This window comes from Cupriavidus sp. 2SB (assembly GCF_005503625.1).
GTDB lineage: Bacteria > Pseudomonadota > Gammaproteobacteria > Burkholderiales > Burkholderiaceae > Cupriavidus.
On record NZ_SCMX01000017.1, the window covers coordinates 1 to 102,341 of the forward strand.

General features: G+C 64.9%; 82 protein-coding genes. 38 read left to right on the forward strand and 44 right to left on the reverse strand.

Annotation, left to right across the window (positions count from 1 at the left end; all coding sequences use genetic code 11):
• Window positions 1-142 precede the first annotated feature (142 nt).
• Window positions 143-667 (forward strand): metal-dependent hydrolase, encoded by a 525-nt coding sequence (locus FFS21_RS10435; protein ID WP_137924767.1) that lies wholly within the window; start codon window positions 143-145, stop codon window positions 665-667.
• 153 nt (window positions 668-820) lie between these two features.
• A complete protein-coding gene (locus FFS21_RS10440) occupies window positions 821-1,222 on the forward strand; it encodes a hypothetical protein (protein ID WP_137924768.1) in 402 nt (133 codons plus the stop codon).
• Here the strand turns inward: FFS21_RS10440 and treY are convergent.
• The 4 genes from treY to FFS21_RS10460 all read right to left on the reverse strand — a co-directional run bounded on the left by treY (window position 1,219) and on the right by FFS21_RS10460 (window position 10,229).
• Window positions 1,219-3,834, reverse strand: a complete 2,616-nt coding sequence (treY, locus tag FFS21_RS10445) for a malto-oligosyltrehalose synthase (protein WP_137924769.1) — start codon at window positions 3,832-3,834, stop codon at window positions 1,219-1,221. The genes FFS21_RS10440 and treY overlap by 4 nt on opposite strands.
• A 7-nt stretch (window positions 3,835-3,841) precedes the next feature.
• Window positions 3,842-5,803 (reverse strand): malto-oligosyltrehalose trehalohydrolase, encoded by a 1,962-nt coding sequence (gene treZ, locus FFS21_RS10450; RefSeq protein ID WP_502705165.1) that lies wholly within the window; start codon window positions 5,801-5,803, stop codon window positions 3,842-3,844.
• A 40-nt stretch (window positions 5,804-5,843) separates the two neighbouring features.
• Complete coding sequence (gene glgA / locus FFS21_RS10455) at window positions 5,844-7,454, reverse strand: glycogen synthase GlgA (RefSeq protein ID WP_249359277.1); 1,611 nt, start codon at window positions 7,452-7,454, stop codon at window positions 5,844-5,846.
• A gap of 255 nt (window positions 7,455-7,709) precedes the next feature.
• Window positions 7,710-10,229: a glycogen/starch/alpha-glucan phosphorylase gene (locus tag FFS21_RS10460; RefSeq protein ID WP_137924834.1), complete on the reverse strand. Its 2,520-nt coding sequence runs from the start codon at window positions 10,227-10,229 to the stop codon at window positions 7,710-7,712.
• A 308-nt stretch (window positions 10,230-10,537) separates the two neighbouring features.
• On the opposite strand from FFS21_RS10460, the gene FFS21_RS31995 reads away from it, so the two are divergent.
• Complete coding sequence (locus FFS21_RS31995) at window positions 10,538-10,708, forward strand: hypothetical protein (RefSeq protein ID WP_160473465.1); 171 nt, start codon at window positions 10,538-10,540, stop codon at window positions 10,706-10,708.
• 174 nt (window positions 10,709-10,882) lie between these two features.
• A complete protein-coding gene (locus tag FFS21_RS10465; protein WP_137924771.1) occupies window positions 10,883-12,841 on the forward strand; it encodes a hybrid sensor histidine kinase/response regulator in 1,959 nt (652 codons plus the stop codon).
• Between the two features lie 8 nt (window positions 12,842-12,849).
• On the opposite strand, the gene malQ is transcribed toward FFS21_RS10465, so the two are convergent.
• From malQ to FFS21_RS10495, 6 genes are all read right to left on the reverse strand, one after another.
• Window positions 12,850-15,024, reverse strand: a complete 2,175-nt coding sequence (gene malQ / locus FFS21_RS10470) for a 4-alpha-glucanotransferase (RefSeq protein WP_137924772.1) — start codon at window positions 15,022-15,024, stop codon at window positions 12,850-12,852.
• 10 nt (window positions 15,025-15,034) lie between these two features.
• Window positions 15,035-17,182: a glycogen debranching protein GlgX gene (glgX, locus tag FFS21_RS10475; RefSeq protein WP_137924773.1), complete on the reverse strand. Its 2,148-nt coding sequence runs from the start codon at window positions 17,180-17,182 to the stop codon at window positions 15,035-15,037.
• A gap of 93 nt (window positions 17,183-17,275) precedes the next feature.
• Window positions 17,276-19,549 carry a 1,4-alpha-glucan branching protein GlgB gene (gene glgB, locus FFS21_RS10480; protein WP_137924774.1) on the reverse strand — a complete coding sequence of 758 codons (2,274 nt, stop codon included), beginning with the start codon at window positions 19,547-19,549 and terminating at the stop codon, window positions 17,276-17,278.
• Window positions 19,536-22,928, reverse strand: a complete 3,393-nt coding sequence (treS, locus tag FFS21_RS10485; RefSeq protein ID WP_137924775.1) for a maltose alpha-D-glucosyltransferase — start codon at window positions 22,926-22,928, stop codon at window positions 19,536-19,538. The genes glgB and treS overlap by 14 nt, the downstream gene beginning before the upstream one ends.
• Window positions 22,925-26,242 carry an alpha-1,4-glucan--maltose-1-phosphate maltosyltransferase gene (locus tag FFS21_RS10490; protein ID WP_137924776.1) on the reverse strand — a complete coding sequence of 1,106 codons (3,318 nt, stop codon included), beginning with the start codon at window positions 26,240-26,242 and terminating at the stop codon, window positions 22,925-22,927. Before FFS21_RS10490 ends, treS begins: the two co-directional genes overlap by 4 nt.
• 382 nt (window positions 26,243-26,624) lie before the next feature.
• A complete protein-coding gene (locus tag FFS21_RS10495) occupies window positions 26,625-27,644 on the reverse strand; it encodes a sigma-54 interaction domain-containing protein (protein ID WP_370459319.1) in 1,020 nt (339 codons plus the stop codon).
• Between the two features lie 326 nt (window positions 27,645-27,970).
• On the opposite strand from FFS21_RS10495, the gene FFS21_RS10500 reads away from it, so the two are divergent.
• The 5 genes from FFS21_RS10500 to FFS21_RS10520 all read left to right on the forward strand — a co-directional run bounded on the left by FFS21_RS10500 (window position 27,971) and on the right by FFS21_RS10520 (window position 31,989).
• Complete coding sequence (locus FFS21_RS10500; protein WP_137924777.1) at window positions 27,971-29,374, forward strand: sigma-54-dependent transcriptional regulator; 1,404 nt, start codon at window positions 27,971-27,973, stop codon at window positions 29,372-29,374.
• 105 nt (window positions 29,375-29,479) lie between these two features.
• Complete coding sequence (locus FFS21_RS10505; protein WP_237380437.1) at window positions 29,480-30,313, forward strand: sensor histidine kinase; 834 nt, start codon at window positions 29,480-29,482, stop codon at window positions 30,311-30,313.
• Between the two features lie 149 nt (window positions 30,314-30,462).
• Window positions 30,463-30,798: a hypothetical protein gene (locus FFS21_RS10510; RefSeq protein WP_237380438.1), complete on the forward strand. Its 336-nt coding sequence runs from the start codon at window positions 30,463-30,465 to the stop codon at window positions 30,796-30,798.
• Window positions 30,799-30,893: 95 nt separating this feature from the next.
• Window positions 30,894-31,460 carry a hypothetical protein gene (locus tag FFS21_RS10515; protein ID WP_137924778.1) on the forward strand — a complete coding sequence of 189 codons (567 nt, stop codon included), beginning with the start codon at window positions 30,894-30,896 and terminating at the stop codon, window positions 31,458-31,460.
• A gap of 52 nt (window positions 31,461-31,512) precedes the next feature.
• Entirely contained in the window at window positions 31,513-31,989 is a 477-nt protein-coding gene (locus FFS21_RS10520) for a PRC-barrel domain-containing protein (RefSeq protein ID WP_137924779.1), read from the forward strand.
• Between the two features lie 67 nt (window positions 31,990-32,056).
• Here the strand turns inward: FFS21_RS10520 and FFS21_RS10525 are convergent, their stop codons facing one another.
• The gene (locus FFS21_RS10525; RefSeq protein ID WP_137924780.1) at window positions 32,057-32,410 is read right to left on the reverse strand and encodes a BON domain-containing protein; all 354 of its coding nucleotides are present in this window, start codon (window positions 32,408-32,410) and stop codon (window positions 32,057-32,059) included.
• Between the two features lie 196 nt (window positions 32,411-32,606).
• On the opposite strand from FFS21_RS10525, the gene FFS21_RS10530 reads away from it, so the two are divergent.
• From FFS21_RS10530 to FFS21_RS10550, 5 genes are all read left to right on the forward strand, one after another.
• The gene (locus FFS21_RS10530; protein WP_137924781.1) at window positions 32,607-33,140 is read left to right on the forward strand and encodes a low affinity iron permease family protein; all 534 of its coding nucleotides are present in this window, start codon (window positions 32,607-32,609) and stop codon (window positions 33,138-33,140) included.
• A 101-nt stretch (window positions 33,141-33,241) separates the two neighbouring features.
• Window positions 33,242-34,447, forward strand: coding sequence for a DUF3182 family protein (locus tag FFS21_RS10535; protein ID WP_249359280.1), 1,206 nt, complete (start codon window positions 33,242-33,244; stop codon window positions 34,445-34,447).
• Window positions 34,434-35,351 carry an alpha/beta hydrolase family protein gene (locus FFS21_RS10540; protein WP_137924782.1) on the forward strand — a complete coding sequence of 306 codons (918 nt, stop codon included), beginning with the start codon at window positions 34,434-34,436 and terminating at the stop codon, window positions 35,349-35,351. The genes FFS21_RS10535 and FFS21_RS10540 overlap by 14 nt, the downstream gene beginning before the upstream one ends.
• A 102-nt stretch (window positions 35,352-35,453) precedes the next feature.
• The gene (locus FFS21_RS10545) at window positions 35,454-36,575 is read left to right on the forward strand and encodes a DNA topoisomerase IB (RefSeq protein ID WP_137924783.1); all 1,122 of its coding nucleotides are present in this window, start codon (window positions 35,454-35,456) and stop codon (window positions 36,573-36,575) included.
• 128 nt (window positions 36,576-36,703) lie between these two features.
• Complete coding sequence (locus tag FFS21_RS10550; RefSeq protein WP_137924784.1) at window positions 36,704-37,117, forward strand: hypothetical protein; 414 nt, start codon at window positions 36,704-36,706, stop codon at window positions 37,115-37,117.
• Between the two features lie 15 nt (window positions 37,118-37,132).
• Here FFS21_RS10550 and FFS21_RS10555 read toward each other — a convergent pair whose 3' ends face one another.
• Window positions 37,133-37,717, reverse strand: coding sequence for a ParB-like protein (locus FFS21_RS10555; protein ID WP_249359297.1), 585 nt, complete (start codon window positions 37,715-37,717; stop codon window positions 37,133-37,135).
• Window positions 37,718-38,049: 332 nt separating this feature from the next.
• On the opposite strand from FFS21_RS10555, the gene FFS21_RS10560 reads away from it, so the two are divergent.
• The 3 genes from FFS21_RS10560 to FFS21_RS10570 are packed head-to-tail and all read left to right on the forward strand — an operon-like array spanning window position 38,050 to window position 40,040.
• Window positions 38,050-38,907 (forward strand): SDR family oxidoreductase, encoded by an 858-nt coding sequence (locus tag FFS21_RS10560; RefSeq protein ID WP_137924786.1) that lies wholly within the window; start codon window positions 38,050-38,052, stop codon window positions 38,905-38,907.
• Between the two features lie 36 nt (window positions 38,908-38,943).
• Entirely contained in the window at window positions 38,944-39,414 is a 471-nt protein-coding gene (locus FFS21_RS10565; protein WP_137924787.1) for a hypothetical protein, read from the forward strand.
• 11 nt (window positions 39,415-39,425) lie between these two features.
• Window positions 39,426-40,040, forward strand: a complete 615-nt coding sequence (locus FFS21_RS10570; RefSeq protein WP_137924788.1) for a ParB-like protein — start codon at window positions 39,426-39,428, stop codon at window positions 40,038-40,040.
• Window positions 40,041-40,103: 63 nt separating this feature from the next.
• On the opposite strand, the gene FFS21_RS10575 is transcribed toward FFS21_RS10570, so the two are convergent.
• From FFS21_RS10575 to FFS21_RS10590, 4 genes are all read right to left on the reverse strand, one after another.
• Window positions 40,104-40,292, reverse strand: coding sequence for a DUF3008 family protein (locus FFS21_RS10575; RefSeq protein WP_137924789.1), 189 nt, complete (start codon window positions 40,290-40,292; stop codon window positions 40,104-40,106).
• 29 nt (window positions 40,293-40,321) lie between these two features.
• Window positions 40,322-40,480: a DUF3309 family protein gene (locus FFS21_RS10580; protein WP_137924790.1), complete on the reverse strand. Its 159-nt coding sequence runs from the start codon at window positions 40,478-40,480 to the stop codon at window positions 40,322-40,324.
• Between the two features lie 214 nt (window positions 40,481-40,694).
• Window positions 40,695-41,852 carry an iron-containing alcohol dehydrogenase gene (locus FFS21_RS10585; RefSeq protein ID WP_137924791.1) on the reverse strand — a complete coding sequence of 386 codons (1,158 nt, stop codon included), beginning with the start codon at window positions 41,850-41,852 and terminating at the stop codon, window positions 40,695-40,697.
• A 27-nt stretch (window positions 41,853-41,879) separates the two neighbouring features.
• On the reverse strand, window positions 41,880-43,328 hold the full coding sequence (locus FFS21_RS10590; RefSeq protein ID WP_137924792.1) for an NAD-dependent succinate-semialdehyde dehydrogenase: 1,449 nt from the start codon (window positions 43,326-43,328) through the stop codon (window positions 41,880-41,882).
• 165 nt (window positions 43,329-43,493) lie between these two features.
• Here FFS21_RS10590 and FFS21_RS10595 point away from each other — a divergent pair, with 165 nt between their 5' ends.
• The 4 genes from FFS21_RS10595 to ubiT all read left to right on the forward strand — a co-directional run bounded on the left by FFS21_RS10595 (window position 43,494) and on the right by ubiT (window position 47,008).
• Window positions 43,494-44,291 carry an IclR family transcriptional regulator gene (locus FFS21_RS10595; protein ID WP_137924793.1) on the forward strand — a complete coding sequence of 266 codons (798 nt, stop codon included), beginning with the start codon at window positions 43,494-43,496 and terminating at the stop codon, window positions 44,289-44,291.
• A gap of 124 nt (window positions 44,292-44,415) precedes the next feature.
• On the forward strand, window positions 44,416-45,504 hold the full coding sequence (gene ubiU / locus FFS21_RS10600; RefSeq protein WP_502705163.1) for a ubiquinone anaerobic biosynthesis protein UbiU: 1,089 nt from the start codon (window positions 44,416-44,418) through the stop codon (window positions 45,502-45,504).
• A 53-nt stretch (window positions 45,505-45,557) separates the two neighbouring features.
• Entirely contained in the window at window positions 45,558-46,490 is a 933-nt protein-coding gene (locus FFS21_RS10605) for a U32 family peptidase (protein ID WP_137924794.1), read from the forward strand.
• Window positions 46,487-47,008 (forward strand): ubiquinone anaerobic biosynthesis accessory factor UbiT, encoded by a 522-nt coding sequence (ubiT, locus tag FFS21_RS10610; protein WP_137924795.1) that lies wholly within the window; start codon window positions 46,487-46,489, stop codon window positions 47,006-47,008. Before FFS21_RS10605 ends, ubiT begins: the two co-directional genes overlap by 4 nt.
• On the opposite strand, the gene ahbB is transcribed toward ubiT, so the two are convergent.
• Both ahbB and FFS21_RS10620 read right to left on the reverse strand, forming a co-directional pair.
• The gene (gene ahbB, locus FFS21_RS10615; RefSeq protein ID WP_137924796.1) at window positions 47,005-48,006 is read right to left on the reverse strand and encodes a siroheme decarboxylase subunit beta; all 1,002 of its coding nucleotides are present in this window, start codon (window positions 48,004-48,006) and stop codon (window positions 47,005-47,007) included. The two genes, ubiT and ahbB, sit on opposite strands and share 4 nt — an antisense overlap.
• Window positions 48,007-48,144: 138 nt before the next feature.
• Window positions 48,145-49,368, reverse strand: coding sequence for an MFS transporter (locus FFS21_RS10620; RefSeq protein WP_249359284.1), 1,224 nt, complete (start codon window positions 49,366-49,368; stop codon window positions 48,145-48,147).
• Window positions 49,369-49,513: 145 nt separating this feature from the next.
• On the opposite strand from FFS21_RS10620, the gene FFS21_RS10625 reads away from it, so the two are divergent.
• Both FFS21_RS10625 and FFS21_RS10630 read left to right on the forward strand, forming a co-directional pair.
• Window positions 49,514-50,449: a LysR family transcriptional regulator gene (locus FFS21_RS10625; protein WP_137924797.1), complete on the forward strand. Its 936-nt coding sequence runs from the start codon at window positions 49,514-49,516 to the stop codon at window positions 50,447-50,449.
• Window positions 50,450-50,701: 252 nt separating this feature from the next.
• Complete coding sequence (locus FFS21_RS10630; RefSeq protein WP_249359286.1) at window positions 50,702-51,250, forward strand: hypothetical protein; 549 nt, start codon at window positions 50,702-50,704, stop codon at window positions 51,248-51,250.
• Window positions 51,251-51,290: 40 nt separating this feature from the next.
• On the opposite strand, the gene FFS21_RS10635 is transcribed toward FFS21_RS10630, so the two are convergent.
• Both FFS21_RS10635 and FFS21_RS10640 read right to left on the reverse strand, forming a co-directional pair.
• Window positions 51,291-51,611 carry an H-NS histone family protein gene (locus FFS21_RS10635; RefSeq protein ID WP_137924798.1) on the reverse strand — a complete coding sequence of 107 codons (321 nt, stop codon included), beginning with the start codon at window positions 51,609-51,611 and terminating at the stop codon, window positions 51,291-51,293.
• A gap of 518 nt (window positions 51,612-52,129) precedes the next feature.
• Window positions 52,130-53,521, reverse strand: a complete 1,392-nt coding sequence (locus tag FFS21_RS10640) for an NCS2 family permease (protein WP_137924799.1) — start codon at window positions 53,519-53,521, stop codon at window positions 52,130-52,132.
• Between the two features lie 481 nt (window positions 53,522-54,002).
• Here FFS21_RS10640 and FFS21_RS10645 point away from each other — a divergent pair, with 481 nt between their 5' ends.
• Window positions 54,003-54,965 carry a chemotaxis protein gene (locus FFS21_RS10645; RefSeq protein ID WP_137924800.1) on the forward strand — a complete coding sequence of 321 codons (963 nt, stop codon included), beginning with the start codon at window positions 54,003-54,005 and terminating at the stop codon, window positions 54,963-54,965.
• A gap of 293 nt (window positions 54,966-55,258) precedes the next feature.
• On the opposite strand, the gene FFS21_RS10650 is transcribed toward FFS21_RS10645, so the two are convergent.
• From FFS21_RS10650 to pdhA, 4 genes are all read right to left on the reverse strand, one after another.
• Window positions 55,259-55,915 carry a peroxiredoxin gene (locus FFS21_RS10650; protein ID WP_137924801.1) on the reverse strand — a complete coding sequence of 219 codons (657 nt, stop codon included), beginning with the start codon at window positions 55,913-55,915 and terminating at the stop codon, window positions 55,259-55,261.
• 134 nt (window positions 55,916-56,049) lie between these two features.
• The gene (locus FFS21_RS10655) at window positions 56,050-57,174 is read right to left on the reverse strand and encodes a dihydrolipoamide acetyltransferase family protein (RefSeq protein WP_137924802.1); all 1,125 of its coding nucleotides are present in this window, start codon (window positions 57,172-57,174) and stop codon (window positions 56,050-56,052) included.
• Between the two features lie 26 nt (window positions 57,175-57,200).
• A complete protein-coding gene (locus tag FFS21_RS10660) occupies window positions 57,201-58,181 on the reverse strand; it encodes an alpha-ketoacid dehydrogenase subunit beta (RefSeq protein WP_137924803.1) in 981 nt (326 codons plus the stop codon).
• Window positions 58,174-59,271 carry a pyruvate dehydrogenase (acetyl-transferring) E1 component subunit alpha gene (gene pdhA, locus FFS21_RS10665; protein ID WP_137924841.1) on the reverse strand — a complete coding sequence of 366 codons (1,098 nt, stop codon included), beginning with the start codon at window positions 59,269-59,271 and terminating at the stop codon, window positions 58,174-58,176. The genes FFS21_RS10660 and pdhA overlap by 8 nt, the downstream gene beginning before the upstream one ends.
• A 314-nt stretch (window positions 59,272-59,585) precedes the next feature.
• Between pdhA and FFS21_RS10670 the strand changes: the two genes are divergently transcribed.
• The 5 genes from FFS21_RS10670 to FFS21_RS10690 all read left to right on the forward strand — a co-directional run bounded on the left by FFS21_RS10670 (window position 59,586) and on the right by FFS21_RS10690 (window position 64,099).
• Window positions 59,586-60,461: a TauD/TfdA dioxygenase family protein gene (locus tag FFS21_RS10670; RefSeq protein WP_137924804.1), complete on the forward strand. Its 876-nt coding sequence runs from the start codon at window positions 59,586-59,588 to the stop codon at window positions 60,459-60,461.
• 73 nt (window positions 60,462-60,534) lie between these two features.
• Entirely contained in the window at window positions 60,535-61,560 is a 1,026-nt protein-coding gene (locus FFS21_RS10675; protein ID WP_137924805.1) for an ABC transporter substrate-binding protein, read from the forward strand.
• 1 nt (window position 61,561) lies between these two features.
• Window positions 61,562-62,410 carry an ABC transporter ATP-binding protein gene (locus tag FFS21_RS10680; RefSeq protein WP_137924806.1) on the forward strand — a complete coding sequence of 283 codons (849 nt, stop codon included), beginning with the start codon at window positions 61,562-61,564 and terminating at the stop codon, window positions 62,408-62,410.
• A gap of 2 nt (window positions 62,411-62,412) precedes the next feature.
• Window positions 62,413-63,282, forward strand: coding sequence for an ABC transporter permease (locus FFS21_RS10685; protein WP_137924807.1), 870 nt, complete (start codon window positions 62,413-62,415; stop codon window positions 63,280-63,282).
• A 49-nt stretch (window positions 63,283-63,331) separates the two neighbouring features.
• A complete protein-coding gene (locus FFS21_RS10690; protein ID WP_137924808.1) occupies window positions 63,332-64,099 on the forward strand; it encodes a class I SAM-dependent methyltransferase in 768 nt (255 codons plus the stop codon).
• A 6-nt stretch (window positions 64,100-64,105) separates the two neighbouring features.
• Here FFS21_RS10690 and FFS21_RS10695 read toward each other — a convergent pair whose 3' ends face one another.
• On the reverse strand, window positions 64,106-65,332 hold the full coding sequence (locus FFS21_RS10695; protein ID WP_137924809.1) for an MFS transporter: 1,227 nt from the start codon (window positions 65,330-65,332) through the stop codon (window positions 64,106-64,108).
• Between the two features lie 215 nt (window positions 65,333-65,547).
• Between FFS21_RS10695 and FFS21_RS10700 the strand changes: the two genes are divergently transcribed.
• The 3 genes from FFS21_RS10700 to FFS21_RS10710 all read left to right on the forward strand — a co-directional run bounded on the left by FFS21_RS10700 (window position 65,548) and on the right by FFS21_RS10710 (window position 71,781).
• Complete coding sequence (locus FFS21_RS10700; protein ID WP_137924810.1) at window positions 65,548-66,312, forward strand: IclR family transcriptional regulator; 765 nt, start codon at window positions 65,548-65,550, stop codon at window positions 66,310-66,312.
• A 253-nt stretch (window positions 66,313-66,565) separates the two neighbouring features.
• Complete coding sequence (locus FFS21_RS10705) at window positions 66,566-67,870, forward strand: GGDEF domain-containing protein (RefSeq protein WP_137924811.1); 1,305 nt, start codon at window positions 66,566-66,568, stop codon at window positions 67,868-67,870.
• 128 nt (window positions 67,871-67,998) lie between these two features.
• Window positions 67,999-71,781 carry an autotransporter outer membrane beta-barrel domain-containing protein gene (locus FFS21_RS10710; RefSeq protein ID WP_137924812.1) on the forward strand — a complete coding sequence of 1,261 codons (3,783 nt, stop codon included), beginning with the start codon at window positions 67,999-68,001 and terminating at the stop codon, window positions 71,779-71,781.
• A gap of 73 nt (window positions 71,782-71,854) precedes the next feature.
• Here the strand turns inward: FFS21_RS10710 and FFS21_RS10715 are convergent, their stop codons facing one another.
• From FFS21_RS10715 to FFS21_RS10735, 5 genes are all read right to left on the reverse strand, one after another.
• Window positions 71,855-74,296 (reverse strand): cytochrome P450/oxidoreductase, encoded by a 2,442-nt coding sequence (locus FFS21_RS10715; protein ID WP_137924813.1) that lies wholly within the window; start codon window positions 74,294-74,296, stop codon window positions 71,855-71,857.
• Between the two features lie 23 nt (window positions 74,297-74,319).
• The gene (locus FFS21_RS10720; protein ID WP_137924814.1) at window positions 74,320-75,306 is read right to left on the reverse strand and encodes a Bug family tripartite tricarboxylate transporter substrate binding protein; all 987 of its coding nucleotides are present in this window, start codon (window positions 75,304-75,306) and stop codon (window positions 74,320-74,322) included.
• Between the two features lie 133 nt (window positions 75,307-75,439).
• Window positions 75,440-76,147, reverse strand: coding sequence for a glutathione S-transferase N-terminal domain-containing protein (locus FFS21_RS10725; RefSeq protein WP_137924815.1), 708 nt, complete (start codon window positions 76,145-76,147; stop codon window positions 75,440-75,442).
• A 120-nt stretch (window positions 76,148-76,267) separates the two neighbouring features.
• Window positions 76,268-77,731: a short-chain fatty acid transporter gene (locus FFS21_RS10730; protein WP_137924816.1), complete on the reverse strand. Its 1,464-nt coding sequence runs from the start codon at window positions 77,729-77,731 to the stop codon at window positions 76,268-76,270.
• Window positions 77,732-77,749: 18 nt separating this feature from the next.
• Window positions 77,750-79,216, reverse strand: coding sequence for an amidase (locus FFS21_RS10735; RefSeq protein WP_171020373.1), 1,467 nt, complete (start codon window positions 79,214-79,216; stop codon window positions 77,750-77,752).
• A 157-nt stretch (window positions 79,217-79,373) separates the two neighbouring features.
• On the opposite strand from FFS21_RS10735, the gene FFS21_RS10740 reads away from it, so the two are divergent.
• Window positions 79,374-80,255, forward strand: a complete 882-nt coding sequence (locus FFS21_RS10740) for a LysR family transcriptional regulator (RefSeq protein ID WP_137924817.1) — start codon at window positions 79,374-79,376, stop codon at window positions 80,253-80,255.
• Here the strand turns inward: FFS21_RS10740 and FFS21_RS10745 are convergent.
• Window positions 80,252-81,136, reverse strand: coding sequence for a LysR family transcriptional regulator (locus FFS21_RS10745; RefSeq protein ID WP_346811230.1), 885 nt, complete (start codon window positions 81,134-81,136; stop codon window positions 80,252-80,254). The genes FFS21_RS10740 and FFS21_RS10745 overlap by 4 nt on opposite strands.
• A gap of 110 nt (window positions 81,137-81,246) precedes the next feature.
• On the opposite strand from FFS21_RS10745, the gene FFS21_RS10750 reads away from it, so the two are divergent.
• Window positions 81,247-81,996 (forward strand): SDR family NAD(P)-dependent oxidoreductase, encoded by a 750-nt coding sequence (locus FFS21_RS10750; RefSeq protein WP_137924819.1) that lies wholly within the window; start codon window positions 81,247-81,249, stop codon window positions 81,994-81,996.
• A 54-nt stretch (window positions 81,997-82,050) separates the two neighbouring features.
• Window positions 82,051-82,650 (forward strand): hypothetical protein, encoded by a 600-nt coding sequence (locus FFS21_RS10755; protein ID WP_137924820.1) that lies wholly within the window; start codon window positions 82,051-82,053, stop codon window positions 82,648-82,650.
• A gap of 55 nt (window positions 82,651-82,705) precedes the next feature.
• Here FFS21_RS10755 and FFS21_RS10760 read toward each other — a convergent pair whose 3' ends face one another.
• The 3 genes from FFS21_RS10760 to FFS21_RS10770 all read right to left on the reverse strand — a co-directional run bounded on the left by FFS21_RS10760 (window position 82,706) and on the right by FFS21_RS10770 (window position 88,620).
• Window positions 82,706-83,662: a glycosyl hydrolase gene (locus tag FFS21_RS10760; RefSeq protein WP_137924821.1), complete on the reverse strand. Its 957-nt coding sequence runs from the start codon at window positions 83,660-83,662 to the stop codon at window positions 82,706-82,708.
• A gap of 120 nt (window positions 83,663-83,782) precedes the next feature.
• A complete protein-coding gene (locus tag FFS21_RS10765; RefSeq protein ID WP_137924822.1) occupies window positions 83,783-85,912 on the reverse strand; it encodes a di-heme oxidoreductase family protein in 2,130 nt (709 codons plus the stop codon).
• A 386-nt stretch (window positions 85,913-86,298) separates the two neighbouring features.
• Window positions 86,299-88,620 (reverse strand): FdhF/YdeP family oxidoreductase, encoded by a 2,322-nt coding sequence (locus tag FFS21_RS10770; RefSeq protein ID WP_137924823.1) that lies wholly within the window; start codon window positions 88,618-88,620, stop codon window positions 86,299-86,301.
• Between the two features lie 285 nt (window positions 88,621-88,905).
• Here FFS21_RS10770 and FFS21_RS10775 point away from each other — a divergent pair, with 285 nt between their 5' ends.
• Complete coding sequence (locus tag FFS21_RS10775) at window positions 88,906-89,163, forward strand: hypothetical protein (RefSeq protein ID WP_137924824.1); 258 nt, start codon at window positions 88,906-88,908, stop codon at window positions 89,161-89,163.
• Window positions 89,164-89,336: 173 nt separating this feature from the next.
• Here the strand turns inward: FFS21_RS10775 and FFS21_RS10780 are convergent, their stop codons facing one another.
• The gene (locus FFS21_RS10780) at window positions 89,337-90,851 is read right to left on the reverse strand and encodes a sensor histidine kinase (protein ID WP_237380446.1); all 1,515 of its coding nucleotides are present in this window, start codon (window positions 90,849-90,851) and stop codon (window positions 89,337-89,339) included.
• A 257-nt stretch (window positions 90,852-91,108) separates the two neighbouring features.
• Here FFS21_RS10780 and FFS21_RS10785 point away from each other — a divergent pair, with 257 nt between their 5' ends.
• A complete protein-coding gene (locus FFS21_RS10785; RefSeq protein WP_137924825.1) occupies window positions 91,109-91,585 on the forward strand; it encodes a Dps family protein in 477 nt (158 codons plus the stop codon).
• A gap of 174 nt (window positions 91,586-91,759) precedes the next feature.
• Window positions 91,760-92,767, forward strand: coding sequence for a bestrophin family protein (locus FFS21_RS10790; protein ID WP_137924826.1), 1,008 nt, complete (start codon window positions 91,760-91,762; stop codon window positions 92,765-92,767).
• Between the two features lie 7 nt (window positions 92,768-92,774).
• Here FFS21_RS10790 and FFS21_RS10795 read toward each other — a convergent pair whose 3' ends face one another.
• The 9 genes from FFS21_RS10795 to FFS21_RS10830 all read right to left on the reverse strand — a co-directional run bounded on the left by FFS21_RS10795 (window position 92,775) and on the right by FFS21_RS10830 (window position 102,163).
• Window positions 92,775-93,806: a fimbrial protein gene (locus FFS21_RS10795; protein WP_137924827.1), complete on the reverse strand. Its 1,032-nt coding sequence runs from the start codon at window positions 93,804-93,806 to the stop codon at window positions 92,775-92,777.
• 21 nt (window positions 93,807-93,827) lie between these two features.
• The gene (locus FFS21_RS10800) at window positions 93,828-96,398 is read right to left on the reverse strand and encodes a fimbria/pilus outer membrane usher protein (RefSeq protein ID WP_160473501.1); all 2,571 of its coding nucleotides are present in this window, start codon (window positions 96,396-96,398) and stop codon (window positions 93,828-93,830) included.
• Window positions 96,399-96,402: 4 nt separating this feature from the next.
• Window positions 96,403-96,807 carry a fimbrial biogenesis chaperone gene (locus FFS21_RS32445; protein WP_502705164.1) on the reverse strand — a complete coding sequence of 135 codons (405 nt, stop codon included), beginning with the start codon at window positions 96,805-96,807 and terminating at the stop codon, window positions 96,403-96,405.
• Between the two features lie 10 nt (window positions 96,808-96,817).
• Window positions 96,818-97,171 carry a fimbrial biogenesis chaperone gene (locus FFS21_RS32450; RefSeq protein ID WP_249359292.1) on the reverse strand — a complete coding sequence of 118 codons (354 nt, stop codon included), beginning with the start codon at window positions 97,169-97,171 and terminating at the stop codon, window positions 96,818-96,820.
• A 77-nt stretch (window positions 97,172-97,248) separates the two neighbouring features.
• Complete coding sequence (locus tag FFS21_RS10810; protein WP_137924829.1) at window positions 97,249-97,800, reverse strand: fimbrial protein; 552 nt, start codon at window positions 97,798-97,800, stop codon at window positions 97,249-97,251.
• Window positions 97,801-98,416: 616 nt separating this feature from the next.
• On the reverse strand, window positions 98,417-99,388 hold the full coding sequence (locus FFS21_RS10815; protein WP_137924830.1) for a cytochrome d ubiquinol oxidase subunit II: 972 nt from the start codon (window positions 99,386-99,388) through the stop codon (window positions 98,417-98,419).
• A gap of 17 nt (window positions 99,389-99,405) precedes the next feature.
• Window positions 99,406-100,815 carry a cytochrome ubiquinol oxidase subunit I gene (locus tag FFS21_RS10820; RefSeq protein ID WP_137924831.1) on the reverse strand — a complete coding sequence of 470 codons (1,410 nt, stop codon included), beginning with the start codon at window positions 100,813-100,815 and terminating at the stop codon, window positions 99,406-99,408.
• Between the two features lie 6 nt (window positions 100,816-100,821).
• Window positions 100,822-101,310, reverse strand: a complete 489-nt coding sequence (locus FFS21_RS10825; RefSeq protein ID WP_137924832.1) for a DUF3331 domain-containing protein — start codon at window positions 101,308-101,310, stop codon at window positions 100,822-100,824.
• Window positions 101,303-102,163 carry a helix-turn-helix domain-containing protein gene (locus tag FFS21_RS10830; RefSeq protein WP_137924844.1) on the reverse strand — a complete coding sequence of 287 codons (861 nt, stop codon included), beginning with the start codon at window positions 102,161-102,163 and terminating at the stop codon, window positions 101,303-101,305. The genes FFS21_RS10825 and FFS21_RS10830 overlap by 8 nt, the downstream gene beginning before the upstream one ends.
• Window positions 102,164-102,341: the final 178 nt, after the last annotated feature.

Sequence of the window (102,341 nt, forward strand, 5' to 3'; positions counted from 1 at the left end):
GCCGGAGGCTGCTGCGAGGGGACGGCGGGTGGGCGTTCATCCTAGCATGGGGTCGGACGCGTGGAATGACGCTGGCGTTTCATGGGCAGATCTGCCAACATTGCGCCCCCTTACAGACCCGGCAAATCACCGCAGTTGCATCATGGCCTCACGAAAAGCACATCACGCCACAGGCTGGGCGGCGGCCGTCATCGCCGTCGCCGTGGCCTGCAAGCACGGTATCGGCGGGTGGCACTGGATGAGCGCGGCGGTGTTCGTGGCAGCGGTGCTGGGCAGCACGGCGCCCGACTGGATGGAAGTGGCGTGGTGGTCGAAGTCGCGCCGCCTGTGGATCACGCATCGGACCTGGACGCATTGGGGCGTGGCGTGGCTCGGTCTGCTGGCGTGGTCATACACGGCGTTGGGCACGCATGCCATTGCGGCGCCCGCATTCGGCTTTGCCTGCGGGGGCGTCATGCACCTGCTGGCGGACTGGCCCAACCCGCTTGGTGTGCCCTGGATCGCGGGGCGTCACTCGTTGAAGTTGTGGAATAGCGGACGCTGCGACCTGATCGTCGTTGCCGCCTCATGGATGATCGCGCTGGTGGTGTCCGATGACCTCTGGTTTCAGGGGCGCCACAGTCTCGTGCTGCTCCATCACCTCGGCTTGGGATCGATTTCTTTCTAAAGCCTTTCATCGAATGGCTTTCAGACAGCGGCGCGAACAATATGTTCATCGGCAAGGATGAAACGCATTGTTGTTGCAAATGCATATTGCGCCGCCGCAAAGCTGCCTTATTCTTTCCTCCACAGTCGCTCAGATTTGTTTGGAGGTAAAGCCATGAACCACACCGTGTTTGCCCAACAACCGCCCGTTCGTACCCAGGCCGATGAGCCGGTCACCGCGCTCCAGCACCAGGACATCGTGGCCGCTTTCACGGCGCAGCCCGGCGGCCCGGTGGCATTGCTCCACATGCTTTACCCGCGCACCGATGCGCGCACGCATCGCAGCCTCGACATGCTTGTCAGCGCGTTGCAGAACCACGGCCTGCACGATGTGGCCGCGCTGGTGGCGTCCGAAGCGCATTACCTCGCATTCCGCAACGCGCCGCAGGCATGGCGCGCACTCAATGAAATCCGCCATGACTCGCTGGCCATCGGCGTGCATGTCTACTACCGTGGCCTGCGCGGTGACGCTGCGGAGAAACTGCTCGATGCCGATGCGCATCGGCTGCATCACTAAGTCCGGATCAGCAACGCGACTGGCAGCATCGCGAACACATCGCGAGCGCGCAGCCATCCCGCTTGTGCGCTGACGGCATTGCCGGTCAGCGCATCCAGCCATTGCACGTCGCCATCCCCATCGCCGATGTGAATGCCCGTATCGCGCCAGCAGTGCGGCGGGATACGGGGCAGCGACGGGTCTACATGGCGAGCGGCCAGTCGTGTGACCGCAACCACGGCCTGCGCGTTGCCCTGACGGCGCCGGAAGGCCAGCACGCTTTGCGCCAGTTCGCCGCTGGCCTGCAGGGGTTCGTAGCTGCCTTGGGCGAACAGGGATGGATGTTCGCGCCGCACGGATAACGCCGAGCGGATCAATTGCTGCTTGATGCGGCCGTCGCGCCAGCGCGTCAGCCATTGCGCCCAGCCGGCGCGGCATTCGAGTTGGTTGCGAAGCCTTGCATAGTCGGGCGCGCGCCGATTGTCGGGATCGACCAGGCTGAAATCCCAGCCTTCGTTGCCCTGGTAGCGATCCGGCACGCCGGGCGCGGTCAGTTGCAACAGCGACTGTGCGAGGCCATTGAGTGCGGCACAGGGGCCGATGCGTTCGGCAAAGCGGCCGATGTCTTCCAGCACGCTTTGCGCGTCGCCCATCGCCAGCGCAGGCAGGAACGCCTCGCACGCCAACTCGTAGGCCAGGTCGGGATGTGTCCAGCTGCCATGCCGCTTGGCCTCGCGAATGGATTTCTGCTGCCACGCCAGGATGCGGTCGATGAAATCCTTTTGCGCGTTTTCCGTCGAGAGCGATTGAGAATCGGCGGGCCACGCGCCGATCAGCGTTTGATAGAGCATCAGCCGGTCCACGCCATCGGGGCCGTGTGGCGACGCCAGCAGCAGCGGGGCGAGTCGCGCTTCCCAGCCGGCCACGGCTTCGGCCCATTCCTCCGCGAGTTCGCTCAATACCGCCAGCCGCATGCGGGCATCCTCGCCACGCTTGTGATCGTGCGTGGCCACGGCCAGCATGCCGTGCGGCCAGTGTTCGCGTCGCGTCTGCATGCGAGCGTGAAATCGCTCGGGCGCCATGGCGATCGTGCCCGGATCACTGCCTACCTCATTGCGCGACAGCAGCCGGCCATAGCGATAGAACGCGGTGTCCTCCGTGGATTTCGCGGCCAGCGCGGGCATGAGTTGCTGCAGCTTCGTGCGGATGGCGATGGCGGGTTCGTCATCTCCCTCGTCGCGCAGAAAGCCGAGAATGAAATCGAGTGCGGCCGTTTCATCGGGTGCCAGATGCAGACGGGCATGGTTGGCCGCGGTGCCGATCATCTCGGCGTCGAACGTGGTATCGCGAGGATGATCGGCCGGTGTCGATGCGTAGTAGCTGCGATACACCGGGATCTCGCAGAGGAACGCGGTCAATGCATGGCGCAGTGCATGCAGTGTGAGATCGCGCGTGCCGGGATTGGCGCGCGCCACGGTGTGCAGCCGGTGGCAGACGCCATCGAATTCTGCCACGAGATGTCGCGCCAGCACCCGGTGTCGCCCTGCATGCACATAGGCCGAGAACGGACGCGCATCGCCGCTGATCTGCATCCACAGCATGTTCAGCGGCGCTTCGCCATGGGTGTCGTGCAGCACGGCGCTCACCTCGTCCATGAAGTCATAACCCGTGGTGCCATCCACCCGCCAGTTGGGCGGCAGTGGCTCGTGCTCGCCGAGGATTTTTTCGATTACGAGCCATGGATGCATGCGCGCGAGGTCGCCGGGGCGGCCCGGGCGCAGGGTATCGAGCCGCTCGCGCACGCGCTGGCAATAGCGGGCCGGGTCGGCCAGACCGTCTACGTGGTCGATGCGCAGTCCGTCGATCCAGCCTTCGCGATACAGGCGGAAGACCAGTGCGTGGACGGCCTCGAACACATCGTCGGCTTCTTCGCGCACGCCAGCCAGTTCGGTGATTTCAAAGAACCGTCGCCGGTTCAGCGTGGCCGCGCCCGTGCGCCACCACGCGAGCCGGTAGTGCTGGCGCTCCAGCAGACGATGCAGCGCGGCAGTGTCTTCGGGAAGCGTATCCACACCGGGTGGCAAGGTCAGCGGCAATACGAGATCACCGTATTGCAGCATCGATTCGCCAGCATCGTTCCAGCGCGTGGTGAAACGGCCCGCGTTCAGCGCGTCCCAGTACGGATCGCCAAGGATCGGCAGCAGCACCTTGCCGCGCAAATCGGGGTCGGGTGATTGCCAGTCGATGTCGAAATAGTGCGCGTACTCGCTTTGCGTGCCATGGGCGAGGACATCGCGCCACCACGCGTTGTGCGTGGCATCGGCGGCCATGTGGTTCGGCACGATGTCGATCACGATGCCCAGTCCCGCGTCACGGGCGCGCCGGGCCAGCGAAAGAAAACCTTCTTCGCCGCCGAGCTCCGGATTGATGCGAGTGAAGTCGATCACGTCGTACCCGTGCGTGGAACCGGGCCGCGCCGCAGTGATCGGGGAGAGATAGAGGTGGCTGATACCGAGCCCCGCGTAGTAAGGCACCAGCGACTCGGCATCGGCAAACGTGAACGCGGCGTGCAACTGGAGCCGCGCCGTGGCGCGGGGCACCCCGGCGTGAGTCAGATCGGCAGCTTCGTTCATGGCACCATCAGGCGGGATGCAGACAGGTAATGCAGCAGTGTTCGGGCAAGGTGCCAGCGCTGAGTTGGGCAACGGCGCCGGACTGGCTCGCATGCAGCATGCGACCTCCATCGCAATTGACGACCACAGGTTCCTCGCCAAGGTTAAGCCAGATCGACAAGCGGCTACCGTCGCCCAGTTGCCAGCGTGCCACCAGTGCCTTGTCCGCGAGCAGCGTCACGCCGAGCGAACGGCTGCCTTGCAGGCGCGGCATGACCTCGTTTCGACGGATCGACAGCAACTCGCCGTAGTAGTGATTCCACGCGCGGCAATAGCCGTCGGTGTCATCGCAAACCGGCCGCGACTGCTCGAAGGTTTCCGCGGCATTGGGATCGGGAATGCGCGCGGCGTCGGCCTCATTGCGGAACGCAGCGGATGCACCGAATTCACGCCGCCGTCCGTCGCGTACGGCCTGCGCCAGCTCGGGCGGATGGTCGGTGAAGTACAGGAACGGCGTGCGCGCGCCATGTTCCTCGCCCATGAAGACGAGCGGAATCTGCGGGCACAGCAATTGAAGCGCCACCGCCGCGCGCAGTGCCTCGGCTTCGGCCAGTGCCGCGAGCCGTTCGCCAAAGGCGCGGTTGCCAGTCTGGTCGTGGTTCTGCAGGAACATCACGAACGATGTGGGAGAGAGCGATGCGCTGGGCTGGCCACGCCGGACTTCGCGGCCTTGCAGGGGACCATCGCCGTCGTCGCCACCCATGCCGCTGCGATGCGGCGATACCTCGCCTTGCCATGCAAAACCCTCGGCAAGAATGCGTGCGAGGTGATGCAGGGCGGGCGTGCCGAGAGAAGCGGGCGGCGTGGCGCCGGGCAGGGCCTGCTGATACTCGCGGTAGTAGCCGTCGTGCTCGCCGGTCAGCAGCACGTGCAGCGCATGGTGGGCATCGTCGTTCCACTGCGCGTCATAGCCGGCATTGAGCAGCGCGGCGTCGTTGTGGTCGTTCTCCAGAACCAAATGCAGATATCGGCCCGGCAGGCATGCGCGCAGTTGCCTGGCGAGTTGCGGCAGCCATCCTTCGTCTTCGATAGCATGTACGGCATCGAGCCGCAGTCCGTCGAAGCGGAATGATTCCAGCCAGTAGCGCGCGTTCTCGCCAAAGAAGCGGCGCACCTCGGCGCGGCGGAAGTCGATGGCCGGGCCCCATGGTGTCTGGCGATCCTCGCGGAAGAACGCGCTCGCGTAGCGATGCAGGTAGTTGCCTTCCGGTCCGAAGTGGTTGTAGACCACATCGAGCAAGACCATCATCCCCAGTCCATGCGCGGTATCCACCAGCGTGCGCAGTTCGTCAGGCGTGCCATAGCTGTGCTCGGGTGCGAACGGCAGTACGCCGTCGTACCCCCAGTTGCGCGCGCCCGGAAATTCCGCGAGCGGCATCAGTTCGATGGCGGTGAAGCCGAGCGAAGCCAGCCGGTGCAGTTGCGCAGTGGCGCCGGCGTATCCTCCGTACAGGCCTACGTGCATTTCGTAGACGACGGCTTCGTGCCATGGGCGTCCGCGCCATTCGGTGTGACGCCACGCGAACGAATCCGTCTCGGTGGCCGGCAGGCACACCACGCTGGCGCCATGGACATCTTCGGCCTGCTGGCGAGATGCGGGATCGGGGACGATGGTGCCGTCGTCGAGCCGGAACCAGTAGCGCGCGCCGTGGCAGCACGGCGCGGCACCTTCGTACCAGCCATCGTCGCGTGCCACCATGGGCGTGGGCGGCAGTCCGGCCACTTCCACGCGCAGCGCCTGGCCCTGTGCCGCGGCATCCGGTGCCCAGAGCCGGAACAGGACCCGGCCATCGGCCAGCCTGACGGGACCGAAGCGATAGGCTTCCTCGCCGTCTTCGCCGCAAGGAATCAGGCGCGCATCGGCGCCCAGGGTTTGCCAGTTGGGTCCGGGCGGCGTGCCCGGACGCGTAGCCATCGGTGCAGCGGTCATCATGATGCGCTACCTCAAAGCAAGAGTCAGGGCGACCCGGTCAGGCCGGCGAGGGCGCCGTACCGGACTGGGCGGGAGACAGCACGGGCGCCTCGGGCATCGCCACGGGACGGCCCTTGCGCACGGTGTCCACCACCGGTGCGACGGGTTCCGACACAGGGTCCACCACAGGCAGCGTGGCGAGTGCGGGATTGAGCGCGCCATACATTGCCAGATACTGGCGCGCGGGATTCTCCCAGCCGAAATCGGTTTGCATGCCGGTGCGCTGCAGGCTGCGCCAGTGCCGCGTGCGGCCATACCATCCTAGTGCACGCGCGATGGCCGAGCGCATGGCTTCGACACTTTCGCCATCGAAGACGATGCCATTGGCGCGAGCGGCGGGCGCGGCTTCGTCGCCCACGTCGCGCACGGTGTCGGCCAGGCCACCCACGCGCGAGACGATGGGCACGGTGCCATAGCGCATCGCGTAGACCGGTGTGAGCCCGAACGGCTCGAAGCGGCTGCCATGCAGCAGCATATCGGCCCCCGCGTGCAACAGGTGCGCATCTTCCTCGCGATACCCAATGGAGACGCCCACGCGTTGCGGATACTTCTGTGCAAGCGCTACGAATGCGGCTTCCAGCCTGGGGTCTCCGCAGCCGAGTACCGCGAATTGCACGTCTGCGTGCGTATGCAGCGCGGCCTCGATGGCATGAAGCGCCACATCGGCCATCTTCTGATGCGTCAGCCGGCTACCCATCGCGACGATGGGGCGATCTGGGTCTTGCGACAAACCATGACGGGCCTGCAGTGCAGCCTTGCATGCGCGCTTGCCGGCGAGCGAACGTGCATCGTAGCGCTGTGGCAGCAAGCGATCTGTCCTGGGCGACCATGCCGAGGTATCCACACCATTCGGGATCGCGCCCAGGACATCGGCGCGGTGATTGAGCAAACCATCGAGGCCGTGTCCAAAGTGCGGCGTGAGCACCTCGCGTGCATAGGTGTGGCTCACGGTGGTCACGCGGTTGGCGTAGCGGATGCCGGCCTTCAGGAAATTGAGCTTGCCCCAGAACTCGATGCCGTCCGGCGTGAGGTAGCTGGCAGGAATGCCCAGCGTGGGGGCCATCTCCATCGGAAACACGCCCTGAAAGGCCAGGTTATGGATCGTGCAGGCCGAGGGGATGTCGATGCCGCGCGCGTGCATCAGCAGTGGTGTCAGCCCCGCATGCCAGTCGTGTGCGTGGACGAGGGCCGGTACGGGCAAGGGTGTCTCGCCAGCGGCGATGGCCGTGGCGGCGTGGGCCAGTGCCGCAAAGCGCTGGGCGTTGTCGCAGAAATCGCGGCCGGTGGCGTCAACATAGAGCGACCCGGGCCGGTCGTAAAGCGACGGGCAATCGAGGAAGACCACGTGCACGCCCGAATCGGGCAGCAGGCCATGCATGAGCCGTGCGGGACTATGGCCCGGCGGCAGTGCCATCGGCAATCGGATCGCGCCGAGACTGCGAAGATCGCGCGCCTCGGCCATCGCGCGCGGATAACCAGGCATCAGGATGGTGACGCTGGCGCCACGCTGCTGTAGCGCGATCGCCAATCCACCCACTACATCCGCCAGCCCGCCGGTCTTGGCCAGGGGATGGGCTTCCGCCGCCACAAACAAGATGTTCGCGTTCAAGGTGAGACTCCGCTCGATTGTTGTTATGCCTGGCCACTGCTTCGGCTTGATGCCCGGCCGTCCGGAGACGACGCGAGCGAACAACAATGCGAACTTTGTGCCAGCTTGCTGCACTGCGCGATGGCCGCTTCAAATCGGGCGGCGGCGGGTGGAGTGGCCCGCCGCGCCGCAACATCCGTGCAACCTCGATGTATAAGCTGCCCGCGCGGTTGTAGAAAGTGCCGCAGCGGGCAGCGCCTGCCGGCGCGGGCTTTCCTATTTGCAGCGCTCGCTGAAGCTATCGACGCCTTCCATGCTGTCCGCGATTCGGCGCGGCCCCTGGACATGGCCGCTGGACCGCCGCAGCAGGCAGACCGGCACTGGATCCACGTGCCAGACGCGCTCGCAGTATTCGCGAATGGCGCGATCCGAGGAAAAGCGGCCCGAGCGTGCAGACGACAGCACGGACATGCGCTGCCAGCGCTCGGTGTCGAGATAGGCCGTGGAGACCTCGCGCTGGCATTGCAGGTACGACGCGAAGTCCGCCATCAGCATGTAGGGGTCATGCTGCAGCAGGCCGTCGAACAGGGGACGGAACACGGCTGCGTCGCCCTTCGAGAAGAAGCCGTGCTGCACGAGGTCTACCACCGCGCGCAGTTCCGGACTGCTTTCATAGTAGGTGGACGGGTGGTAGCCGGCTGCGCGCAGCGCATAGACCTCGGTAGCGTTGAGACCGAAGGGGAAGAAGTTGTCGGCGCCGATGGCATCGCGCAATTCGATGTTGGCGCCGTCCATCGTGCCGATGGTGATGGCGCCGTTCATGGCGAACTTCATGTTGCCGGTACCCGACGCTTCCTTGCCTGCCAGCGAAATCTGCTCGGAGACATCGGCGGCGGGGTAGATCTTCTGCCCGTACGTGACGTTGAAATTGGGCAGGAACACTACCTTGAGCCGGTCGCGTACCTGCGGGTCGCGATTGACCACCTCGGCCACCGACGTCACAAAGCGGATCATCAGCTTGGCGTAGTGGTAGCCCGGCGCGGCCTTGCCGGCGAACAGGAACGTGCGCGGCACCACGTCGGCGTGCGGGTCTGACTTGATCTGGTGATAGAGCGCGATGATGTGCAGCACGGCCAGATGCTGGCGCTTGTACTCATGAATGCGCTTGACCATCACGTCGAACATCGACGAAGGATCGACGATCACGCCCGTGGTTTCGCGGATGACGTGCGCCAGGTCCTGCTTGTTGGCGTGGCGCACGGCCTGCCACTGCTCGCGGAAGCTGGCGTCGTCGGCAAACGGCTCAAGGGCCTGCAAGCGGTCGAGGTCCTTGATCCAGCCGTCACCGATGGCTTCGTTGATCAGGCGCGTCAGTCGTGGATTCGAGAGTGCGAGCCAGCGGCGGGGCGTGACGCCATTGGTGATGCTGGTGAACTTGTCGGGCCACATCGCGTGGAAATCCTGCAGCACGTCCTCGCGCATGAGCCGCGAATGCAGTTCGGCCACGCCGTTGACCGCGTGGCTGCCCACGCAGGCGAGGCCCGCCATGCGCACGTAGCGCCCGCCCTGCTCGTTGATCAGGGAAAGCCGTGCCAGCCGCGTCTCGTCGCCATAGAAGCGGATGCGCACCTCGTCGAGGAATCGCGCGTTGATCTCGTAGATGATTTCGAGATGGCGCGGCAGGATGCGCTGGAACAGGTCGAGCGGCCATTGCTCCAGCGCCTCGGGCAGCAGCGTGTGATTGGTATAGGCAAACGCGTGCCGCGTGATGTGCCAGGCATCGTCCCAGGCCAGGTCGTGGTCATCCACCAGCAGGCGCATCAGTTCCGCGATACCCACGGCGGGGTGGGTATCGTTCAACTGCACGGCGAACTTCTCGTGAAAGCGCGTGACCGGAATGCCGTGCGTGGCCAGCAGCCGCAGCATGTCCTGCAGCGAGCACGCCACGAAGAAGTATTGCTGCTCCAGCCGCAGTTCCTTGCCCTGCACCGTTTCGTCGTTGGGGTACAGCACCTTGGTAAGGTTCTCGGACGTGACTTTCTTGTTCACCGCGCCAAGGTAATCGCCCCGGTTGAAGGTGTGGAAGTCGAACGCCTCGGTGGCTTCCGCACGCCAGAGCCGCAGCGTGTTGACCGTATTGACGCGGTAGCCGAGGATCGGGGAATCGAACGGCACGCCCACCACGGTCTTCTCCGGCACCCAGCGCACGCGGTAGCGGCCCCGGTCATCGGTGTACCGCTCGGTATGCCCGCCCAGCCGCACCTGCACAGCCCATTCGGACCGCTGGATTTCCCACGGATTGCCATGGCGCAGCCACGTGTCGGTGGTTTCCACCTGTTGGCCGTCGATCAGGCTCTGGTGGAAGATGCCATATTCGTAACGGATGCCGTAGCCGAGCGCGGGAATTTCCAGCGTGGCCAGGGAGTCCATGAAACAGGCAGCCAGACGGCCCAGGCCGCCGTTGCCAAGACCGGGTTCGTCCTCGTGCGAGAGGATGTCGTCGAGGTCGAGGTCAAGCGTGGCCATGGCGGCGCGCACCTCCTCGACGATGCCGAGGTTGACGAGGTTGTTGCCCAGATGCGGACCCATCAGGAATTCGGCGGACAGGTAAGCCACCGTGCGCGATGGCTGCATCTGGTATGCCTCGGCCGTGCTGATCCAGCGTTGCACCAGACGGTCGCGCACAGTGTGCGCCAGTGCCTGGTAGAGATCGTTGCCGCTGGCGTGCCCGGGCAGCTTGCCCTGCGTGTAGAACACGTGATCGAGGAACGCGCGCCGGATCGTGGCACTCGACATCGCGGTGCGCGTGTCGTCACCATGTTCGCCGTGCGGCGCACCCGAATGGGTGACAGGGGACTGCATTTCGCGGATTGCATCTGCAGGGTCCGGCCGCAGCCGGGATGCATCGGTCATTTGCGGAACTCCTCGGCAGGTGTCAGGTGGATTGGTACTACGGTTAACAGATTCAAGCCAGTGAAAGGTGTGGAGGACCCAGCCGCACCGGGCTGGTATGGAAAATGCTCTGAGGAAGACCTTCCCGAAAGCGCTTTCCGTCGGCGTGAACGATCACGCCAATCGTTTCCCGAACTATTGCGAGGCGCGCCATGGCGACCCATATTCCGCACGATCCGGTGCGCCGGCCCGACCGCCGGCCAGACCAGAGCCCCGACCACAACAAGGAAAAGGGTGACCAGCCGGCGCGCAACTTGCCGGACAAGCATCCGCCGCCGCCTTCCGCGGTGGCGCGTACCCGTGCAGAACGTGCGAGCGGCTGACTGGTTGACCGTACCGGTGGCTGTAAAACTTGCAAGCCGTGCGCGCAGCGAGCACATCGTTGTTGCGCTACCGCCTATGATGAGAGGGTGATGCGCCGGCCATGACGCCCGCACACGACCGTTCGCCCCGCTTCCGAGAAAAGCAGCGCCCACGCCATAAGAGAGGGACCCCCCATGTCCAAACGGGAGACGGCTCGCCTGACGCCGGTTGCCGCATCGCGTCACGTGCCGCCCGCGCTGCATGGCGCAGACAGTACGATGGAAACCACGCAGTGGCAGACCTGGATCGACGCGCTGGACGACACTGCAGTCTTCGAGACCACTGCCAGCGGCGCAGTGCGCAACTGGAGCGAGGCCGCGCGCAAGGTCTTCCTGTATGACGCGGACGAAGTGCTGGGTTGGCACCTCTCGCGATTCCAACCTCCAGGGAAGGACACGACGGACACCACGGAGGCCATGCTCCAGGCGTTCGCCAACGCACGGGCCGATGGCCGCGCCCGGTTCAAAGGCTGGCAGGCCCGACGCGATGGCAGCATCTTCGTGGCGGAAACCACGTTGACTGCGCAACCCGATGGCTATGTCGTGGTCTGCCGCGACATCACGGTGGAATACGCAGCCGGAGAACAGGCCGCCAACGCCGAAGCCCGGTCTGGGCAATTGCTCGACGTGCTGGATAAGTTCGTGGCGTGCGCGGTATGCGAACTCAGTGTCGAAGGCGAAATCCGGAACTGGAGTGCGGGTGCGCAGTCGCTCTTTGGCTATACCGCCGCAGAAGTCGCTGGCAGTGCGGTGGGTGTGCTCTATCCACGGCGACCGGATGGACAGCCGGGCGAGGCGGCCTCGCTGGAGGCGGTGCGTGGCAAGGGCGAGTGGGTGGGCGAAGAACGCTTGCAGCACCACGACGGCGCCATGCTGCGTTGCGAAGTCCGCCAGGTGTTGCAGCGCGATAGCCACGGCAGCGTCAGCGGCATCCTGTGGACGGCGCGCGATATGTCGGATACCGCGCGGCTGGCCGAACTCGAACATGCGGGGCATCGTGTGCAGGCGTTCCTGGCGATCCTGGCCCATGAGTTGCGCAATCCGCTGGCGCCCATCCGCAATGCGGTGGACGTGATCCGGCTGATTCCCGTCAGCGATCCGCGCATCCGGCATTGCTCGGAAATCATCGGCCGGCAACTCCACCTGCTCACGCGGCTGGTGTCCGATCTCATGGATGTGGGTCGTGTCACCAGTGGCAAGCTCAAGGTGCAGCCTGTGCCCATTCTCTACAACGAGGTGGTGTCCGCTGCCGTGGAGGCCATGCGTCCAGCCATCGAGAATGCGGCCCAGCAACTTGCCGTGGCGCTGCCGTCCGGACCGGTGTTCGTCAACGGCGACGCAGAGCGCCTGGAACAGGTCATGTCGAACCTGCTCAGCAATGCCTCCAAATACACGGCGCGGGGCGGTGCCCTTGCGGTGACGGTCCGTGTCGCGGACGCCAACGTGATCACGTCGATCGCTGACAACGGACGCGGCATTGCGCCGGCTGCGCTGGACCGCATCTTCAGCCTGTTTGCGCAGGAGGGCGATGACACCGCGCGCACCGGACTCGGCATCGGACTGGCGCTGGCGCGCGCAATTGTCGAAGCGCACGGCGGCGTGATACAGGCCACCAGTGCGGGCGAGGGTCATGGCAGTACGTTCACGGTGATCCTGCCCCAGGTAGAGATGGACGGTGCCAATGTCCCGCGCGCCACCATGGGCGAATGCGCGGGCAAGCGCATCCTGATCGTCGACGACAGCATGGATTCCGCCGACAGCATGGCAGAGCTGCTGACCGTGCTGGGCCATGAAGCGCGCCCCGTCTACACGGGCATGCGGGCGGTGGAGCTGGTGCGTGAATTCGCACCCGATGTGGTGCTGCTCGACCTGGAAATGCCCGACATGAGCGGCTTCGAAGTGTTGCCGCTGCTGCGCGCCGCCCACACGGGCATGCGTGTCTTTGCGCTGACCGGACGCGGGACGGTCGAGGATCGCCGCCGCACGGAAGCTGCGGGATTCGACGCGCATCTGGTCAAGCCGCTGACCGTCGACGCCCTGTGCCGCGCGCTGCAATCCTCGGGTGCCGAAGGGAACGACGCCGGGGCGCATTGACATCGTCGTCATATCGCCTCGCCCCGTAGCGCGGCAATGCGGCCGCGCACATCGTCGCGCGAGAACGTGTCACGCACGGTGGGGTCCAGGCGGCGTTGCCAGTTGGGATGCGCGTCGATGGTGCCGGGCAGGTTGGGTTGTTCGCGCAGCGCAAGCAGGTCTTCCACGGGCACCAGCCGCAACGGCGTGGCGGCACGGCCCAGCCAGGCAAGGATGGCTTCCACCGGGGCGGCGTCAGGGCCGGGTTGCGCGCCACTCACCGCATTGGCTTCGCACATCGCTTGCCACAACGCGCCGCGCTCCTGTGCACGCGCATCGAGCAGGGCGGCCTCGGTGTCGTGCTCGCCCAATTGGTGCAGCCGTGCCCGCCACCGGATGTCGTTGCCCGACCACCAACCCACGATCGTGGGCAAGTCGTGCGTGGTTGTCGTGGCGATGGCCTGCGCCGGCCATTGATCGGGTGGCAGGAATGGCGCGATCACCGGTTCGGCCGCCGTGGGTGCCTCCGTTGCAGCGGGAGTTTCACCCTCCGCTTCGTCCTCTTCGCTGGCCTTGCGTTCGAACCACAGCACGTCGATGCCCAGCACGCCGCGCGCCGACAGTGCGGCGTTCAGGGTCTCCGGCACGGTCCCCAGGTTTTCTCCGATGATGATGGCGCGATGCCGCCACGATTCGATGGCGACGATCCGCAGCATGTCGTCGAGCGGATAGGTGAGATAGGCACCCTGGCTGGCTGGCGCGCCCGCAGGCACTAGCCACATGCGCGCCAGTCCGAGCACGTGGTCGATGCGCAACCCGCCTGCATGGGCGAGGTTGGCGCGCAGCATTTCGATCAATGCGGCATAACCATGGCGCCGCAGTCCACGCGGCGAAAACACTGCCACGCCCCAGTCCTGCCCCAGCGGGTTGTAGAGGTCGGGCGGCGCGCCCGCGTGAAAGCCGTTCAGGATCTCCGATTGCCGGGTCCATGCGTGGCTGCCACCGGGATCGGTGCCCACTGCCAGATCCGCAATCACACCGATCGCCATGCCCGACCGCCGCGCACATTGCTGCGCGGATTCGAGCCCTTCGGACGTCAGCCATTGCAGAAAGGTGTGGAAGCCGATGGCATCGGCATGCGTGGCGGCGAATGCGGTGACGGCGGCCGCATCGGGACTCCGCAATGCTTCGGGCCACTGGCGCCAGTCGGCTGCCGTGTCAGGCGTATCGCGCATGCGATCCGCCTGGATGGCCTCGAAGCATGCATGCGCCAACAGCGCCTTGCCGCCGCGTGCGCGGAATGCGGAGAACGCTTGCTGCTGCGATGGCGTGAGCAGCGCGTCGTGCCGATCCCATAGCCAGCGCAGCACCGCCAGGCGAAGTGCGGAGACGGCCGTCCAGTCGATCTCGGTGCGCGCTTCGGCGTCCGCGAATGGCGAGCCCAGGGCGAGTGCCGCAATAGCCTGCGCCACGGCATCGTCACCGAACACGTGTGCGGGGTCGGCGTAGAGCGGGTTGAAAAGGATGCGGCTCGATGGCGCGTAAGGGCTGTAGCGTCCAGGCAGCGCGGAGAAGCCCGCATGCAGCGGATTGATCGCCACGGCATCGGCGCCGGCCTGTGCGGCAGCTTCGGCGCACTGCGCGAGCGTGGTGAGGTCGCCAAGGCCGCGCGACGCGCCATGACGCAGGCCATAGAGTTGCACGGAAAGGCCCCATGGCCTGGTGGCGATCACGCGGCGCGGCGAATCGGCCAGTGCATCGGCTACGCCAAAGCAGCGCGGCGGTGCAATGGCGAGCGTGGTCTCCACATCGCCCAGCCGCAGATGGTGGTAGCCCCATTGCGAAACTGGCGCGATTTCCATCTCGCCATTGGCCTTGCGATGCGCGATGCCTTCGACAATGCTGCCATCTTCCAGCGTCAGGCGATACGGACGCTGGGGCATGGTGTGAATCCACGGCACGCTGACGGGCTGTCCCAGATCTGCGGTGATCAACGGCGGCAGCGGATGCGCGGCATCGTCGGCAGCCAGCCAGGCGCGCGATGCCTCGCATTCACCCGGTGTGCTGCATGGCAATTCGAGCGCGGTCAGCACCGTGTGCAGCGCGTCGTCGGACAGCGTCTGTGGACGGTTCCAGGCGTCGCGCCACTGCAATTGCAGCCCGGCACGTTCGGCCAGATCGCGAAGGGGTCCGTTGGTACTCATGAATGGCGGCTCACGATGAAGGGTCCTCTTCGCGCGGCACGGCGGCCGACAACAACGCCAGGCCATGTGCCGCCACCTTGTAGGCAGGGCGGCCTTCCGCATCGAGCGCCACGGGTTCGTCTTCGAGATCGGGCGCGGCACTGTCGAATAGCAGGCGCCAATCCTCGCCCGGCGTGGGCATGCGGAAGAACACGTCCTCATGGCTCGCATTGAGGCACAGCAGGATGACCTCGACTTCTTCCTCGCGGCTATGCGTGGCGCGACGCAGTGCGAGCGTGCGGTCTTCGGCATTTGCCCACTGATCGCTGCTGAGTTCGTTGCCATCGGGACCGAACCAGGCGATGTCGGGCAGGCCCGGTGCCGGTTGCGAGCGGCCATGCACGAAGCGGTTCTCGGTAAGCACGGGCAGTTGCCGGCGCAGCGCCAGCAGGCGGCTGACCACGCGCATCATGGGCGCATTGGCCGGACTGGCGGCATCGTCCCAGTTCAGCCACGACAGTTCGTTATCCTGGCAATACGCATTGTTGTTGCCGCGCTGGGTGCGTCCCCATTCGTCGCCAGCAGTGATCATCGGCGTGCCCTGCGAGAGCAGCAGCGTGGCCATCATCGCGCGTGCTACGCGGCTGCGTGTCTCCAGGATGCCTTCGTCGTCCGTCGGGCCTTCCACGCTGCCGTCTGCGCTCCAGTTGGCGCTGGCGTTGTCGTCGTTGCCGTCCCGGTTGTCCTCGCGGTTTTCCTCGTTGTGCTTGTGCGCATAGCTGACCACGTCGGCCAGCGTGAAGCCGTCATGCGCGGTGATGAAGTTCAGGCTTGCCCATGGCTTGCGATGGCGATGATCGAACAGATCTGCCGAACCCGTGATGCGCGCGGCCAGTTCGCCGCGCTGCCCCGCGTCGCTGCGCCAGAAGCGGCGTACGTTGTCGCGGAACTTGTCGTTCCACTCGGCAAAGCCCGGCGGATGGTTGCCCACCTGATAGCCACCAGGGCCCAGGTCCCACGGTTCGGAAATCAGCTTGGTGCGCGACAGGACCGGGTCCTGCAGGATGGCGTCGAAGAACCCCGAGTTGGGATCGAAGCCATGCGGCTCGCGCCCCAGCGTGCTGCCGAGGTCGAAGCGGAATCCGTCCACGTGGAAGTTCTCCACCCAGTAGCGCAGGGAATCCATGACCATCTGCAGCACGCGCGGATGCGAGAGATTCAGCGTGTTGCCGCAACCGGTGTCGTTGATGTAGTGGCGCTCGTCGCCGGGCACCAGCCGGTAGTAGCTGGCGTTGTCCAGGCCGCGCCATGACATCGTCGGCCCCAGCTCATTGCCTTCGCAGGTGTGGTTGTAGACCACGTCGAGCAATACCTCGATGCCTGCCGCATGCAGCCGGCGGATGGCGATCTTGACCTCGTGGTGCTGGCGGCCGGACAGGTAGAGCGGTTCCGGCGCGAAGAACGAGAGCGTGTTGTAGCCCCAGTAGTTGCGCAGGCCCCGCTCGATCAGGAAGCGGTCCTGCAGGAAGGCGTGGATCGGCAATAGCTCGATGGACGTGACGCCGATGCGATGCAGGTGGTCGATGAAGCGCGGATCGGCCAGCGCGGCAAAGGTGCCGCGATACTGCGGCAGCAGGTCCTCGCGCAACATCGATGCGCCACGCACGTGCACTTCATAGATCGAGGTCTGCGGCCACGGGTGTTGCGGCGGGCGGTCGTCGCCCCAGTTGAAACTCTGGTCGACGACGATGCCCTTGGGCATGGTCGGCGCACTATCGCGGCGGTCGGGTGTGAGGTCCGCGCGCGGGCTGTTGAGGCGGTAGCCGAACAGCGCGTCAGACCAGCGCACCGGGCCGCTGAGGGCGCGGGCATAAGGGTCGAGCAGCAGCTTGTGCGGATTGAACCGATGGCCACGTGTGGGCTCATAGGGACCAAACGCGCGAAAGCCATATTGCAGGCCCGGCTGCGCGTGCGGCAGATAGCCGTGCCAGATTTCGCCGGTGCATTCGGGCAGCGGCAACCGCTGGATTTCCTTGCGCCCGTTGCCGGAAAACAGGCACAGGTCGATACGGCTGGCGTTGGCCGAGAACACCGCAAAGTTGACGCCCAGCCCATCCCAGTGGGCGCCGAGCGGATAAGGCTTGCCGGGCAGCAGCCGATCCACCGTATTGCTCGCCATGCGCGATCCTCCTTGTTATCTTTGTTGTGGTTGTTCTGTCAGTCTTGTTGTCGTACTGCCGTGGTGTCGTGGAGTCGTAAGGCGGTGCGAGGCTTACCCCGGTGAGTCGGGCGCGGGGCGCAGGATCAGCGTTGCCAGTGGCGGCAGCGTCAATGCGAGCGAGTGGGCCTGGCCGTGCGACGGCGAGGCATCGGTGGAGACACGGCCACCATTGCCCACGTTGCTGCCGCCGTAGATGGCGGCGTCGGTGTTCAGGCTCTCTTCCCACACACCCGCACACGGCACGCCGAGTCGATAGCCCTCGCGCGGCACCGGCGTCATGTTGACCACCACGAGCACCACATCGTTGCTGTGCGGCGCGGCGCGGCGCAGATAGGCAAAGACACTGTTCTGGTGATCGTCACCCACGATCCACTGGAAGCCTTCGGACCGATGATCCATCGCATGGAGCGCGGGCAGGTCGCGATACAGCCGGTTGAGATCGCGCACCAGCGAATGCACGCCACGATGCGCGGGCTGGTCGAGCAGCGGCCAGTCCAGTTCAGTGTCGTGATTCCACTCGCGCCACTGCGCGAACTCGCCGCCCATGAACAGCAGCTTCTTGCCGGGATGCGTCCACATGAAGCCGTAGTAGGCGCGCAGGTTGGCAAACTTCTGCCAGTCGTCGCCGGGGGTCTTGCCGATCATCGACCCTTTGCCATGCACCACCTCGTCATGCGATATGGGCAGCACGAACGCTTCGGACCATGCGTAGACCATGCCGAACGTCATGTCGCCGTGATGCCAGGGCCGATGGATGGGTTCGTGCGACAGGTAGCGCAGCGTGTCGTGCATCCAGCCCATGTTCCACTTGAAATGGAAGCCGAGTCCGCCCGACTCCACGCTGGCCGTGACGCCGGGCCATGCGGTGGATTCTTCCGCAATGGTCAGCGCACCGAGGCAGCGCTCGCGCACCAGGCTGTTGAGTTCGCGCAGGAACGCCACGGCTTCGAGATTCTCGCGGCCACCGAAGCGGTTCGGCACCCATTGCCCCGCTTCCCGGCTGTAGTCGCGATAGAGCATCGAGGCCACCGCATCCACGCGCAAACCATCGGCGTGGAAGTGTTCCAGCCAGTGCACCGCACCGGCCAGCAGGAAACCACGCACCTCGTTACGGCCGAGGTTGTAGATCAGCGTGTTCCAGTCCTGATGAAAGCCTTCGCGCGGGTCCTGATGCTCGTAGAGCGCGGTGCCGTCGAATTCGGTCAGTCCGTGCGGATCGGTCGGAAAGTGCGCGGGCACCCAGTCGAGAATCACGCCGATGCCGGCCTGATGGCAGCGATCGATAAACGCGGCGAAGCGCGCAGGCGAGCCAAGCCGCGAGGTGGGCGCGAACAGCGACAGCGGCTGGTAGCCCCACGATCCGCCGAACGGATGCTCGGTGATTGGCAACAGTTCGATATGCGTGAAGCCAAGGTCGCGGATATAGGGCACGAGCCGATCGGCCAGGATGTCCCAGCCGCGCTCGGTATCGTTGACCACGCGTTGCCATGACAGGACGTGCAGTTCGTAAACGGACATCGGCGTGGCATACGGATCGGTCTGCGCGCGTTGCGTCATCCATGCCTCGTCGTTCCATTGGAACGGCGGCGCGTCGTGACCCGCACACGCCACAACCGATGCCGTGGCCGGGGGAATCTCGGTGGCCTGCGCCAACGGATCGGCCTTGTCGGGGACGGGTTGCCCGTTCGGTCCGGTCAGGTCGTACTTGTAGCGGCTGCCGCCCTGCGCACCCATCGCGCTGGGAACGAACAACTCCCAGATACCTGAGCCGTGCCGCAGTCGCATGGGGTGGCGCGCGGGATTCCAGCCGTTGAAGTCGCCAATCACGGACACGCGTTGCGCATTGGGTGCCCACACGGCAAAGCGCACACCGGCCTCGTTGTCGAGCGTGACGCACTGCGCGCCGAGGCAACTGCCGAGTTCAAGGTGGCGTCCTTCGTTGAAGAGATGCAGGTCAAGCTCGCCAAGCAACACGTGATAGGCGTAGGGATCGGTACTGATCTGCTCGCCGCCATCGGGCCAGCGTATGCGCAGCCGGTAGTCCTGCGCCACGGGATGCCCCTGCGCAAAGCCGGGCAGACGGCCGGCGAAGACGCCATCCGCATGCAGCCGCAACATATCCCCCACGGCTTCGCCGCGCGCATCCGTCAACTGCAATGCTTCGGCGCCGGGCACGATGGCGCGCACCACGATGCCGTGTTCGTCGCGATGCGGGCCGAGCACGCCGAATGGGTCGGCCAGACGGCCTTCGCGCAGGGCATCGATGACCGGCGTGGGCAGCGTGGGGGCAGGCAGGTCGAGCGTGGCAGCATCATTTCTGGCCATCGTCGTCTCCCAGCTTGCGCACCAGCCGCGCCAGTCCGCTGGCAGGCAGGTCGATCCATGCCACGCGGTTGGCCGCTTCGTAACCCACTTCATACGCGGCGCGTTCCAGCAGGAACAGGTTCAGCAACGGCGCGAACTGCGTGGCGGTGGCCCACGGCTGGCCGGCGTTGTTCATGGTGTCCTCGTAGCCATGCAGAAACGCGGCATTGGCCGTCTCGCGGAATCGATCCAGCAACGCCGCGCGGCGATCCGCCTGCGCGGGCGGCAGTTGCGAATGCGTGCGTTCCTGACGGTCGGTGCCCACCATGGCCGCGGCATAGTCGAGCGAACGCAGCAGCCCCGCCACATCGCGCAGCGGCGAGGTCTTGCGGCGCCGGAATGCCAGCGGCTGACGCGGCTCGCCTTCGAAGTCCACCAGATAGGTATCGTTCTGCGCGATCAGCACCTGGCCGAGGTGGAAGTCGCCATGGATGCGGGTTTGCAGGCTGCCCGACGCGGCAGTGGCAAGTCGCGCCACGAGATGCGGCAACCGGTTGCGCGCAGCCAGCAGGGTGTCGATGTCCTGCGCGAATGCGCCCTTGGCTTCGCTGCGGCGCGCGTCGAGCAGATCCAGTGCTTCATTCAGCGAGTTCAGTGCCTCTTCGGCCCACGCATCGGCCTGATCGTCGCCGGCGGTTTCCGGTGCGAAAGCAGGTTCGTCGGTGGCACGCGCCAGCACGGCGTGCAGTTGCGCAAGCCGCTGGCCCAGTGTGCCGACCATCGTGGCATACCCCTTCAACGCCTCGTCGAAATCTTCGTCGCTTTCGGTGGCGGGCAGTGCGTCGTCGATGGCGCGGCCCAGGTAGTCGAGCGTCCAGTCCCAGCCATCGCCCTGATTCAGGATATAGCGCTGCAACAGCATCAACGTGTGCGGCGTGCCGTCCGTGCCCGTGCGTACGACCTCACCGAGCAACGCCGCGGAATGCGTGTAGCCATGCGTGGTCAGGTAACGCGTCATCTCGGCTTCGGGATGGATGCCGCCTGCCACGCGTCGCACAAGTTTCAGCACACCGGTGTTGCCATAGGCCAGCGAACTGTTCGACTGTTCGGCGGACATCCACTGCACTGGTTCGGATTCGAGCGGCGCGTCGGCGAGTCCTGGTTCGGGAAGGAAGCGGATGATGCCGTGCGTGGTCTCGGCCTGTACGCTGTCACGCATGGCCTTGATCACCGCACGCGCATACGGTTCGACGACAAAGCCATCGGTGGCCACACCCACGCGCGCCCCGCGTCGCACGCGCGCCATCGACAGGCCATGTACGAGTTGCGACATGCCTTCGGTGGATTCACGGTCCCACAACAGCGCGACGGGCAACTGATAGCACTCGGTGCGGCCGGGCAACATCACCTCGACCTCGCAGTGCCACACTTCCTCGGTAGTGCCCACACGCGCAATGGGCCATGCATAGGCCACGTTCACGCGCTCGATCCGTTCCCCCTTCGAGGCGAACCAGCGGCGCCGCGCCAGATAGGGCGGCAGTACCTCGGTGGTCAACGCCCGGCGCGCGGACTCGGTCAGTTCCGAGCGGCCAGCGTTGTTCTGCACGACAAGCGTGACTTGATCCATCATCTGTTCCGGTGCATCCACGTGCCAGGAAGGCGGCTGCGCATCCTCGCTGAGCACGAACCAGTAGAAGCCGTAGGGCGGCAGCGTCAGCAGATATGTGAGCTGGCCGATGGCCGGGAACGGGGTGGCGCCAAGCATTTCCACGGGCACGCGGCCCGCGAATTGCGAAAGATCGAGTTCCACGGCCTGCGGGGCGCGCGACAGGTTGGCCACGCACAGGATGTGTTCGCCGTCGTATTCGCGCAGGTACGACAGCACCTTGCGATTGCCGGGGAAAAGGAAGCGCAGCGTGCCGCGCCCGAATGCGCGATGCTGGCGGCGCAGCGCCAGCATGCGGCGCATCCAGTTCAGCAGCGAATGCGGATCGCGGTTCTGGGCCTCCACATTGACGGCTTCGTAGCCGTAGAGCGGACCCTGTAGCGGCGGCAGCACCAGCCGTTCGGGGTCGGCGTGCGAGAAGCCGCCGTTGCGGTCGGGGGACCACTGCATCGGCGTGCGTACGCCATCGCGATCACCCAGATGGATGTTGTCGCCCATGCCGATCTCGTCGCCGTAATAGATCACGGGCGTGCCGGGCATCGAGAACAGCAGGCTGTTCATCAGCTCGATGCGTCGGCGGTCACGCTCCATCAGCGGTGCCAGGCGGCGGCGGATGCCGAGGTTGATGCGCGCGCGGCGGTCGGAGGCATAGACCTGCCAGAGATAGTCGCGCTCGCTGCTGGTGACCATCTCCAGCGTGAGTTCGTCGTGGTTGCGCAGGAAGATGGCCCACTGGCAGTTGGGCGGCACTTCCGGCGTCTGCCGCATGATGTCCGTGATCGGAAAGCGATCTTCGCGCGCAATGGCCATGTACATGCGCGGCATCAGCGGAAAGTGGAACGACATCTGGCACTCGTCGCCCTCGATGCCGCCATCGGGGCTGGCCGCGCCCGTGGTGTCGGCGGTGCCGCCGCCACTGCTGCCGCCGAAATACTGCTGTGCGTCCTCGGGCCACATGTTGGCCTCGGCCAGCAACATGCGTCCTTCATAGTGTTCGTCGAGGTGTTTGCGGATCTTGCGGATGACCTCGTGCGTCTCGGGCAGATTTTCGTTGCTGGTGCCTTCGCGCTCGACGAGGTAGGGCACGGCATCGAGCCGCAGGCCATCGATGCCGATGTCGAGCCAGAACCGCATCACCGACAGCACTTCGTTGAGCACCTGCGGATTGTCGAAGTTCAGGTCGGGCTGGTGCGAGTAGAAGCGGTGCCAGAAATACGCGCCGGCCTCGGCGTCCCAGCTCCAGTTGGATTTTTCGGTATCGCAGAAGATGATGCGCGTGCCGGCGTACTTCTGGTCGTTGTCGGACCACACGTAGTAGTTGCGCGCCGCCGAACCGGGCTTGGCCTTGCGGGCGCGCTGGAACCACGGATGCTGGTCCGACGTGTGGTTGATGACGAGCTCGGTAATCACGCGCAGGCCGCGCGCATGCGCCGCCGAGACAAAGCGCTTCACTTCCGCGAGCGTGCCGTAGTCGGGGTGGACGTTGCGGTAGTCCGCAATGTCATAGCCATCGTCGCGGCGCGGCGAGGGATAGAAGGGCAGCAGCCACACCGTATCGACACCAAGGTTGACCAGGTAATCGAGCTTGGCGAGCAGGCCCGCGAAATCGCCTACGCCATCGCCGTTCGCGTCGTAGAACGACTTGATGTGCAGTTGATAGATGACCGCGTCCTTGTACCAGAGCGGGTCGGCGTTGAGCAGTGCGGCGTTGGTACGTTCCGATAGTCGCTTCATGCCGGGTCTCCCGGGTTCTGTTGCGGCGTTTCCTGCGAGGCTTGCGGCGTGACGTGCCAGAGGGCGAACGGCAGCGTGTGCGGGTCCAGGCGAATACGCTGGCGCTTGCCCTGCCACGTAAAGCGCTTGCCGAACATCTGGTCTTCGACATCGACCGTCGCGTGGTCGGGCAGGCCCCATTCCCAGAGCGGAATCTCGATATCGCTTTCACGCGGCGCGCGTGGGTCCAGGCTGATGGCGGCCAGCAGCACGTCATCGCCAAACACGCCCGGACCGCCGGTATCGTTGGGCATGAAGCGCGCGAAGTACAGCACGGCGTCGTCGCTGGCGTAGTAGAAGCGCACGCCCAGGTGGCTCTGCAGCGCAGGATGGTTGGCGCGGATCTGGTTGAGGCGCGAGATTTCGGCCACGATGTTGCCGGGCGCGTTCCAGTCGCGCACGCGCAGTTCGTATTTTTCGGAGTCGAGATATTCCTCTTTCTCCACGCCGTTCAGAATCAGCGGCGCGCTCTCGCAAACCTCAAAGCCGTTGTACATGCCCCAGAGCCCTGACAGCAGCGCAGCAAGGGCGGCACGGATCAAGAACGCGGGGCGTCCGCCATCGTGCAGGAAGTACGGGTTGATATCGGGCGTGTTGACGAAGAAGTGCGGACGATAGAACTCGCGCAGCGGTGTCTGCGTCAGCTCGGTCATGTACTCGGTCAGTTCGGCCTTGGTATTGCGCCACGTGAAGTACGTGTACGACTGCGCAAAGCCGAGCTTGGCCAGCCGCGCCATCATCTTGGGCCGCGTGAAGGCCTCGGCCAGGAACAGGGTGTCCGGATACTTCGCACGGATGTCCGCGATCATCCACTCCCAGAACGGCAGCGGCTTGGTGTGCGGATTGTCGACGCGGAAGATGCGCACGCCTTGGTCGGCCCAGAACATCACCACATCGCGCAGCGCGGCCCACAGTTGCTCGCCTGCGGGCGGCGTGGCGTAGAAATCGACGTTGACGATGTCCTCGTACTTCTTCGGCGGATTCTCCGCGTAGCGCAGCGAACCGTCAGGACGATGCGAGAACCATTCGGGATGCTCGCGCAGCCACGGATGATCGGGCGAGCACTGGATGGCGAAATCGAGCGCCAGTTCGATGCCGAGGTCGGCAGCGGCGCGGCGCATCCGCTGGAAATCATCCAGCGTGCCGAGTTCGGGGTGCAACGCGTCGTGTCCGCCTTCGGCACTGCCAATGGCGTATGGGCTGCCTACATCGCCAGGTTCGGCCTTGAGGCTGTTGTTCTTGCCCTTGCGATGCGCTTGTCCGATGGGGTGGATCGGCGGGAAGTACAGTACGTCGAAGCCCATCGCACGAATGGCTGGCAGACGGCGGATCACATCGTCGAACGTGCCGTGCCGATTGACGTCGCCACTCTCGGAACGCGGAAACAGTTCATACCAGCTTGCAAAGCGTCCTGCGAGGCGATCCGCTTCCACGGGCATTGCGGTCGGATAGCGGCTCGCGAACGGACGACCGGCCGGTGTCAGCATGGCCGCGCGCATTGCGCTGTCGGTGCGCGGCGAGAGCAGGATTTCCAGGCGCAGCGCGTCGTCACCCGATGCGCCAGCAAGATCGGCAAGGATCTCGCGGGACTCTGCAATCGTGCTGCCTTCCGGTGTGTTCAGCGTTTCGGCAACGAGCCGCGCCCCTTCCTCGATTTCTAGGGCGATGTTCACGCCGGCCTTGCGTTTCTTGCCGACCTCGTCGAGCCAACTGGCGAAGGTATCGCGCCATGCCTCGACCGTGAATTCGTGACGGCCCATCGCGACGATGGGGAAGCTGCCGCGCCAACGGTCGTTGACGACGGGTGCCATGGGCGAGGCATGCCACACCTGTTCGCCGGGCGCGCGCCATAACACTGCGGCCGCGAGCTTGTCGTGCCCGTCCATCCAGATATCGGCGGTCACTTCCACGCGCTCGCCCACGGTGCGGCGCACAGCAAAGCGGCCATGGTCTGCCGTGGGAGCGAGGTTTTCGATGGCGACGCGCGGGGCGTCCATCGCAGCGGCGAGCGTGCGGTCGGTGCCCTTGGCACCGTTGCGGCGCTTGGACTGCGCGGGCAACGTTGCGGGTCGAACCGCGGGCCGTGCCTCGAACAGCCGGATATCGGCAGGCGGCAAGGTGATCGTGCTGCTGGGATCGAGCGTGGCATCGGCCTCCAGCGTGCCGCCGGGGCCGCCTTCGGTAGGGTAAAGCGTGGCGGCGGGCTGCGGTAGCGCGCTCAGCACGCGGTCCGCGCCGAACGAGGCGGGCGCGATGGGGCACGGATTGAGCACGACCGTCAGCGCGGGTGCACCCGCTGCGCCATTCGCCAGATAACGGGGCAGGCGGGCCAGGACAGTGAGCGGTGCGTCGGGGCCACTGAGCTGACGTACCGCGACAGCGGGCTCCGCGTCACGCGCCTTGAGCCAGTTGTTGGCTTGCAGGAGTTCGTGGGTCAGGTCGTACGGCGCATCGACGATGTTGTCGGGATGGCCATCCGATTGCGTGACGGGCGAAGTGTCGATGCGATGCGCATGCGCCGCGCCGGTTTCATATCCCGATGGCACGAGCCAGCCGTCGCCAATTGCGGCCGCCGTCCACAATGCGCGACGCGCGGCCAGCACGTCGGCCCCGTCCGGGGCCAGCGCGGGGGCGGCCAGTACACGGCCAAACCGGCGCAGGCGGGCGATCTCCTCCGTCAGCCAGGCGCTGCGGTAATCCCACCACGGCAGCGACGAAAATGCGCCGTCGAACGGTGCCTCGGCCAGATCGTCGAGTTGCTGCGGCGTGGTGCCGGGCGTCCAGGCGAGGAAGGTCGGGACGGACGCCGCGTCGCTGCGGCGCAGCGTCTCGATCAGTTCGCGCCAATGGCGCCCGGCCACCCGCGACGGCGCGCGGCAGCAGAAGCCGGCCACGCCAGCCGACACCGCTTCGGCCAGTTGCGCGCTCCACCACGCCACCAGTTGTTCGGCAGTGTCCGCGTCGAACCAGCGGGCGCGCACGCCGGGCAGGTGGTTGTCCGTCGCTTCGGGACTGCCCGCCGGGCGGGCATGATCCACCCAGCCGTCATGCTGGGCTGCTGCCTCGTGCGGCAGGCGATCCAGCGCAAGATCCAGCAGCGGCGCCAGACCGCGGCGCCGGCAACTTTCCAGCGCGGCGCGCAGCGTCTCGGGCGGTATCTGCGGCACAGTCCAGCCGGACAGCAGGATATGGTCGAACCCGAGCCGCGCCGCACGTTCCAGCGCTTCATCCTCGACTGCCCGGGCATTTATCAGGTTGAGTTGGCAAATCCGCACGTCACACGTCCTTGGCCGTGAGCGCCCTGGGGCAGGGTGGGCGCGGGAGAGTCAATTCGGGACAAGCATGCGAGCGGCATGCCAACGCGAACCCACGTGGGGCCAGATGGCGGGAAGTGCGGTGCAGCAACGGTTTCGGACAGGTCCGGCTTTGGCGGGCAAAACCGCCGCATGTAAGAAATACATGGGCCAGTGGTCGCAAGTAGTAGGAATGCCCGGTTCCGCCACCTTTCCAACCGGCGGGAAACCTTGTCAGCATTGGGTTTGCGCGGAAAAATGCATGCGCGGTCCTTCACCCGTTCGGGTCAGGACAGCGGCACTTTTCCACGCAAAGGGGGGGAAGCGGCGGAAGGAAGAAAAAGCGGGAAAAAGCGGGGCGGGATCAGCCCGCCCGGTAGACGTCCAGACGGTTGTAGAGCGTCTTGAGGCTGATGCCGAGCGCCTTGGCAGCCTGGCGTTTGTCGCCATCGAACTTGGCGAGGGTGGCGAGGATGATCTCGCGCTGTGTATCGGCCAGCGTGGTGCCCACGCGGACGCTGACCACGCCATCGACCGTGGTCGGGCGCGGTGGTTGACCCGCCAGCCCGGGGTTGCCGATCTCGATCTGGCGGTCTGCCAGGATATAGGCGCGGTAGATGGTGTTCTTCAGTTCGCGCACATTGCCGGGCCAGTCATAACGCGCGAGCCGCTCCAGCGAACCCGGCGCGAAGCTTTTCTCGGTCTGCTCCATCGCATTGAATTCTTCCAGGAAATGGCGCGCCAGCGGCACGATATCCTCGGTGCGCTCGCGCAGCGGGGGAATATGCAGCGGGAAGACGGCCAGGCGATACAACAGGTCTTCCCGTAGCTGGCCGCCGCGCACGGCATCCATCGGGTCGCGGTTGGTGGCTGCCAGGATGCGCACATCGCTGACCATGGGGGCGTCGCCGCCCACCCGATGGAACGACCGGCTTTCCAGCACGCGCAACAGCTTGATCTGCATCTCCAGCGGCATCTCGGTGACTTCGTCGAGGAACAGCGTGCCGCCCTGTGCCTGTTCGAAATATCCCGCCTTCTGCTCCAGCGCGCCCGTGAAGCCGCCTTTCTCGTGCCCGAACAGTTCCGATTCGATCAGCGTCGGCGCAATGGCGCCGCAATTCACCGCCACGAAGGGGCCGGACTTGCGGGTGCTGCGTTCATGGACGGCCCGGGCCACCACTTCCTTGCCCGCGCCGCTTTCGCCCACGGCGAGCATCGTCACGTCGGTGGCCGCCACACGATTGAGTTGGCCGATCAGGCGCTGCATCGCCGGCGCGGTGCTCTCCCAGAACAGCGAGACCTGGGCGGGCACGGCGCGGCGCCCCGGGGTACGGAGGGCGGGCAGGGCGGAGCGTCCGGAAGGTAGCGTGGCGGTGGTTGACACGGATCGGGGAGTCGACGGTTCCCGGCAGCAGATGGCTGCCGGCGATGCACGGACTCGTTGCAATGGTGGATGATGCCTAGCATGCTATCTGCTCGCGCGCCGGGTGGCTACCGCCTGGGGCGCTGTCGCGGCATGATCCCACAGGCGTGTAAGACAGACACCGGCATAACCTTGAAGACTCGATCGCTACACTTCAGGCTATCGTTGTGCGCGTGCCATTCCCGTAGAGGCTGTTGCGGGGTGCTGCCGTGCACAATGACAGATCAACCCAGCCCCCGGGCCCATGACAAACAGACGCCGGTCCGACGACGCCATCCGAATCTCCTATGCCACATATCCTGATCGTTGACGACGACGAAAACGCCTGCGCGGCGCTGGCGGAAATCGTGGCGATCGAAGGCTTTTCGTCCGGTACGGCCGGAAACCTTCGCGAAGCGCGCCTCCAGATCGGCTGGCGCATGCCCGACGCCATCCTGGCCGACCTTCGCCTGCCGGATGGCAACGGCATGGAACTGTTCGACGAAGTAGGTTCGAGCGGCGTCGAGGTGATTTTGACCACTGGCTATGCCAGCGTGGAATCCGCCGTGGAGGCGCTGCGCCTGGGCGCCACCGACTATCTGGTCAAGCCGATCAACGTCACGCGCCTGCAGACGGTGCTCAAGCGCATTGCCACCACCAGCGAACTGCGCGCCGAAGTGCATTCGCTGCGAGGCGAATTGCGCCGGTATGGCCGCTTTGGCCGCTTGCTCGGCAGTTCCGAAGCGATGCAGGTGGTGTACGACCAGCTGGGCAAGGTTGGCCCCACGGAGGCCACGGTGCTGCTGATTGGCGAAAGTGGCACGGGCAAGGAACTGGCGGCGCAGACGGTTCACGAACTGTCCGCTCGCCGTCGCCAGCCGTTCCTCGCAGTCAATTGCGGCGCCATCTCGCCCACGCTGATCGAGACCGAGATGTTCGGCCACGAACGCGGCAGCTTCACGGGTGCAGACCGCCAGCACAAGGGTTATTTCGAACGCGCCGATGGCGGCACGCTGTTCCTCGACGAAATTACCGAGATGCCGCTGGAATTGCAGGTCAAGCTGCTGCGCGTGCTGGAGACCGGCTCGTTCATGCGGGTGGGCACGAACCGCGAGACGCATGCCGATGTGCGGGTGCTGGCCGCTACCAATCGCAACCCCGAGGAAGCGGTGGCGGAAGGCAAGCTGCGTGCGGACCTCTATCACCGGCTCAATGTGTTCCCGATCGAATTGCCGCCGTTGCGTGCGCGCGGCGATGACGTGGTGCAGATCGGCAACACCATGCTCGAACAACTGAATGCGGAGCAGGGCACGCAGCGCCGGTTCTCGGCGACCGTGCTGGAAAGCCTGCGCATGCATTCCTGGCCGGGCAATGTGCGCGAGCTTCGCAATTTCGTGCAACGCGCCTACATCATGGCAGACCAGGATGTGATCACCGAAGTCCAGATTCCGCTGCAGGTGGCCGCCGCGCCCAGCGCGGGCAACGCGGTGGTATCGGTGCCGGTGGGCATGTCGCTGGCCGAAGCCGATCGCCAGCTGATATTTGCCACGCTGGAGCAGTGCTCCGGTGTGAAGAAACATGCGGCGGAGATCCTGGGTATCAGTTTGAAGACTTTGTACAACCGTCTGGAAGATTACGCAGCAAAGGGCGAACTGCCCGAGTGGCTGCGCGCATCGCGCAATGGTGAGGCCAGCCCGCCTCCAGCCTCGTGAAGCGGGATTTCGCACGCCGCATCGCGGGCGCGACGCTGCAGCGCACGGTTTTTGCGTGGGGAGTGAACGGCGTTTTCCGTTCGAATCGAATGTCTATGGATCACCATGGCTGACGCAACACCCCCACCTTCGCCATCCAGCGGCCCCTCCCCCGAAGGCTGCGATGCCTGCGATGCGCCGGCGCCGGTACACGGTATCGATGAAGTCTGCGCGCTGATCGAGCAGGTATCGCACGATTTGCGCTCGTCGCTGAACGCCATCCAGAGCTGGAGCTATGTGCTGGACCGTTCCATCGGTACGGTGGCGGCCCCGGCACAGCGCGCACTGGACGGCATGCGCGCGGGCATGAACCAGCAACTGGCCCTGATCGAGGAAATGGAAGAAGGGGTGCGCTTGCTGGCCGATGCGCGGGCGTCCGCCTGGGCCGAGACCGACCTGCGCGTGGAGGCTGGGCAAGCCATTGCCGACAAACGCCCGGCGGCCGAGGCGCGCGGCGTCATGATTGGATCGCTGGAATGCCAGGACCATGACGGAGAAGGCGGGGCCAGTTTCATGGTGCCGGGCGACTCCCTGCGTATCGCGCCGCTGCTGCGGCACCTGCTGACGCACTGCATCTGGCGCGCGCCAGCCGGCGGATCGGTGCGCGTACACCTGACCGCCGAGGCGGATTACGTGAAATTCCGCATTACCGAAAGCGCGCCGCTGGAGCGTTCCCGCGGCGAATCGCGTCTCGCGGCGTTGTCGGAATTCTTCGACCGGCGCCCGCCTCCCGAAGGCGGTCACTCGCCCCGGCAAAGCGCCTCGCTGCTGTTGACGCGCCGCATGGTGGAAATGCAGGGCGCGGTGTTGACCGCCGAGAACCAGGACTGCGACAGCGACAACGTCTCCGTGTGCATTGCGGTACGTTTCCCGCGCACGTCGGGTGCGGTAGCAGCCTGATCGTGACGCAGTAGTTTTTACCGCAGGGCGCACAAACTGCAGCGACGGTTGCGCCTCCCCAGCCCCGCGCTGTGCCCTGCAGCCGACCTTCCACGGCTGGCCCATCCCTTGCATCGTCTCTCCTCGGAAACCCAATCCGGAGAGACGCCATGCCAAATGCCAAGCCTTCCGCAAAGCCGTCCACCAGGACCTCCGATAAATCGGGCAGCACCAGGTCCGACAAGACACAGGACAAGGCCCACAAAGCCAAGACCTATCAGTCTGCCGTGGACGATGCGCTCGATATGACGTTCCCCGCCAGCGATCCCATTTCGCCCGGTGCTGCCCAGCATGCCGAACGGCAGACGCAGACTGCGCGCGACGATGTGGACTGGAAGCTCAAGAAAGGCAGCGAGCACCAGCCAGCGGGAGATACCGCCGCAGCGGACCGTCCGGGCGCCAGCGACAAGGGCGCCAAGGCGGCAAAGGGCGGGAAGAAGCACTGAAGCCCGCACAACGCGCCAATCCTTGGGGTGCGTCGCTGCCGCTGCACGCGCGACTCCACCACCGCATTGCAACATGCCTTGAACGGAGCCACAGGATGTCTACGATCATCGCAGGACGTTTCGAAACGTTTGCCCACGCCGAGACCACCGCAACGCGTTTGATGGCGAAAGGCGTCAGGCAGGACGATCTGACCATGTTTTATGTGAACCCGCCGGGACAGCACGGCACCTACCCGATTGGCGGCGATGAAGCCGTGGACCCGGGTGCGAAGCACGCGGGCAGGGGCGCCGGGCGCGGCGTGTTGATGGGTGCCGCACTCGGTGCCGGTGTCGGTATCTGCCTGGCCGCTGCATTACGCGCCTGGTATGCCGCACCGCCGCAACCGTGGGTGCTGATCCTGGTACTGGTGTGTGCCACGGGAGTCGGTGCGTATGCAGGATCGCTGATGGGCGCGTTGTCGCAGACCAGTGGACGCAATGTGCGGGTGCGGCATGCCGGTGTACTGCTGGCCGCGCACGTCAGTTCCGACAATACTTCACTAGTGGCCAATGAACTGCGCCAGAACGGCGCACAGGATGTGGAGCGCGCCGATGGCCAATGGCGCGATGGAAATTGGGAAGACTTCGATCCGCTGGTGCCGCCCGTACCGGTGGGTCGTTGATGATTCGTGGATGTCGTACTCGTGAATGTCGTTCACCTAGGAGGAATCGCACATGAAGCCCTTGGACCCGCAAGTACCGCCGCAATCGCCATCGGCCGCTCAGGCCCGGGGCGCATCGATCATCGGTGACGCCGAGCAGAAGAATGGCATTGGCTGCGGACCATTCGTGATGGCCGCCGACACGCTCGAAGGCAACAAGGTCGTGGACCCGTCGGGCGAGGAAATCGGCACCATCGACCACATCATGCTGGACGTGCTGGGCGGGCGGATTGCCTATGCCGTGCTGGCGATGGGCGGCTTCCTGGGCATCGGCGAGAAGCTGCACGCACTGCCATGGTCGGCATTGACGCTGGATACGCGCCGCAAGTGTTTCGTGCTGGGCGTGGAAAAGGAACGCATCAAGGCCGCGCCCGGTTTTGACAAGGAGCATTGGCCCACCATGGCCAACTCGCAATGGGCCACCACCATTCACGAGTACTACGGCATCTCGCCGTACTGGGAGAAGGATCGATACGATCCGTGGAACTGAGCCTGAGCGCTCCATACGAGACAAGCCCCGGCATTTTCCGGGGCTTTCTTGTGGCGCTGTTGCGGCCTTATACCTTGTGGTTCACCTGTCCGGGCGGCTTCTCGGCAGGGTCCGCGCGCATGCCGGTGGCGCGTTCCGGCTGGCCCGGCGGCAAGGGGGGTGGTGGCACGCGTGTGGTGAGCTGATTGGAAACGCCGAGGATGCCGGGCGGCGTCGATGCCGCTTTCTCGATCCGCTGCGACAGGTCGATATCTTCCACCTGTCCCGATAGCGTGACGCGTCGATCCACCACGTGGACGGTGACGTTGTCGGGCATATCGCCCCCGCAGATTTCGGCCACGCAGGTGCCGACGCGTTCGCGCAGCATTTCGTCCTCTTCTTCCGGACGGGTTTCGTTCAGGGCTTGGCTTTCCGTGGGCATGGCAATCCTTGTGTGAGTACGACTGAGCGATGGGACGCAATCGTCATGCCTGCCACGACGCTTGCCGTACGTCGCCATGCTTGTAATAACGACACGTCACGGCGCGGGACGACGGTCGTGTAGGACGCCACCGGCTTATCTGTCAATCGAGTGCTTCCTACAATGTAGACAGTCTGGACAGAAAGGGAGGGGCTTCATGGACAAGCCCGTGCATCGCCGGATTCTTCACCTTTTCGACCGGTTCGCCGGTGCTGCAACGCGGCAAGCCGGGTCTCCGGCGGCCTTCGTGCTCGCGTTGTTCGTGGTCGTGGTTTGGGCGATCACAGGGCCGATGTTCGGCTACTCCGAAACCTGGCAACTGGTGATCAACACCGGCACCACGATCGTGACGTTCCTGATGGTGTTCCTGATCCAGCAGAGCCAGAACAAGGATTCGGTTGCCGTGCACCTGAAACTCAACGAGTTGCTGGCGTCGCATCGCGAGGCGAGCAACCATCTGGTGGCCATCGAGGATCTCGACGAGGAAGAACTGCGCCAGTTGGTGGAGTTCTACCGCAAGCTGGCCAAGCTGGCCGATGAAGAGGGCGGCGTGAAATGCAGCCACTCCATCGACGAAGCGCACCAGAACCACCAGGACAAGATGAAAGCGCAACGGGCACGGCGCGATGATGCGCAGGATATCGCCTCTGGCAGCCGCACCGGGCGCGCGCCGCAAAAGAATGCCGCATAGAAGAATGCCGCAGGCACGCTTCTGGCAACGCGTGCAGGGAAACTTCAGCGTAGTCCAACCCATGTAGTCCAACGCGGCCACAGTCCGCACAGGAGCCCACCTTGGCAACGACGGCGACTCCCGAAGCAGTGGCGCACGGCAGGGCGGGCGAGCCTGCGATTGCGCCTGACGCAGAACAGCGTACCGACCACCGCGATGTCCGCGTGGTGCTATATGGCCGTGCGAATTTCAACGACCCGGCCAGCCATCAGGGCACCACGCTCAAGGGTATTGCGGAGCGGGTGGCGCGGCTCGCGGGCTTTCAGTTCGCGGGCAGCTACGATGCCAACACGCATGTGCCCTCGGCAGGGCGCTTCTACTTCATTCCCGCAGATACGCTGGTGGGCGTAGACACCGCGCGCCAGCTTGGCATCCAGAGCCTTGCCGACCTGTTCGGCGGCGTGGTGCCGCATGCCTTTATCGGCACGAAGGCGATCTCGCACGGACTCATCGCACCCGATGCGCGTGCGCCGGAGGGCTGGAGCGAAGAGTTTGCCGCACAGGTGAAGCCGCATGTGCTGCCCGGCTTCACGGCATTCACGCTCGACGACGCGCGCCGTGCCGCGCTGGCGATGCTCGACGAGGGCGCGGTGCGCATCAAGGAACCTTGCGGGATCGGCGGGCTCGGACAACAGGTGGTGGCGGACGAGGCGGAACTCGATGCCGCGCTGCAATCCCTCGATGCGGAGCGCGTGGCGGACGAGGGGCTGGTGGTGGAGCGCAATCTCGACGCCGTGACCACGTTCAGTGTCGGGCAGGTGGAAGTGGGCGGGCTGCAGGCCAGCTATTGCGGCACGCAGGATCTGACGCCGAACAACTCGGGCCAGCAGGTCTATGGCGGGTCCACACTGCGCGTGGTGCGCGGTACGCTGGAAAACCTGCTGGCGCATCCGATCGAAGCCCACTTGCACGAGGCTGTGCGCGCCGCCATCGCCTATCACGCGGCGGCAGTGGCGTGCTTTCCCGGCGTGCTGGTGTCGCGCTGCAACTATGACGTGGCGATGGGCACCGCCGGTGGCGTGCAGCGGCTGGGCGTGCTGGAGCAATCCTGGCGCGTAGGCGGCGCCACGGGCGCGGAGCTGGCAGCGCTGGCCGCGTTCCAGGCAGACCCGGCCTGCGTGCGTGCCACGGCCTGCACGCGGGAAATCTATGGCGCCAACCCCAAGGTGCCCGAAGATGCCGACGTTTACTTCCAGGGCGAAGACCGCAACGTCGGCGCACTGACCAAGTACGCGAGACTGGAGTCCGTATCCGATGGCCACACATGAAGAATCCATAAAGATCCATACCGATGGAGGCATGATTGCCGGCACGGTGATTTCACCGGCCACCAAGCTGCCCGGCGTGCTGTTCGTGCACGGCTGGGGCGGCAGCCAGCAGCAATACCTGGCGCGCGCGCGGGAGGTGGCCGGTATCGGCGCCGTCTGCATGACGTTCGACCTGACCGGGCACGCCGGCACCTCCTCCCAATACGAAACCGTCAGTCGCATGCGCAACCTGGCCGATGTGCTGGCTGCCTACGATGTGCTGGTGCGGCATCCTGAAGTGGATCGCAACGCCATCGCCGTGGTGGGCAGCAGCTACGGTGGCTACCTCGCGGCGGTGCTGTGCGAACTGCGGCCCGTGCGATGGCTGGCGTTCCGCGCGCCCGCGCTGTACATGGACAGCGGCTGGGAGTCTCCGAAGCGGCAACTGCATGTGGATCAGGACCTCGTGGCGTATCGCCGCAAGGTGGTGCCCGCCGAGACCAATCGCGCGCTGCGCAGTTGCGCCAATTTCAAGGGTGACGTGCTGGTGGTGGCGTCGCAGCACGACAACATCGTGCCGCATACGGCGGTACTCAGCTACGTGGATGCCTGCATCCAGGCCAGCTCCATCACGTACCGCGTGCTCAAGGGTGCCGATCACGGGCTGACCACCGAGGACAGCCAGCGCGCCTACACCAAGCTGTTGCTCGGCTGGCTGCGCGAGATGGTGACCGAGGCACGGACCGGTCCGGCGATTCCCTCGCGTCCGGCGAAGGCATCTTCCCCGATGGCGGATGCCGACGATGGCATCGATCCGAACAGCGGCGCAGACGCCGCGAAGCAAGCCATGGCCGTGGCCGATGGCGATGAGGACGACAACGATCCCCAGCGCATCGCCGCGCAGCCCGCCCGTGCCGCGGAATAGCGACGGTTTGCAGGACTTGCAAGTTTGCAGCGAAGATGCGTTTTGAGCCGGTAATAACTGCAATGCCTGGCGGCATGGCCGGACGCGCACGGGAGCCAGTCGATGGCACGCCTTGTGCGTCTGCGCAGCCACATGAAAGCCGCCACCACTCCCGCCGCAGAACAGGATCGTCCGCCAGCCGGTGCGCCCATCGAGGTGGCGTTGCGCAAGATAGGGCTGCATCACGTCGACGACGGCGAACCCGGTATCACGCGTCGCCGCAGCGGCAAGGGCTTCGTGTATGAGACGCCCGCAGGCAAGCGCGTGGATGCCGCGACACAGGCCCGCATCGACGCGCTGGCGATCCCGCCGGCGTACGAATCAGTCTGGGTGTGTTGCGATCCGGCTGGACACCTGCAAGCCACGGGTCGCGATGCGCGCGGCCGCAAGCAATACCTCTATCACGCGGACTGGGCCGCGCTGCGCGACGCTGACAAGTACGCGCGGCTGATGGCATTCGGCCATGCGCTGCCGCGCCTGCGGGGCCGCCTGTCACGCGATCTTGCGCGCAACGGCATGCCGCGCGAGAAAGTGCTGGCTGCCGTGGTGACGCTGCTCGATGCCACGCTGGTACGCGTGGGCACGCCGCGCTATGCCGAAGAGAATCGCACGTATGGCCTGACCACGCTGCGACGCAAGCATGTGGCCGTGCGCGGCAGCCGGTTGCGCTTCCAGTTCACGGGCAAGAGCGGCGTCACGCACGATGTGTCGGTCAACGACGCGCGGCTTGCACGCATCGTACGCAATTGCACCGAACTGCCGGGTCAGAGTCTGTTCAAGTACAAGGACCCCGACGGCCAGGTGCGCGAAATCGGATCGGCGGACGTCAACGCTTACTTGCAGGAAGTCACGGGCGGCGAATTCACCGCCAAGGATTTTCGTACGTGGGCCGGCAGCGTGCATGCGCTGGCGCTGCTGCGCAAGACCGCTGCCGATAGCGAAACCGCGCGCAAGAAGGCGGTGGTCGATGTCATCAAGGAAGTGGCACGCCGGCTACGCAATACGGTGGCTGTCTGCCGCAAATGCTATGTCCATCCCGATGTGCTGGCCGCGTTCATGACCGACACGTTGCACGCTTTACCGGCACCGCGTGCAGGCGTGCGCCTGCGCATGGACGAGGCGCGGCTGCTGGTGTTGCTGGAAGCCACGCTGGCGCCCCCGCGCGCGTCGCGTCGCGCCGCATGATCCGTGCGCGATGACCGGCACGCCTATTGCATGGTTTCACGCATCAACAACAAGCAGAACGTGCAATCGAGGCCAAGGTGGAACACGCAGTCATCAGTTGCCTGCAGGCTGACAGCAGCAGCCCGGCAATGCATTCTTCGGAAGCCGCCTATGTGTCGCTTCCCGCTGCTGAATCTCTCCCCCCTGACGTGGCGCCACGCGCCCCCACTGCACGGCCACGCGCCGTGCGTGGGTCCGACGCGCGCCAGACACGCGTGTTGATGCAGGCATTGTGCGAGATGCGGATCGAACTCGGTGGCAACGAGGCGCCGTGGTGTCCGGTGACCATGGAAAGCCGACAACTTGCCACCAGGGCGCTGTGGCAGAACCGCGAACGCGCGCTGTATGTGCAACCCGATATCGAACGCGATGTCGAAGCGCGCCTCGATGCGGGATTCCGCCACGCACGCAACGGCGCATCGCGTGACGCCGCAGCCGAATTCAAGCGCGCCTACCTGCTGCTGTGCTGTGTGCTGGCGCACGCGCGAGATATCGCACGCTGACTGTCGCCGCGCCCGTCATGGGCCGATGTAGCCTGGCAGTCCGCGTGCCTTCTTGCTCAGTGCCAGTTGCACGGCGTTTGCCAGTGCCGTGGCAAAGCCGTGGTGCGTATCGAACGATGGCGCGATGTGCTTGCGGAAGAAGTCGGCCCAGCGGAAATCGGGATAGGCCGCCTTGACCTTGCGATAGCCCCCGGACAGTTGCACGAATGCCTCCAGGGTGCGATACGGATCATCGCGCATGCCGTGGATATCGGGCGGCAGTGCCGAGATCGGGCAACGCTTGCCGTGCTCGTCGTAGGGATGAACCATGTGGTGATCCACCATGTATTTCCAGAACTCGCGCGTGGACAGGTGGCTGAGATCGGCCCGCACGATGGCGGGCACCATCACGATGCCCATCTCATGCCACGCGCGTACCCAGTGATGATGGTCCACCACGTAGAGCGATTGCTCCGGGCCAAGAACCACATGGATGCGATGCTTGTCCAGGAAGGCGGGCAGGTCCGCATGGGAGAGCCGCCGCGTCACGTGGATTTTCTGCTCGACGTGATACTTGCCGACGGTGATCTGCGTGGGCCGCAAATGATCCACGGGCACCATCAGCCCCGCGCCCTCGCGCAAGACGCGCTTGCGTTTGCCCTTGCCCGAGGGCTTCTTATCCTTCTTTGACGTCGCGTCCGGTGTGGCTTTCGGTGTGGATTTGGGTGTGGTTTTTTTCGGCATGGCAAGTCTTGGCGGCTGAGGCAACAACTGGGCGCTGCAAGCTTCATGCCTTGCATTGTTCGCGTGGAGAAGGGAATCCTTGCCATCGCTTGTAACCCCGCGTGTAACCGTTACGCGATGGCGCGGAGTGACGACCCTGCGCCTGTACCAGACGGCGACGGCACGGATTTTGCGCCTGGTTTGCGCGATGCCAACTATGAGGAGGGCCCATGTCGACACCGAAGAAAGTGCCGGCCCAGCATCAGTCGCGGCAACCCGGCGTGGAGGCACACATGGAGCCTCGGCCGGACAGCGGCGCCGACGACTACGTGGGCAGCGGACGATTGAAAGGAAAGGTGGCGCTGGTGACGGGCGGCGACAGTGGCATCGGGCGTGCGATCGCCGTGGCCTTCGCGCGTGAAGGGGCCGATGTGGCGTTCGCCTACCTGGATGAGCACGAGGATGCGAAGGAGACCGAGCGCCTGATCGAGGAAGCCGGACAGGGGGCGCTGGCCTTGCCTGGCGACATCGCGGACGTGGCCCAGGCAGACAAGATCGTGGCCGATACCGTGGCGCGCTTCGGCCGGCTCGACATCCTGATCAACAATGCGGCGGAACAGCATCCGCAGGACGACATTGAAGACGTGACACCGGATCAGGTGGAAGCCACGTTCCGCACCAATGTCTTTGCGATGTTCCACGTCACGCGTGCCGCCATGCCCCATCTGGGCAAGGGCGCATCGATCCTGAACACGACCTCGGTAACCGCCTATCGCGGTAGCGCGCATCTGCTCGACTACTCGGCGACGAAGGGCGCCATTGTCGCGTTCACGCGCTCGCTGGCACTGCAGGTGGTCAAGCGCGGCATACGCGTCAACGGGGTGGCGCCGGGTCCGATCTGGACGCCGCTGATTCCCTCGACGTTCACGGCGGAGGAAGTGTCGGAGTTCGGCAGCAAGACCCCGATGGGGCGGCCCGGCCAACCCTTCGAGGTGGCGTCGGGCTATGTCTTCCTGGCCTCGGATGCGGCCAGCTATATCACTGGCCAGATCCTGCACATCAACGGTGGGGAAGTGGTCAACGCATAGCGTTCAAGGTGTGAATTCAACACGGAGGAAACGATCATGTCATCGATAGTTGCCGGGCGTTTCGCGTCCATTCCCGAGGCCGAGCAAGCGGCCCAGAAGTTGTACGACAGGGGCTTTTCGGTCTGGGATGTGTCGATCATGTCGGTCGATCCCGGTGGCGCGCGCGCACCGGGCGTGCTGCTCGCCGCGCGGGCCGGCGGCGAGCGCCGGGAAGAAGTGCTGTCCGTGTTGCGCGAGGGGGGCGCCGCGGATTGCGAACGCGCCAAGGGTCATTGGGAAGGCGGACGCTGGACCGATTTCGATCCAAAGCGCGCCCCCTCGCTGGTGGATGCCCCGGAGGGCGAATGCTGGCCTGTGCCAGGCAAGCGCGAAACGGCGGATTCCGCCCATACGAACCATGCCGCCCCGGTCGCCAGGGAGGCCGTGGCGGAAGACAGTACCGGTAACGAAGACCCCGGCAGCGAACTGGAGCACTACGTAGACCGCCAGGTCGCGAGCCATAACTAGTCAGGGGGCATATGTCGCGCAAGGAAATGGCGGAACTCGATACGCTGCGTCCCACGCAGATCACGCTGGGCCTCTACCAGATGCATGAGAAGGCGGAGGTCAGCAACAAGCCGCGCAGTGACGCGGCGCGCAAGCGCTTCATGGAAAGTCATCGCATCCAGACCATCGCGGGTCCGGGCGGCGCACTCTATATCGCCGATCATCACCACTGGGCGCGTGCGTGGCTCGAACTGGGCTGGGAGTCCGCGCCCGTGGAGGTGATAACGGATCTGAGCAATCTGTCGCCCGGCAAGTTCTGGAAGCGCATGCGTGCGATGGGGCATGTGCATCCGTATGACGAGCATGGCAAGCGGCTCGAGATCGATGCACTGCCTGCCACGCTGATGACGATGCGCGATGATCCGTATCGCAGTCTCGCGGCATTCACGCGCAATGCCGGCGCGTATCGCAAGCCAGGCAATGCATACGGTGACTTTCGCTGGGCCGCATTCTTCCGTCGTCATGTCGAGGAAGACTTGCAGAGCATCGCAGGGTTTGCGCGGGCAATGACAATCGCCATTCCGCTGGCCCGCAGCAGCAAGGCCAGGGCGCTGCCGGGTTTTATCGGCAAGTACGTGCCGGAGTGATCGATAAAAAAACACCGCCTCCGCGCATGACGCGGAGGCGGTGTTGTCGTGCGCAGCACCCTGTCAGCTTTTGGATTTGTGCTGCGGCTTTCCCTTCTGGCTGGTACTCGCCATCTTTTTCAGTTCCGTCTCGCTCATCGACTTTGCCATCGACTTCGAGGCACCCTTGAGCGTACTGGCCTTGCGCTCGCCGCGCTTGGCGGACAACGCCGCGCCTGCGGCCATCTGCTGCGCCTTGGATTTCGCTGGCATCGCTGACTCCTTCGAGAAAAATTTGAGACCTATATGCGACCGAGGACCACAAGGATGACGACGATCAGGACGATAAGCCCCAGGCCACCGCTCGGGCCGTAACCCCATCCGGAGCTGTAGGGCCATGTCGGCAAGGCACCCAGCAACAGAAGAATAAGAATGATCAGAAGAATGGTACCGATGCCCATGTTTTGCTCCTTTATTGTGGCGCTGGCGCACGGCGGAGAATGCATGTCCGCGCGCTTTGTCCCGGTATGTTCAGGTTAGGACAGCGCCGGTGCGCATTAAGGCGGGCAGGGGCTGAAATCGGTGTAGGAATATGACGACGCCACATGGAAAATGCCGCAGCGCACCTTGCGGGCGTGCTGCGGCAATATGGCCGACGCGGTAAAAATAGCGGCGTCAGAATGCGGCGCGATAGATCGACAGGGCGTCCGCTTCGGTGACTTCGCGCGGATTGTTCACCAGCAGGCGCGTCTGCAGCATGGCGTCGCTGGCCATGCGAGGCAGGTCACTTTCCGCTACGCCCACTTCGCGCAACGTGCGCGGAATGCCGGTAGCCTCGACCAGTCCTTCGATATGCGCGATCAGTGCAGCGGTCTTGGTTTCGTCGCTGCCAGTGGTGCCGGGCAGCACCACGTCGCAAAGTTCGGCATAGCGCTTGCAGGCGGCTGGCGCGTTGAACTTCATCACGTGCGGTAGTACCAGCGCATTGGAGAGACCGTGCGCCACGTGGAAGATGCCACCGATCGGATAGGCCAGGGCATGCACGGCGGCCACGGGTGAGTTGGCAAATGCCTGTCCCGCGAACATCGCGCCCAGCAGCATGGCTTCGCGCGCGTTGCGGTCGTGGCCATTCTCGCAGGCGAGCATCAGGTTCTGCGAAAGCAGTTGCAGGGCGCGCACCGCCAGCATGTCGGAGACCGGATTCTTCAGATGGGCGCTGGTATAGGCTTCGATCGCATGCACCATCGCGTCGATACCGGTGGCAGCCGTGGCGCCGCGCGGCAGACCCAGTGTGAGTTCCGCATCGAGAATCGCCAGGTCGGCAAACAACTGCGGCGCGACCACGCCCATCTTGGTGGTCTCGCCCGTGGTGACGATCGATACCGCCGTGACTTCGGAACCGGTCCCGGCAGTGGTCGGCATCTGCACGAGCGGCAGCCGCGTGCCGGTGACCTTCTTCACACCGTACATGTCCTTGAGCGATTGCGTGGCCGGCAGCAGCACGGCAATCAGCTTGGCCACGTCCATCGACGATCCCCCGCCCAGCCCCAGCACCACCTCTGCATGGGCAGCGCGCGCGCGCTCGGTGGCTTCGAGCACCACGTGTTCGGGCGGGTCCGCGATGACATCGTCGATCACGGTGACTTCCCACGCATGCTTGCCGAGGTCATCGAGTGCAGGGGCCAGCAGGCCGCTCTTCGCGAGAAAGCCGTCGGTGACCACGCAGAGGCGACGCGCCTGCGGAAAGGATTCGCGCAGCAGCGCGCCAAGCCGGCGCGCCGCGCCGAATTCGACGATCACGGTTGGCGCGGTCTGGAAACGGAAGGGGTTCATCGATGTCTCCGGATTTCTTGGTTTCTTTTACATTTGCAGGCAAAGATACTTGATCTCGAGATATTCCTCGATGCCATGGCGCGAACCTTCGCGGCCGACGCCGGATTGCTTGATGCCGCCGAACGGCGCCACCTCGTTCGAGATCAGGCCCGTATTCAGGCCCACCATGCCGTATTCGAGTGCTTCACCGGTGCGCCAGGCGCGAGCGATATCGCGCGTGTAGAGGTAGGCGGCGAGTCCGAACTCGGTGGCGTTGGCGGCGGCAATCGCGTCTTCATCGCGCTGGAAACGGAACAGCGGTGCCACCGGTCCGAAGATTTCTTCGCGCGCCACGCGCATGTCGGCGGTGGCATCGGCGATCACGGTCGGCGTGTAGAACGTGCCGCCCAGCTTGTGCGTGCCGCCGCCGGTCAGCACGCGGCCGCCCTTGGCTGTGGCGTCCTCCACGAGCGAAGCCACCTTCTTGATGGCCTTCTCTTCGATCAGCGGTCCGATCACCACGCCGTCTTCCAGCCCATTGCCCACGCGCAACTGGCCGGTGCGTTCGGCAAACTTTGCAGCGAACGCATCGTAGATGCCGTCCTGGATGTAGAAGCGATTGGCGCAGACGCAGGTCTGTCCGCCGTTGCGATACTTGGCCGCGATGGCACCTTCCACGGCAGCATCGACATCGGCATCGTCGAACACGATGAACGGCGCATTGCCGCCGAGTTCGAGCGACAGGCGTTTGATGGTGGGCGCCGATTGCGCCATCAGGATGCGGCCCACTTCCGTGGAGCCCGTAAACGACAGCTTGCGCACGATGGGGCTGCCGGTCAGCACCGCGCCAATGGTTTTCGAATCACCGGTCACCACTTGCAGCACGCCTGCGGGCACGCCGGCGCGATGCGCAAGTTCAGCCAGTGCAAACGCAGAGAGCGGCGTCAGCTCGGCGGGCTTGATGACAATGGCGCAGCCGGCAGCCAGTGCGGGCGCGGCCTTGCGCGTGATCATCGCAGCCGGGAAATTCCACGGCGTGATGGCGGCGCAGACGCCTACCGGCTGGCGCAACGTGACGAGGCGCTTGTCTGCGGCAGGCGTGGCCAGCACTTCGCCATCCACGCGCTTGGCTTCTTCCGCGAACCACTCGATAAAGCTGGCGGCATAGGCGATCTCGCCCCTGGCCTCGGCCAGCGGCTTGCCTTGCTCGCGCGTCATCAGCAGGGCGAGGTCGTCGGTGTTGGCGATCATCAGGTCGAACCAGCGGCGCAGGATCGTGGCGCGCTGCTTGCCGGTCTTCGCGGCCCATTCCTTCTGCGCGGCCTCGGCGGCAACGATGGCACGTTCGGTCTCGGCGGCGCCCAGGTCCGCGACGCGGGCGATGACCTCGCCCGTGGCCGGATCGGTCACATCGAACGTGGCGCCGGAGTCGGCGGCCACCCAATTGCCATCGATATAAGCCTGTTGGCGGAACAGCGAGGGGTCTTTGAGTTGCATGGCGGGGGTTTCCGGGTTGCGTGGAAGTTCGGGTTGCCTATGTTCAATAGGTTGAACTAGTATTCGGTATGTGGAACGATCGTCAAATCATACGCCCATGCCGGAAAGACTGCCAGTGGGGCGTGGCCGTTCCCTCAATCTTGAATCCGTCGCTACTGCCGCCTCATGCCCAAGTCCACTTACTCGCCTGACGATGCCGCACGCCCCACCTCGCCAGCGGTGGTACGCGCCGTCCAGGTGATCGACGCCATCGCCGCCGCGTCCGATCCTCTGACGCTGGCCGACCTGACGCGGCTGACCGGCGCACCCAAAAGCTCGCTGCACGGCATGTGCGACACGCTCGTCCAGCTGCAACTGCTCAAGCGGCTGCCCAATGGCGCGATGGCGCTGGGTCCGCACGTCATGGGCTGGGCCAATGCCTTCCTGTCGCAGACGCAGATCACCGGGGAGTTTCACGCGATGTGGAGCGAGACCGATGCGTTTCACGATGCCACGGTCACGTTGTCGATGCTCGACGGGACAGAGGTGGTCTATCTGGCATGCCAGAACGGCGACCGGCCGCTCGGTGTGACGTTCCGCATCGGCATGCGGCTGCCCGCGCCTTATACCGCCACGGGCAAGGCCATCCTGAGCACGCTGCATACGGCGGATGTCCACCACATGTTTGCCCATGGCCTGCCGCCGCCGCTCACGCGCGCGAGCGTGGCCTCGGCCGCGCAGTTGATCGACGAACTCGAGCAGGTGCGCAGCGACGGCTATTCGATCGACAACGGGCAGATGAGGGAAGGCATGACGTGCTTTGGTGCGCCGGTGTTCGATGCCACGCGATCGGTGGCCGCCGGGGCCGTGGCGGTGAGTTACCTGAGCAGCGAGATCGACGCGGCTACCGGGCAGGCGATCGGGCGGCAGGTGCGCGCGCTGGCCAATCGGCTGTCGGCACGGCTGGGTGCGGCCATCCCCTGATGGGGGGAGGGCTGTGACGGGCGTGCTGTGGGGTTCCCGCGTAGACGGATTCTTTTGCGCGGCATCAATAGTACGGCTTCGTTGAATGGCTAGCATCCGACAGTTCCTTTCCCGGATGCCCGCAATGACTGCAGTCACGGCCGATGCCACCGGCCGCCTTCCAGATTCTCCTCCCGAGACGCCGTATTCCACTTCCGAACAGCGCATCATCCGGCGGCCCCAGCTTGTGGCGCCCGCCGGTTCCCTCGCCGCACTGCGCATGGCGTTGCAGCACGGCGCCGATGCCGTCTACCTGGGGCTGCGCGATGCCACCAACGCGCGCAATTTCGGTGGACTCAATTTCAGCGAAGACGATATCCGCAAGGGCGTGGCCGAAGCCCATGCGCGTGGCGCAGAGGTGCTGTTCGCGATCAATACCTTCGCGCAGATGGGCCAGGTCGAACGCTGGCACCACGCTGTGGATGCGGCGGCTGGACTGGGCGCCGATGCGGTGATCATGGCCGACGCCGGCCTGATTGCCTACGCCGCCAGACGGCACCCCTCGCTGCGCATCCATCTTTCCGTGCAGGGTTCCGCTACCCATCTCGACGCCATCGCGTTGATGCGCCAGCAGTTCGGCATCCGGCGCGTGGTGCTGCCGCGCGTCTTGTCCGTGCCGCAGATCGCGAAGCTGGCGCGGCAGACCGATATGGAGCTGGAAGTGTTCGGCTTCGGCAGCCTGTGCGTGATGGCGGAGGGCCGCTGCCTGCTGTCGTCGTATGCCACCGGCGATTCGCCGAACAACAAGGGCGTCTGCTCGCCCGCGCACGCGGTGCGATGGGACGAACACGACGGCACGATGGACGCGCGCCTCTCGGGCATCCAGATCGACCGCTACGCGCCGGGTGAGCCCGCCGGCTATCCCACGCTCTGCAAGGGGCGGTTCACGGTGGAAGGCGAGCGCGGTTATGTACTGGAGGAACCCACGAGCCTGAACGCGGTGTCGCTGTTGCCGGCGCTGATCGACATGGGCATCGCCGCCATCAAGATCGAGGGTCGGCAACGCAGCCCGCGCTATGTGGCCGATGTGGTCGGTGTGCTGCGCGCCGCCATCGACGACGCCTGCCGCGATCCGAAACGCTTTTCCCCGCGCCAGGAATGGCAGGCTACGCTGGGCCGCCACGCAGAAGGCGACCAGGTGACCCAGGGGGCGTACGACAGGCCCTGGCGCTGACGTCTACCGTCCCCCGTCGCGGCAACTTCTGTTCCCCACTTTCCATCACAACCATGCCCACGTCCCTCGTATTCCCACCCGAGCGCGATGACTTTCGCATTGCGCTCGGGCCCCTGCTTTACTACTGGCCGCATCGGTCGGTCCTGTCCTTTTATGCCGCTGTGGCCGATCTGCCTGTGGATCGTGTCTATCTGGGCGAGACCGTCTGCACGCGCCGCCATGAATTGCGCTTCGCCCAATGGATTGAGATTGCGCAGATGCTGCGCGAGGCGGGCAAGCAGGTGATCCTGTCCACGCCGGTGCTGGTCGAGTCCGAATCGGATATCGCCGTCATGCGCCGCGTCTGTGCGCAGGACGATTTCCTGGTGGAGGCCAATGACCTCGGCGCGGTGCGCTGCATGGAGCGCCGGCCTTTCGTCGGCGGTCCGCATCTGAATGTCTATCACGCGGACACGCTGGCGTGGCTGGGCCAACTGGGCGCCGTGGGGTGCACGGTGCCGGTGGAGATGGACGGGCGCTCGATGTTGTCGTTGAGCGCGGCCCGCCCGGCCGGCATGACGCTGGAGGCGATGGTGTGGGGACGCATGCCGCTGGCGTTCTCGGCGCGTTGCTTCACGGCGCGCCATCATCGGCTGCGCAAGGATGCCTGTGAGTTCCGGTGCCTGGAGTATCCCGACGGCCTGGTGGCCAACACGGGCGAGGGCCAGGCATTCTTCACGCTCAATGGCATCCAGACACAAAGCGCAACGTGCCTCGACCTGTGTGGCGAAGTCTCGAACATGGCAGCCGGGGGTATCGACTACGTGCGCGTGAGTCCGCATGCGACCGGCACATTCGAAGCCATTGCGCATCTCGACGCCATCCGGCGGGGCGATTCCATGGCGGGGCCCAGTCCCGCGATGCCGGCGGGCGCCCAGCCGAGCAACGGGTATTGGACGGGTGCCCCGGGCATCCAGTGGATTGCGCAGGAGCACGCAGAGGCATGACGATCCTGAACACGATGATGACGCGGGTACATCGGCGTATGCCTGCCCCGCTGCGCGCGGCACCGTTGGTGGCTGCACTGGAAGCGATGCGTCGCGCGGGATGGATGGAGCCGCCTGCTGCGCTTGAAGGCCGGACCTTCTCGCTGACCGTCGACGACATGGGGCTGGAAGTGCGTTTTCGCTGCCGGGACGGAAAATTCCGGGCTGGACCGTTCGACGGCGCCGAAAGCGATCTGACGCTGCACGCCAATGCGCTCAGCTATCTGCGTTTGATCGGCGGGGATGCCGATACCGATACGCTGTTTTTCCAGCGGCGGCTGTCGATACGCGGTGACACGGCACTCGGGCTCGAAGTGAAATACTGGCTCGATGCCGCGCCCCGGCCCGAGTGGCTGGGGGCACTGGCGCGGCGGCTGGCGTTGCTGTTTCCGGAGCCTGCGGCGACGCCGGCGCAAACGACTGCGCACGCATCCTCGCCAACTTCCTCGCCAACTTCCTCGCCAACATCCACTGGCTAGAACTCGGGCATGACGCTGCCGTAGTGCGTGCCGCGCTGCTTGTAGCAGTGGCTGGCACGCAGCACGGCACTTGGCGCGTGGGCGAGGTCGTCCATCGCATGGAAGCGTGCGAGCGTTGTGGCGAGTTCCTGTTCGCTGCGCGCATGAACCATGGCGAAGAGGTTGTACTGCCACGTGGGCAAGCGACGCGGACGGCGGAAACACATCGTGACGTACGGCACCTGGGCCAGCCGTACCCCGACCGAATCCACGCGATTGTCGGGCACATTCCAGACACACATGACATTGTGCGTATAGCCGAAATGGCGGTGGCGCAGGATGGCGCCGAAACGCCGGATCACGCCGGACTGGCGCCACGCGGTAAGCCGTCTCAGCGTTTCTGGCAACGACAATCCGCTACGCCGCGCGAGCGCGTGATAGGGATGCGGCGTCAGCGGCAGGCCCACCTCCAGCGCGGCAGCCAGACGCCAGTCGGCCTCGTCGAGCGCTGGCCGTACCGGGTGCTTGAGGCTGCAGGGTTTGTCCAACGCGTCCGGTCCGTGGCAGCCGTGGCCGGGCGCCAGCGGCAGGCCCAGGTCGGCCCGGTACTCCCTTTCCAGCGGCAGGTCGATGGGGCGCTGGCCCACATCCGCGCCAATGCGGTTCAGCACCTCATCGAGCAGAACCTGATCCCGCGCACCGGCCACGAACCAGAGGTTGAAACGATGGCCGTCGCGCACGTGGCTCTGGCTGATGGCGGGATCGTCGTTGATGCGCTCCACGACGCGCTCAAGTCGGGCAACGGGAATGTTCAGCGCCGCAACGGTGCTGGCCCCGATGGTATTCGGTGCGAACACGGCACCGATTCGGCTGATGCGGCCGCTGCCCACATCGCGTGCGAGCAGGCTCAGAACGGTGTGTTCGGCGAGGTCGAACGCCTCGCCAGTAGAAAGGTAGGGACGCGCATGGAGCGGGAAGTCGTGCTGGATGCGCTGGTACAGCTTGTTTTCATCGAACATGGCAGACGGGCGACCGGGACTGGACGCGTAACAAGGCGTGGAGTCAATGCGCAGGTGCCGTGTCTTGCTATGAACCGGAGCACGCCCGCATCATGCGGGCATCATGTGGAAGTTGGACCGTCCCCTCGTTGATACGGGTCAAGCGGTGTCCAGATGGTAGGCCGACGCAATCGCCGTCGCCCGTTGCTCCATCCGTACGGCGAGCAGCGCGATACCGAGTGCGGCCAGCGGGGCGAGTGCGGCGATCCACGGCAATGCGCCGAGCCCCAATGCACGTTCGACCACGACGCCACCCAGCCACGCCCCAAGACCGTTACCCAGGTTGAACGCCGCGATGTTGAAGCTCGATGCAAGGTTTTCACCAGCGCCGCGCGCATGGCGCAGCACGCGCAGTTGCAGCGGAGAGACCGTGGCGAACGCTGCGATGCCAAGCAGGGCGATGAAGACGGTCATGCCAGCCTGGTGGTGCAGCGTCAGCGTCATGGTGGCAAGCACCAGGGTCAGTGCCAGCAGCGCGCCCAGGAGAGCGCCCGTGGGACGGCGGTCCGCCATGCGTCCGCCGATGATGTTGCCGACGATCATGCCGCCGCCGAACAGCAGCAGGATGGGCGATACAGCGCTTTCGCCGAACCCTGTCACGCGCGTCAGCAGCGGCTGGATATAGGTGATCACCGCGAAGACGCCCATCGATTGCAGCACCGTCATGAGCAGCCCGAGTTGGACCTGCGGCCGGACCACCGTGCGCAGTTCATCGATCAGGCGAACCGGCGCGGAGTCGTCGCGGCTCGACTTCACCAGCAGCGCGATCACGATCAGCGAGATCACACCGATCACCGTCATTGCCCAGAACGTCGAGCGCCATCCCATATGCAGGCCGAGCCAGGCACCAGCCGGCATGCCGAGCAGCGTGGCGAGGGTCAGGCCCGAGAACATGATCGAGATAGCCGATGCCTTGCGGTTCGGTGGCACCAGGCTGGTGGCGACCACTGCGCCGACGCCGAAGAACGTGCCATGCGTCAGTGACGTGACCACGCGCGCAATCATCAGCGTGGTGTAGTCCGGCGCCAGCGCGCAGGCGGCGTTGCCGATGGTGTAGATCGCCATGAGCGCCATCAACACCGCCTTTCGCGGCATGCGGCGCGTCAACAGCGTCAGGATGGGCGCGCCGGCAAAGACGCCCAGCGCGTAGCCGGACACCAGCATGCCAGCGGCGGCGATGGTCACGTGAAGGTCTGCCGAGACCTGCAACAGCAGACCCATGATCACGAACTCCGCGCAGCCGATGCCGAAGGACCCGGCAGTCAGCGCATAGAGTGCGGCCGGCATGCGTGAGCCGGTGTTGGGAGCGAGGGTAGGGGGCATGGGGTTTCGTCTGAGAAAGCGGGCGCGGGAGGAAGTCCTGCAGAGGCCCGCAGAGAGAGAGTGGTCAGGGGCGAAGTGTGGGGCTTCTCGATCTTATGAAAAACGGGCAATATCCATAATCAGTTTCAAGAATCGATTGAGAATAATGGATCGCATCGGTGACATTTCGTTGTTCCTGCGCGTGCTCGACCTGGGTTCGATCAGCGCTGGCGCCCGCAGCCTGGGCCTCTCCGTCGCAGTGGCCAGCCAGCGGCTGCAACGGCTGGAGCGGGAACTGGGCGTCAGGCTGCTGCATCGCACCACGCGGCGCCTGCATGCCACCCCCGAGGGGGCGGTCCTGGCCGAACAGGGCCGCGCGCTGGTGGAAGACCTCGAAGCGTTATCCGGATCGCTGCGGCAGGCGGGCAGCGGCATCACGGGCACCTTGCGGGTAACCACGTCGGCGTCCTTCGGGCGGCAGTACATCTCGCCGCTATTGCCGGAATTCCTGCGCGCGCATCCGGGCGTCAACCTCAGCATCAACCTGAGCGACCACGTGCTCGATCTGGTCAGCAGCGGCTTCGACCTTGCCATCCGCATCGGCGCGCTGGAGGATTCGACGCTGGTGGCACGCAAGCTGGCGGACAACCGCCGGCTGCTTTGTGCAAGTCCGCAATACCTTGAGGAACATGGCATGCCGCAAACGCCGGAAGACCTGGCGCGGCATCAGTGCCTGGTGCTGGTGGGTGCGCAGGGGCGGGCCGATGTCTGGCGTTTCGAAGACGGCAAGGGGGGAGAGATTGCCGTGCGCGTGAGGGGAAGGGTGGAGGCGAACACTGGCGAACTGTTGTCCGATGCCGCGCTGGCCGGCTTCGGCATCGCGCTGCATTCCACCTGGCATGTCTGCGACGACCTGCGCACGGGCCGGCTGGTGCAGGTGTTGCAGGACTACCCGCTGGCTGTCACCGGCATTTACGCGTTGATGCCGGAGCGCCGACTGGTACCGCCGCGTGTGCGGGCCTTCGTCGATTTTCTTGCCGAGCGCTGGCAGACATCGCCGCCGGGCAGTTCGAGCCCGGCCTTGGGTTTGCCGGAATCCTGACCTACATTCATCTGTTTGGCAACCACCCGCCGGCAACCATGCAACGGATTGCCTAATTCTTGAGCAGTCCGGTGCGAACCCGCGAAAACTGGGCTGCAGCGCGCCAAAGGCACAGATTATCCACAGAAACTGTGGATATCCTCAACGTGGGGCATCCCACCTTGGCGCAGTCGGGTTTTGGCTATGCTGTGGCACCAATGTCGCTCAACCGTCCGCTTCATGCTCGCTATGCGCAGGATCAGGATTGTCGTCGTGCCGATTGCCGCCGTGCTGGCTGTCTCGCTGGCCGGCTGCGTGTCCTATTACCGCGTGCCATCGGACGCCCCTTTCGCCAGTGTGCGGGTGGTGAGCAATACCGACGACCGGACTACCTTCAACGTGCTGGACCCGGCCGGGTGCCCCAAGCCGTATCCGCGCGTGCTGGCCGGTACGGGCAAGCAACTCGCGGCAATGGGGCGCGATTCCACGCTCGACATGGCAGGCAGTTCGCCCGAGCCGGCATCGCGCACGCGTGAGCGCAAGGTGGTGCCGGGCAAGCGTATCTATATTGCCGTGCTGTCCTATGCCGCGCCGCCGGCAGAGGAAATGCGCTGTGCGGCGGGGGTATCGTTCGTCCCGCAGACGGGCGGACAGTATGAAATCCGGTTCCAGCGCGACGAGGCTGCGACGCATTGCGGCGCGCGGGTGCTGCGGTTGCAGCCAAGGGCGGACGGTAGTGCGGCGTTGGCGCAGGAACTCTCGCAACAGGGGTTCCGGGCATTGCGTGCGGAATATCTTTGCGAGGCGCGCCCGGCGCAATGACGGGCCGCGCCTCTGTCTTGCAGAAGCAGCGCGAAGCGGATCAGCCTGCCTGTTCGATCAGGAAACGCTCCGGACGCTTGCCCAGCCAGGCCGGTGCGCGGCCACGGCCCGACCACGTCTTGCCGGACTTCGGATCACGATATTTCGGGGGCAGTGCGGACGCTGCCTTGGGCGCAGCGGCATGGGAGCCGGCCGGGCGGCCACGACGGCGCTTCGGCGCAATATCGTCGGCGGTCAGATCGTAGTCCGACATCAATTGCCGAATCTGCTCGATCACGTTAGCCACTTCATTGGCGCGCACTTCGCTGAGCTTGGCTTCGAGCGCTTCTTTTTCAGCCAGCAGTTGCTTGTAAGTCGGCATTTTATAGATCCCCGTTACAGTTGGCGGTAGTTTACCGTGGTCGCAATCTGGTCCGCATACCAAAAATATTACAAAGTAATTCCGAAAAAGCACGATTCAAACGTCGAATTGTGTAAAAAAACTTCTCCGGAAGGGTGCAGGGCTGTAGCCAACTCCGATTTATCGGACTTTGCAGGACCACGTCACTGCAAAAATATCGCCGCAGGCCAACGCACCGGACAAGATCCTATCAGACCTGTAAATCACGGCAAACTATTCGGCCCCGATTTTCCTTTGCGCAATACCAGCAATTCCGCGAAAAAACCGCGTGACACTGGCTTCCGGACGGGGCCCCGAGATGCCAGATTGGCTGTCAGCATTGATATTTTTGTCATGTTGCCGTGTGGGCGAAGGCGCTACGGGCTAAATGAACAAGCCGGATTCACAATAAAAAACCCCCGGGCGGAAAGGTCCCGGGGGCTGAAATTCCACCGGTCATCCCAGGTGGAGGAGACATCGTTGTCGGTATCGGATTTTGCTTAGATTGCCCATCCGCCCGCATAAAACGCGGCGAGCGCCACGGCAATAGCCACCGTACCGATATTGAGCTTGCGCCATTCACCCGCCACCAGCCGGCCGATCACCAGCGTGCAGAAGCCGAGCATGATGCCAGTGACGATATTGCAGGTCAGCACGATGAATACCGCGCAGACCAGACCGGCCAGGGAATCGACCAGATCGTCCATATGCAGGCGCGACACGCTCGACAGCATCAGCAGGCCCACGTACATCAACGCGGGCGCCGTGGCATACGATGGCACCAGCGCCGCCAGCGGCGAGAAGAACATGACGGCCAGGAACAGGGCGCCCACGGTCACGGCTGCCAGACCGGTGCGCGCGCCAGCGGCCACGCCCACGGTCGATTCGATATAGGCCGCTGCGGGTGCGCCGCCGAAGAAGGCCGAGAAGATCGAGCTGACCGAATCCGCCGTCAGCGCACGGCCGCCGTTATGGATGCGGCCCGTGGCGTCGAGCTGGTTGGCCTGGCCGGCCACTGCGCGGATCGTACCGGTGGCATCGAACACGGCGGTCATCACCAGTGCCAGCACGCTGGGCAGCACGGCTGCAGACAGCGCGCCGCGAATGTCCATCGCGCCGATCAGCGAGGCCTGGCCCGGTGCGGACAACGTGGGCAGTGCAAAGATGCCAGTGAACTTCACGGCCGGATCGAAGGCGAGGCCCAGTGCCGAGATACCGACGATCACCAGCAGGATGCCGCCGGGCACGCGGCGACGTTCCAGGCCGAAGATCGCCGCCAGGCCCAGCACCGACATCATCACGGGGAAGGCGGTGATGTGGCCCAGTGCCACAGGCAGGCCGGGGCCTGGATTCTTCACCACGAGACCCACTTCGTTCGAAGCGATCAGCAGCAGGAAGAGGCCGATGCCGATGCCCGCACCGTGCGCTACGCCGGCAGGCAGGTTGCGCAGGATCCAGGAGCGTACGCCGGTCACAGAGATGGCCGTGAAGACCACGCCCATCAGGAACACGGCGCCGAGCGCCACGGCGGGGGTCAGCTTCTGTCCGAGCACGAGACCGAACGCCATGAAGGCGGTCAGCGAGATGGCACAGCCGATGGCGATGGGGAGTTTGGCCCACAGGCCCATCAGCAGCGATCCGAAGGCCGTGGTCAGGCAGACGGCCACGAACACGGCGCTGGTGTCGAACCCAGCCTTGCCGAGCATGCCCGGCACCACGAACACGGCATAGACCATCGCCATGAAGGTGGTGATGCCTGCCACCACTTCGCGGCGCTGCGTGCTGCCGCGCGCGCTGATCTGGAAATACTGGTCGATCTTGCCGCCGGGCTGCGGCGGCGCACTGGCCACGTCCTGCACGTCCGTCACCGACGGATAGGGCTGTTCGATCATGGTTGTGTCTCCTTGCTGGGGCGCTGCGCACGTCCGCGTACGGATCGGGCGTCAGCCTCGTCTCACGTGGTTCCGGGTGCGAGGTCGGAGTCCCGGCGGCATCGGCAAGGGTGCGGGCGTCTCGTTCCTCGGTGTCCGGCCTCTGGTGAATCGTGATGAGCGACCAGGGGCCGGGTGCCGTTCGACGCCTCTGACGGGCGGGATCCGGCGAGGCTCAAAGGTAGGCGAGGCATTGCGGCCGTTCATCACCGGGGGCGGATGCGGAACATGCCGCGCGCCGAATAACCACGGGCTGGCGGTGCTTTCGACGGCTCAGGGATTTCCCTCGGTGGGTCCTGCGGAGCGTGTCATGCGTCACAACGCATGCGATTCCATGGAATTCCCGCATCGATGGCGACAGTTTCACTAAAGCTGGCCGCACGTGTGGCCGATAGCCCTTTGGCAACACCCATATTCATAGACCGAGCCAGCGGAGCAGAGCATGACCAGCGCGATGAGAGACATCGACGAGCGCACCAACCTGACCAACAACAACCAGTTCGAGTTGCTGTTGTTCCGACTGGGCGATGCAACCCACAGCGGACAGTCCGAACTGTTCGGCATCAACGTTTTCAAGGTCAGGGAAATCCTGGTCATGCCATCGGTGACCACGGTGGTGGGCGCCGGCCCGTCGATCCTGGGCATGGCCGATATCCGCGGCCAGGTCATTCCGGTGATCGACCTGCCGCGCCTGCTGGAATGCTCGCCGAAGTCGGGCCTCAACATCATGCTGGTGACCGAGTACGCGCGTTCGACGCAAGGCTTTGCCGTCGAAGCCGTCGAGGAAATCGTACGGCTCGACTGGAACCAGGTGATCTCCGCGGAGACCAGCGTCAAGGGCGGCCTGGTAACCAGCATCGCCAAGCTCGATGTGGGTGGCGACAACCCGCGCCTGGTGCAGGTGCTCGACGTGGAGCAGATCCTGCGCGACGTGCTGCCCACGCGCCAGCCCGATGTGGACCCCGCCACGGTGGGGCCGCAACTGACCATTCGCCCCGGCACCAAGATCCTGTGCGCTGACGATTCTGCACTGGCGCGCGGCCTGATCGAGAATGGCCTCAAGGCCATGGGCGTGCCCGTGGTGATGACCAAGACGGGCCAGGAAGCGTGGGAAATGCTCGGCCAGATCGCCGACCTGACCGCCAGCCAGGGCAAGACCATCCGCGATGAAGTGGCACTGGTGCTGACCGATCTGGAAATGCCCGAGATGGACGGCTTCACGCTGACGCGCAAGATCAAGGCCGATGCACGCCTGAAATCGCTGCCCGTGGTCATCCACTCGTCGCTGTCCGGCGAGGCCAGCGAGGAACACGTGCGCAAGGTTGGCGCCGATGCGTATGTGTCGAAGTTCCTGGCGAAGGATCTGGCGGATACGATTCGCGGCGTGCTGGCGCGGCATCCGTAAGGGACGTATTTTCCCTGTCGGTTTACTCCCCTCTCCCGCTCGCGGGAGAGGGGCGGGGGAGAGGGCCAGCAGTTCCACTTGCGACACGTCGTCAAGCAGAACCTCCAGCCCTCTCCCCCAACCCCTCTCCCGTTTCACGGGAGAGGGGAGTAACATCATCGGTTGCCCCTTCACCCTGTTTTGCCCAAAAAAAAGGCACGCCAGCTCCTTCGAGCACTGGCGCGGGTTGGCGGGCTGTCAAGAGGGCAATTATCCACGCAAGCTGTGGATAGTTCTGCCTCTCGGAAAGAATGCTACTTCGGCTGCGCCACGGTGCGCAGATACGGCTTCAGCGTCTTGAATCCATCGGGATACTTCTTCTTTGCATCCTCGTCGGAGACCGAGGTCGGGATGATCACGTCGTCGCCCGGCTTCCAGTTCACGGGCGTGGCCACGGTGTGTTTCGCATTGAGTTGCAGCGAGTCCAGCAGGCGCAGCACTTCGTCGAAATTGCGTCCCGCGCTCATCGGATAGACCAGCATCGCCTTGACCTTCTTGTCCGGTCCAATCCAGAACACCGAGCGGATGGTGGCGTTGTCCACGGCGGTGCGCGGACCGCTGCCGCTGGCCTCGGGGTGAATCATGTCGTAGAGCTTGGATACGCTGAGATCGGCATCCCCGATCATCGGGTAGTTCACGGCCGTGCCCTGCGTTTCCTCGATGTCCTTGGCCCAGCGCGAGTGATCGGTCACGGGATCGATCGACAGGCCGATGACCTTGGTGTTGCGCTTCTCGAACTCGGGTTTCAGCTTGGCCATGTAGCCGAGTTCGGTGGTGCAGACCGGCGTGAAATCCTTGGGGTGCGAGAACAGGATGGCCCAGCTGTCGCCGATCCACTCATGGAAGTTGATCTTGCCCTCGGTGGTTTCTGCAGTGAAGTCGGGCGCGGTCTCGCCAATACGGATAGCCATGATGAAGTTCCTTCGATGAGATGGACAGGGGGATGGGACCACGGAAATGCGCAATCCAGTATAGGAACTGGCGCGGCAAATGGGGAGTGTAGCGGTATCGTGGGCGTCACACGCGGCGGTGTGTGGTGAATCGCTCAGTCCGCACGCTCGAGGTCCGCGATCACGGCACGCAGGAACCGCGCGGCCTCGCCGCCCGTGACCACGCGGTGATCGAATGTCAGCGACAGCGGCATCACCCGGTGTACTGCCGGCACGCCATCGGCGGCCACCACCTCGGCGCGTATACGGCCCGCACCGAGAATGGCGACGGTGGGCGGCACCACGATAGGCGCCGCGTATCGTCCCGCGATCATGCCGAAGTTCGACAGCGTGATGGTGTTGCCGCGCATCTCCTCTGGCGCGATGGTGCGTGCCAGTACATCGGCGCGCATGCGGTCCAACCCGGCGCGCAGGTCGGCGGCGTCGCGCTGGCCCACGTTGCGCAGCACGGGCACGAACAATCCTTCCGGCAGATCCGCGGCGATACCCACATCGATCCGTTCGAGCAGATGCCGGCGTCCGGTCTTGCCTTCGTACCACGCATTGAGTGCAGGTTCCGCACGCACGCCTGCCACGAGCGCGCGCACGAGCCGGATGGTGACGTCGCGCCCTGCGGCGGTGACTTGCCACGCGTGAAGGTCGGCATCGTCCATCACGGTGGCAGCGGCCACTTCGCTCTGCGCGCGGGCCATGTTCTGCGCCATGGCACGGCGTACGCCACGCACGATATCGGCGGGACCGTTCTCGGCCAGCGTGGTGGCTACGCGTTGCACATCGGTGGCGGTGATCACGCCATCGCGGCCGGATGGGGTGACCATCGCCAGATCGACTGACAGTTTGCGCGCCAGTGCACGCACCGCTGGCGTGGCGCGCAGGCCGTGGCTGCCTTGCAGACCTGCCGCGCCGACGCGCGTTTCGCCTTCGCGCACGACATGTGTACCGACCTTGACCGCACCCACTACCGTGCCCGCATCATCGGAAGCGCCCGCGCCCTCGAAGCCCACGAGCGGTGCACCCAGGTGCACGATGTCGCCCGGTTGCGCGAAGAGTCGCGCGACCTTTCCGCTGAACGGCGAAGGAATCTCGACGATGGCTTTCGCGGTTTCCACCGAAAGCAGGGGCTGGTCTGCGGCAATGCTGTCACCGGGCTTGACGTGCCACGTCACGATCTCGGCTTCCTGCAGGCCCTCTCCAAGGTCGGGCAGCTTGAAGGTCCGCATCGTTGTCTCCCTCTGGTTTCTGAACGCTAGGCGGCGTCGAGCGCGCGGCGCGCGGCATCGACGATCTGTGCCACAGACGGCAGGTAGCTGTGTTCCAGCCGCGCCAGCGGCACCACGGTGTCGTAGCCGGTCACGCGCTGCACCGGTGCGCTCAGCGAATACAGTCCCGCATCGGCCAGGTTCGCGGCAATCTCGGCGCCTACGCCCGCAGTGCGCGGTGCTTCGTGAACGATCACGCAGCGACTACTCTGCGCCACCGATTCGAGGATCGTTTCCATATCGAGCGGCTTGAGCGTGGCCACATCGATGACCGCTGCGGAAATGCCTTCGTCGGCCAGTTGCTCCGCAGCGGCGAGCGTTTCCTGCACCATCGCGCCCCAGCTCACGAGCGTGATGTCGGTGCCTTCGCGCAGCGTGAAGCAGGCGTCGAGCGGCAGGGCCTGACCATCGTCGAGCACTTCTTGCCGGAACAGGCGATACAGCCGCGTTGGCTCGAAGAAGATCACGGGATCCGGATCGCGTATGGCCGCGAGCAACAGGCCATAGGCACGCGCGGGCGAGGACGGCATGACCACGCGTAGCCCCGGGATATGGGCGAACAATGCCTCGGGGCTTTCGGAATGATGCTCGGGCGCATGGATGCCCGCACCGCTGGGCGCGCGCACGACCATCGGACAACCGAGCCGACCGCGTGTGCGATGCCGCATGTGGCCGGCGTGATTCAGGATGTTGTCGATGGCCGGATAGATGAAGCCGGCAAACTGGATTTCGGGCACGGGCTTGAGACCCATCGCCGCCATGCCGATGGCTGCGCCGACAATGCCGCCTTCGGCCAGCGGGGTATCGATGACGCGTGTCTCGCCAAAGCGCGCCTGCAGGCCAACCGTTGCACGGAAGACGCCGCCGTTGACGCCGATGTCTTCGCCAAGCAATACCACGTCAGCGTCGTGCGCGAGTTCATAGGCGAGGGCCAGGTTCACGGCTTCCACGAGATGCAGTTCAGCCATGATCGCTCTCCGTGCTGGCGTTCGTCTGGGCGTAGCGTTGCGCGGTGTCGAGCTGCGCGGCCATGGCATCGGGCAACGTTTCGTAGAGGCAGTCGAACATGGCCGAGACATCGGGATGCGGCAGCGCCAGATAGGCTTGCACCGCATCGGCCACGGCCTGCTGGCATTCGCCGATCAGCGCTTCCTCACGCGTGGCATCCCATGCACCGAGGCTCGCCAGATAGGTGCGCAGGCGCGAGATGGGTTCGTGGCGCCAGGCTTCCTTGACCGTGGCATCGTCACGGTAGCGCGACGCATCGTCAGCAGTGGTGTGGTCGCCCAGCCGATAGGTTACGGCTTCGATCAGCGCCGGCCCGCGGCCCTCGCGCGCACGTTGGATCGCGTCGTCAACACGCTGCCGCACGGCGATGATGTCGTTGCCATCGACCTGTTCGCCGGGAATGCCTGCCGCAATGGCCTTCTGCGCCAGCGTGGCCGCCGCCGTCTGCCTGGCACGCGGCATCGAGATGGCCCACTGGTTGTTGTTGATGACGATGACCAAGGGCACCTGCCATGCACCGGCCATGTTCATGCCTTCGTAGAAGGCCCCGTTCGATGTGCCGCCATCGCCGATGATGCAGACCGCCACGGCGCCGGGTTTGCGCTGCTTCAGCGCGAAGGCGATGCCCGCCGCATGGCCCACCTGGGTGCCGATGGGCACGCAGTTGCCAAAGTCGTGCGGCACTGCGGCAAAAGCACTGCCGCGTTCGTCGCCCCCCCAATACAGCAGGCTCTCCGTCATCGTGACGCCCCGCACAAATTGCGCAGCGTGATCGCGATAGGAAGGCACGAGGACATCGTCCGTCCGCATCGCCGTGGCTACGCCGACGCCGACCGCTTCCTGCCCCAGTGCCGACGCAAACGTGCCGATCTGGCCGGTGCGCTGCATCGCAATGGCCTTGAGATCGAACTGCCGGGTCAGCACCATGGCGCGATAGAGCGGCAGCAACGCAGCCGGATCGCGGGCAAAGTCGGGAAGGTCGGGTGCGGGAACACCCTCGGGGGAAAGATAGCGGGTAAAACCAATCTCAAAGCGCGCAACAGTGCCCATGTGGTGGTCCCCTTGTGCGATGCGGTGCAGCATCTCGTGAACGCTGCTGCTTTCGACTATAGGAGACGGCAGGGGAGAATGGGCGTGCGGTGGCGCGCGTTTGAACGCGATGGCATTTGCGATGCCTTCGACTTACTCCCCTCTCCCATGCAATGGGAGAGGGGCGCACAACAGGAGCATACGTAAAACGCATTTGTATATGCATCCCTACCCATATGCACCCGCCGTATAACGCGGCGCGATTTGATTCGTTGTCTGCGCGATGGCGGTTCCCTACAGTGCAAGGCTTGTGCCCTTCCCCCAGAGAGCCCGTCATGAGTTTTGCAGTCGATACCCTCCAGGATTTCGAGATCCGCCCGTTCGATGCCGCGCTTGGCGCCGAAGTGGTTGGACTCGACCTGAACCAGCCGCTGTCCGACGAGGATTTCCGGCGCATCCATCGTGCCCATCTCGATCACCACGTGGTGGTGTTTCGAGACCAGCGCATCACGCCCGATCAGCAGATCGCGTTCAGCCGCCGCTTTGGGCCGCTGCAGATCCACGTGCTGAATCAGTTCCAGTTGGCCAACCATCCCGAAATCCTGATCGTCTCCAACGTGCTAAAGGATGGCAAGCCGATCGGTCTCGGCGACGCAGGCCACTTCTGGCATTCGGATCTCTCGTACAAGGAAAAGCCGAGCCTGGGCTCGCTGCTGCATGCCATGGAACTGCCAGCGGAAGGCGGCGATACGCTGTTCGCCAACATGCATGCCGCATGGGATTCGTTGCCTGCCGAGCTGCAACGCAAGGTGGAAGGACTCACAGCCGAACACACCTATCTTGCGCGCTACGCCGAATTGCAGAAGCGCAGTCCGTGGCGTCCAAACCTGACGGCCGAGCAGATCGCGCAGGTCAGGCCGGTGATCCAGCCCGTGGTGCGCACGCATCCGGAGACGGGTCGCAAGGCACTGTTTGTCAGCGAGCATTTCACGACGCGCATCGTCGGCCTGCCCGAGGATGAAAGCCGCGCGCTGCTCGATACCTTGTTCGCGCACAGCGTGAAGCCGGAACACGTCTATCGCCACCAATGGCGCGAGCACGACCTGGTGTTCTGGGACAACCGCTCGTTGCTGCATCTTGCAGCCGGCACGCCTGACCATCTGCGTCGCGTGATGTACCGCACGACGATCGAAGGCGACACACCGTTCTGATCGGTCATTCTGATCGGCCGTCCTGATCCCGCATCGAATCATCACCCTACCGAACCAGCTCCGGAGCCCCTGCATGTCCCTGTTTTCGTCCGCCACTACCTTGACCCGCCGCGCCACGCTGGCCTTGCTGACCGCCGGCCTCGCCGTGACCGGCACGGCCCATGCGGAAGGCAAGATTCGCATTGCCGAGCAGTTCGGCGTGGTCTATCTGCTGCTGAACGTGGCGCGCGATCAGCAACTGATCGAAAAGCACGGCAAGCAGCAGGGCGTCGATGTGAAGGTGGAATGGACGCAGCTCTCCGGTGGCTCGGCTGTCAATGACGCGCTGTTGTCGGGCGCGATCGATATCGCCGGTGCAGGTGTGGGCCCGCTGCTGACGCTGTGGGACCGCACGCACGGCAAGCAGAACGTGAAGGGCGTGGCGTCGCTAGGCAACTTCCCGTACTACCTTGTTTCGAACAATCCGAAGGTGAAGTCGATTGCCGATTTCACGGAGAAGGATCGCATTGCATTGCCGGCGGTCACGGTGTCCGTGCAGTCGCGTGTGCTGCAACTGGCGGCGGCGAAACAGTGGGGCGACAAGGAATTCAATCGCCTCGACAAGTGGACGGTTGCCGTGCCCCATCCGGACGCCGCGGCGGCAGTGATTTCCGGCGGCACCGAGATCAACAGCCACTTCGGCAATCCGCCGTTCCAGGAGCAGGAACTGGCCGGTAACCCGAACGCGCGCATCGTGCTGAATTCGTACGATGTGCTGGGCGGTCCGGCGTCGGCCACGGTGCTCTACGCCACCGAGACATTCCGTAACGAAAACCCCAAGACGTACCGCGCTTTTGTCGATGCACTGGCCGAGGCCGCGCAGTTCGCCACGAAGAATCCGGAGGCCGCCGCCGATCTCTACGTCCGCGTGAACAAGGCGAAGATCGATCGCGCGCTGCTGGTCAAGATCCTGAAGAACCCGCAGGTCCAGTTCAAGATCGCGCCGGAAAACACGTACGCGCTGGCCGCGTTCATGCATCGCGTGGGCGCGATCAAGAACCAGCCGAAGTCGTGGCAGGACTATTTCCTCCAGGACGCAGCCACGGCCAAGGGGAGCTGATATGGCAGAAGCATTGCATGGCGGCGCGCGCTTGCGCGTGGTGTCGCAGCCGCAGCCGTTGCTGCAGGTTGATCGCGTATCGCTGGAATACCGCACGCCGCAGCGCGTGGTACGTGCCACGCATCAGGTGAGCTTCGACGTGCACGCGGCGGATCGCTTCGTGTTGTTGGGACCATCGGGCTGCGGCAAATCGACATTGCTCAAGGCCGTGGCTGGCTTCGTGCCGCCCGCCGAAGGCGAGATCCGGCTCGAAGGTCAGCGCGTGCGCGCGCCGGGACCGGACCGCATCGTCGTGTTCCAGGAGTTCGACCAGTTGCCGCCGTGGAAGACCGTCAAGCAGAACGTAATTTTTCCGCTGCGGCAATCAGGCAGGATGTCGAAGGCGGAAGCTGCCGATACGGCCATGCACTTTCTGAACAAGGTGGGACTGGCCGCGTTTGCCGATGCGTATCCGCACACGCTGTCGGGCGGCATGAAACAGCGCGTGGCCATTGCGCGCGCGCTGGCGATGCGCCCCAAGGTGCTGCTGATGGACGAGCCGTTCGCGGCGCTCGATGCGCTGACGCGACGGCGCATGCAGGAAGAACTGCTCGCGCTGTGGGACGACGCCGCGTTCACGCTGCTGTTCGTCACGCATTCGATCGAAGAAGCACTCGTGGTGGGGAGTCGCATCCTGTTGCTGTCGCCGCATCCGGGCCGGGTGCGAGCGGAGCTGAACAGTCACCAGTTCTCGCTGGCGAGTCAGGGCAGTGCGGAATTCCAGCACGCCGCGCGCATCCACAACATGCTGTTCGAGACGCCTGCCGAGACACACGACGCGCAGGAACGCGTGATCGCAGCAGGGCATTGAACATGACGACGATTCAACCGACCATCCGCCCCGAATACGAGCGCGTACTCGAACCGTTCACCGCCGTGCCGCTGTCGCGCGGATTGCCGTGGTATCGACAACTCTGGCAGCAGGGCTGGTTGCGCAAGGCAGTGATCCTTGCCGTGCTGGCTGTGATCTGGGAAATCGCCGCGCGTATTCAGGACAACGACCTGCTGCTGCCAACCTTCCAGGCCACGGCGCGTGCGTTTGGCGATGCAGTGGCCAGCGGCGAGTTGCCGGGCAAGGCTGCCGTGTCGTTGTCGATCCTGCTGCAAGGTTACGCGGCGGGCATCCTGCTGGCGTTCGTGCTGACCACCGCAGCCGTGTCTACGCGTATCGGACGAGACCTGCTGGAGACGCTGACCGCGATGTTCAATCCGCTGCCGGCCATCGCATTGCTACCGCTCGCGCTGCTGTGGTTCGGGCTGGGCAGCAAGAGCCTGATTTTCGTGCTGATTCATTCCGTGTTGTGGCCGTTGGCGCTGAATACGTACGCGGGATTTCGCGGTGTGCCCGAGACACTGCGCATGGCCGGGCGCAACTACGGTCTGCGCGGATTGCGCTACGTGGTGCGGATCCTCGTGCCTGCTGCGTTGCCGGCGATCCTGTCGGGCCTCAAGATCGGCTGGGCGTTTGCATGGCGCACGCTGATTGCGGCCGAACTGGTGTTCGGGGCATCGTCGGGCAAGGGCGGGCTGGGCTGGTACATCTTCCAGAACCGCAACGAGCTTTATACCGACCGCGTGTTCGCGGGGCTGGCCACGGTGATCCTGATCGGGCTGGCCGTGGAAGGGCTCGTCTTCACCACGCTCGAACGGCTGACCGTGCGCCGCTGGGGACAGCAGCACTGAACCATCGGATGATTGCCGAAGGCGGGCAGGCGGCGTATCGTGTCGGGTCATGAACGCGATCCATCATGCCGCCGCCCAGGGCTTCTCGACCCAGGCCGATACCTACGCCCGAGGGCGTCCCGACTACCCCGCCGCGCTGGCCGACTGGCTGCGCGACACACTAGGGCTGGCGCCCGGCAAGGTCGTGGTCGACCTCGGTGCCGGCACAGGCAAGTTCACGCGATTGCTGCTGCCTACGGGCGCCAGGGTGATCGCCGTGGAACCCGTGGACGCCATGCGCGCCCAGCTTTCCTCGAAACTTCCCGATGTGCAGGCGCTGGCAGGCAGCGCGGAGTCGATGCCGCTGCCCGATGCGAGCGTCGATGCCGTGGTGTGTGCGCAGGCGTTTCACTGGTTCGCAAATGAAGTCGCCATGCGCGAGATCGGCCGCGTGCTGAAACCGGGTGGCCGCCTCGGCCTGATCTGGAATGTGCGCGACGAATCGGTGTCCTGGGTCGCGCAACTCACCACGATCATGACGCCCTACGAGGGCGATGCGCCGCGCTTCTACAAGGGCGACTGGAAGACAGTATTTCCCGCCGAGGGATTCGGGCCGCTGGCGCTGCAGAAACTCCCCTATACGCACGATGGCGATCCGGAACAGGTGATCGTCGACCGCATCATGTCGGTGAGCTTCATCGCATCGTTGCCAGCGACGGAACAGGACGCCGTGCGCGCAAAGTTGCATGCGGTCATCGCCAACGATCCGGCGCTGCAGGGGCACGACACGGTGTCGTTCCCGTACAGCACCGAGGCCTACTGCTGCGAACGCCAGTAAGCCACTCTAGATGGCCGGCGCCATCTGTTCGCGATAGCGTCCGGCCAGCACCTGGCTCAGGATCAGCGCGGCCACGGCACACACCGCCGCAAACAGATAGACCGCCGGGTAGCCACCTTGCTTGGCGATGAGACCGGCGATGGGGCCGGTCAGACCCAGCGCGAAATCGAGAAACAGCGAGTAGGCGCCGAGTGCCGATCCGCGATTGGTCGCCGGCACGCGCTTCACGGCTTCCATGCCGAGCGACGGGAACACCAGCGAGAAACCGAAACCGACCACGGCGGCGCCAACCAGTGCCTGCCACGGTGCGTGCGCCATCCAGATAATGGCCAGGCCGGCTGCTTCCACCGCAAACGACACCAGTGCCACCAGATAGCCGCCGAAGCGCGTGATGCTGTTCGCCATCAGCAGGCGGGCCAGCACGAAGCAGGTGCCGAGCGCTGTCAGTGCCAGCGCTGCGTGATCCCAGCCATGGCCCGCGTAGTAGAGCGTGATGAACGCGGTGATCGCGCCGAATCCCACCGAACCCAGGGCGAGGCACAGGCCGAATGGCGTCATCGCACGGAACACGCGACGGAAGGGCAGGCGCTCGCCCTTGAGGATCGGCACGGGTGCGCGGCGGCGTGCCAGCAGCAACGCGATGCCCGCGATCAACGTGGTCACGATGCCGATGATCGCCAGCCCGCCATGACCGGCCAGTAGCACGCCCATGGGCGCACCCACTGCCAACGCACCGTAGGTGGTGATGCCATTCCACGAAATCACCTTGGCCGTATGACGTGCCCCGGCACTGCCGATGCCCCACGCGATCGTGCCCGTGGTGACAAGACTCTCACCCGCACCCAGCATCAGGCGCGCCGCGAACAGCCACGCCAGCCCGAGCCAGTCGGTGCCGGCGAACAATGCCGCGATCCATGTCAGCAGGCCGCTGCCGGTGACCAGTACGAGTCCGGTCAGTACCGAACGCTTCGGGCCTTGTGTATCGCACAGCGTGCCGGCCCAAGGGCGGCTCAAGAGCGTGGCCAGGTACTGGATGCTGATGGCAAGGCCCGCCAGCACGGCGCTGTAGCCCAGGTCGCCGTGGACAAAGCCCGGCACCACGGCAATCGGCAGGCCGACGGCGAGATAGGCAATGAAGTTGAAAAAGACAACCGAAAGAATGCGGCGCGTCACATCGCCGGAAGTGGGTTCGGCATGCGGCGGCGTGACCGGTAAGGGGCTTGAGGCAGACATCGTGATCTTGGGGGCACTGGAGGGAACGGGCATTCTCCATCGCACGTATGACGACCTAGGGAAAACCCGCAAGCCGCATCATACCGGGATTGCCGTGGGTGCGTGAAAGCGGTTGGTGACGCCAGGTGAGACAAAACCCCGGTTGTTGCTGGATTGACAACAACGGGGCCGTTCTATACGGTGGACGGCCGTTCCGACCGCCAGACCCTTCCTCCATGCCACGCAAAGCCGCCCAGTTATCCGAAGCCGACAAGCACTCCGCCGACGGTGGCGCTATTGCCGTGGACCGCGCGCTGTTCGTGCTCTCGGTCTTTCGCGAGGGTGACGGCGCGCTCGGTCTGGCCGAACTCGCGCAGCGCAGCGGCCTGTACAAGAGCACGTTGCTGCGGTTGCTGGCATCGCTGGAACATGCGCGCATGGTGCAGCGCCATGCGGATGGGCGCTATGGCCTGGGGCCCGAGATCGCGCGGCTCAATGCGGTCTACGCCGCGTCGTTCTCGCTGGAACAAGTGGTGATGCCTGCCTTGCGCGAGCTGGTGCGCGTGACCAATGAATCGGCCGCGTTCCACGTCGAGCAGGGCGAGCATCGGCTGTGCCTGTATCGCGTGGATTCTCCGCAACCGGTGCGCGACCACATCCGCGCTGGCGATCTGTTGCCGCGCAACCGTGGTGCCGGTGGGCGCGTGCTGCGCGCCTTTGCCGGGGCGCGTGGCGAGGTCTATCAGAAGATCCGCGACGAAGGGGTGATCGCACTGATCGGGGATCGCAGCCCCGATATTGCGGGTGTGTCGGCGCCGGTGTTCGGCCCCGATGGCGCACTACGCGGGGCGCTGACGCTGACCTGCCCCACGCCGCGTTTCTCCGACGGCTTTCGCGAGCAGGTACTCGATGCCGCGCGGCAGTTGACCGCCGCGCTGGGCGGTACGTTTCCAGCGGTGAAGCCCGCAACGTCGGGCAAAGCGCCGCCGCTCGACGACTGATCGAAAGACCGGCATTTCGCCGGATTGCCGGGACGTTCCTTCACTCGGTCACGCGCGTGTTCGCGCCGATATTTCATTGCGTTACAACGCCGTGGTACCCGGCTTGTCGGGGGTGCCGCCGCGCCTTGCGTGCGGGCTATGATGCGTGTTTTCGCGCCGCACCTATCCTCCGTTATCCGCGTCGGGGACCCGTTTCAGGGTTAACGCGAATAACGGCAGTCGCCCCCGGTAGCGTCAGAGGACACCGATTCCCTTGCACCTGGCTCAGCAGACCATTCTGGTCGTCATGATGGTGGTTTTTTCCAGCACGCTTGTCATGGGCGCGGGGCTGGTGCTTGCGCTGCGCGCGAGCGAGGCCGGCCGCCTGTGGGCCACCGGACATGTGCTGGCATCGGCGGCGGGTCTTGCCGTGGCGGCCAGCGTCGGCCTGGGCAACGGTTCGCCGCAGGTGGCCGCGCTGGGTGCCGGCGCGTATGTGGTGGGCCGGCTCATCATCTATCGCGGCGTACGTGTCTACTACGGTCTGCCCGATCACCGCCTGTTGCTGCGCGGCGTTGGTGCAGTAACCGTGGTGCTGCTGGCGCTGGCCAGTGGCCTGCCCGACGGTCCGTTGTTCGTGCATGGCATGGCGTACGGCATGCTGGCGATGCTGTCTTTCAGCACCATCATCACGATGCTGCGCAGCCGCCGTGGCCGTACGAGCATCGGTGGGCCACTGGTGCTGGCTTCGCATCTGGTGCTGCTCGGCGCGCAGGTGGCGGCCCTCAGCTATGGTGCCGCGTTCCGGGGCATCGCTGTCACGCCGTTCTTCCTGCAGACCAGTGCGTCCGTCTGGCCGCTGACGCCGCTGATTGCTGTACTGCTGGGCCTGTTCGGCTTCAGCCTGATGGCGATGGAACAGATCATCGCGCGCAATGAGAGCGGCGCGCGGCTCGATGCGCTAACCGGTCTGCTGAACCGCGGGGCGCTGGATGTGACGGCCATGTCGATGGCGGCACGTTGGCAGCGCGAAGGCGAGGCGCTGTCCTGCCTGGTCATCGATGTGGACCATTTCAAGGCCGTGAACGACCGGCACGGCCACCATGCCGGCGACCATGTGCTGCGCGAAATCGCCATCGCACTGGACAACTCGCGCCGCGCTTCGGATATCGCTGGTCGCTATGGCGGCGAGGAATTCTGCATTCTGTGTCCGCATACCGACGAGCACCAGGCCACCGCGTTGGCCAACCGCATCCTGCGCAAGGTGCGGCTGATCGAGCTGCCCGCAGGCGAAGGGGCTGGTTGCGGCCACGCGAGCGTCAGCATCGGCGTGGCCCAGCTTCGCGGCGGTGCAACAGGCCGGGAAGGACTCTGGCGCAGCCTGTTCGCGGAAGCGGATCGCGCGCTGTATCAGGCCAAGCAGCGCGGCCGCAACCAGTTCGTGGTGGGGTCGAGCATGGTGGTGGAGGCCGCTCCCGCCACTTCATCCGCTGAATCTGCAAAGTCTGACACTGCCGTGCCGTCAGGGCTGCCTGTCAGTGCCGACGCGGCGGACACGCCGGCACTGACCACCGCCTGAGGCGGGATGATGCCTGTCATTTTCTGATTTCACTTAAGTGTCAAAACTGAAACATTCAATAATGTTTCAGTGATTTCGGACGCAAACTCGCATCGGACTGCCGATCCCGGCAGCGCAGGGAGATTCCGATGTCCGAATCGAAGCGTTCCCGACGTTCGCCATCCCCAACGCCTTATCTCGGCATTGCCTTGCTCGGCCTGGCCCTGCCTGCACCGACGCGTGCGCAGGGATCGTGCAATATTCCGCTGGGCGGCACCTACACCACCACGGTGGCATGTACACCGGCCGTCCGCACGGCGGCGTCCCTCCAGACCCTTGATGGCGCATCCTTCTCATCGGCCTCCGGACCCAGCCTGCGTGTGTACGGCCAGCAGGCCGATGCGACGATTTCGGTGTCTGGCAGCACGGTTTCCAATGCCAGCGCCATCGCAGCCAACGCGATTGGCGCGCAGGTCAACGGCGGGCTGGGCAACGCCACGATCCGCTTCTCGGGCGGACCCACCTCGGTCACGGTGTCGGGGGCCGCAGCGCTCGATGCGGTCTCCGTCATCAACAACACCCTCGGCAGCAGCCTGATCGACGTGGCGGCGGGTACGCGGCTGGACATTCGCAATGAGGTCATTGGCGACGAGCACGACGGCATCGAGATCAACGCCCCAGGCGGCGGCAATGCCACGGTGACGCACAACGGAACCGGCACCATCTCAACGGCTGGCGGCAACGGCGTGTGGATCAAGGCAACGGGGGCAGGCGAGACTTCGGTGCAGATCGGCAGCGGCGTGTCGATGGTGATCGACAACACCGGCACGATACTCAACGACAACGCCGAGGAACCCGGTCCCGAGGCGGGCGCCGCGAATCACGCAGGCATTCGTGTGCGCCAGGCCACCACCGGCGCGGTGTCCGTCAACAACGCCGCTGCGATCCAGGCAATTGCCGAGAACGGCATGGGTATCCTCGTCGAAGGGGGAACCGTCGGCGCCACCACCATCGTCAATACCGGTGCGATTTCCACCGATGGCACGGCTGGGTCCGCGATCCGCACGGGCAGCAAGGGTGGCGACATCGCGATCCGCAACGCCGGACGGCTGTTCACCACGGGCATCAATGGCCATGGCATCTACGTCAATCCGTCGCCCGGCAATGTGCAGATCGAGAACACGGGCGAGATCGCGGTGGGTAGCGCCGCCGCACTCGACGGTTCGCGCGGCATCTACGTGATTGCCACGGGCGCGGGCAACGCCACGATTACCGGCACGGGCGATATCACGGTGCTCGGCAATGCCGCGACCGCACGCAGTTTCGGCATCACGGCGAGCGCGGTCAACGGCAATGTGGGCATCGACTATAGCGGCGCGTTTTCCGTAGCGGGCTTTGGCGCCGCCGCGATCCGCGCGCATTCCACCAACGGCGAGGCGACCGTCAACTACACCGGCGCGCGGATCGAAACGTTCCACAGCAATGCCAACGGCATCTACGTCACGAACGATTCCACGACTGCGCTGGCATCCATTGCCGCGAGCGGGGTCATCGTCACGCACTCGGATGCCGGTACGGGCGATGGCTCAGGTGCCGGGGCATTCGGCCTGCAGGCCACCACGCGCGGCGGCCCGGTGTCGGTGCGCTTCACGGGGACGAGCATCGACGTGAACGGCTCGGGCGCGGCCATCGTGGCGGGTAGTGCCACTGGCACGGGCAACACCGGCGAAGGCACGGTCACCATCGAGAACGCCGGCGCGCTGACGGCGCGTGGCAACCTGCAACGCGGCATCTGGAGCTTTTCGCGTACGGGTGCGCAGACCATCACGAATACGGGCGCGATCCAGACGCTCGGCAACTTGTCCTCGCAAGGCATCTACGCGGTGGGCACCGGCGCTGCCGATATCACGGTGGCAAATGGTGGCGCGATCACCACGCGCGGCGTGGACTCATCGGGTATCGACGCCACGTCGGTGGGCGGCAGCGTCGACGTATCGAGCACGCAGCCCGTTCAGGGCGGATGGAGCACGAGTGCGGGCATCAGAGTGGGCGGCGCCACGCAGCGCGTCCGCAACGGTGCGAGTCTTGGGGCGCTGAGCGATTTCGCAGTGGCCGCGGATGCCGGGTCGGCGGGCAACCTGTCACTGGTAAACGCAGGCCAGATGACCGGCGTGGTCACGGCATTCACGTCCGCCTCGACGATCGACAATACGGGCACATGGTATCTGCGCCGCTTCGCGGACCTGAACGGCTCGGGCGCACGCGATATCTGGCGCGTCGCGGTATCGAACCTGGGCACGAGTGGTGCCAATGTCGTGAACAACAACGGCACGCTGTGGCTCGCGGCGCAACCGGGGGCAGATGGTGCGGTACGCAGCCCGGCGGATGCCATTGTCTACTTCGACACGACCAACGCCTATTTGCCGCTTGGGCAGGCAGCGAACACTCCCACGCTGGGCGGTGCGGTGCAGGGACAACTGCTTGGCGTGAATACCTTCAACAACGCTGGCACGATCGACCTGACCGGTGGCGGCACGGCGGTGGGCAACGTGCTGGTCATCACGGGCGGACAGACTGCGGGGGCGAATGGGGGCGGGCAGTTCGTGTCGAACGGCGGCGCGCTGAAACTCAATACGGTGCTTGACGAAGGCGGCGCCGCGAGCCGCTCGGACATGCTGGTGGTGGATGCCACGTCCACGGGTGCAGGCGGCCCCACGCGGGTATCGGTGACCAATCGCGGCGGCGATGGCGCGTTGACGGTGGCCAGTGGCATCCCGTTGGTCGAGATCATGAACAAGTCTCCTGCCGCGAGCGATCCGAATGCGTTTGCGCTGAACGGCCGTGCGGTGGCGGGCGCGTACGAGTACCGGCTGTTCCGTGGCGACCAGAACGGTGCCAACACCGATGTCTGGTATCTGCGCTCGGAGCGCAGTGTCGATCCCACACCGCCCAGCCCGCCGCAGCCGCTCTATCGTCCCGAGGTGGGCGCGTATCAGGCCAACCAGCGGCTGGCGGGCCAGATGTTCGTCCATAGCCTGCATGACAGGCTTGGCGAGTTGCAGTTCGTCGAGCAGCAAGGCTTCGATCCCGCGCAGGATAAGCCGCGTGCCGCCTGGCTACGCGCAGTGGGCAACTGGCAGGGGGCGCGCAGCAAGGATGGTGTGTTCAAGACATCGACCGATTCGTTCCTGCTGCACGGCGGCCTGGAACTTGCCCGCTGGCGCGAAGGCCCGAACACCGATCGCGGCCATGCGGGGTTGATGCTCAGCTATGGCACCGCCACGACCGATGCCGAAGCCCTGGGCAACGGCTTCCGCGCCAAGGGCAAGGTCGAAGGCTGGAGCGTGGGAGCCTACGGCACGTGGTATCAGAACGACGAAAAGAAGCTCGGGGCCTATGTCGATACGTGGTTCCAGTACGGCTGGTTCACGAACCGCGTGCAGGGCGACTTGCTGCCGAGCGTGAAATACAACGCGCAGGCCCTGGCGCTATCGGGTGAGGTTGGCTATGCGGTGCCAATGCGCGATGGCTGGGTGGTGGAACCACAGGCGCAACTGATCTACGCGCACTACGACGAGGATGATGTCACGGAGCCGAACGGCACGCGTATCCGGGGCGCCGATTCGTCGGGGTTGATTACCCGGCTTGGCGTGCGTACGCATCGCACCTGGGAGCGCGAAGATGGCAAGCGCGTGCAGCCCTATCTCACGCTGAACTGGTGGTACAGCAATACGGACAGCACCATCTCGTTCAATCAACTGCCGGTGGACACGATGTATCCGCATAACCGGTTTGAAGTGAAGCTGGGTGCAAATGTCGATCTTGGAAAGCGGCTGACCGGATGGGCCAATGTGTCGGGGTCGTGGGGGCAGCAGGATTACTACCAGTACGCGGTCAGGGTGGGGGGTGGGAGGATTGTGTTGGGGTTGTGAGGCGCCACGTTCTCGCTCGGTTTTCTCCCCTCTCCCGCTTTGCGGGAGAGGGGCGGGGGAGAGGGCCAGCGGTTCAAATTGCGACACGATCGGCAAGCAGAGCCTCCTGCCCTCTCCCCCAACCCCTCTCCCGCTCGCGGGAGAGGGGAGCAAACCAAGCGGGATAGTTAAGCAATTTCACTTCCACGCATACCTCACCCCCCACCGCCCTGGAACAACAAGACATCATCCGTCGATTCCCCTCGCGCTCGGCCCTTGTCAGCACCACATCCCGATGATCGATGTCACCGGCCAGCACCTGCACCTCGCACGATCCGCATAGTCCTTCCTCGCAGTCGCTTTGCACGTCGATGTTGGCGCAGCGTAAGGCCGTCAGCAGCGTCTGGTCTGCAGGCACTTCCAGCGTCAATCCCGAATCCTTGAGTTCCACCGTGAACGCCTGCTCCTTCGATGGATCGAGCGTGCCCAGCGTCGAGCTGAAATGCTCCACGCGCAGTGCGTCTTCGGGCCACGTTGCGCAATAGCCTTCGAGTGCATCGACCATGCGTGCCGGACCGCATGCGTAGATCTGCGTCACATGGTCGGGCTGCCCGAGAATCTGCGCGAAATTCGCGCGGCCGTTTTCATCGCCGACATGAAGCTGCAGACGATCCCCATGCAACGCCACCAGTTCGTCGAGCATCGCCATGGCCGCGCGTGAGCGTCCGCAGTAGTGGAACGTATAGTCGATGCCGAGCGCCTGTGCGCGTCTTGCCATCGCACTGACAGGTGTCACCCCGATACCGCCGGCAATGAAGATCGCCTTGCGGCATCCTTCATCAAGCCGGAAATGATTGCGCGGCCCGCGCACCTTGATGCGATCCCCCGCGCGCAGGTTCGCATGTATCCATGCCGAGCCGCCACGGCTTTCGGGTTCGCGCAGCACCGCCACTTCGAACGCTGCGGAGTCCGCTGGGTCGCCGCACAGCGAATACTGCCGTGAAATCCCGGTGTGTCCGCACTCGACATCGATATGCGCACCGGGCGCCCAGCGGGGCAGGGGTCTGCCATCCTGCGAGACCAGACGCAGCTTCACCACGTCGATGGCGGCGGGCGTGACCGATTCCACGACGAGCGTGCGGCCCACGCTGCCACCCGTGGGCTCACCAACGCGCACCGCATCGCGCGGTGCAAGCACCGCAGGATTCGTCCGCTCGGGATTCCGCGCCGGGTCCCATTCGACCCACAGATGTTCGGGACCCCGGAAAGAGGTGTTGGGTACGTAGGTGAACTGCTGCTCGGCCAGCCGCAAATGAGGCAGCCGCGCCGTCAGTTCCTCCAGGAAGACCTGCATCTCCATGCGAGCGAGGTTCTTGCCCATGCACTGGTGCGCGCCGTAACCGAAGGTCAACTGATCGCTGGCATTGTCGCGATGGATGTCGAGCAGATCCGCATCGGCGAAGTGCCGCTCGTCATGATTGGCCGACGAGGTGACGATCAGCAGCTTGCTACCCACTGCAAGCCGGATGCCGCCCACATCGGTATCGCGCGTCACAACGCGGCGCCATGCAGCCACCGAGCCGTTGTGCCGCAGGCATTCCTCCACGGCATTGGGAATCAGCGCAGGGTCTTCGCAGATCTCGCGCCAGACATCGGGATGCTGCAGCAACAGCTTGATCGCATTGGCCGATGCATTGGCCGTGGTCTCGTGCGCGGCCACGATGCCCGCCATCATCATCGAGTGCAGATACGAATCGGTGACCACGTCGGGTTGTTCGTGCTGGCGTCGGATGCCGTACTGCATCCATCCCGGACCCGAGGGGTCTTGCCGCATCTTGTCGAGAATGCGCCCGGCCAGTTGCCAGAAGTTGCCCACGGCATGTGCCACGGCTACCTGTTCCTCGGGCTTGGGCCGGCCCCACGTATTGACCGTATGCGCAATGGAATACTGCCGCAGCAGATCCATGTCTTCCTCGGGTACGCCGAGAAAATGCAGCGCCACGGTCAACGGCACTTCCCACAGCATCTGGTCGACCAGATCGGCGCGGCCATCGTCGATGAAGCGGTCCACATACTCGCGCGTGAGTTGCCGCACCATTGGTTCGTGATGCGCAAGTTCGGCGGGCGTGAACGGCTCCATCAACGCACGGCGGCGCGGCATGTGCGCGGGCTCGTCCTCGTTGACGAGCGTGCGGTTCATCGCATACCCGTACGAGGCCAGCACGGCATTGGCCGCGTCGCCGGTGGGCGTGATCTTCTCCAGCGCGATGGCGGGGCTGAACGTGATGTTGTCGCGAAAGATCGCCTTGATGTCGTCGTAGCGCGTCACCACCCAGTAGCCCAGCTTCGGGCTGTAGAACACGGGCTCCTGTTCGCGCGACCAACGCACATAGTCGGGCGGGTCCTGCTGATAGCCATCGGTGAACGGATCGAAGGCTGCCGCGTCATGGCTGATGGGGCAGCCATTCGGCGCGCACAACGCGGTGTGGTCGATGGGGCAACCAGAGTGTGTGGACTGGCTGGTGGACGAGTTCATGCGCGGTACTCCAACTTCCATCATCAATCGAGCGAGATCTTCAGCTCCTGGATCAGACGTGTCCAGCGTACGGTTTCGCCGCGCAGCAGTTCGCTGAACTGTGCCGGGGTGTTGCCCACGGGCTCCACGCCGAAGTCCACCAGTTTCTTGTTGATGGCCGGGTCCTTGATCGATGCCACCACCTGACGGTTCAGCGTGTTGATCACCTCGGGAGACGTGGCGGCGGGCACCACCATGCCGACCAGCGCGGCGGCTTCCACATTCTTGTAGCCGAGTTCGGCAAAGGTCGGCACATCCGGCAACTGCGGCAGGCGCGTGGCATTGGCCACGGCCAGCGGTCGCACCTTGGCACCCTTGATGAAGCCTGCGCCCGCCGCGAAATCGACCATCATCGCCGGGATCTGGCCGGCGGCAACATCGGAGAGTGCGGGCGCCGCGCCTCGGTAGGGCGCGTGGGTCATCGTCAGGTGCGCTTCCACCTTGAGCAGTTCCATCGCCAGGTGGTGCGGGCTGCCGGCACCGGCCGATCCATAGTTCACGCCGCCGGGCGTGGCCTTGACCTGCGCGATGAACTCCTGCGCGGTCTTGGCCGTGGTGCCGGGGCCGACGACGAGGATCATCGGAAAGCGGCCCAGCAGCGTCACAGGCGCCAGATCCTTGGCCGGGTTGTACGAGAGCGTCTTGTAGAGCGCGGGGTTGAAGACGAGCGTGCCGTTATCGGCGGACAACACGGTGTAACCGTCTGCTGCGGCGCGTGCGGTTTCCGAAGCGCCGATGGCAGTGTTGCCGCCCGGCTTGTTGTCGACCACTACGGGCTGGTTGATGCGTGTGGTCAGGCCCTGTCCGATGGTGCGCGCGAGGAAATCCGATCCGCCACCGGCAGGGTAGGGCACGATCCAGCGCACTGGCTTGGACGGGTACGCATCGGCAGCATGGCCCGGTGCGGCTGCGACGGCGAGGAAGCTGAAAAGGGATGCAGCGAGCAGCGCGAAGGGCTGGCGGCGGGGCATGGATGTCGTCTCCTTGGATATGGCCGCTCGATGTTCGAAGGCGGCGGCCTGTTATCCGCAGATCATATACGCATTGCCCCGCTCGCTGCGGTGCGGGAGAACCCCAAGGAAGCGGGGGCACAAGCCCCCGTGTTTACTCGGGTCGCTTCGGGATATTGACTGCGCGCTGTACTGTGGGACGTGCGTTGAATACGTCCAGCACGCGGGAGACTTCGGGCAGGTCCTGGATGCCGACGAGGTCGCCAGCTTCGTAGAAGCCCAGCAGGTTGCGCACCCATGGGAACGTGGCGATATCGGCAATGGTGTAGTCGTCGCCCATGATCCACTGGCGGCCCTTGAGGCGTTCATTCAGCACCTTGAGCAGGCGCTTCGATTCGGCCACGTAGCGGTCGCGCGGACGCTTGTCCTCGTAGTCCTTGCCGGCGAACTTGTGGAAGAAGCCCACCTGTCCGAACATCGGCCCGATGCCGCCCATCTGGAACATGACCCACTGCAGCGTTTCATAGCGCAGCGCCGGATCGGCGGGAATGAACTTGCCGGTCTTCTCGGCCAGATACACGAGGATGGCACCGGATTCCCATAGCGCCAGCGGTTTGCCGCCGGGGCCATCGGGGTCGATGATGGCGGGGATCTTGTTGTTCGGATTCAGCGACAGGAATTCCGGCGAGTTCTGGTCGTCGCGGTCGAAACGCACCAGTTGCGGCTCGTAGGGCAGGCCGGTCTCTTCGAGCATCAGCGAGACCTTGATGCCATTGGGTGTATTCAGCGAATACAGCTGCAGGCGCTCGGGATGCTGCGCCGGCCATTTGCGGGTGATCGGGAAAGCGGACAGATCGGCCATGACGTGAGGTTCCGTATGCAGGAAGAGTGCGAAAGCGCCTATGGTAATGGCTTTACGCGGAACCTGCCTGGCAGCACTGCGCAGTGCCCGCCTCGGGATCGACCCGGGCGGGCACCGATGCTAGGGCAGCACGGGTGGCACGTAGGGCAGTGTCCGCGCCAGCAGCCAGAGCAGGATCAGTACCACGGGCGTATGGGTCAGAAACTGCGCGAACGTAAATCCCACCAGGTCGCGCGCCTTCAACCCCAGGATGCCCAGCAGCGGCAGCATCCAGAACGGATTGATCAGGTTGGGCAGCGCCTCGGCGGCGTTGTAGATCTGCACGGCCCAGCCCAGATGCACTTGCAGGTCATTGGCCGCCTGCATCACGTAGGGCGCCTCGATGATCCACTTGCCGCCGCCCGAGGGCACAAAGAACCCCAGCACGGCCGAGTAGATGCCCATCATCAGCGGGAAGGTCTCGCCTGACGAGATGCTGACGAACAGCGTGGACAGGTGATGCGACAGCGAGGCCCCGTCCGTGCCCTGCGCCATGGTCAGCATGCTGGCGATGGCACCGTAGAGCGGGAACTGGATCAGCACGCCCGTGGTGGCCGGCACCGCTCGCGCCACCGCATCGAGGAAACTGCGCGGACGCCAGTGCAGCAACATGCCGATCAGCAGGAAGATCAGGTTGTAGGTGTTGAGTCCAGAGATCGCCACCAGCAACGGCTTGCCCGACAACTCGTGCCATACCCATCCGGCCCCGAGCGCCACGATCACCAGCGTCAGCAGCGGGCTGTGTTCCAGCCGTTCGCCGGGCCGAGCGCAGACTGGCGCGGCGTGAATGGGTGGCTCGATATCGACGCCTAGGTCGGCGGCAGTGCGGGCGCGTGCGGGGGCGGGTGCGGTCCAGTAGGCGATCAGCGTGGACAGCACGAGTAGCACGGCGGTCACCACCAGGCTCTGCCAGAGAAAGATGGTCTGGCTGAATGGGATGACGCCGGTGATCTTCAGCAGGCTCGCCGGCAGGCTGGCCGGGTTGGCCTGCAACTGCGCGGCGGACGAACTGAGTCCCATCGCCCACGTGGCGCCGATGCCGAGGTAGGCGGCTGCACCGGCAGCGCGATAGTCCATGCGCAATTCGGTGCGGCGTGCCAGTGCCTTGGCCAGCAGCCCGGCAAAGATCAGGCTGATGGCCCAGTGCAGCAGCGAAGCCACCACACTGACGAACGCCACGTAGGCCACCGCCGAGCGGCCATTGCGCGGAATGCGCGCGGCACGCTCCACCAGCCGCGCCATCGGCGGCGAACTGGCAATCACGTAGCCAGTGATCGCCACCATGGCCATCTGCATCGTGAACGGGATCAGGCTCCAGAAGCCGTTGCCGAAGGCCACCGACACCGATCCGGGGGAGGCACCGATCGCCATCGCCCCGATGGCCACGGCGAGTACCGTCAGCGCGACGAAGACATAGGCATCGGGATACCATTTCTCGCACCACGCGGTGACGCGCAGTGCCAGGCGTTCAAGGGCCGGTGCATCGAGGTCGGCAGCGACGCTCCGCACGGCGGTGCCGGCGGTAATTTCATTGTGTATCGACATGACCGCATCTCCCGTTGCCTATGCCTGCTTCACTTGCGGCGCACGCGGCACCTGCGTGCCCATGCCGCACATTTGCTCCAGCAGATGCGCCGCCGCGAGCAGGTCGAAATCGCCGCGCGGACGACCGACCAATTGCAGGCCCACGGGACGGCCATCCGAGGTGAGGCCCACCGGCACCGAGATCGCCGGACAACCGGTCAAGGTGAGCACGAACGTGAGATACATCCAGTCGATGTAGGAAGTCAGCGGCTCGCCGTCAATCTCGGTCGGGAAGCGCTGCGCCACGGGGAACGGTGCGACGGCCACGGTCGGGCACGCGAGCACATCGTAGTCGCCGAAGAACGCGGCCACGCGCTGGAACAGTTCGCCGCGCAGGCGGTCGGCACGCGCCACATCCGCACCGGTCTGCTGCAGGCCCTTTTCAATGTTCCAGATGATCTCGTCACAGATGCGTGCACGGTGCTCGGTGAGCAGCGGGCCGCGCACGGCGGCTACGAGGTTGGCACGCAAGGTCTGAAACGCTTCGAACGCGCCGCTGAAATCGGGATGCGCGGCCTCGACCTCGGCGCCCACATCCGCAAAGCGCAGCGTGGCCTGGCGGCAAATCGCTGCCACTTCGGCTTCGACCTTGCCGATGCCGAGATTGGTGGAGAACGCTACGCGTGCCGGGGCACGTGGTGCGGCGATGGCCTGGGTGAATGGCACGGCAGGCGCGGGCCACGACAGCGGATCGCGCATATCGAAATGCGCCTGCGCGTCGAGCATCAGTGCCACATCGGCCACGCTGCGTGCCATCGGTCCTTCCACCCAGAGCGGGTCGTAGGGCATCACCGATGCAGGGCGCGGCACGCGACCCACGCTCGGGCGCATGCCGACGATGCCGCAGAAGCTGGCGGGAATGCGCAGGCTGCCGCCCAGGTCATTGCCGGTGGCGAGCCACACCATCCCCGCGGCCAGCGCCGCTGCCGATCCGCCCGACGAACCGCCTGCGGAGCATTGCGTATTCCACGGGTTGCGCGTGGCACCGAACACCGTGTTGAAAGTATTGGCACCCGCAAACTCGGGCACATTCGACTTGGCGAGCGGGATGGCGCCGCGCTGTTCCAGATTGGCGACGGTCAGGTCGGAGTGGGCCACCACGTTGTTGGCGAAGATCGGTGAGCCATAGGTGGTGGGGGTGCCGGCCAGGTCGTTGTAGTCCTTCACGGCGATGGGCAGGCCCGCGAGCCATCCGGGTGCTTCGGACACGGCAGGGTCGGCCTTCGGAAAGTGCCGTGCCGCTGCGCGCGCCGCCTCGAAATTGCGGATCGGCAGCGCGTTGACCACGGGGTCCACGGCTTCGATGCGGGCGATGGCGGCGTCCACGAGATCGAGCGGGGACAGTTCGCGCCGCCGGAGCAACCGCACGGCCTCGGTGGCGCTCAGCGTACAGAGGCTGTCGGTGGTGGCGTTGTCGTTTTCATTGATGGCAATGCTGGGGGTCATGCCTGTCTCCTGTCTGTTGTCGTGGCCCTGCGGCGCCGCGGTGAGGGAGGGCTGACTTGTGGCGCCGGGACGTTTTGCAGAATAATGGCCGCACCAACGGGGCGGAAATCACATCTGCTGATGACGCCCATAAGCTTTGCTAAGCCCCCCGCAGCGTATGGATATCCGCCAGATTCGCACCTTCGTCACCGTTGCACGGTTCGGCAACGTCACCCGCGCGGCCGAGGCGCTGCACGTGACCCAGCCAGCCGTCAGTGGACAGTTGCGCCAGTTGGAGGAGTCGCTGGGGCTGCAACTGTTCGCCCGCACGAAATCCTCGGTAACGCTCACACAGGCAGGACAGGAGTTGCTGGCGCGCGCCGAGAAGGCGCTCGAAGCCTATGGCGATTTCATGCATGCGGCCAAGGCGCTGCAGGGCCATATCGAAGGCGACCTGCGCATTGGCGTGGTGCTGGTCGATCCGGCATTGCTGCGCGTGGGGCAACTGCTGGCGGTGCTGGTGCGGGAATGTCCGGCCTTGCGGATCGACCTGCAGATGGGGCGCACGCCGTGGCTGGTGACGGCGTTGCAGGGCTCCGAGATCGACGCTGCGATCATGCTCGCGCGATCCGCGCCCAGCGGCTGCGGTATGCAGGTATTGCAGTCATTGACGTTCCGGCTCGTGGCGCCTGCGGCATGGGCGGATAGGGTGGCATCGGCTTCGCCCGCGCAACTGGCCAGCCTGCCGTGGTTGCGCATGACGCCACGCAGTGCCCATCAGGAGCTGATGGCCGAGATACTCGCCAAGGCGGGCATCGTGCCCATGGAAACCGTGCTGGCCGACCACGAACTGCTGATTCGCGAACTGGTGGTGGCCGGTATCGGCATCGGACTGCTGCGCGAAGATCTGGCGCAGGATGCGCTGGCCGCAGGAGAGATCGTGTTCGTGGACGAGCATCGCGCGCAGACCAACGTCGCGTTCGTGTACCCGGAGGAGCGCGAGAACGAACCGGTGATCCTGGCCGTGCGCGAGGCGTTGCGGGAAATCTGGCAGCCCTAACTCACGGACTGGTCTTTCAACTCGGCCGCGAGGAAGTCCACGAATACCTTTGCCCGCGCAGGCAGGCGACGCCCAAAGCCATGCAGCACCTGCAGTGGCACGGGGCGCAACGCCACCCGAGGCAGCACGATGCGGAGTTGGCCCGCATCAAGGTCCGATTGCACGGTCGTTTTCAGTAACTGGGCGATGCCGAGACCCTGCAGCGCAGCGGTCTTGAGCGCGTCGCCGTTGTCCGCGTCGAACACACCCTGCGATGGCGGCCACGGACCATCGACGAAATCGAGCGGTATCACGTCGCCGCGCAGACGGTAGCGGACATGGTGGTGTTGCGCGAGGTCCGCGATGGATGCCGGTTCGCCATGCCGGTCGAGATAGCCGGGGGAGGCCACGAGCACCAGCGGCATCTGCCCCAGCGGCTTCGCGTGAAGCGTGCTGTCGGCGGCATGGCCGGCGCGCAACGCCAGGTCGAATCCTTCGCGTACGAGATCGACGTGCTGGTCTCCGAGACTGATGTCGAGGGAAAGACGCGGATGCCTCGGCAGCAGCTTCTGCGTGATGGCCCCGAGCAGCGCACGGCCGAGGTCGCCGGGCATGCTGACGCGCAACCTGCCTGACGCGGCGTTCGATGTCGCCAGCACTTCGCTGGCTTCCTCCAGTCCACGTACGAGTGGAGCGACACGGTCGTAGTAGGCGCGTCCCTCCGCTGTGAGCAGGAAGGCACGTGTGGATCGCTGGAAGAGCCGAACCCCGAAACGGGCTTCGAGGCGCGAGATGCTTTTAGACACCGCGGAAGGTGTGGTGCCGAGCAGCTTGGCTGCGGCGGTAAAGGAGCCGGCTTCCACCGCGCGTACGAAGGCGGCGAGTCCGTGCAGGCGTTCCATCGACATTGATGACAGATTGGCACAAGTGAAGCGTCCATTGTAGGTCTCCCCGAGACTGTCCGCTGCCCATAGATTCCATGCCGGAACCATCAACATTGGAATCACGGATCATGAAACAACTTGAAGGCAAGGTAGCCGTTGTCACAGGCGGCAATAGCGGTATCGGTTTTGCCATGGCCAGCCGGTTTGTGCAGGAAGGGGCCAGCGTGGTGATCGTGGGGCGTCGTGCCGATGCCGTAGAGGCTGCCGTGCAGCAGTTGGGCGCGCAGGCCATTGGCGTGACGGGCGATATTGCCGACCTCGGCACGCACGACCGCGTGGCCGCGCTCGTGGCGGCGGAGTTCGGCGGGGCAGACATCTATGTGGCCAATGCGGGCATGAACACGATCACCCCCTCCGATCAGGTCGGCGTGGAGGAATACGACATCCAGTTCGCCACCAACACGCGTGCCGTGTTCTTTGGTGTGCAGAAGATCGGGCCGTTGATGCGGCGCGATGGCGCCATCCTGCTGGTGAGCTCCATTGCCAGCGGCAAGGCGCTCGATGGCCATGCGGTCTATGCGGGCAGCAAGGCCGCCATCGAGGCGTTTGCGCGAAGCTGGGCGCTGGAGTTCAAGACGCGCGGCATTCGCGTCAATGTGATCAGCCCCGGCCCCGTCGATACGCCGATTCTCGCCAAGCTGGGCGTGGCGGCCACGGAGCGCCCGGCTTTCGAGGCGATGATGGCCGGTGCCATCCCGCTTGGCCGCATGGGCAGGGCTGAGGAGGTGGCCAATGCGGCGTTGCTGCTGGCGGGCGGCGAGGGCAGTTTCATCACGGGGGTGAACCTGCGCGTGGATGGCGGTATCGGCCTGGCCTAAAGTTGCCGGACTGGAAAGCCGTAGAATCTCCGGATATCTCTGGAGAATGACGGAATGAAGGCAGTAGTCCTCGCCACAGCCCTGCTGCTGGCATCGGCGGCACACGCGCAAACGCCCATCGAGACGGCGGCACAGGCGACAGGCAACATCGCCGCGCCGCTGGGCCTGGAACTGGGCAAGACGCGCTGCGCCCGCATCACGCAGGGTCCGAACCATGTGCGGGCGGGCAAGGCCGCCTGGGCCGGTGGCGATGCCATCGAGATCCGCAGCCTGGACCGGTTCAACCTGCCGGGGCTGACGCGGGTCATCGTCAATTGCGACGCCCAGGACACCGTGGCGCTGGTTACGCTGACTTTCGAGCGCACGGCGTTCGAGGACACGCGCAACAAGCTGGATAAGCGCTACGAGGTCAAACGCAAGACCGATGCGAATGCCGAGAACGGCTACGCCGAATGGCTGGCCACCAACGGCAGCATCGAAATGCTCCACGCCAAGGAAGGCCGCCAGTTCACCGTGGCGTATTGGGGGAAGGGCGCCAAGGCGCGCTACTTTGCGTACAACGGCGGCGCGGCGAGTGCGCCTGCAGTGAAAGCGAAGGCCGCCGACAAGACGCCTGCTTCCGCGCCTGCTGTGAAACAGCCCGCAGCACTGTAAAGACGCGGCACAAAGTCAATGGCCCGCCGTGCAATGCACTGGCGGGCCATATTTTTTAGAACGGTAGCGTCAGGTAGTACTTGCCCAGTTCCGTCAGTTCGCCATCGGCGGCGAGCAGGCTCGTGTAATGGGTGTCATTGTTCCAGCGTCCCGTGAACCATGCATAGCGGAACACGTCCGTACGCTGCTCGCAGATGGCCACCATCTCCTGCATCTGGCGCTTCTGCTTCTCCACGGTATCGATCTGCGCACCATCGTTGTTGCTGTGCCAGTTTGCGAACTCGGTCACCCAGAACGGTTTGCCATACTTCGCCAGCCGGTCCAGTTGACCGCCCAGCCCGTAGTCGTACCAATGGAAGGCGAGATAGTCGATACGCGGATCGCGATTGGCATTGGCCGCACGATACGCGGTGTAGAACGCATCGAGCCACACTACGGGGTCGGCATAGCCGGGCATCGTGCCCCATGTGATGGTCGGGCCCACGAGCTTCACACCGGTACGCGCGGCGATGCTTTCGTAACGCGGCCATGCGGCGGCTGCGGCAGCAGGCGTGAGGTTGGCCTGATCGGTCAGGTTCGGCTCGTTGAGCAGCAGCACGTACTTGACCTTCGGATGCGCGAGCAGCCAGGTCTCCACGGCCGTGGCATCGAAGTTGTCGTTCCACAGCATCGGCATGAAGTCCATGGCGTAGGCCGTGTCGGCATCGGCAGGCGCCGCCGCATTGGGCCGCGATGCCCAGTTGTACCACCACGAGATACCCGGCGCCAACGCCACGAAATCGGCCTTGCTGGCAAGGTCGTAGGCAATGCCGCGCTTTGCGCTTTTGGTGACGCCCGGCGTGGCGACGGGCGGTGTGGTTACGGGGTTGGTGTTGGTGCCGTTGTTGCCATTGTTGCCGGTGGGCGTGTTGCCGGAGCCGCCGGAGATGGGACCGCTTTCACCGCCACCGCAGGCGGCGAGGGCGAAGGTGAGGCATAACGTGGCGAGGAAGCGAGTGGATGGGATGAGCATTGTCGTTTCTTCCGGATATTTTCTTTTCCCGCTGGGTTTGCTCCCCTCTCCCGCTTCCATTTATTTCCCCTCTCCCGCTGTGCGGGAGAGGGGAGCAAAAACTGGAAGAGAGAGAGTTGGTTACAGCGAATTCAAAAACGCCCCAATCGCATCCCGATCCGCCTTCGGCAGTGCCTCATAACGCGTACGCGCATCCGTGGCTTCGCCGCCGTGCCAGAGCACCGCTTCGGTGTAGTTGCGGGCGCGGCCGTCGTGCAGCAGGCGGACGCTGGTTTCGTCACCCTGGATGAAGCGCAGCGAGCCGATGCCCCACAGCGGCGCGGTACGCCATTGCTGCGGATAGGCGCGGCTTTCGGCCAGGGTGTCGGCCAGGCCCGGACCCATGTCGTGCAGCAGCAGGTCGCTGTACGGATGGATGGTCTGCTCGCGCAGTTCCGCAAACGGATGGTTGTTGCCCGTTTTCATGGTCGGCGTGTGGCAGGCCACGCAGCGGATTTGCGCGAAGAGGTCGCTGCCGCGCGCGATCTGCGCGGGGTTCACGTCATGCTCGGGCGAGACGCGTACGCCATCGGGGAAGCCGCTGCGCAGCTTGCGCTGGGCCGGCACGCCAATCAGCGAGAGGTAGTGCGTCATGCGCTGCAGTTCGTTCTCGGTGACCGAGGGCGCGACGGTGGAGCCACGGCAATCCGATGCGCCACGCTGGCAGCCGGGGCTCGGGAACATCGGCGAGGTGACCCCCATGTCCTTGATCAGCGCGTCGGCTACCTGCTGGCGAATGCTGGCCTTCGATGCCTTCCAGCCGAAGCGGCCCACGTGCGTCTTGCCCGTCTCCGGATCGACGATCAGGTTGGGCACGCCCTTGATGCCGTCGCCATTCGCATCGTTCGGATCGGCTTGCGCCAGGATGGTGGCTTCAGGCAGCGCTTCCAGCAGGCCCATGCCGATGACCTGCGGCGCCTGCCGTGCCGAGAAGCGTGCGGGCACGGGTCCCTTGAACGTGAAGACCGGCTTGACCAGTTCCACCTTCTCGCCATCGGGCAGCGTGCGCACCGTGGTTTCGAACGAGTTCGCCGTCACGTCATACGCCGGTGCCGTGGCACTTTGCGCGTGCTGCTGCACGTTGTTGCCGTACGTCGCATCGGGGCCGCCTTCGGCATTGGCGGTCAGAATCGACATCGTGTCGAGCTTGGCCGTCAGCGACAGCGGCTTGCTGCGGCCGTTGTTGGTGTGGCACTCGATACAGCGCGGCTGGTTGTAGCGTGCGCCAAGCTGGCCGATGTGCGCGGTGAAGACCGGATTGTCCTTGTCGTGCTCCGAGTGCGTGCCATCGGCAAACGAGGTGTGGAACAGGCGGCGGCCCTCCACAAAGCGCTGCGTATTGGCGATGCCGATATTGTTCGACATCTGCTGGAACACGCGCATCGGCTCCTCGGAGTAGTTGTACGAGATGCTGGCCGTGCCGCCAAGCAGCGTGTCGTCAGGCAGCGGCGCGGAATCCAGGTTCGGGGCGATGCCGTACCACGGGCGCATGCCCACACCCACCACGTAGAGCTGTTCGAACGAGTAGTAGCGGCTGCCGCCACCATCCACCACCGGATCGCGTTTCAGGCGCGGCGCCGGTGCCAGTTCGATGGGGTCGCCGATCTTGAGCGGGCTGTGCGGATCGGTGCGCCAGTTCGAATCGAAGACGATCATGCAGTCTTCCTTCGGCTGTCCTTCGCGGCAGATCGGCAGGCCGCCTTCCTTGGCGTTGTTGAAGCCGGTATTCATGGCCCAGCCGTAGTCGCGCACGTTGGGGTCCAGCACGTTGCGGAACAGGCTGAATGTGGTGCCGTCGAAGATGCCCTGGTTCACGCGCAGGTACATCTCGATCTTCTGGCGGCCCGCTGGCACGCCGTCGCGGATCTCGATCCCGAACGTGCGGTTCTGGAAGTAGAACGTGGGGAACGTCAGGTAGCGGCCGGGCCCCGCATCGGGGGCGGTCCATGCCTCGCCGCGCTCGCGGGCGTGGCGCTCGGTGGGGCGCGATCCCATGAGCGTCACGAGCGTGCCATCGGCTTCGCGATACTGGATCTGCTCCATCATCGGCGTGTCGGCCGCGAACAGCGGAGTCCATGCCTCGGTCGGGGTGGAAGACGTAGGCGGGGGCGTGCCGCTTCCGCCATCGCCACCGCCGCCGCAGGCGGTGACTGTCAACAACGTGGCCAGCAATAGCGCCGGCACACGGCAATACGCGTGAGGTTTCTTCATGTTATTGACCCTTCGTTCCCTGTTCGCGAACCATTCGGTTTCGGAGTACTTCTCGCCGTGGCGATGACCTGCATGTCGTCGGCTTCTTCAGCCGGGGGCGATTATCGACAGGGCGATTTATAGATGTCAATTGTCATGATTTGGCGCACGCGGTGACAAATTTTGCGGGCCGGGTGACAGGTCGCGTCACTTGGCGAGGGCGCGCCATCTGGCGGCAGGCACGCGCCGTGCAGACGTAAAAAAGGCCGCAAAAAGCGGCCTTGGAACAGGGTAAAGGGTGATTGCCACCCTGCGCGGAAAAGCAACACTGCGGCAGCACTGCGACTGGACTGCAGTCCAGATGTCACTCTTCAAGCGTTTCAGTGAATGCTTGTCGGCGTCAAGGATCAGTCGTCCAATGGCCGCTGCATCGCGGAGCGCTCCAGCAGCACGGGGATCGATTTCGACGTGGGCGTGTTGCAGAGATCGGCCACGCTATCGAGCGGCACCAGCGGATTGGTCTCGGGGTAGTAACCGGCGATGCAGCCGCGCGGAATGTCATAGGCCACGATGCGGAAGCCATCGGCGCGCCGCTCGATGCCGTCGTGCCAGACGGTGTGCATGTCCACCCAGTCGCCATCGGCAAAGCCCAGCATTTCGATGTCGGCGCGATGCATGAAGACCACGCGCCGCTGGCCGAACACGCCACGGTAACGATCGTCGAGCGCATAGATCGTGGTGTTGTACTGGTCGTGCGAGCGCGTGGTCATCAGCACCATCATGCGCTCGCCGTGCAGCGCGCGGGCGCGGGCGATGGGGGTATCGGGAATCAGCGGGTTGATCAGGAACTCGGCCTTGCCTGAGTGCGTATGCCATTCACGCTCGCGCGCCGGCACGTGCAGGTGGAAGCCACCCGGATGCGCCACGCGCGCGTTGAAGTCTTCGAAGCCGTCGATGACCTCGGCGATCTTGTCGCGAATCCGTGCGTAGTCCGCCGCGTACCAGCGCCAGTCCACGGTGGCGCTGCCCAGTGCGGCGTGCGCCAGCCCGGCCACGATGGCGGTCTCGGACATCAGGTTCTCCGAGGCCGGCGTGTTCATGCCGTACGACAGATGCACCTGCGACACCGAATCCTCGACGGTCACGCCCTGCGGCACACCGTTCTGGCGATCGATCTCCGTGCGGCCCAGCGTGGGCAGAATCAGCGCCGTGCGGCCATGGATCAGGTGGCTGCGGTTGAGCTTGGTGGCGATATGCACGGTGAGGTCGCAGGCACGCAGGGCTTCCCACGTGCGCGGCGTGTCCGGCGTGGCAGCGGCGAAGTTGCCGCCGAGCGCGATGAACACGTTCACCTCGCCACGCAGCATGGCGTCGATGGTATCCACCACGTCGTGACCATGCTCGCGCGGCGGATCGAAATGAAAGGCTGCGCCGAGCTTGTCCAGAAACGCGGGCGTGGGCTGTTCTTCGATGCCAACCGTGCGATTGCCCTGCACATTGGAGTGTCCACGTACCGGGCACAGGCCCGCGCCAGGACGTCCGATGTTGCCGCGCATCATCATCAGGTTCGACAGCAGTTGAATGGTCTGCACCGAGTGCTTGTGCTGGGTGAGACCCATGCCCCAGGTGCAGATCACGCGCTTGCCGCGTGCATAGATGGCGGCGAGCCCTTCGATCTCCGCACGCGGCACGCCGGATTCGCGTTCGATGACGTCCCAGGGTTCGGCGCGCAGGTCGACGGCGAAGGCGTCGAAGCCGCGCGTATGCGTGGCGATGAACTCGGTGTCGAGCACGCGCGGCTGGCTGGCGGCTACGGCATCGTCGTCGAGTTCCAGCACGTGCTTGGCCACACCACGGATCAATGCGAAATCGCCGCCCAGCGTGGGACGCACGAAGACCGAGCAGATCTCGGTGCTTCCATTTGTCAGCATTTCCATCGGACTCTGCGGACTCGTGAAGCGCTCCAGTCCGCGCTCGCGCAGCGGATTGATCGACACCAGCGTGGCGCCCCGCTTGGCGCAATCGCGCAACTCGCCCAGCATGCGCGGGTGGTTGGTGGCGGGGTTCTGGCCGAACAGCAGGATGGTGTCGCAATGCTCGAAGTCGTCGAGCGTCACGGTGCCCTTGCCCACGCCAACCGTCAGCGGCATGCCCCGGCTGGTGGCCTCGTGACACATGTTCGAGCAGTCGGGAAAATTGTTGGTGCCCACCATGCGCGCGAACAGCTGGTAGAGGAACGCGGCCTCGTTGCTGGCGCGCCCCGAGGTATAGAACGCAGCCTGATTGGGATCGCGCAACGCACGCAGCCGCGCGCCGATCGTCGCGAATGCATCGTTCCAGGAAATAGCCTGGTAGGTGTCGGAAAGCGGATCGTAGATGACGGGATCGGTGAGGCGGCCGTGTTGCTCCAGCTCGTAATCGGTCTGCGCCATCAGCGATGCCACCGTGTTCTGCGCGAGGAACGCCGGCGTCACGCGCTTGCTGGTGGACTCCGCCGCCACGGCCTTGACGCCGTTCTCGCAGAACTCGAACGTGGAGGCGTGTTCGCGGTCTGGCCATGCGCAGCCAGGGCAGTCGAAGCCATCGGGCTGGTTCTGCCGGAACAGCATGCGGTAGTCACGGCCCGCCACACGCTCCTTGAGCAGGTTGATGGCGACGTACTTCAGCGCCCCCCAGCCCGCTGCCGCGTGGGTATAGGGTTCGATTCGGGGTTTGGACCGTTGTGCCATGACGCGTGCTCCTGCCTGTTCGGATGATGTCGTGACCGCAGCGTAGTGGCTGAGGAGGCGGCACCCTTCCTTGCATACCGACCGATTGCCGGTTCGCACGGCGCCGTATCCGGTCATCAGACCAAAGGATAGGACGCCGCAACAAATTGGCTACCGCACGACCCCGGTGTACAGATGCGCTTCGCGGCACGGCTGCCTACCATTCGATGGCGGGCTTGCGGTGCAGGCCCAGGGCGGGACACCAGACGGTGTGCCTGCGCATTCGAAGCTTAGAAGGAGCCGAACATGGTTGCAAAGCACATCGTTCCCATCGTCGTGGCATGCGGTCTGGCCGCTGTCAGCGCGCTGGCGTCGGGTATGGCCGACGCCGCACAGCCGCCCGTGCAGAAGAAGGGCCATCCCGTCTACAACATCGACCGCCAGCGCGATCCGTTCACCGACGGTGCGCGTTACCAGGTGTCGCCTGCCGACGAGGGGCGCTTCATTCTCGTGGGCCGTGACCTGACAGGCGTTTCGGCCCCTCCGGGCGGCGCACCGGCATGATTGCCGCTCGCGCCCCCATCGGAGAGACCACCATGCCATCTTCGGGTGTGTCGTATGCGCAGGTCGGGCCGCTGCTGGCCTGGCTCTGCATCTGCGCGGCGAGTGCCGGCATGGCGTTTGCGACGGTGGCCTGGGCGGGCGTGTGATGGAACCGCGCCCGGTTCAGGTTGCGTTCAGGCCGCTGCCTCCACGGCCTCTACGGCGGCTGTCCTCAGCGGCAGCCGGACGATCATCTTCGCGCCGCCTTCGGGTGGCGATTCGGCCTCGATGCTGCCACCGTGGGACTCCACGATATTGCGGCAGATCGACAGGCCCATGCCCATGCCGTCCGGCTTGGTCGTATAGAACGCATTGAATAGCTGGCCCATGGCCTGCGCCGGAATGCCGGGGCCGGTGTCGCTGATGATCAGCAGCACCGCATTGCCCGGAATCTCGCGGCTGGCCACGGTCAGGCGGCGCCGGCCAGCGGTCTCGGACATCGCCTGGATCGCATTGATCATCAGGTTCACCAGTACCTGCTGCAACTGCGTCCAGTCGCCAAGAATGTGCGCGGTGCCGGCGTCGAGTTCGGTGACGGCCGCGATCTGGTGATCCTGCATTTCGCGGCGCACCAGTTCCACGGTGTCTGCCAGCAGGTGGTCCACGGCGATATCGATGTACTTGGGCTCGGCCTTCTGCGCCATCGAGCGGATCTGGCGAATGATGTCGCTGGCTCGCGTGGCATCGCGAATGATCTGGTCGATGGAGTCGCGCGTTTCCTCGATATCGGGCGGCGTGCGCTGCAGCCAGCGCTGCGCCGACTCGCCGCAGGTGACGATGGCCGCGATGGGCTGCGTCACCTCGTGTGCGATGGACGCCGCAAGTTGTCCGAGCGTGGTCACGCGCGCCACATGGGCCAGTTCGTCCATGGTGCGATGCAGCGCCTGTTGCGTCAGCGTGGCGTCGGTGACGTCCATCAGGGCGCCCACATACTCGTGGTTGTCGCCATCGGACGTACTGCGGCGCGCTACCAGATGCACATATCGGATGGCGCCGTCGGGCATCAGCAGCCGATGCTGTAACTCCACGAGCGGCGCACCGTTGAGCATATCGGCATGAGTGCGATGCGCAGCGGCCAGGTCATCGGGATGGACCCGCGCCATCACCAGCCCAAGATGCACCGGACCGCCGCGCGCATAGCCGAAGATCCGGTGCGCCTCGTCGGACCAGACCATGGTGCCAGCGGGCACGCGGATGGCGATACTGCCGGTCTTGCTGAGTTTCTGTGCCTCCGCCAGGAACGATTCGCTGCGCGCCAGTGCGGCTTCGGCCTGGCAGCGCCGGTCCATGTCGGCCAGGTTGCGCAGGGCCAGCAGGGTGGTGGTGCCGATGGCCAGCAGCGCGAATATGCAGCGGGCCAGTTGGCCACCTTCATCTTCGGCGCTGGGCGAGACGATATAGGCCGTCAGCGTCAGCAGCAGCGATGCCCAGGCGGCCACGCGCGTGGCGCCGATGGAACCGGTCAGCGCCACAAGCAGGATCACCACCACGTACAGCACCGCGATGGCGAAATCCAGCGGCGTGAATGCGTCGATCAGGAAGACGCCCAGCGCAAGCGAGCCGGCGGTGCCTTTCAGCAGCCGGTTGATGGTCGAGTTGTACATGCCCAGTCCAGGCGGATTGACGGTAGGGCGCTCTATCAGCAGCATGGCCCGACGCCGATACTAATGCCGAATGACTGCTTGGGAAATCATATAAAGGTATGGTGGCCTGTTTGCCATGCGAAACGGCAATCCCTGGGCGCCCTGCACAAGGCCCGTGGCCGCATCCACGCCATCATGGCAGCGAGTTCTCCCCCTGAACCGTCGGGCCGTTGAACCGTCACCCCCCAAATCCTGGCGTCTGGCTGCGCACTTTTACGGTGCATCGCCACCCGCCAGCCGTGGATGCATCCCCAGGAGTCGCCATGACCATCACTTCCCTCGACACCGATGCCGGCCTGGCCGTCACCGAGATTTCCGATCACCTGAACCAGTTGCTGGCCGATGTCTTTGCGCTGTACCTGAAGACCAAGAACTTCCACTGGCACATGTCCGGTCCGCATTTCCGGGACTACCACCTGATGCTGGACGAACAATCGGCGCAGATCTTCGCCATGACCGACGACGTGGCCGAGCGCGTGCGCAAGATCGGCGGCACTACCCTGCGCTCCATCGGCAACATCGCTCGCCTGCAGCGGCTGCGCGATAACGACCAGGAAGCCGTCTCGGCCAAGGACATGCTGCGCGAACTGCACGCAGACAACCTCAAGCTGGTGGAAGCCATGCTCGACGCCCATGCTGTCTGCGACGACCACGCGGACGTGGCCACCGCCAGCCTGCTGGAGAACTGGATCGATGAAGCACAGCGCCGCGCGTGGTTCCTGGCGGAATCGGTGAAGTAAGGCTGCACCGCGGCTGTATCGCTGCAAAACACCGCCCGCCCTGTCGCGGGCGGTTTGTCAATTGTACGAATCGATGTCTCGACCTGCCCCCTGGGCACGGCAGTATGATCGCCTTCACATCGCACCGGGCGCCGTGATTGGCTGGCGCCCGTCAATCTGCCGTGAGAGCGCGCCATGCACCTGGGGAAATCGTACTCAATACCCGAGTTCACGTTCTGGTCGAGGCGGAAGATCTACGCCGCGCTGGCCTGCGGGACGCTGCCCGTCATCCTCTATCAGTTTTTCGAGGTGAAGTGGCTGTCGATCCCCACCGCCGTGGCAGTGCTGCTGGGAACGGCCACGTCGTTCATCGTGGGTTTCCGGAATGTGCAGACCTACACCCGCGCGCAGGATGCGCTGCAGGTCTGGACCGAGATCCTGAACGGCAGCCGGTGCCTGGGCGTCATGAGCCGGGATTTCCTTGCGCATCCGGCGGCCCGGCGCGAATTGATGCTTCGCCACTGCGCATGGCTGACCGCGCTGCGCTACCAGCTCAGAGTGCCGAAGATCTGGGAGAACGCGGGCAAGGTGTCCAACGTGGAGTACCAGCAGTACTACAGCATTCCGGAATGGGAAGTACCGCTCGACAAGGCACTCGCAAAGTATCTCCAGCCGGAGGAACTGGCCTCGATCGTGAACGCCGATCACAAGACCTCGCGGCTGCTGGGCAACCAGTCCGCCACCCTCAAGCGCCTGCTCGATGCCGGCGAGATCTCCAGTAGCTTCTACATGGAGCTGGGCGGATCGATCCGGGGCTTCTTCAACCAGCAGGGGCGGGCGGAGCGAATCAAGGACTATCCCTATCCGCGCCAGTACGCCATCGTCAACAAGATCTTTGTCCGCACGTTCTGCCTGCTTCTGCCATTCGGCATCCTGACGGAGTTCGAGAAGCTCAACGCCAGCGTGTCGGGCTTCATGCATGGGCACATGATCTGGCTGGTGATTCCCTTCAGCGCGATGATCTCGTGGATGTACCTGGCCCTGGAGCAGGTGGGCGAGAGTACGGAGAATCCCTTCGAGGGCAATGCGAACGACGTGCCGATGGCGCAGATCTGCCGCAGGATCGAACGCGAACTCATGGACGTGCTGGGCGAGCCCTGTGATGCGCCGGAGCCGGAGGCGGCGCGGGGCGTCGTGCTCTGACAGGCGGTCATTGATAGCTCATCGTGAACGTGGCCAGTGCGTTGACCGTGCCGGGCGTCACAGTGCCGGTGGAGATGTAGCGCACGCGCAGCGCAATGTTGCTGGTGGTGCTCGATGGCCCGATCAGGATCTGGTTTACGGTGCCGGCCATGGGCGAGTCCGGCCCGAAACTGATCGTTTCGCCGGTGGCACGGGTGATGCGCAATTGCACGTTCCGCGCGGTGGAGGCGGCTGTCAGCGTGAGCAGGTCGGTCTGGTTGCCAGGTGTGGTGGCGTCGGACAGCGTGAGATAGACCGTGGACCCCGCATCGCAGGTCAGGCCGATCTGGAATCCGGTTTCGCCAGCCGTGGCGCCCACGGGAGTCAGCATGGACAGAACGACGGTTGGCAGCGTGACACCGATATTGGGCGTGGTGACCGTGCAGGACCTGGCTGTGACCTGAGAAGCCCCCATGCCGACTTGTGATAGCGGCGACGATGAGGTGTTATAGGGTACGTTGTGGCTGATCATATTGAACATGACCGGAACGCTCACCGTGCCGCTCGTGGTCACCTGTCCGGTCTTGATCAACTGATAGGTGAACGAGTAGTTGTTCGTGGTGGGGTTTGGCGAGGTGACGTTCGGTGCGAACGAATCCCACTGGCCGGAACTGATGTGTGACAGGACCTTGTTGCCGTAGTTCACGCTGATGACGCGTACGCCGATTCCGGGAAGGGAGGTCTGCCAGACGTCCGGGACAACGGACGATACCGACAAGAGCGGAAGGTACTGGAGATAGAAGCTGTTGCCTGTCACGAAGTCGTTGAATGGGCATCTCACCGTGGTGGTCGTGGAGACCACCTCGCTCAACGCGGTGCCCGATGGGGCATCCCGGGCAACGGTGATGGCGCTGAACGAGATGGTGGCGGGCGTGGTTGACATCGTGCATTGCGGAACCGACTGGCCATACGCGGCCGGTGCCATCGCCATGCTGACCAGCCACAGCGCCGCGCGAGCGATTCTCCAGGCACGGTGAAAGGAAGCGAAGCGTTGGGTCATGGCACGGGTCCTTCGTTCAGGTCAGGGAGTAGCCCGGCGCGGCGCACGGCCCGATACCGTGGCGTCAATCGGCTCGCAAGGCGCTTCCACGACAACATGGCGCTTGAGCACCGCATCGTGAGGTGGCAACTGATAAGGGATTCGGCACTGGTCCGTGCTGGGCGAACCCCAACGCACCGTGAGCGTGCCGCTGTCTTCCACGCCCCGTACGAAAATCCGGCCAGCCTGGCCGACAATCCCGACGTCGTGGCCGGCCTCGTTCACCACGGCTGCGCCGAACGGCAGCGCCGACCCGTCCGGCGCGCGGCTTACCAGGATGGCCGTGCGGCCGCTCAGCGTCTCGAACTGGACGCGGACCACGGCATTGGCACGGGGCACCACCTGCCTGCTGGTGGCGCGGAACTCGATGTCGGCCGGCATGCCGCGTGGGTCGATCTCGATGGCATTCAGCCCATATGGCACGAGGTATGGCACCACGGCATAGCCGAAGCGGTCCACCCGCACGCCCGGCATATTGAGTACGCGTGCGCCGCGTGCGGACTTGGCCTCGACCAGCGCCACGGTATCGGCAACGTAGTTCGCCAGCGTGACGCCACCGCTGTGCGCCACCAGGGCACCTTGCAAGCCCACCGAGAACTGCGATGTATGCTCGCTGGCCGAGGCCGACCCGGATAACGTGGTGTAGGGGCTGCGGTACTGGATGTTGCCGCTACCGGTTGACGTGGCGCTGGAGCGGGTGCCGCCGATGCCGTAGCTGAGTGCGCTGTCCTCCAGCGCGGTGCCGGTGATCAGCAGTTGCTGCGAATCGCCGCTGGCGCGGTCGCTGGTGTAGCCGAACGACAGTGTCGGCATGCGCGGACTGCGGCCCAGCGGCACCGTAAAGCCAGCAAAGATCTGGGTGCCGAGCCGGCCGGTCGTACCATCGATCGTGCGCGAGACCGAGAAGTTGTAGGTGAAGGACACGCCCAGCATCCGTGCCACGTTGTTGTAGCCGATCTGGAACTGGTTCGCGGTGCCGTCGCGGTCCCAGTAGTCCAGCGAACTGCCCGTGAGGTAAAGGTTGCCCCATGGACCGGGAAGTTGCTGGTTCACCGTCACCTGGAACTGGGTGCGCCGGCGCAGCACGGTGGGTCCGTTTTCGCTGTCGGCGTAGGAACGGGCCAGGAAGGCATCCCTCATCTGCCAGAACCCGCTTGACGCGTAGCGATAGGCCGCCACCGTAAGGTTGGTGCGCGTGGATGGCACCACGTTGCTGTAGCTGACCCGATAGCTCTGGCCGGAGTTGGAGCCGGGACGGGGCACGTCGGCATGGGCCTGCGTGATGTCGAGCGCGAAGGCACCCATCGAAGTGTTCAGTGCCGCGCCCAGCAACGCCGCCTGATAGCTGTTGGCGTAGACCAGCCCGCCATAGCCGGTGACCAGGTTGGAGAGGCCATACTGAAGGGTGGCCTGCATGAGCTTTTCGCTCTGCGTGACGCGCGTGTCGCGATAGTCGCCAGCCGTGAAGGAGTAGCGCGCACTGCCCGGCCGCAGCAGCTGCACCACCGATGCATAAGGCACCGTGAACGTGTGCGACGAACCGTCGGCTTCGGTCACGGTGACCAGCAGTTCGCCGCCATAGCCTGTGGCGTAGAGATCGTCGATCTCGAACGGTCCGGGCGCCACGGTGGTTTCGCGCAGACGGATGCCATTCTGGGAGATCGACACGCGCGCGTTGCTGCGTGCCACACCGCGCACCACCGGCGCGTAGCCTCGGCTGGAATCCGGCAGCATGCGGTCGTCAGTGGCGACGTTGAGGCCGCGAATCGAGTAGCTGTCGAAGATTGCCCCGTCGGTGAAGGCGTCGCCCAGCGTGAGCTGGCTGCGCCATGAGGGGATGTCGTGCTGCAGATACGTGGCGATGTTCTGGTAGTCGAAGCCACCCTGTCCGGCGGGCATCCAGGTCATCGAAGAGCGCTGCCGCAGGTGCCACGATCCCACGTTTACGCCGGCGTCGATACCCAGGAAGCTCGTCGTGGAAGCATTGGCGCCGGTGGTGTGATACGAGTTGAACGTGTAGCCCACCGTGGCCGACGGGATGCCCGCATCCCAGAACTCCGGTGGCACGTACCCTCGTGGCTGATGCTGCTGCAGGGCCTGGGGCACGCTCAGGTCCAGCCGCAGGTCACCCATGTTGAACGTCCAGGTCGCCTCCGTGGCAATGGCTGCCAACGACGCGCATGAGTCGGGTGTGGTGCCGGCCAGCACGGTGCGGCCTTGTGGCGATAGCGCTTCGAGGTCGAGTTTCATGCGCGTGGCCAGGGGCCGCGTGATGCAGGGCGCCACGTCGCCATCCGTAGCATCGAAACGCACCGCCTCGCGGCCGGACCACTCGCCGTTGACGAAGACATCGACGATGTAGTCGCCGGGGACGATGGCGTTGGCGCGCGAGAACGGCGTGATGTCGATCGGGTTGCCGCTGGACCGACGCAGCAGATCATCAAGGAACCGCACGTCCGGCTTGTCCTGCGCCTGTACCGTGGCGGCCTGCAGCAGGGAGGCAACGGCCCACCAGAGCGGGCTACGGCGACACCGCTTGTCCATGCTCGCCATGGCGTCATCGTCCGGAATTGACAGCCTTGTCCATGGACCCTTCCGTGGCACCTCCATAGTCGTTGATAAAGCTGAACTCGACACGCTCCGGCGTGGCGGCGGGCACCGTGGCGGGCTTGCCGATATCAAGTTCCAGCGTGCCGCCCGGGGCGATCATTCCGCCACCGCTGTTGGCGAACGACTCGCCGCCCGCCGTGGCCTTCACGCTGCCGAACGTGATGTGATAGGGCGTGGGGTTACTGCCCTCCAGTGCATAGCCGTCGTCTTTCCGACGAAAGCTCCACGTCACGCTTTGTGCCGCCGCGGCGGCGCCATTGGCATCGAGCGATGCCGGGCGGTAGAAGAGCTTGATACGGGTGCGGAACGCGAAATTCAGAGAGTTGCGTGGCGCATCGTCAGAGGCGACCACGGACGGAACCTCAAGGACATTGACCCAGTAAAGCGTTTCGCGGCCAGTCGGGGGGGGGGTCTCCTGCAAGAATGATCCGCATGGTTTGTCCGTCGCCGGGATTGACGCGGAACAGCGGCGGAGTGAGCAGGAACGGAACGGCTGCGTCGTCGGGAGGCGCGTCGGGGTTGCCCGCATCGATCCAGGCCTGCACGAGCGACGGCGTGGTGCCGTCGTTCGTCGCCCGCAACGACACCTCGCGCTGGGGCTCCTGGTAGATGACGCGCGTGCCGTTGAGTACCACCGACGCGAAGGCCGGCGAGATGCCGGCCCACAGCAACAATGCCACCGCCGTGGCACGACAAGCGGTTTGAAAATTCGGCATGGATGCTCCGCAGGCAGTGGTTGAACATACGGAGAGCCCGCCAGGGGCTCTCCCTCACGCAACCGGCGGGCAGCCGGTCAGGGGTACACGACGGAATAGACAACAGAGGTCGATACGTTGCCGGACGTCACGGTGCCCGTTGCCACATACTCGGCGCTGTAGTTCAACGTGGCAGCACCCGAGGCCAGTGCAACCTGTTGCGAGTTCTGCGAGCCGGCAGCCGCGCCGAGCGTAATCGCCGACATATCCGCGTTGCGCAGCGCGATCTGGACGTTACCGGCCGGCGTGCTGGAGGCACCGTTGATCAGCCGTCCCGTGGCCGCGTCGATGGTGGCGCCCGGTTCGAAATAGACCGCGGCATTGCCCGTGGCGGTGGAACAGCCCGACAGGCGGATGCTGAAGGGCGTGCGGCCGGCAGCGGTGCCTGTCCCGCTCAGTGCGGAAGTCGATACAGCCGGCAACGTCACGGTGAAGCTGCTGGAAGTGCCACCGTTACCGCCGATCGTGCAGGTCTGCGACGATACGCGGCCAGTGAAGGTGATGGTGCCGTCCGAGGCAAAAGCGGCACCCGGCAGCACAGCGGCGGCGACAAGAAGGCCAGCTATCAGGGTTTGGCGAATGGTTTTCATTTTGACTTCTCTCTATATCTAGTGAATGAAGCCGCCGTAATGACGGGGGCGCTCAGGCTGATTGGAATATTGCGTGGGTGGTAATCGCCGCGCGACCTTGAATCAACCTGTAACGCCTGAAGTCTATGAATGGATGGACGCCCGTTTAATAGCTGATTTACTAGTTTTTGAAATCGGGAAATGTGCGCTGCGCAGGACTGTGACAATGGCCGTGTTTGTCCCGCCCTCCCGGCGCACGACGGGAAGGGGCGAAATAGTCGTTTCTTGAAAAGCAGTGTGGTGCAAACGGCAGTGTCTCGCATCGCCCGAACGGGTGTAATGACGGGGATATTATGTTTACGGTGCCGTGCAGATATTGAGGATGTCTGTTTCTTGTCTTGGAAAGACAGACTGTTATTATTTTGCTCTTATTCTGATTTGATTAAATCTGAGTTCTGTCCCTGCTCGTAAATAAAAAGGATGAAGGCAGGGCGAAGTAGAACTGGGAGGCAAGCGGAGGGGCGAGGGGAGGGCTGGCGGTTCAGGACACGATAGCCGCGATTTGAACTGCCATGCCCTCACCCCCAACCCCTCTCCCATTCCATGGGAGAGGGGAGAAACAGGGAGTAAGCAGAATTCAAGCCGCCACCTTCCCCCGGAACACGTGGTACTGGTACAGGTTGTACCCCAGCATCACCGGCAACATCAGGCCGATACCGATCAGCATGAACACCAGCGTGCGGTCGTCGGAGGCAGCGGCCATCAAGGACAGCTTGCCGGGCACGACATCGGGGAACAGGCTGATGGCCAGCCCGCCGAACGACACCAGGAACAGCAGCACGGTGGCGCGGAACGGCGCACGGCGGCTGCCGGTCCAGGTTGTTGCCGCGATCCACGCCACGGCGCCTGCGGCGATCACACCCAGCGCCAGCAGGACGGCCAGCACGCCATGCTCGTGCCAGCGCTCGGTGCCGATCAGGCTCAGGCGCAGCGTGGCAAAGGACAGGACCAGCGCGCTGACCACGGTGACCGGCAGCATCAGCAGCGTCCAGTTGCGCGCGGCGTTCTCCACCGGATACGGTGTCTTCTTGATCAGGTAGGTCGCGCCCAGCAGCGCATAGCCTGCCGCCACGCCGATCGCGGCGAAGAGCGTGAAGACGGCGTTCCACGCCCCTGGGTTCAGGCCGGTGATGACGCGGCCCAGGATCACCCCTTGCGACACGGCTGCAACGAGGCTGCCGAGTCCGAAGACGCGATCCCACAGCACGTTGCGCTCTGCGGCGTGACGGAACTCGATGGCCGCGCCGCGCATGATCAGCCCGGCGATCAACGCCATCAGCGGTACATACAGGTGGGGCAGCAACAGCGCGTAGGCTGCGGGAAACGCGCCGAACAGGCCGCCGCCGAGCACCACGAGCCAGGTTTCGTTGGCATCCCAGACGTGGGCGATCGATCCGATCATCGCGTCGCGCGCACTGCGTTCCGGCGCGAACAGGCTCAGGATGCCGATGCCCAGGTCGAAGCCATCGGTGACAACGTAGCACGCCAGCATCAGGCCGAGAATGCCGAACCACAGCGTGACAAGCAGGGTATGGGGAGAGGTTTCCATGGTCTTTGCCTCGGATATCAGTAGGTGCCGCCACCGGCAGCGGGTGCCGTGCGTGCGGCAAGGCCCTGCATCGGCGCGGCCAGTGTCAGGTCAGGCCCTTTTCGCAACCAGCGCGAGGCCAGCCAGGCGAACGTAGCGAGCAGAACGAGGTAGAAGGCGGCGAACATCGCGATGCTGCTGGTCACGTCGAGCGTGGAGATGGCCGTGGAAACACCGGCCTCGGTGCGCAGCAGGCCATAGACCAGCCACGGCTGGCGTCCCACCTCGCGCACGATCCATCCGCACTCCACCGCGAGGTAGGGCAGCGGAATCGCCAGCACCCAGGCGAGCATCAGCCAGCGGTGTTGGGCCAGGGCATCGGGGTTGCGCCGCGTGCGATACACCACATGCGCGGTGCGCAGGGCCAGCAGTACCAGCAGGAAGCCGATGCCGGCCATCACACGGAACGAGTAGTAGAGCAGCGGGAGCATCGGCGGCTGGTCGGCACGCGGAATGTCTGCGAGGCCCGTGACGGTGCCATCTACCTTGTGCGTGGCCAGCAGGCTCAGCATGCCCGGCACTTCGACGGACCAGCTATTGCGCTGCGCTGCCTGGTCGGGCCATGCGAGCAGTGACCACGACGCGGCAGTGCCCGGTGCATTGGTATGCCAGTGGCCCTCGATGGCAGCACCCTTGGCGGGCTGCGTGCGGAACACGTCCACGCCGCTGCCGTCGCCGAGCCAGACCTGGATGGGCGCCACGATGACGAGCAGCAGCATCGCCAGCCGGAACGACTTGGCAAAGAACTCGGGATTGCGGCGCTTGAACAGATACCACGCGGAGATGCCGGCCACGACCACGAACCCGGTTTCCAGCGCAGCCAGCCACATATGGGTGATGCCCCAGACCGCATCGGGATTGAAGATTGCACGCAGGTAGTCGGTCACGACGATCTTGCCGTCGACCACCGCCACGCCGGCTGGCGTCTGCATCCACGAATTCGCCACCATGATCCAGAACGCGGAGAGCGACGAACCGAGCGCGACCATGCCGGTGGCGAACAGGTGGACCCCCTTCGACACGCGGTCCCAGCCGAACATCATGATGCCGATGAAGCCGGCTTCGAGCATGAACGCCATGGCGCCTTCGAAGCCGAGGATGTTGCCGAAGAACTGGCCCGTGAACTGCGAGAAGCTGCTCCAGTTGGTGCCGAACTCGAATTCCATCGGGATGCCGCTGACCACGCCCACGGCGAAGTTCAACAGCAGCAGCTTGCCCCAGAAACGCGCGTGGCGGTACCACCCGAGGTCGCCGGTGCGCACCCAGAGCGCTTCCACGATGAAGAGCCAGGCCGCCAGACTGATGGTCAGGATGGGCCAGAGGATGTGGAAGATCGCCGTGAATGCGAACTGGGCGCGCGAGAGGTCAAGAACGTTGTCGATGGCCATGGCGGATCACCGGGAACGGTAGCGGATGGCGGGCTCGGCTTCGGGCTCGCGCGCCGGCTCTGTCACGCCGCAGGTGTTTTCCATGGCCGAGGCCAGGATCATCGCGTCGGCATTGAGGGCCGGGGTGCGCGAGCGCTGCGGCTGATAGACGGCGGCCATCTTGCCGATGGGCTGCCCGGTCAGTGCGCAGGTGCCCGCCTGGCGGGCGATGCCGATGGTCCAGATCTGCTCGCCGTAGCGGCAGTGCGTGGCATCGCGCCAGCTCACCACGGCCATGGCACTGCTGGGCCGCTCGATGACGGTGACGATCGGCGCGTGGGCACGATGCGCATGGTCGTCGGCGGTGTAGGTCGTGGGCGCAGGGGCTTGCGGATTCAGCAGGGCGATGGTGCTCAGCCACGCGTCGCACGAGTGATCGAAGGGCGCATCGGGTGCATCGAACGTATCGCGGCTATCGGTAGCAGCCGGTTGCAAAACTTCAGTGGCATCAAACATGGGAGCTCCCTGGAGTAGAGGTGACCTTGACACGCCAGCAGTAAGGCGTGTCACCGACGAAGCGCTTGAAAACGGTGGTGAAATGGGCCTGCGAGCGGAAACCGCTGCGCATGGCCACTTCCAGCACGCTGCCTTGACCGCGGCGCAGCAGATCCTGCGCGTGCTCGATGCGGCGGCGTACGAGGTATTCGTGCGGACGCATGCCGGTGGCGCGACGGAATTGCGCGGCAAAGTACATGCGGGTGAGGCCGGTGCTGCTGGCGATATCGGCCAGGCCAATCGGTGCGGCCAGGTTGTCGTCGATGAACGCGATGGCCCGGCGCAGGCGCCACTGCGGCAACGCGGTCTGCGTGCGATGGTTGGTGGCGGCGCGCTGGAAGTGATTCGCCACCACGCGGGCCACGATGGCCAGCGCCACGCTATCGGCAAACATCCGGCCAAGGCCCGGGTCCTGCGTGTGTGCCACGGCCAGTGCCTGGCCCAGACGTTCGAGCGCCGGATCGGTATGCACGAACGGATCGTCGAGCAGCAGCTCGCCGGGGTGCGCATGGCCGAACTGGTCTTCGTAGCAGGCGGCCAGCACGACTTGCGGCACGAACAGGTGCAGCAGGTCGCAGGCCGAACCGTATTCCGCACGGGACGCCACGCCGGGCGCCGTCACCTGCACGGAACCGGCAGTGATGCGGCCATCGAACACCGGCATGCCGCCGCAGAGCAACCGCACCGAACCGGAGCGCAGCGCCAGCGAGATGCAGTGGTGCGCGCCGTCGCCATCGTGGGACACGGAGACAGGATCGCTGCCATCGCAGGTCCAGCGCGAGATCACGATGCTGTCCGGGCGGCGGGCCTGCAGCGTCTCGGCATCGGGCGGCTGGCGCCATTGCTCTTCACGATAGACAAGGGCCGGCGCACGGGCTGCCTCGACGAACGGGAAAGCCTGATGCTGATGTACGGCTGGATCGTGCTGGCCGTCATGAACCTGATCCTCATTTCCGTGGCGTTCCTTCGCTACGCCGCCTGACCCCCCTCTT

Coding starts and splice junctions, on each gene's coding strand:
- FFS21_RS10440 (WP_137924768.1), top strand. CDS start 821: ATGAACCACACCGTGTTTGCCCAACAACCGCCCGTTCGTACCCAGGCC.
- FFS21_RS10780 (WP_237380446.1), bottom strand. CDS start 90,851: ATGCTGCTGATAGAGCGCCCTACCGTCAATCCGCCTGGACTGGGCATG.
- FFS21_RS10770 (WP_137924823.1), bottom strand. CDS start 88,620: ATGGCACAACGGTCCAAACCCCGAATCGAACCCTATACCCACGCGGCA.
- FFS21_RS10575 (WP_137924789.1), bottom strand. CDS start 40,292: ATGCCAGCGAAATCCAAGGCGCAGCAGATGGCCGCAGGCGCGGCGTTG.
- ahbB (WP_137924796.1), bottom strand. CDS start 48,006: ATGTTCGATGAAAACAAGCTGTACCAGCGCATCCAGCACGACTTCCCG.
- FFS21_RS10515 (WP_137924778.1), top strand. CDS start 30,894: ATGTCTACGATCATCGCAGGACGTTTCGAAACGTTTGCCCACGCCGAG.
- treZ (WP_502705165.1), bottom strand. CDS start 5,803: ATGACCGCTGCACCGATGGCTACGCGTCCGGGCACGCCGCCCGGACCC.
- FFS21_RS10710 (WP_137924812.1), top strand. CDS start 67,999: ATGTCCGAATCGAAGCGTTCCCGACGTTCGCCATCCCCAACGCCTTAT.
- FFS21_RS10465 (WP_137924771.1), top strand. CDS start 10,883: ATGTCCAAACGGGAGACGGCTCGCCTGACGCCGGTTGCCGCATCGCGT.
- FFS21_RS10785 (WP_137924825.1), top strand. CDS start 91,109: ATGACCATCACTTCCCTCGACACCGATGCCGGCCTGGCCGTCACCGAG.
- FFS21_RS10685 (WP_137924807.1), top strand. CDS start 62,413: ATGACGACGATTCAACCGACCATCCGCCCCGAATACGAGCGCGTACTC.
- FFS21_RS10605 (WP_137924794.1), top strand. CDS start 45,558: ATGCCCACGTCCCTCGTATTCCCACCCGAGCGCGATGACTTTCGCATT.
- FFS21_RS10790 (WP_137924826.1), top strand. CDS start 91,760: ATGCACCTGGGGAAATCGTACTCAATACCCGAGTTCACGTTCTGGTCG.
- FFS21_RS10625 (WP_137924797.1), top strand. CDS start 49,514: ATGGATCGCATCGGTGACATTTCGTTGTTCCTGCGCGTGCTCGACCTG.
- FFS21_RS10460 (WP_137924834.1), bottom strand. CDS start 10,229: ATGTCGAGTGCCACGATCCGGCGCGCGTTCCTCGATCACGTGTTCTAC.
- FFS21_RS10640 (WP_137924799.1), bottom strand. CDS start 53,521: ATGATCGAACAGCCCTATCCGTCGGTGACGGACGTGCAGGACGTGGCC.
- pdhA (WP_137924841.1), bottom strand. CDS start 59,271: ATGGGCACTGTTGCGCGCTTTGAGATTGGTTTTACCCGCTATCTTTCC.
- FFS21_RS10810 (WP_137924829.1), bottom strand. CDS start 97,800: ATGAAAACCATTCGCCAAACCCTGATAGCTGGCCTTCTTGTCGCCGCC.
- FFS21_RS10650 (WP_137924801.1), bottom strand. CDS start 55,915: ATGGCTATCCGTATTGGCGAGACCGCGCCCGACTTCACTGCAGAAACC.
- FFS21_RS10590 (WP_137924792.1), bottom strand. CDS start 43,328: ATGCAACTCAAAGACCCCTCGCTGTTCCGCCAACAGGCTTATATCGAT.
- malQ (WP_137924772.1), bottom strand. CDS start 15,024: ATGAGTACCAACGGACCCCTTCGCGATCTGGCCGAACGTGCCGGGCTG.
- FFS21_RS10635 (WP_137924798.1), bottom strand. CDS start 51,611: ATGCCGACTTACAAGCAACTGCTGGCTGAAAAAGAAGCGCTCGAAGCC.
- FFS21_RS10540 (WP_137924782.1), top strand. CDS start 34,434: ATGGCCACACATGAAGAATCCATAAAGATCCATACCGATGGAGGCATG.
- FFS21_RS10530 (WP_137924781.1), top strand. CDS start 32,607: ATGGACAAGCCCGTGCATCGCCGGATTCTTCACCTTTTCGACCGGTTC.
- FFS21_RS10775 (WP_137924824.1), top strand. CDS start 88,906: ATGGTTGCAAAGCACATCGTTCCCATCGTCGTGGCATGCGGTCTGGCC.
- FFS21_RS10660 (WP_137924803.1), bottom strand. CDS start 58,181: ATGGCTGAACTGCATCTCGTGGAAGCCGTGAACCTGGCCCTCGCCTAT.
- FFS21_RS10715 (WP_137924813.1), bottom strand. CDS start 74,296: ATGAACTCGTCCACCAGCCAGTCCACACACTCTGGTTGCCCCATCGAC.
- FFS21_RS10550 (WP_137924784.1), top strand. CDS start 36,704: ATGCATTCTTCGGAAGCCGCCTATGTGTCGCTTCCCGCTGCTGAATCT.
- glgX (WP_137924773.1), bottom strand. CDS start 17,182: ATGGCGAGCAATACGGTGGATCGGCTGCTGCCCGGCAAGCCTTATCCG.
- FFS21_RS10740 (WP_137924817.1), top strand. CDS start 79,374: ATGGATATCCGCCAGATTCGCACCTTCGTCACCGTTGCACGGTTCGGC.
- FFS21_RS10695 (WP_137924809.1), bottom strand. CDS start 65,332: ATGTCTGCCTCAAGCCCCTTACCGGTCACGCCGCCGCATGCCGAACCC.
- FFS21_RS10690 (WP_137924808.1), top strand. CDS start 63,332: ATGAACGCGATCCATCATGCCGCCGCCCAGGGCTTCTCGACCCAGGCC.
- FFS21_RS10670 (WP_137924804.1), top strand. CDS start 59,586: ATGAGTTTTGCAGTCGATACCCTCCAGGATTTCGAGATCCGCCCGTTC.
- FFS21_RS31995 (WP_160473465.1), top strand. CDS start 10,538: ATGGCGACCCATATTCCGCACGATCCGGTGCGCCGGCCCGACCGCCGG.
- FFS21_RS10675 (WP_137924805.1), top strand. CDS start 60,535: ATGTCCCTGTTTTCGTCCGCCACTACCTTGACCCGCCGCGCCACGCTG.
- FFS21_RS10520 (WP_137924779.1), top strand. CDS start 31,513: ATGAAGCCCTTGGACCCGCAAGTACCGCCGCAATCGCCATCGGCCGCT.
- FFS21_RS10760 (WP_137924821.1), bottom strand. CDS start 83,662: ATGCTCATCCCATCCACTCGCTTCCTCGCCACGTTATGCCTCACCTTC.
- FFS21_RS10560 (WP_137924786.1), top strand. CDS start 38,050: ATGTCGACACCGAAGAAAGTGCCGGCCCAGCATCAGTCGCGGCAACCC.
- FFS21_RS10545 (WP_137924783.1), top strand. CDS start 35,454: ATGGCACGCCTTGTGCGTCTGCGCAGCCACATGAAAGCCGCCACCACT.
- FFS21_RS10800 (WP_160473501.1), bottom strand. CDS start 96,398: ATGGCGAGCATGGACAAGCGGTGTCGCCGTAGCCCGCTCTGGTGGGCC.
- FFS21_RS10510 (WP_237380438.1), top strand. CDS start 30,463: ATGCCAAATGCCAAGCCTTCCGCAAAGCCGTCCACCAGGACCTCCGAT.
- FFS21_RS10765 (WP_137924822.1), bottom strand. CDS start 85,912: ATGAAGAAACCTCACGCGTATTGCCGTGTGCCGGCGCTATTGCTGGCC.
- FFS21_RS10505 (WP_237380437.1), top strand. CDS start 29,480: ATGGCTGACGCAACACCCCCACCTTCGCCATCCAGCGGCCCCTCCCCC.
- treY (WP_137924769.1), bottom strand. CDS start 3,834: ATGAACGAAGCTGCCGATCTGACTCACGCCGGGGTGCCCCGCGCCACG.
- FFS21_RS10700 (WP_137924810.1), top strand. CDS start 65,548: ATGCCACGCAAAGCCGCCCAGTTATCCGAAGCCGACAAGCACTCCGCC.
- FFS21_RS32450 (WP_249359292.1), bottom strand. CDS start 97,171: ATGCCGAATTTTCAAACCGCTTGTCGTGCCACGGCGGTGGCATTGTTG.
- FFS21_RS10500 (WP_137924777.1), top strand. CDS start 27,971: ATGCCACATATCCTGATCGTTGACGACGACGAAAACGCCTGCGCGGCG.
- FFS21_RS10730 (WP_137924816.1), bottom strand. CDS start 77,731: ATGTCGATACACAATGAAATTACCGCCGGCACCGCCGTGCGGAGCGTC.
- FFS21_RS10435 (WP_137924767.1), top strand. CDS start 143: ATGGCCTCACGAAAAGCACATCACGCCACAGGCTGGGCGGCGGCCGTC.
- FFS21_RS10525 (WP_137924780.1), bottom strand. CDS start 32,410: ATGCCCACGGAAAGCCAAGCCCTGAACGAAACCCGTCCGGAAGAAGAG.
- FFS21_RS10750 (WP_137924819.1), top strand. CDS start 81,247: ATGAAACAACTTGAAGGCAAGGTAGCCGTTGTCACAGGCGGCAATAGC.
- FFS21_RS10680 (WP_137924806.1), top strand. CDS start 61,562: ATGGCAGAAGCATTGCATGGCGGCGCGCGCTTGCGCGTGGTGTCGCAG.
- FFS21_RS10570 (WP_137924788.1), top strand. CDS start 39,426: ATGTCGCGCAAGGAAATGGCGGAACTCGATACGCTGCGTCCCACGCAG.
- FFS21_RS10565 (WP_137924787.1), top strand. CDS start 38,944: ATGTCATCGATAGTTGCCGGGCGTTTCGCGTCCATTCCCGAGGCCGAG.
- FFS21_RS10755 (WP_137924820.1), top strand. CDS start 82,051: ATGAAGGCAGTAGTCCTCGCCACAGCCCTGCTGCTGGCATCGGCGGCA.
- treS (WP_137924775.1), bottom strand. CDS start 22,928: ATGAAGCGACTATCGGAACGTACCAACGCCGCACTGCTCAACGCCGAC.
- FFS21_RS10655 (WP_137924802.1), bottom strand. CDS start 57,174: ATGCGGACCTTCAAGCTGCCCGACCTTGGAGAGGGCCTGCAGGAAGCC.
- FFS21_RS10720 (WP_137924814.1), bottom strand. CDS start 75,306: ATGCCCCGCCGCCAGCCCTTCGCGCTGCTCGCTGCATCCCTTTTCAGC.
- FFS21_RS10645 (WP_137924800.1), top strand. CDS start 54,003: ATGACCAGCGCGATGAGAGACATCGACGAGCGCACCAACCTGACCAAC.
- ubiU (WP_502705163.1), top strand. CDS start 44,416: ATGACTGCAGTCACGGCCGATGCCACCGGCCGCCTTCCAGATTCTCCT.
- ubiT (WP_137924795.1), top strand. CDS start 46,487: ATGACGATCCTGAACACGATGATGACGCGGGTACATCGGCGTATGCCT.
- glgB (WP_137924774.1), bottom strand. CDS start 19,549: ATGGCCAGAAATGATGCTGCCACGCTCGACCTGCCTGCCCCCACGCTG.
- FFS21_RS10725 (WP_137924815.1), bottom strand. CDS start 76,147: ATGGCCGATCTGTCCGCTTTCCCGATCACCCGCAAATGGCCGGCGCAG.
- FFS21_RS10745 (WP_346811230.1), bottom strand. CDS start 81,136: ATGGAACGCCTGCACGGACTCGCCGCCTTCGTACGCGCGGTGGAAGCC.
- FFS21_RS10735 (WP_171020373.1), bottom strand. CDS start 79,216: ATGACCCCCAGCATTGCCATCAATGAAAACGACAACGCCACCACCGAC.
- FFS21_RS10585 (WP_137924791.1), bottom strand. CDS start 41,852: ATGAACCCCTTCCGTTTCCAGACCGCGCCAACCGTGATCGTCGAATTC.
- FFS21_RS10795 (WP_137924827.1), bottom strand. CDS start 93,806: ATGACCCAACGCTTCGCTTCCTTTCACCGTGCCTGGAGAATCGCTCGC.
- FFS21_RS10555 (WP_249359297.1), bottom strand. CDS start 37,717: ATGGTGCCCGTGGATCATTTGCGGCCCACGCAGATCACCGTCGGCAAG.
- FFS21_RS10825 (WP_137924832.1), bottom strand. CDS start 101,310: ATGTTTGATGCCACTGAAGTTTTGCAACCGGCTGCTACCGATAGCCGC.
- FFS21_RS10595 (WP_137924793.1), top strand. CDS start 43,494: ATGCCCAAGTCCACTTACTCGCCTGACGATGCCGCACGCCCCACCTCG.
- FFS21_RS10580 (WP_137924790.1), bottom strand. CDS start 40,480: ATGGGCATCGGTACCATTCTTCTGATCATTCTTATTCTTCTGTTGCTG.
- FFS21_RS10820 (WP_137924831.1), bottom strand. CDS start 100,815: ATGGCCATCGACAACGTTCTTGACCTCTCGCGCGCCCAGTTCGCATTC.
- FFS21_RS10620 (WP_249359284.1), bottom strand. CDS start 49,368: ATGCCCCCTACCCTCGCTCCCAACACCGGCTCACGCATGCCGGCCGCA.
- FFS21_RS10815 (WP_137924830.1), bottom strand. CDS start 99,388: ATGGAAACCTCTCCCCATACCCTGCTTGTCACGCTGTGGTTCGGCATT.